This is a genomic window from Streptomyces sp. NPDC054765 (assembly GCF_053612065.1).
Genome location: NZ_JBSHBP010000014.1, coordinates 57,672 through 140,461, shown reverse-complemented (window position 1 = coordinate 140,461; position 82,790 = coordinate 57,672). Strand labels below are relative to the sequence as shown.

Annotated in this window: 62 protein-coding genes and 2 pseudogenes (1 of these 64 only partly in view); 35 read left to right on the top strand and 29 right to left on the bottom strand. The window is 69.4% G+C overall.

The window, feature by feature from the left end; translation table 11 throughout:
- Together ACWGJY_RS12335 and ACWGJY_RS12330 are read right to left on the bottom strand one after the other, a co-directional pair.
- A partial coding sequence (locus ACWGJY_RS12335; protein WP_453260723.1) for a transposase occupies nt 1-111 on the bottom strand: 111 nt, incomplete at its 3' end.
- Between the two features lie 53 nt (nt 112-164).
- The gene (locus ACWGJY_RS12330; protein WP_453260718.1) at nt 165-1,310 is read right to left on the bottom strand and encodes a helix-turn-helix transcriptional regulator; all 1,146 of its coding nucleotides are present in this window, start codon (nt 1,308-1,310) and stop codon (nt 165-167) included.
- Nucleotides 1,311-1,389: 79 nt separating this feature from the next.
- On the opposite strand from ACWGJY_RS12330, the gene ACWGJY_RS12325 reads away from it, so the two are divergent.
- The 4 genes from ACWGJY_RS12325 to ACWGJY_RS12310 all read left to right on the top strand — a co-directional run bounded on the left by ACWGJY_RS12325 (nt 1,390) and on the right by ACWGJY_RS12310 (nt 3,477).
- The gene (locus tag ACWGJY_RS12325; RefSeq protein ID WP_453260717.1) at nt 1,390-1,830 is read left to right on the top strand and encodes a DUF6415 family natural product biosynthesis protein; all 441 of its coding nucleotides are present in this window, start codon (nt 1,390-1,392) and stop codon (nt 1,828-1,830) included.
- Nucleotides 1,831-1,995: 165 nt separating this feature from the next.
- Nucleotides 1,996-2,634: a hypothetical protein gene (locus tag ACWGJY_RS12320; RefSeq protein ID WP_453260716.1), complete on the top strand. Its 639-nt coding sequence runs from the start codon at nt 1,996-1,998 to the stop codon at nt 2,632-2,634.
- On the top strand, nt 2,567-3,109 hold the full coding sequence (locus ACWGJY_RS12315) for a hypothetical protein (protein WP_453260715.1): 543 nt from the start codon (nt 2,567-2,569) through the stop codon (nt 3,107-3,109). Before ACWGJY_RS12320 ends, ACWGJY_RS12315 begins: the two co-directional genes overlap by 68 nt.
- Nucleotides 3,079-3,477: a hypothetical protein gene (locus tag ACWGJY_RS12310; protein ID WP_453260714.1), complete on the top strand. Its 399-nt coding sequence runs from the start codon at nt 3,079-3,081 to the stop codon at nt 3,475-3,477. Before ACWGJY_RS12315 ends, ACWGJY_RS12310 begins: the two co-directional genes overlap by 31 nt.
- A 311-nt stretch (nt 3,478-3,788) precedes the next feature.
- Here the strand turns inward: ACWGJY_RS12310 and ACWGJY_RS12305 are convergent, their stop codons facing one another.
- Nucleotides 3,789-4,019, bottom strand: coding sequence for a hypothetical protein (locus tag ACWGJY_RS12305; RefSeq protein WP_453260713.1), 231 nt, complete (start codon nt 4,017-4,019; stop codon nt 3,789-3,791).
- Nucleotides 4,012-5,103, bottom strand: coding sequence for a protein kinase domain-containing protein (locus ACWGJY_RS12300; protein WP_453260712.1), 1,092 nt, complete (start codon nt 5,101-5,103; stop codon nt 4,012-4,014). The genes ACWGJY_RS12305 and ACWGJY_RS12300 overlap by 8 nt, the downstream gene beginning before the upstream one ends.
- A 251-nt stretch (nt 5,104-5,354) precedes the next feature.
- On the opposite strand from ACWGJY_RS12300, the pseudogene ACWGJY_RS12295 reads away from it, so the two are divergent.
- Nucleotides 5,355-5,663: pseudogene (locus ACWGJY_RS12295) on the top strand (IS30 family transposase); the annotation flags it as partial.
- 131 nt (nt 5,664-5,794) lie between these two features.
- Here the strand turns inward: ACWGJY_RS12295 and ACWGJY_RS12290 are convergent.
- The 3 genes from ACWGJY_RS12290 to ACWGJY_RS12280 are packed head-to-tail and all read right to left on the bottom strand — an operon-like array spanning nt 5,795 to nt 7,650.
- Nucleotides 5,795-6,127, bottom strand: coding sequence for an MTH1187 family thiamine-binding protein (locus ACWGJY_RS12290; RefSeq protein ID WP_453260711.1), 333 nt, complete (start codon nt 6,125-6,127; stop codon nt 5,795-5,797).
- 15 nt (nt 6,128-6,142) lie between these two features.
- Nucleotides 6,143-7,288, bottom strand: a complete 1,146-nt coding sequence (locus tag ACWGJY_RS12285; protein ID WP_453260710.1) for an MAB_1171c family putative transporter — start codon at nt 7,286-7,288, stop codon at nt 6,143-6,145.
- Complete coding sequence (locus ACWGJY_RS12280; RefSeq protein WP_453260709.1) at nt 7,273-7,650, bottom strand: hypothetical protein; 378 nt, start codon at nt 7,648-7,650, stop codon at nt 7,273-7,275. The genes ACWGJY_RS12285 and ACWGJY_RS12280 overlap by 16 nt, the downstream gene beginning before the upstream one ends.
- Before the next feature lie 1,131 nt (nt 7,651-8,781).
- Between ACWGJY_RS12280 and ACWGJY_RS12275 the strand changes: the two genes are divergently transcribed.
- Both ACWGJY_RS12275 and ACWGJY_RS12270 read left to right on the top strand, forming a co-directional pair.
- Nucleotides 8,782-9,327 carry a helix-turn-helix domain-containing protein gene (locus ACWGJY_RS12275; RefSeq protein ID WP_453260708.1) on the top strand — a complete coding sequence of 182 codons (546 nt, stop codon included), beginning with the start codon at nt 8,782-8,784 and terminating at the stop codon, nt 9,325-9,327.
- A gap of 1,364 nt (nt 9,328-10,691) precedes the next feature.
- Nucleotides 10,692-13,823: a BTAD domain-containing putative transcriptional regulator gene (locus ACWGJY_RS12270; RefSeq protein WP_453260707.1), complete on the top strand. Its 3,132-nt coding sequence runs from the start codon at nt 10,692-10,694 to the stop codon at nt 13,821-13,823.
- 158 nt (nt 13,824-13,981) lie between these two features.
- Here ACWGJY_RS12270 and ACWGJY_RS12265 read toward each other — a convergent pair whose 3' ends face one another.
- The 8 genes from ACWGJY_RS12265 to ACWGJY_RS12230 form a co-directional block, all read right to left on the bottom strand.
- On the bottom strand, nt 13,982-15,673 hold the full coding sequence (locus ACWGJY_RS12265; RefSeq protein ID WP_453260706.1) for a WD40 repeat domain-containing protein: 1,692 nt from the start codon (nt 15,671-15,673) through the stop codon (nt 13,982-13,984).
- Between the two features lie 42 nt (nt 15,674-15,715).
- The gene (locus ACWGJY_RS12260) at nt 15,716-15,904 is read right to left on the bottom strand and encodes a hypothetical protein (RefSeq protein ID WP_453260705.1); all 189 of its coding nucleotides are present in this window, start codon (nt 15,902-15,904) and stop codon (nt 15,716-15,718) included.
- 205 nt (nt 15,905-16,109) lie between these two features.
- Nucleotides 16,110-16,517, bottom strand: a complete 408-nt coding sequence (locus ACWGJY_RS12255; RefSeq protein WP_453260704.1) for a luciferase domain-containing protein — start codon at nt 16,515-16,517, stop codon at nt 16,110-16,112.
- Nucleotides 16,518-16,567: 50 nt separating this feature from the next.
- Complete coding sequence (locus ACWGJY_RS12250; protein WP_453260703.1) at nt 16,568-17,119, bottom strand: dCMP deaminase; 552 nt, start codon at nt 17,117-17,119, stop codon at nt 16,568-16,570.
- Nucleotides 17,116-17,805 (bottom strand): RibD family protein, encoded by a 690-nt coding sequence (locus ACWGJY_RS12245; protein WP_453260702.1) that lies wholly within the window; start codon nt 17,803-17,805, stop codon nt 17,116-17,118. Before ACWGJY_RS12245 ends, ACWGJY_RS12250 begins: the two co-directional genes overlap by 4 nt.
- A complete protein-coding gene (locus ACWGJY_RS12240; protein WP_453260701.1) occupies nt 17,802-18,824 on the bottom strand; it encodes a formylglycine-generating enzyme family protein in 1,023 nt (340 codons plus the stop codon). The genes ACWGJY_RS12245 and ACWGJY_RS12240 overlap by 4 nt, the downstream gene beginning before the upstream one ends.
- Nucleotides 18,825-18,896: 72 nt before the next feature.
- Nucleotides 18,897-19,547, bottom strand: coding sequence for a GTP cyclohydrolase II (locus ACWGJY_RS12235; RefSeq protein ID WP_453260700.1), 651 nt, complete (start codon nt 19,545-19,547; stop codon nt 18,897-18,899).
- A 103-nt stretch (nt 19,548-19,650) separates the two neighbouring features.
- Nucleotides 19,651-20,202: an NADPH-dependent FMN reductase gene (locus ACWGJY_RS12230; RefSeq protein WP_453260699.1), complete on the bottom strand. Its 552-nt coding sequence runs from the start codon at nt 20,200-20,202 to the stop codon at nt 19,651-19,653.
- Between ACWGJY_RS12230 and ACWGJY_RS12225 the strand changes: the two genes are divergently transcribed.
- Nucleotides 20,180-20,482 (top strand): hypothetical protein, encoded by a 303-nt coding sequence (locus ACWGJY_RS12225; protein WP_453260698.1) that lies wholly within the window; start codon nt 20,180-20,182, stop codon nt 20,480-20,482. The two genes, ACWGJY_RS12230 and ACWGJY_RS12225, sit on opposite strands and share 23 nt — an antisense overlap.
- Here ACWGJY_RS12225 and ACWGJY_RS12220 read toward each other — a convergent pair.
- Nucleotides 20,451-20,771: a hypothetical protein gene (locus ACWGJY_RS12220; protein ID WP_453260724.1), complete on the bottom strand. Its 321-nt coding sequence runs from the start codon at nt 20,769-20,771 to the stop codon at nt 20,451-20,453. The genes ACWGJY_RS12225 and ACWGJY_RS12220 overlap by 32 nt on opposite strands.
- 418 nt (nt 20,772-21,189) lie before the next feature.
- Here ACWGJY_RS12220 and ACWGJY_RS12215 point away from each other — a divergent pair, with 418 nt between their 5' ends.
- Nucleotides 21,190-21,510, top strand: coding sequence for a GNAT family N-acetyltransferase (locus tag ACWGJY_RS12215; RefSeq protein ID WP_453260722.1), 321 nt, complete (start codon nt 21,190-21,192; stop codon nt 21,508-21,510).
- A 160-nt stretch (nt 21,511-21,670) separates the two neighbouring features.
- Here ACWGJY_RS12215 and ACWGJY_RS12210 read toward each other — a convergent pair whose 3' ends face one another.
- The 3 genes from ACWGJY_RS12210 to ACWGJY_RS12200 form a co-directional block, all read right to left on the bottom strand.
- Complete coding sequence (locus tag ACWGJY_RS12210) at nt 21,671-22,912, bottom strand: MFS transporter (RefSeq protein WP_453260697.1); 1,242 nt, start codon at nt 22,910-22,912, stop codon at nt 21,671-21,673.
- 124 nt (nt 22,913-23,036) lie between these two features.
- Nucleotides 23,037-23,657, bottom strand: coding sequence for a serine O-acetyltransferase (locus ACWGJY_RS12205; RefSeq protein ID WP_453260696.1), 621 nt, complete (start codon nt 23,655-23,657; stop codon nt 23,037-23,039).
- Nucleotides 23,654-24,709: a PLP-dependent cysteine synthase family protein gene (locus ACWGJY_RS12200; RefSeq protein ID WP_453260695.1), complete on the bottom strand. Its 1,056-nt coding sequence runs from the start codon at nt 24,707-24,709 to the stop codon at nt 23,654-23,656. The genes ACWGJY_RS12205 and ACWGJY_RS12200 overlap by 4 nt, the downstream gene beginning before the upstream one ends.
- 280 nt (nt 24,710-24,989) lie before the next feature.
- Between ACWGJY_RS12200 and ACWGJY_RS12195 the strand changes: the two genes are divergently transcribed.
- The 4 genes from ACWGJY_RS12195 to ACWGJY_RS12180 all read left to right on the top strand — a co-directional run bounded on the left by ACWGJY_RS12195 (nt 24,990) and on the right by ACWGJY_RS12180 (nt 29,034).
- A complete protein-coding gene (locus tag ACWGJY_RS12195; protein ID WP_453260694.1) occupies nt 24,990-25,655 on the top strand; it encodes an SAM-dependent methyltransferase in 666 nt (221 codons plus the stop codon).
- Nucleotides 25,652-26,899, top strand: a complete 1,248-nt coding sequence (locus tag ACWGJY_RS12190; protein ID WP_453260693.1) for an ATP-grasp domain-containing protein — start codon at nt 25,652-25,654, stop codon at nt 26,897-26,899. Before ACWGJY_RS12195 ends, ACWGJY_RS12190 begins: the two co-directional genes overlap by 4 nt.
- Nucleotides 26,900-26,927: 28 nt before the next feature.
- Complete coding sequence (locus ACWGJY_RS12185) at nt 26,928-28,190, top strand: ATP-grasp domain-containing protein (protein ID WP_453260692.1); 1,263 nt, start codon at nt 26,928-26,930, stop codon at nt 28,188-28,190.
- A gap of 406 nt (nt 28,191-28,596) precedes the next feature.
- Entirely contained in the window at nt 28,597-29,034 is a 438-nt protein-coding gene (locus ACWGJY_RS12180) for a VOC family protein (RefSeq protein WP_453260691.1), read from the top strand.
- Between the two features lie 343 nt (nt 29,035-29,377).
- On the opposite strand, the gene ACWGJY_RS12175 is transcribed toward ACWGJY_RS12180, so the two are convergent.
- A complete protein-coding gene (locus tag ACWGJY_RS12175; RefSeq protein ID WP_453260690.1) occupies nt 29,378-29,779 on the bottom strand; it encodes a hypothetical protein in 402 nt (133 codons plus the stop codon).
- Between the two features lie 79 nt (nt 29,780-29,858).
- On the opposite strand from ACWGJY_RS12175, the gene ACWGJY_RS12170 reads away from it, so the two are divergent.
- The 3 genes from ACWGJY_RS12170 (at nt 29,859) to ACWGJY_RS12160 (ending at nt 32,496) form a co-directional block, all read left to right on the top strand.
- Nucleotides 29,859-30,101: a hypothetical protein gene (locus ACWGJY_RS12170; RefSeq protein WP_453260689.1), complete on the top strand. Its 243-nt coding sequence runs from the start codon at nt 29,859-29,861 to the stop codon at nt 30,099-30,101.
- Nucleotides 30,102-30,333: 232 nt separating this feature from the next.
- Nucleotides 30,334-31,071 (top strand): hypothetical protein, encoded by a 738-nt coding sequence (locus ACWGJY_RS12165; protein WP_453260688.1) that lies wholly within the window; start codon nt 30,334-30,336, stop codon nt 31,069-31,071.
- 441 nt (nt 31,072-31,512) lie between these two features.
- Complete coding sequence (locus tag ACWGJY_RS12160) at nt 31,513-32,496, top strand: hypothetical protein (RefSeq protein WP_453260687.1); 984 nt, start codon at nt 31,513-31,515, stop codon at nt 32,494-32,496.
- Between the two features lie 85 nt (nt 32,497-32,581).
- Here the strand turns inward: ACWGJY_RS12160 and ACWGJY_RS12155 are convergent, their stop codons facing one another.
- The 3 genes from ACWGJY_RS12155 to ACWGJY_RS12145 form a co-directional block, all read right to left on the bottom strand.
- Nucleotides 32,582-33,607, bottom strand: coding sequence for a TniB family NTP-binding protein (locus tag ACWGJY_RS12155; protein ID WP_453260686.1), 1,026 nt, complete (start codon nt 33,605-33,607; stop codon nt 32,582-32,584).
- 69 nt (nt 33,608-33,676) lie between these two features.
- Nucleotides 33,677-35,905, bottom strand: coding sequence for a Mu transposase C-terminal domain-containing protein (locus ACWGJY_RS12150; protein ID WP_453260685.1), 2,229 nt, complete (start codon nt 35,903-35,905; stop codon nt 33,677-33,679).
- Nucleotides 35,905-36,624 carry a TnsA-like heteromeric transposase endonuclease subunit gene (locus tag ACWGJY_RS12145; protein WP_453260684.1) on the bottom strand — a complete coding sequence of 240 codons (720 nt, stop codon included), beginning with the start codon at nt 36,622-36,624 and terminating at the stop codon, nt 35,905-35,907. Before ACWGJY_RS12145 ends, ACWGJY_RS12150 begins: the two co-directional genes overlap by 1 nt.
- Before the next feature lie 457 nt (nt 36,625-37,081).
- Here ACWGJY_RS12145 and ACWGJY_RS12140 point away from each other — a divergent pair, with 457 nt between their 5' ends.
- Nucleotides 37,082-39,274 carry a helix-turn-helix domain-containing protein gene (locus ACWGJY_RS12140; RefSeq protein ID WP_453260683.1) on the top strand — a complete coding sequence of 731 codons (2,193 nt, stop codon included), beginning with the start codon at nt 37,082-37,084 and terminating at the stop codon, nt 39,272-39,274.
- 68 nt (nt 39,275-39,342) lie between these two features.
- Here ACWGJY_RS12140 and ACWGJY_RS12135 read toward each other — a convergent pair whose 3' ends face one another.
- On the bottom strand, nt 39,343-40,368 hold the full coding sequence (locus ACWGJY_RS12135; protein WP_453260682.1) for a TniQ family protein: 1,026 nt from the start codon (nt 40,366-40,368) through the stop codon (nt 39,343-39,345).
- Nucleotides 40,369-40,498: 130 nt separating this feature from the next.
- On the opposite strand from ACWGJY_RS12135, the gene tpg reads away from it, so the two are divergent.
- From tpg to ACWGJY_RS12110, 5 genes are all read left to right on the top strand, one after another.
- Nucleotides 40,499-41,068: a telomere-protecting terminal protein Tpg gene (tpg, locus tag ACWGJY_RS12130; protein ID WP_453260681.1), complete on the top strand. Its 570-nt coding sequence runs from the start codon at nt 40,499-40,501 to the stop codon at nt 41,066-41,068.
- Nucleotides 41,069-41,109: 41 nt separating this feature from the next.
- Nucleotides 41,110-42,081: a hypothetical protein gene (locus ACWGJY_RS12125; protein ID WP_453260680.1), complete on the top strand. Its 972-nt coding sequence runs from the start codon at nt 41,110-41,112 to the stop codon at nt 42,079-42,081.
- Between the two features lie 135 nt (nt 42,082-42,216).
- A complete protein-coding gene (locus ACWGJY_RS12120) occupies nt 42,217-42,837 on the top strand; it encodes a helix-turn-helix domain-containing protein (protein WP_453260679.1) in 621 nt (206 codons plus the stop codon).
- Between the two features lie 23 nt (nt 42,838-42,860).
- Nucleotides 42,861-44,960 carry a hypothetical protein gene (locus tag ACWGJY_RS12115; protein ID WP_453260678.1) on the top strand — a complete coding sequence of 700 codons (2,100 nt, stop codon included), beginning with the start codon at nt 42,861-42,863 and terminating at the stop codon, nt 44,958-44,960.
- Nucleotides 44,960-45,682: a helix-turn-helix domain containing protein gene (locus ACWGJY_RS12110; protein ID WP_453260677.1), complete on the top strand. Its 723-nt coding sequence runs from the start codon at nt 44,960-44,962 to the stop codon at nt 45,680-45,682. Before ACWGJY_RS12115 ends, ACWGJY_RS12110 begins: the two co-directional genes overlap by 1 nt.
- Before the next feature lie 55 nt (nt 45,683-45,737).
- Here ACWGJY_RS12110 and ACWGJY_RS12105 read toward each other — a convergent pair.
- A pseudogene (locus ACWGJY_RS12105) lies at nt 45,738-45,938 on the bottom strand (PhnA domain-containing protein); the annotation flags it as partial.
- Between the two features lie 830 nt (nt 45,939-46,768).
- On the opposite strand from ACWGJY_RS12105, the gene ACWGJY_RS12100 reads away from it, so the two are divergent.
- Together ACWGJY_RS12100 and ACWGJY_RS12095 are read left to right on the top strand one after the other, a co-directional pair.
- A complete protein-coding gene (locus ACWGJY_RS12100; protein ID WP_453260676.1) occupies nt 46,769-47,368 on the top strand; it encodes a hypothetical protein in 600 nt (199 codons plus the stop codon).
- 191 nt (nt 47,369-47,559) lie between these two features.
- A complete protein-coding gene (locus ACWGJY_RS12095) occupies nt 47,560-48,279 on the top strand; it encodes an ATP-binding cassette domain-containing protein (RefSeq protein ID WP_453260675.1) in 720 nt (239 codons plus the stop codon).
- A 151-nt stretch (nt 48,280-48,430) separates the two neighbouring features.
- Here the strand turns inward: ACWGJY_RS12095 and ACWGJY_RS12090 are convergent, their stop codons facing one another.
- Together ACWGJY_RS12090 and ACWGJY_RS12085 are read right to left on the bottom strand one after the other, a co-directional pair.
- A complete protein-coding gene (locus ACWGJY_RS12090) occupies nt 48,431-49,117 on the bottom strand; it encodes a hypothetical protein (RefSeq protein WP_453260674.1) in 687 nt (228 codons plus the stop codon).
- A 585-nt stretch (nt 49,118-49,702) separates the two neighbouring features.
- The gene (locus tag ACWGJY_RS12085; protein ID WP_453260673.1) at nt 49,703-50,134 is read right to left on the bottom strand and encodes a hypothetical protein; all 432 of its coding nucleotides are present in this window, start codon (nt 50,132-50,134) and stop codon (nt 49,703-49,705) included.
- 304 nt (nt 50,135-50,438) lie between these two features.
- On the opposite strand from ACWGJY_RS12085, the gene leuC reads away from it, so the two are divergent.
- The 5 genes from leuC to ACWGJY_RS12060 are packed head-to-tail and all read left to right on the top strand — an operon-like array spanning nt 50,439 to nt 56,082.
- Entirely contained in the window at nt 50,439-51,827 is a 1,389-nt protein-coding gene (gene leuC / locus ACWGJY_RS12080; RefSeq protein WP_453260672.1) for a 3-isopropylmalate dehydratase large subunit, read from the top strand.
- Between the two features lie 16 nt (nt 51,828-51,843).
- The gene (gene leuD / locus ACWGJY_RS12075; RefSeq protein ID WP_453260671.1) at nt 51,844-52,473 is read left to right on the top strand and encodes a 3-isopropylmalate dehydratase small subunit; all 630 of its coding nucleotides are present in this window, start codon (nt 51,844-51,846) and stop codon (nt 52,471-52,473) included.
- Nucleotides 52,473-53,690: a pyridoxal phosphate-dependent aminotransferase gene (locus tag ACWGJY_RS12070; RefSeq protein ID WP_453260670.1), complete on the top strand. Its 1,218-nt coding sequence runs from the start codon at nt 52,473-52,475 to the stop codon at nt 53,688-53,690. The genes leuD and ACWGJY_RS12070 overlap by 1 nt, the downstream gene beginning before the upstream one ends.
- Entirely contained in the window at nt 53,687-54,715 is a 1,029-nt protein-coding gene (locus ACWGJY_RS12065; RefSeq protein WP_453260669.1) for a TauD/TfdA family dioxygenase, read from the top strand. Before ACWGJY_RS12070 ends, ACWGJY_RS12065 begins: the two co-directional genes overlap by 4 nt.
- The gene (locus ACWGJY_RS12060; RefSeq protein WP_453260668.1) at nt 54,712-56,082 is read left to right on the top strand and encodes an MFS transporter; all 1,371 of its coding nucleotides are present in this window, start codon (nt 54,712-54,714) and stop codon (nt 56,080-56,082) included. Before ACWGJY_RS12065 ends, ACWGJY_RS12060 begins: the two co-directional genes overlap by 4 nt.
- 145 nt (nt 56,083-56,227) lie before the next feature.
- On the opposite strand, the gene ACWGJY_RS12055 is transcribed toward ACWGJY_RS12060, so the two are convergent.
- A complete protein-coding gene (locus tag ACWGJY_RS12055) occupies nt 56,228-56,872 on the bottom strand; it encodes a LuxR C-terminal-related transcriptional regulator (protein WP_453260667.1) in 645 nt (214 codons plus the stop codon).
- Complete coding sequence (locus ACWGJY_RS12050; protein WP_453260666.1) at nt 56,860-58,116, bottom strand: sensor histidine kinase; 1,257 nt, start codon at nt 58,114-58,116, stop codon at nt 56,860-56,862. The genes ACWGJY_RS12055 and ACWGJY_RS12050 overlap by 13 nt, the downstream gene beginning before the upstream one ends.
- Before the next feature lie 326 nt (nt 58,117-58,442).
- Between ACWGJY_RS12050 and ACWGJY_RS12045 the strand changes: the two genes are divergently transcribed.
- From ACWGJY_RS12045 to ACWGJY_RS12020, 6 genes are all read left to right on the top strand, one after another.
- Nucleotides 58,443-58,895: a transposase domain-containing protein gene (locus ACWGJY_RS12045; protein WP_453260665.1), complete on the top strand. Its 453-nt coding sequence runs from the start codon at nt 58,443-58,445 to the stop codon at nt 58,893-58,895.
- 339 nt (nt 58,896-59,234) lie between these two features.
- Complete coding sequence (locus tag ACWGJY_RS12040) at nt 59,235-59,954, top strand: ABC transporter ATP-binding protein (protein ID WP_453260721.1); 720 nt, start codon at nt 59,235-59,237, stop codon at nt 59,952-59,954.
- Nucleotides 59,955-59,957: 3 nt separating this feature from the next.
- Nucleotides 59,958-62,534, top strand: coding sequence for an ABC transporter permease (locus ACWGJY_RS12035; protein WP_453260664.1), 2,577 nt, complete (start codon nt 59,958-59,960; stop codon nt 62,532-62,534).
- 266 nt (nt 62,535-62,800) lie between these two features.
- Nucleotides 62,801-64,117: a serine hydrolase domain-containing protein gene (locus ACWGJY_RS12030; RefSeq protein WP_453260663.1), complete on the top strand. Its 1,317-nt coding sequence runs from the start codon at nt 62,801-62,803 to the stop codon at nt 64,115-64,117.
- A gap of 83 nt (nt 64,118-64,200) precedes the next feature.
- Nucleotides 64,201-70,731, top strand: a complete 6,531-nt coding sequence (locus ACWGJY_RS12025; protein ID WP_453260662.1) for an amino acid adenylation domain-containing protein — start codon at nt 64,201-64,203, stop codon at nt 70,729-70,731.
- On the top strand, nt 70,728-82,790 hold the 5' portion of the coding sequence (locus tag ACWGJY_RS12020; RefSeq protein ID WP_453260661.1) for an amino acid adenylation domain-containing protein. It continues 462 nt past the right edge of the window; 12,063 of the gene's 12,525 nt are visible here — the first part of the coding sequence; the start codon lies at nt 70,728-70,730; the stop codon falls past the right edge of the window. The genes ACWGJY_RS12025 and ACWGJY_RS12020 overlap by 4 nt, the downstream gene beginning before the upstream one ends.

The following is an 82,790-nucleotide window of genomic DNA, read 5'->3' as shown; positions in this document are numbered from 1 at the left end:
GTGGTTGACACCCAGGTCCTTGGCCACCGACGCATACGTCCCGCCCGGACTGGCGTGGTACAGCGCGACGGCGTCCGCCCGGAACTCAAGCGAGTACTTCGACGTCCCCAACGGGAACTCCTGTTCTTCGGATCCTCACGATCCAATGATCAGGGTGTCCACGATCAAGGGGTAACGCCCCTGCACCGGACCTCTTCGGGTGCGAGTCTCTCGGCCTCCAGCAGTGTGTCCACCGCCGCCTCGCGCTGCCCAGCCTGCGTCTGACCCCGGGCAACATCGGCGAGCAAGTGGGCTCTGCGCTCACGCGGCCGATTGTCGAGGGCCTGAGCGGGGATGCCCGCCGTCACCTCCACGGCGTCCGCGCCCTCGGCCAACTGCACGTGCGCGGCGACCCGGTACAAGCTGCAGCTCGTCGTACCGAACGATGTCCACAGCCGGTTGTCGTCCCCGCCGAGGCGGGCGGCGTGCTCGGCGGCCTCGTCGAGGTAGCCGGGAACCGCGCGGGCATGCCGGGCGGGGTTGCGCTCGTCGGCCTCGGCGGCGGCCGCAGCCGCCATGGCTGCCTTGAGGTAGAGCATCCCCAGCACGCTGTAGCCGTCGGGGCCGCTGCGCAGCAGCTCGCCCTCCAGGCGGTGTGCGGCGGCCAGCACGAACTGTGCGGCGGCGGCCGCCTGGCCGTGGTGGGTCATCGCGTCCCCCAGGTGACGCGCGGCGCTCGCCATGATGACCGGGTCCTCGCAGCACTCGGCGGCCGCGACCGCGCGGTGGCCGGCCACGACGGCCAGTTCGCTGCAGCCCCATTTGATGGCAGCAGCCTCGGCCAACTCCAGCGTCAGGGACAGCAGCCGGTACGCCTGCAGCTGGTCGTCACCACGGTGCTGGTGGGCGGCGCGGGTCGCGTCCACCAGCAGCGCGGGAATGGCAGCGCCCAGCTGGGCAAAGCGGCCGGCCTGGAAGCCGCTGCGGGCGTAGGTCAACGCGCGGCGCAGTGCCTCGACTATGACCGGCTCGGCGTCATCGACGGCGCCGGTGATCACGTCATGGCGGTGCAACGCGTTCCGTACGGCGTCCAGTTCGCTCTCGTCGATGCACTCGGCGCCGACGGGCGAGAGCAGCCGCTCCAAGGAGATGCCCAGCCGCAGGGCGGCGGTGGTCATTACCGACAGCTGCGGATCCGCCTGCCGGCGACCGGCTTCCAGCTCCTGCACCCAACGGCGCGACCGATTCATCAGCCGGCCGAACTCGGCCTGCGTCATGCGGCGCCGCTCGCGCCAGTAAGCAATGCGGCGGCCGAAATCTAAGGCGTCCATACGGGCTCCAACGAGCGGAAATGACGATGCACACGCATCGTGTGCACTGTTCTCGGTATACCGCCCTTACCTTCCGTCCATGGCCGAGTCGCGGAACGCAGCAGACGAAAACGGCTGCACGACGTCCCACAGCGTCCTGTACAGCCCCCCAGGGCTCCTCGACGAACACATGCCGCTCGACCGCGAGGCGAACCTGGCGCTGGCCCACGCGGTGCTCGCCACACCGCCGGAGGCCCTGGAGCCAAGGGACTGGGAGCAGATCGTCCTCCAGCTGACGGGGCACGCCCAGGCCGTCGCCGACGACGTGCGTCGGCACTGCCAGGGGCTGCCCAGGGACAGCAGCATGCGGCCGCTCACGGAAATCGTGCTTGCCGAGGCGGGCCGCCGACTGTCGACGCAACCGAAAGACACCGTCGCCTGCGCCAAGAACCGGGCACGTCTCGTACGCGCCCTCTACGAGCGCCTCGACCGGATTGAGCCCGGATGCCGGACCGCCTCCCTGGAAGGACCACCGCTGTGACTGTCCGCTCAGCGCGGAGCTTCCTGGGCCCCTGAGCCACACCTCGAACCTCGCGGATCTCGAAGCCCATCGCTGATCGGGATGCCGTGTTCTGGGAGCTCGTCCCCCAGCGGATCGCCCGTGTCCTCAGCTTTCCGGCCGTGAAATGGAACGGCCCCCCAGGCCATGGACGACGAGGCCCGCTGGGCCACCGCCCGCCGCCTCCTGAACGACGACACCCTCAAGCCCGAAGACCGCCTCGTCGGCCTGCTGTTGCTCCTCTACGCCCAGTGGCCCGCCGCGATCTTGCGGCTCACGGTCGACCACGTAGAGGAGACGGACGGAGCCGTCCGCATCCGCCTCGGCGCCGTCCCAGTCGAGCTTCCCGCACCCATCGCTGAACTCGCCCTCCAGCAGGTCGCGGTACGCCGCAGCCACGCCGTCCTCGCCCGGACAGAGTCACCCTGGCTCTTCCCCGGGGGACAGCCCGGCCGGCCGATCAGTGCCTGGGCCATGGGCGAACGGCTCCGCAAACTCGGCATTCGGCTCGCGGAAGCCCGCTCAACCGCGCTATTCCAGCTCGCCACCGAGCTGCCCGCCGCGGTCCTTGCCCGCACCCTCGGCATCGACATCACCGTCGCGGTCAAGTGGCAGCGAGCCGGCTGCCGGAGACTGGGCCGCCTACGCAGCCGACATTGCCCGTCGCCGCTAGGAAAATGCCTGGTGGATGGAGGCCGTCCCCGCCACAATCCCGGCCATGCCCACAACCAAAGTGCTGGTGATCTGCGGTCCCGCAGGTGTCGGCAAGTCCTCAACCGCCTATGAGATCGCTCGACTGCTCGCCGAGCGGAACATCTCCCACGCTCTGATCGATTCTGACGAACTGGACCGCGTCCATCCCTGGCCACCAGAAGGGCAGGAGCCCAGCGAGCTGGCCCGCCGCAACCTCACCGCACTCTGGGCCAACTTTGCAGCCCTCGGCCACACGCTCCTTCTCATCACAGGCGTGTTCACCACCCTCAGCAGCGAACTTCCCTGGATCTCCGACGCTGTCCCCAACGCCGACATCACCCCCGTCCGCCTGATCGCTGACCTCCCCACCCTCAAGGCCAGGATCTACCGCCGAGAGATCGGCTCAGGCGCCAACGACCAGCTCCGCCGGACGCTCCAGCAGCTCAACCAGATGAGGCAGTCGGACTCGACCGACACAGAAATCATCGACACGAGTGACCAGCACGTCAGCGACACCGCAAAACGGATGATCAACGCATGGCTGGGCAACCCAACCACGCAGCTATAGAGCTATTCAGGCAGTTCCAATACCCGACTCCACCATTAGCGGTCTTCCAGGACGACCTGATCCGGACCTACCGCGGCTTCCTCGACCGCCGGCGGGCCGAACGACCCGTCGAAGAGTACCGGGAGCCCACCGCACAGGAGTGGCGGGACTTCCAGCAGCACTTCGAACTCCGCAAGGTCTCCCTGGGCACCTGCGGGCGCCCCTACGGAACCCCCTGCAAGCACGAGCACGCCTGCATCCGCTGCCCGGTCCTCCAGATCGGCCCACAACAGCGATCCCGACTCATCGAGATCATCCAAAACCTCCGCGAACGCGTCCGCGAGGCCCGCGCCAACGGCTGGCTCGAGAAGTCGAAGGACTCCAAGTGAGCCTCGATGCTGCGATGGCCAAGCTCAACAGCCTCAAGCGCACTTCCATCGACGGCCGGCCGTAGTTGATCGACCTCGGCATGCCGGTCTTCACCGACTCCGCATCCCCGCCTCAGCCAGGAACGGGAAAACCCGGGCCCCGGCCGGAGCAGTCCTGACTGAATGCAGGGCGTCCCAGGGCGTCCCAGGGCGACGGTTCACTCCCGCCGGTTTCGCACCGCAAGCACTGCGCCCGCGAGCCCCGCCACACCCCCACCGATCATGGGCACGACCTGCGCCGACACCTTGTGGTCTACGGCATAGAACCCCAGCTAGACGAAGGCCACGCCGAACCCCACCACGATCACGTGCTCAAGCAGCCGGAAGCCGTACCCCACCCACTGGTCAAGGCGCTCCCGGTGCAGCTGGCGTTCCACGAGGTTCCGCCGCCAAGCGAGGTGGCCCGGGTCGATCTCCTGCCACTTTCGCGCCTCGTCCGCCTCAGGGAATGACGGCATCATCCGGGCGGGTGCGCCGGCGGGCGGTGTGTCCTGGTCAGACATCGGTCGTCCCCCTGTCCGCACCTGAGCTCGGCGACGCGGATGCCACCCGCCGGTCGACCGTCAACAGCACCTCGTCCACGGCCCGTTCGGCGGCGGCGCGGCGCCGGGCCCTCTCCTCGTTGGTCCACCGTGCGGGCGGCGCGAGTGACCTCGCGTACCAGCGCCACACGGGCACCGGTTTCCTCACCCGTGCGCGCCGCCGCGTCAGCGCCACCCGCACTTGTTCGGCGAGCACAGCGAGCCCGACGGCGAACAACGCCCAGGGCAGCAGTGCGACGAAGAAGTCCGACACGTCGCCTGCGGCAACGTAAGCCCGCGCCGCCGCCCAGGCCAACACCACCGTGAGCATCAAAAGGAACAACAACAATGAACTCGAGATGCCAGCGTTGCTGCTCGCGGCCGCGGCCGACTGCATCGCCGTCGGCCCGGACACCGGCGGCTGCAGTCTCCCAATGCGGAGCACCAGCCGCGCCTGGGCCGCTGTCAGCCGTCGCTCAGGGGCCTTGTCCAGCAGCCCCGCGATGAGCCGCCCGAGTTCGCCGATGCCGCCGAGGGGCGGCGGCTCATCGTTCACCACGGCTGCCAGCGTCGCCCAGACGTCGTCCCTGTGAAATGGCGGGCGCCCTGTGACGAGTTGGTGGAGAATCGCTCCTAGCGAGAACAGGTCGTTGCTCGGCTCCTGGGGCGCACCACGCACCCTCTCGGGGGCGATGTAGTCCGCGCCGTCGACGATCAACCCGTCGTGCTCGATGGTGTCGGAGGCATCGTCCCGCACCATGGCGCCGATGCCTGGCAACAGCATCCATCCCCCCTCGGACATAAGGATGTTGGCGGGTCGAACATCCCCGTGGACGAACCCGGCCTCGTGCAGTGCCGCCAGCGCGTCAAGCAGCGCCTTCGCGACCTCTCGCACCCGCCCGTCGGACATCTGGCTGTTCTCGGCCAGGTACTCGGCGAGAGAAGGACCGGAGATGAGTGGCATGACGTACCACACCACTCCGTCCGCCTCCACGAGGTCGTACACGGTGACGAGGTTCGGCTGGTGCAGCGCGGCGACCGCACGTGCGAACCGCCTCGCTCCCACCTTCCCCCGGCCCGACGACCTCACCGCCACCCAGCGTGTGAGGTCTCACTGATGCTGCGGTAGCCATGCGGCTCTGACCTGCCATCCCGCTGGTGCGTTGAGACGGTTCTGAGGGGCGTTTCAGAGCTTGAGGCACGTCTGTATTGGGATCCTGCAGGTTGGTTGAGACTGCCGCAGATGCTATGAGAACGCCTACAGGCCCCTCGTTGATAGGGCGGAGTCACGGACGTTCATGATCTGCCGAGGGGCTCCTGCCGGTTCCTCGCAGTCGCCAGACGCCCTGGGACCAGGGCCGAAATGGCCGCTCATCACGCCTTCAGCATCACCACGGAGGCGCCGGTCTACTTCTGCGACCCCGGCAGCCCCTGGCAGCGTGCTCGACCGAGAACACGAACGGCCTCCTGCGGCAGTACTTCCCGAAGGGCAGTAGCCTGTCCGGCCATACCCGCGAACACTTCGACACCGTCGCCGCCGAACTCAACAGCCGCCCACGCAAGACGCTCGACCGGGAAACCCCAGCCGAGCGTCTGTCTAAACTGCTGGCCACCACATGTCAGTGATCACGTGTTGCAACGGCCCCTGGAATTGCCCAAGCTGACGGGACATCATGAATGATCGAGGCTAACCCGCTCGTGCCGCCGCGGCGGCCGCCCTCCGTGTGCCTGTCGGAGCGCCAACAGCAGCCGCAGCCTCAGATACCCTCGATGACCAGCCTGGGGCGATCACCGTCGGTCTCCGAGATTCGCTCCTCGAGGAGAGCGATTTTGTTGTTGAGAGGATCAGGCATGTTCGGCCACACGTCGACCTTGATACTGACCTGGACACGGGGCGCCTTGAGCGCGACCGCTTCTGTAGCGCGCTTGATGACACTCATGACCTCGTCCCACTCACCCTCGATCATGGTGTACATGGAATCCGAGCGGTTGGGGAGTCCGGATTCACGGACAATCTTCACCGCCTCCGCGATGTAGTCCGCGACAACTTCCTCCACACCCATGGGCGTCAAGGCGAAAGCAACGAGCACAGCAGTGAATCCCCTCTAGTGATTCGGGCCGGACAGCATGGCCCGGTATTCGTGGACGATCGGTGATCGGTAGGCGGCGGCGATCCGCAGTAGGTAGCTGGTTTCCTCGGAGAGGTCCTGAGCTCCGCCCCCGGCAAGGTTCAGCGACTGGGCCATGGGGGCCTGGCCGGTGCGCCGGGAGTGCAGGGCCGCGGTGAGCCAGCAGGCGGTGATGTGCGTATCAGCCAAGTGATCAGGGACGGCCTGGTCAATGATGTGCCGGCGTACCTGGTCGACGGTGGCCTGCGTGACATAGCTGCGCAGTACGATCATGGCGTCCCTGATCTCGATCACTCTGCGGTACAGGCGCAGTTGGATCGGGATCGCTGCGGCACGCAGGCGGTTGCCTGGCGCGAGGACGACGTCGGGAGCGGCGGCGACCAGGTCCCGCCACAGCGGGGCCAGGCTGCGATGGGACCTGTGGTACCGCAACAGGTCCCGCATCTGTATCAGGAACGGCAATGCCACACCGGCTGCGATGAAAAGCGCCTCGGCGCCGGTGACGGGCGAGAACAGCGGGGCGAAGACTGTTGAGCGGGTGCCGAGGTAGCCGAGTTTGAGCACCCATAACAGAGTGGCCAGCAGCATGCCAGTGCCGAACAGCCGCAACCCGTACCGCAGAGAGTGAGGGATGCTGTCCTGACGGCTGTGCCGCCAGCACACCAGCCCGCAGGTGGTGTCCGCGGTCAGGTGGAAGGTGAAGAAGATCCACCAGTAGGCATCCGGGACGCTGAGGGTGTTCGGCGAGGGAGCGATCTGGTTGCGAGCATGCGGGGCAGCACCGATGTCGAGGAGCACCAACGCGATCATGACCGCGAGAGCGGCGCCGAACACCAAAGCCGTACGCCGGTGGCGCCCTGCTGCTTGCAGGATGAACCACAGCACGGCGGTGCCGTCGACGATGCTGAACAGATGGGTGGTCAGATCGATCCAATGGGCGCTGGGGACCAGGCGGGCCAGCACCGCGGTTACTGGGTCAAGATGCATCGACATGGCCAGTGCGATCATGATGATCGCGAACCACAAGGGGCGCTGCTCCCTGCTGCGGATGCCTTGCGGGGCCCGTACTAAGGCCACCGCCCACAGCGCGATGATTCCGGTGTCCTCTAGCCCTGTGAGCACGATGATCCTCGGTGGCGGGCTCCGCGCAGCCCCATCGCGGATTCCAGCCCGCCCAGCATTCCCGACAGCAGGGTCGGGGAGGGAAGACGGTCGGCGCTCTCCAGGATCAAGCTGGCGATCATCTCCGCCTCCTGTTCCTGCTCGTCGGAGTAGCGGGAGCGAGGCAGGGCATGCCGGATGGAGACCGGGTCCGCAAGATCGATCCGCCGGTACAGCTGCTGTTCCCCACCGATGGACCGGTGGCCACACACCAGGTGTCCGATCTCGTGCAGGATGATGTGCTCCTGGTGCAAGGGGCTGGTCTGGCCGTCATACAGGACGAAGTCCTCGTGCTCGGTCGCCAGCCAGATACCGCTCGGCATATCAGGGACGACCGGTGTGGGCAACGGCCTTAGGCGCAGGGGACGGTCTCGCTCCACGGCGAGCCGAGCGCACAGTTCCGGGGCGGAGAAGGGCGCGGGCATCGGAAGCCCGTCAATCACCCCCTGGCATCGACGGCGCAATCTCCTCCAGCGCATCGTGGTCGGCTCTCCAGCGATTGTTGGATCGGAAGGACACAGGACCTGGTAGCGGCGTCCCTTCATGGTGTCGCCGGGAGACCTAACTCCGCTGCCATGCCGAGCACGTGACAGGCACGGGGCGGGGGCACCGCAAGGGCCTGGGAGGCGCTGGGGCAGAGCCGGAAGCCGTGGGAGAAGTTGCTGAGTAACATCGCAAACTCCTTTTCTGCGTGGGCCTTTGAACGCCACCGACCGTCGATCGTAGATCGCGTCCGTCATCACCAACCAGATCCACGCCGCAAGACTGGCCGGTTTTGAACCTGCGCCTTCCACCGTCCACGACGCTCGGGGCCACGTGTCCTTGGCACGGGCGAGCGTCCACAGCTCCCGCTCACTTGGCTGGAAACTTCTCCTGTCATCGAAGGAAGGCCAGCCAGAGCACATGAACCGCGCGACTCCAGCGTCAAAGTGCGTGACACCGCCACTTGATCACCGTCGTGGGTCCGGGCACTCTGCGAAGCGGAGCGCAGCGAGAACCCGCCGCGTTGCGGTCGCGGGCGTACCTGCGTATCCGCCACCCCGCCTGTGCTACGCGAACCGTACCGGTGACCACCTCACCCGTTGCTTCAGGCGCGAATCGTTGAACCTTTTCGGCCTTCCTCTCCTTATCGGGGCACCCGGCATCGCCTGCAGGGCCTGATGGTGCCCTCGGCCACCGATTAGTTCCGTGCGCAATGACGCGAGGTAGTCGGCATCGGCCAGTAACTTGCCGTCCGGCCAGCACAGCGGACCTGTGCTGCCATGGACTCCAGCTAGGCGGGTGACCGACCCTGCAAACTGCGCCTGCGGCGCCCTCGTACCCCCGAGGCCAAAGTGCAGGCTCGTTCCAGCGGCCCGAAGATGGCTGAGTGCCTACGGTTGAGATGCGGTCGGCGAAACTATTGTTGCCACTCTGATTACAGAGGCGGATGCCGCCGCCTACGATCTACCTTTATGACCAACCATCGGCCGAAGTCGGCAGCGTCGCCCGCGCAAGGGACTGATACTGCCAAGTTGTTCGGGCGTCGTCTGCAACGTCTGGTGGACCTTGTGCACCCCGAGGGCCGGCAGTGCTACACCGACTCGGAAATTGCCGCACAGGTCGGAGTGAGCGCCCAGTACATCCGCAAGCTACGCAATGGGAAGTCCGTCCCCTCCGTAGAGAAGGCGCAGAGCCTTGCTGAGCTCTTCGCGGTCGAGCATGTGGACTACTTCCTCAAGCCGGACGACGACCCTTCCGTCCTCACGGTCGAACACCGGCTGGGAACTCTCGAAGACGGCCGTGCCGAACGGAAGCCAGCCACCGACGCTGTCGCCGCACGGCCCGAGATGATGAATGCGGACACGGAGCTCTGGCGTCGGCTCCAAGAGGAGCACGGGGTCAAAGAGATCGCGATGCGCGCTGGACAGCTCTCACCAGAGGCTCGTATGGCTGTGCTGGGCGTCGTGAACCAGCTGTTCCAAAGCGAGAAGGGCGCGGCCCCTCCCACGCGGCCATGAGCTCAGGCCCCATGGGCCAGGGGAACACGTGATCAGCAAGACGGATGAGACGGGGGAGTCTTGTGGCTAGGAAACAGTTGCGGCTATGGGCTGCGGTGGACCCTAAGCTGAATCTCACGGTGCTGACAGCGTCTGCGTCCCACTGGCTTTCCGCGCTGAGCCTGCCGGAAGTGCACGAGGAGGCGGTGGACTCGGGTCTCGCCTACCCCTGCTGCGCCTTCCACGTTCCGCGCGGCGCTGAGACGTATCTAGTAGGCCACGTACGGCCCGATGTCCACCAGCCGGCTCCCGGCCAGACCGCTACGCTCATGCCCATCGAAGAGGGGCGACGGCTTGTAACGCTTGCCGGTATCTGTGGCGGCCGTTCACCCGAGGACGCCAGCTGGCTCGAGCCATCCGCCCGCTCGCGCCTTGCCGAGGTTGATGAAAGCCTTCGCCCCGCTCACCAACCTGCTCAAACCGCGGGTAGCGCTCGCGGTACTGGTGGGCCCGGGGCGGCCTCAGCTGCCGAGTGCTCCCCTGACCGACGACGAGAAACGGTGCGACAAGGCCCAGCTTGCCGCTGCTACTCGCTGAAGAAAAGCAGCGGTATCTCAAGACCGACCGGAGCAGTGTCCTCCTCACCTCAGGAGGTATTTATGTTGAGCTGACGTGTGGGCGGCACCGTCCTTACTCTGGGACTTATGCCGCCCGGCCGTGGATCGGGTGCGCCAACACCAGATCACTTACGGCCTCTACGCCACCACTCGGCTTCCACCGCCGAGTGAGGATCCGACCGCTTGGGCCGGACCTGTCGTTTTTCACCGAACCGAAGCCCTGCCAGGGACTTCGCCCTTTCCGCTTACCGCTTCCCGGAAGGTGTATCTATGGTGCAGCATCATGCCGCCGTTTACCAGCGCGCCGATGACCGTATCGTTTCGCCCTCTTTACTGCCTTTTCCTGTTGATTGCCGAGACTTGGAGAACGCAGCGACCAACAGCACGGGGGCCGCTCGGTGAAGGCCGCTCGACACCCTGCGAACCCGACGAGGCCCACTTTATCTCGCAGTGGGGAAGAAGCTCAGGCGGAGCCGACGCGCGAACGAGGCGTTGGCGATCCGCTGGAACTCGGGCACGGCATACGATGCCGCTTGTATACCGCGGTCAGTGCTCTGCTGAGGGATCCCGCTCTCAGGGGCAAAGCCGATGCGGTGCGGCTGGCCGCGATCGTGCTGGCCGCCAAGACGAGTGCCGCCACCGGGTACGCCGCCATCTGCGCCCGCGATCTGAGCTGGTGGCTGGGCTGTCGGACTCCCTCATCGGGTCAAACGGTTCTTTCAATGCCGTCACAGCGCCACACTGCGGCGGCACCAGGGGGAGGATGTCATGAGAGCTGACATAAACGTGGCCGAGGCCCGGAGCGGAGACACGGATCCACCTGTGCGCGAGACCACCGCACTCGATCGCATGGTTCACCCGGCGCCGACGCAGACGTACTTCGGGATCCTCGGGCCGCTGGAGATCACCTCCGGCGACCGCGCGGTGCAGGCCAGCGAGGTCACGCCCGCGCGCGTGCTCGGCGCCCTGCTGGTGGAACGCCGCCACGTGGTCCCGGTGCACCGGCTGGTGGCCATGGTGTGGGACGACGACCCGCCGGACACGGCCCTGCACCAGATCCGTAAGGCCGTGTCCACCCTGCGGGGCAGGCTCCCCGGAGGCAGCCATCTGATCGTCACCGCCGCCGGCGGCTACCGGATCGATGTCGAGGAACACCAGGTGGATGCGGGCCTCTTCGCCATCCGGCTGCGCCGCGCCGGTGAGGCTGAGGCGGCCGGGCTGCTGGAGAACGCGCTGGCCGAGTACCGCGCGGCCCTGCGACTGTGGCGCGGGCCCGCCCTCCAGGGGCTGGGCGGCCCCATGATGGCGCGCGCCACCCTCGAACTGGCGGAACTCCGGGTGCGTTCCGCCGAAAAGTTCCTGGAACTGCGGGCCCGACTTGGTGAGTCCGCCTCTCTCGTCGGGGAGATCCGGGCCTTGATCGAAGAACAGCCGCTGCGGGAATCCCTGCGCCACCAGCTCATCCTCGCGCTCTACCGTTCGGGCCGGCAGGCGGAGGCGCTGGACGAGTACTCCACTGTCCGCACCCTGCTCGCGGACGAGCTGGGCATTGCGCCCGGCGCCCGGCTCGTCGCGCTCCACGAGGCCGTCCTCCGACAGAGCCCCGCGCTGGATCTGCCTGCCCCGGCCGAGCCTCCCCTCCCGGCGGTGGCCCCGCGGTTTGCCCCGCCCGACTGCCCGCCGAGCACGCTGCCGTACGGCATCGCCGATTTCACCGGCCGTAAGGAAGAGCTGCGGCGACTGCTTGCCTTGATCCGCGCGGACACCGGTGGCGGCACCCGGATCATCACCGTGGACGGCATGGGGGGGTCGGGCAAGACGGCGCTGGTCGTCCGGGTGGCGCACCAACTCGCCGAAGAGTACGAGGACGGGCAGCTCTACGTCGATCTGCGCGGCCATACCCCCGGCTTCGCGCCCAGGGAGAGCAGCGACGTCCTCGGCCATCTGTTACGCGTGATGGGGGTGCCCGATGAGGAAGTACCCGAGGAGGTGCAGGGCCGGGTGGCACTGTGGCGCTCGATCACTGCGCAACGCCGGCTGCTGCTGGTCTTGGACAACGCCGTGAGCCCCGAGCAGGTACGGCACCTGATACCCGGCTCGCCCCGCTGCCTCGTGCTGGTGACCAGCAGGGTCCGGCTCGTGGAACTCGCCGGCGCCGCTTGGCTGACGCTTGGGGTGCTGCCAGAGGCCGACTGCGCCGAACTGATGACGCGTGCCCTGGGCGGCGAGCGGGCAGGTGCGGAGTCCGAGGCGATGGCCGAGCTGGTCCGGCTGTGCGGCAGGCTGCCGCTGGCCCTGCGCATCGCGGCGGCCAGGCTCGGCCGCCGCCCGGAGTGGAGCATCCAGCACATGGCCACCTTGCTGCGGGACGAGAGCCGCAGGATGCGGGAGCTGCGCTCGGGGGGGCACAGCGTCAGCATCGCACTGGCGCTGTCGTACGACTCGATGCCCGCTCCGCTACGCACCGCCGTCCGGCTCCTCGCCCGGCATCCCGGGCCTAGCTTCTCGCGGCTGTGCGCGGCGTCCCTGCTCGCGCAGGCGCCGGAACAGACCGACGAGGTACTTGAACACCTGCTGGACGCTCATCTACTGGAGCAGCGGACCTGGGACAGCTACGGCCTGCACGATCTCGTCCGCAGTTTCGCACTCAGTCTCCCGCCGGACGACGAGAACGGTGCCGAGGCCCAGCACACGGCCTGTGAACGGCTTCTTCACTATTACATGCACACCGCGGAGCTCGCTTGCGAGGTGCTGTTTCCCGGCCGGTACGAGCACGGCCTCACAGTGCCGGTGCCGCCGCAGCCGACGCTGCCCGCCTTCGTGGACCGGGTAGAGGCCCAAGAATGGTTCGACACCGAGCACGCCGCACTTCTCGCGGTGTTGGCGGTGGGGCGCCACGCCGGGCTCCACCGCCACACCGCCGTGCTCGCGCGCAGCTTTGCCTTTTACCTGTACAGCCGGGCCTACTACGACGACTACCGCACGGCGGGGCAGTTCACAGTGGCTGCCGCGCGAGAGCTGGGCTCCGGGGCCTTGCTGTGCGTCTCGCTGACCAACCTGGCCGTGGCGCACTGGCAGTGCGACGAATACTCGTCGGCCGCCGACGCCCTGGAAGAAGCGCTTGAGCTGGCAGGCCAGGCCGGTGACCGGCAACGGGAGGCAGTGGCGCTGAGCAGGCTGGGGATCGTGCGCTGGAGTCTGGGCCGATTCCATGACGCGCTGGATTCCTATCGCGCGGCGCTCGCCCTCCATCGCAGGCTCGGCAGCGAGCGCGAGGCGGCCGAGACACTGGGCAACGTCTGCGCGGTGCTCACCGCGCTCGGCCGTACCACGGATGCCGTCTCCACGGGCGTCGAGGCGGTGGCGCTTGCCCGGCGCATCGGCGACCGGATGGTAGAGGCGTCTGTCCTGACCGAACTCGGCCAGGCCCACGCTCGGTGCGGCGAGGACAACGAGGCGGTGCGCTGCCTCGATCGTGCCCTAGTCCTGGCCGAGTCCGTACAGGCCCCGGCCAAGGAGTCCGCCGCGCTTCTCTGTCTCGGTGAGGTACGGCTGGACGCAGGCCGTACGGAGGAGGCGGAGCGGTGCGCCGAGCGGGCCCTGGAACTGGCACAGGGACAGGGGACGCGGATCCGGCGGGCGATGGCGGAGAACCTGCTCGGCCGGATCCATCTCGCGCGCGGGGACGCAGAATCGGCGCTCGCGTTCCACTACCGGGCCCATGCACTGACGGCGGCGGTCGAGATGCGGCCCGAGACCGCCCGGGCGCTGGCGAGTTCCGTCGACGCGCTGCGGGCCTTGGGTCGAGTGGAGGAGGCGGCAACCCAGAAGGCGGAGGCGGATCGGCTCTTCGACGTCATGGGTGTCCCGGCGGAGGCACGACCCGGCGCCCGGGCCTGATGGCGGGTCAGCCGCCCCCACCGGTCGGGTGCACATTCTCGCCATGGCTCCGGAGGCCGGGTCACCGCTGCCGGACGCCGTATGTCCAGGGCGTCCGGCAGCAGTGCCCCGGCCTGCCGCGGGCCGTGCCGGTCAGCGCTGCGGGGCGCCGGCCGGTGTCATGCGGACTCCATGGGGACGGCGTGGACCGCGCTATCGTAGGAACTGCACAGGAAGCGCCCACCGTCGGCGTCGTACACGATCGAGGAGATGCCGGCCGTCGTCGGCCGCAGCACCGCGGACCATTCGGCCTTCACTCGGTCGTAGACGGCCACCATTCCGTTGTAGCCACCGGTGGCTACGAACCGACCGTCGGTGGACGCCGCGACGCTCTTGATGGAGTGGTCGTGTGGGCTCTCCACCGTCTCGGCCTCGGTCCCGGACCAGATCCGCAGGCGCAAGTCCCGGCTGACGCTGGCGAAGACACCATCGCCCAGCCCCGCGCAGCCGTTGGCGATCTTGTCGTGGGCCGCGGGCACACGCCAAGACGGGCTCAGGGTGTGGGTGGAGAACCAGGCGGCTTCTGCGTCGGCGGACACGGACAGGATCAAGTCACCCGAGACCGCCACACCCTTGACCGCGTTCTGGTGCAGCGGCAGCGTCACCTCGTGGCGCAGCATGCCCTCGTCCGTAACGGAGAAGACCAGCCCCTCGCCCGTGTAGGTGCCGACGACAAGGTGGGGGCGTCCGTCACGCTCGAAGGCCACCCCGCAGTTCAGCGGCGACCTGTGCTGGTGCAACACCTCCCCAGTGAAGGCGTCGAAGAGCGTGCCCATCTGACCGCCCGTGATCACGAAGGGCCCAACTTCCGTGAGGAAGTTACACAGGCTCCCGGTGCGCGACCGCTCCTCGCCGTCCTGCCACAGCACTCCCGCGTCTCCGATGGTCAGGGTTGTCCCGTGGTAGGGCAGCACCGCGTTGAACCCCGGCGTCGGCTCGATGCCGCCGACGTCCCAAGCGCTGTCCTCCACGCTGTAGGTCGCGTAGGAGGAGCCGAAGGTTGCGAAGACGAGCGTGGTGTCGTTGAGGAAGGCGCACGAGCGCGGCCACACCGCGCTAGGCAGAGTGGACGAGGCCACCTCGGTCAGACCGCCAGCGATGTTCCACACTCGCAGGGTGCGGTCGTAACTGAGGCTGACCAGCAGACCGCGCGCAGCGTTGAGGACGAGTCGCTTGATGCCGGCGTCGTGGGCCAGGTGGGTCATCGTGCCCCGTTCGTCAACGACGATGATCTCCCCGTCGTCGTTGCCCGCGTAGACCGTGCCATCGGTGGCCAGGGCGACGGTATCGGTCTCCACGCCGCCGAGGTCGATGTCGGCGACCATCGTGCCGGTGTCCACGGACCACCGCTTGATGGTGCCATCGTCGCTGGAGGAGACCAGCTCATGTCGGTTCCCACTAGCCCACTCCACGGAGATCACGTCGGCGGTGTGTCCCGCGAAGACGGCCTTGAGGCTGCCGTCCAGCCCGTAGACCCGGACCCGGTGGTCGCGCGACGCGGTGGCGATCAGCGGCTCGGATGGGTGGAAGACCGACATCTCCACGTCGTCCTCATGGTCGGAGAACACCGCCAGCAGCCGTAGCTCGGGCAGGGACCACAGCCGGGCGGTGTAGTCGCTGGACGAGGTCAGCAGGTGTCGGCCGTCCGAGCTGAAGGCCACCTGGTTGGCGAGGTGGTCGTGGGTGCTGCGAGCGACCGGGGTCTTGTCTGCGGCGTTCCAGAGGATGACCTGGTTGTCGTAGCCAGCGGTGGCCACATAGGTGTCCTGGTAGGCGGCGATGCCGCTGATGGGGCCGCGGTGACGGATCACGGATCGTACTCCTAAGTTGAGGTGAAGGGCGGAAGGCGGAGGTCAGGTGAGCGGAACGGTGTCGGCCGAGGGCTCTGCCTCGCGGGTGACGACCGTGGGACCGTGTTCGGTGGCCAGCACGGAACGGGTGTGGTGCGGGACCTGCACTCTCTGAACGGAACTCTGCACGGCGAAGGCGCCGGTGAGCAGGGCGGGCAGGGCAAAGGCGGTGACGGGGAGACGCTTGAGCATGATGACCTGCCAAGAAGGAGAGATACGAATACAAGGCGAAGAAGTGCGAAGAGAGACCAGGCGGCCCGAGGGTGTGGGAGACGTCCGCTCGGGACGGAAGTGAGCTTCACGGGACGACCTCCCCGCTTCCTCCCTCCCGGTTCCCGCCGGCATCCGGCCGCCCGGAAGCCGGTCCCGCGGAGCACGTCGAAGGGGACGAGACGTGTCACGGATACCGTGTTCCTCTCGCGTAGCGGTAGGCACACAGCAGCAGCTCCTGAACGATCTCTGTCTCTGCCTCGTCCCGGGGGCCGTACACGAGCAGCGCTCCGTCACGGTCGGGCGGCGCGGCCCAGCCCCGGGCATGCACGTCCCAAGCGGTGACGGGCGAGAGGAACAGGTGCACGCTGCCGTCGTATATCGGGTGCAGATGGGCGAACTCGGTGCCGGCGAAGAACATGTGGGGCGGACCGAGGGCGAGCCAGTGGTCCAGGTGGAAGGCGCGACTGCCGGCTGGGCAGAAGAACGAGGCGCCGCTGCGCACACCGCGCAGGGCTGCAGTCGTCTTTTCGAGCAGGATGAGCTGGTCGGCCGGGGCGTTCTGGGTGAGCTGTTCCGCCGGAGGCCCCGTCACGACGCAGGGGGGTGGGCCTGCCCGCCGAGGCAGCGGCCACGACCCAGCCGTCACACCGATCCGCCCCCGGGTCGCGCGGATGCGGCGTGCCCGGTGCCCGCCGGGGCCAGGGGAAGATGGCTGTTGGCCCGTCGGGCCAGGTCTGCGTAGTCGGGCAGTTCCCTCACTTCCACCCCGGCCGCACGGAGCCGTTCGAGGCCGCTACAGCGGGAGACGAACAACTCGGGCTCCCGCCAGGCGATCACGACCCGCCCAATCCCCGCCGAGATGACCAACTCGGCGCACGGATGCGGCGCCGAAGCCCGCTCGCTGCACGGTTCGAGCGAGCAGTACAGCGTGGCGGTCTGCGGCTCCGTCCTGGGGGGAAGAGTGCGCAGTGTCGCCTCTTCGGCGTGGACCCGCGAGCCGTCCTGACGAGAGAAGCCGGAGGAGAGCACCGAGCCGTCCGCGGCCACCAACACCGCCCCCACCGAGTAGGCAGAGGCAGAGGGCGGACAGCGCCGGGACAGCTTGATGGCCTGCTCCAGCAGAGCACCGTCGTCCCGGCCGGGACGCAGCGCGCCCCCTGTGCACGAGGCCGTGGCTCGGTCGTAGGCCATCATGTCGCCCTCCGGTCCCCGGCGCGGTGGCAGCGGTAGGTCAGCAGGACCGAATCGTCCAGCACACGGGTTTCCAGCAACCGCATCCGCCGACCGGCCTGGGGGAAGACGCCGCTGCCGACGAAGCGGGGAGCCTCCGCCTCCCCGACGATCAGCGGCGCGATCGACAACTGGATTTCGTCGGCCGCGCCCGCGGCGAGAAAGGCGGTGTGGATGTGCTGGCCGCCCTCGACGAACAGCCTGCGAACCCCGCGTCCGCCCAAGTCGGCCAAAACAGCGGCTGGTTCGGGGCCTCCAGCGAGCGCTGCGACCTCCGCTAGGCCGCCCACACGCTCGCGCAGCCCGGCTGCGACGGCGGGCGGACAATACACCAGCGCCCGCCGGGAGCCGTTCCACAGGACCCGGTCTGCGGGCAAGTCGCCGCTCAGGGTCAGGACGACGGGGAGCGGATCGGCCGGAAGCCCTTGTTCCGCCCGGTCGGCCCCGCGTCGGGCGGAGACGCGCAGGCGCGGATCGTCCCTGCGCAGGGTCCCGGCTCCGATCAGGATGGCGTCGCACCTGGCGCGTTCCGCGTCCACCCGGTCCAGGTCGGCTCTGCTGGAGAGCACCAGGCGCTCGGGTCCCGTGCCGTCGATCTGGCCGTCCAGGGAGGACGCACAGCTCAGAATGGTGTAAGGCCGTTCGGTCATGGCCGGGCCGTTCCCTCGATGGGGCCGGGGACGGCGGGCGTCTCGGCGAGCCTGAACCCCATCGCATACATCGGCTTGTGGTACCAGCCGTGACGGCGCCGGCAGCGCGCGAGGTCGGCGTACCGGGTGAAGCTGCCGCCCCGTGCCACCCGGTAGGTGGAGCCCGCGCGGAGCAGGTCGTCTGCGACCGCGTTGCCACCAGGGTACGGACGGTAGTCGTCGGCAACGTACTCCTCGACGTTGCCCGCCATGTCGTCGGTGCCGAACGGGCCGCGACCCGCCGGGTGGACACCGACGGGAGTGGTGGTGATCAGTCCAGACTCGACCGTGTTGGCACGATCCTCCGCCATCCTGTCGCCCCACGGGTACGTGCGTCTCCCGGGGCCCGCAGCGGCGTACTCCCACTCGGCCTCAGTAGGAAGGCGGAAGGCCCGGCCCGTCCTGTCGGAGAGCCAGGAGGCATAGGCGTCGGCGTCCTCCGGCGCGACGGTCCACACCGGATGGTTGGCACGCTCGGCAGGGTATGCGCCGAACGTCCAGGATGACGGCGGAGGGGTGTTCGGACTTTCGAGGAGGAAGACACGGTATTCCAGGTTCGTCACTGGATAACGCGCCATGCGGAACGGCGCCAGATCCACCGAGTGGTCAGGCACCTCCTTGTCGATCCACTCGCGGACGACGCCAACGGCGGCGAACTTCGCGACGACCTCGTCGACCTGCTCCGCGGCCAGCCCGATCCTGGCGGCCCCGCCCGGGACGTCCACCATCTCGGGTGACCACACGTCGATCCGCGGGTCGCCCAGCAGGGCGAGCAGGCTTCCTGCGGCGAACCGAGTGAGGCGAGGCAATGCCGGATCGCCAGCCGTCACGGCAAGCTGTCGCGGTGTGTCGCCAGCCAGCCGGACGCATTCCGCCTGGAGCTCCGTACGGTCGACCCGGTCAACGAACGCCGCAGGCAACCCCATGGCCTCCCGCTCGCCGAGGTCGTTCGGGTTCGTGACGAGAGCGGACTTAGACATCGGCGCACCGCCGGAATCCGGGACGAGCACGGTCGGTGGGGTGGCAGGCCGCTGTGGCCAAGCAGTACGTCATCAGGCACTCTGCTCTTCCAGCTCGATGGTGTGCAGCGTCTTGCTGGCCTTGGCCGACAAGTAGGAGGAGTTGTGGCGGGTGCGGAAGACACCCGTGCGCATGATGGTCCGGACGCCGATGCCCAGCGCGCGCAACTGCGCAACCTTGTCGGGGTTGTTGGTCAGGAGATCGACCTCGGTGTGACCGAGGGCCCGGAGCATCTGCGCCGCCGAGGCGTAGTCACGCGGGTCGTCGCCGAGCCCGAGCGCCCGGTTCGCCTCGTATGTGTCCAGGCCACCGTCCTGGAGCCGGTAGGCGTCGAGCTTGTTGTAAAGCCCGATACCTCGGCCCTCCTGACGCAGATAGAGAAGAACGCCACCGCGCCGCGCGATGAGCTGCAGGGCCTCGCTGAGCTGCTGCCCGCAATCACAGCGCGCCGAGCCGAACAGATCCCCCGTCAGGCATTCCGAGTGCAGCCTGACCAGCGGCATCTCCTTCGGTTGACCGAGCCGCAGGGCCAAATGCTCCTTGTCGTCCGACAGCCCGTTGAAGGTCACCATCCTGGCGTCCAGCGGCACCCCGTGGCCGAAGGTGAGCGGTACGCCAACTTCGGCGCGCACGGTCGCGTGAGGTGTGCGGTCCGTGTCGAGCATCCCTATGACGTCATCCATTGCTTGTTCTCCTCGTGTGCGTGCGTGTGGGCCGGGACGCCGGAGCAGCCCCGTGTGCGCGGTGCCGCGACAGGACACATGCCGCCCCATATCGGCCTGCGTTTCAGACTCCGGTGGCGGCGTGTGGATGCCCGGCAGGAGCCAGGACGCCAAGGCCAGCCAGCATGGACTCGGTCATGCCGTCGAGGGCGGCCACGACGGCGGGTTCGGTGAACAGACCGCGCGGGTGCACCCGCTGGGTCGCGTTCCCGATGGCGACGACTGGGTGGTCTATCATCACCGCCCCGGCCCGTTCCAGCACGGCGCGCAGGCCCGGCTGGGCCTCCTCGCCTCCTCTCCGGCCGGGGGAGGCCGAGACGATCGCTGTCGGCCTGCTGGTGAGCGAGCTGTTCCCCCAGGGACGCGAGAGCCAGTCGAGCGCGTTCTTGAGCACCCCGGACATCGCGCCGTTGTACGAGGGCGTGCTGATGACGAGCGCGTCAGCCGCAATCACTAGCGTTCGTGCATCCGTCACGGCCTCGGGCAACGCCGTTTCGTCCTCGTCCACGTTCTGGTCGAAGTGGGGCAGGGTGCCCGGGTCGAGATACGCGGTCTCGAACTTTCCCCGGCGGCGGGAGAGGCACTCCTCCAGGGTGGCGAGCACGGCACGGTTCACCGACGCGGCGCGTACGCTCCCCGGCAAGAAGACAATTCTGGTCACGATTCTGCTCCTCGGCGTCGTCGACGCGGTGCGGGCGGCCCTTCTGGCCGGGAAGCAGAATCCGCGAGGGACCTCCCGCACGGATCCCTGCCGGTTCCCGCGGAACGACCGCTGGAACGAGGGCTGCACCAACGCTTGGAAGCTATGGGAAGAGATCGTGCCGCTCGGCTTCAAGGGCACCTACGGGATCGTCAGCGCCTACATCAGGAAAAGCGCATGTCACCGCAACCGGTGACGGCAAAGACACCGTCACCCCGAGCGGCCTCCAAGTGGATCCTCAGCCGCCCCGAAACCCTCACCGAAATCGAGCATTTGCGTCTCAAGATGGTCCCCGAATTAGAGGCCCTTACCGGACACGGGTGCTCACCGAGCGCCAGGGCGAACGGCTCCCGCAGTGGCTCGACGCCGTTCGGCAAGACGACCTTCCCAGCCTCCACACCCTCGCCACAGGCATCGACCACGACCGCCAAGCCGTCATCGCCGGCCTCACGCTTCCCTGGAGCTCGGGCGTCGTCGAAGGCCACGTCAAATGGTTCAAGATGCTCGGGCGTCAGATGTATGGCCGAGCCGGATTCCAACTCCTTCGCAGGCGAGTCCTACTGGGTTGACAGTCATTACCGCGTCGCAGGTGTCTGATGCGGGGCCATCGCTGTTTGTGGCGAAGAGGCAATCACGCCGACGGTCGCAGGCAACTCGGTCAGTTTGCAAGAACTCAGAACCGTGCGTCACGGTGAGTGCGTTGTACATGGTCATGGCGAACATATCGATACGCCCAGCAGAACTGAGCGACCTGGACAGGATCGTTGACGTGCACACACAAGCCCGTACCGCTTACTACCGAGCCGGCGGGCTGCCCGAGGCGGGCATCGATACCGCTGACGGGGCGGCGCATCGACGAGGGAGATGAGCACGTTCCATTGAATCGGGTGACAAGAGGGCCCTCTGTGCCCTTCACACCGGCGAAATGGCGGGCGTCGTAGCCATGGGGCCGCCTCTGTCACGGAGGCGGACACGGCAACTGTCGGCGAGCTCTATCAGATCCACGTCCTGCCAACCCACTGGGCACAGAGAATCGGCAGCCAACTACACGCGACATTCATCCAGTACCTGCACGAAGCAGCTCTGCCTATAGGGCAGGTGGAGGCGTGGTATCGGAATCACCGCGCTCAAGCCTTCTACCTCCAGCATGGATGGCGCCAAACGGACAACGGCGCCAGGGACCAGGCCACTCCAGCTACATACGCATGCGCCTCAACGCAGTGACAACTTGACCTTCAGCTCCCAGGCTCAGCCGTCACTCAGCGTAGGCCGACCACAAAACTTGAGCCAGAACCGAAACTCATCGACAAGCGCTGCTGCTGAACGTGAACGAAGCCGTGGAAAAGCCGGGCGATGTGCATGTAGGGCGAGCTGGCCCCGAGCTTCAGTGAGGCGACGCGTCCTGTCCGTCGCCTGCCGCGCCGGCCCGCGCCCGGGAGACGGCTACCGTCCCAGCGCCCGCCAGCGTGACGGCGGCACAGACCACCATCGCGGGGCGCGCTCCCCAGGCGTCGACGGCCCACCCAACGACGGGCCCGCCGACCGTGGTGCCGCCCGAGAAGGCCAGCGAATAGAGCCCCATGACGCGTCCCCGCATACCGGGCTCGACCGTCACCTGCACGGTCGCGTTGGCCGTCGTGTTGAAGATGATACTCACCAAGCCCAGCGCGACCAGCAGCACGAGGAACACGGCATACGCCGGGGCCACCGCCGCCAGTGCCTCCGCCACCGCGAAGGAGAGTGCGTAGGCAACCAGACGGGACTTCCCGCGGTCGCTAAGGCGTGCCGTGATCAACGCGCCTGCCACGGCACCGGCCCCGAGGGCCGCCGTCATGAAGGCGTACTGCCGCGCATCTGCATGGAACGGGCCGGCGGCGAAGCCAGCCAGCAGGGTGGGGAAGTTGTAGCCGAAGGTGCACACGCAGGCCACCAACGTGATGGGCCACAGCAGTTCCGGCCGCTGCCGCACGTGACGCAGTCCCTCCCACACACCACCTGGCGCCCGCCGCGCGGAGGATGCCTGCCCCGTACCGGCGCGCACTGCTAACAGGGTCCCCACCACCACGGCGTACGAGAGCGCGTTCACGGCGAAGGCCCATCCGATGCCGACCGCCGAGATGACTAGACCCGCGATGGAGGGGCCCACCAGCCGAGCGCTCTGGTAGTTGAGCGCGCCGAGGCTGACGGCGTTGCGCAGTAGCTCGGGGCCCGTCACCTCCGAGACGAATCCCTGGAGGGCAGGAGCGGAGAAGGCCCGCACCGATCCGGTCAGCAGCGCCAAAACGAAGACGAGGTACACCGTCACCGTGTCAGTCAGCACCAGCACCGCCAGTACTGCAGCGAACAGCCCCAGGAGTACCTGGCTGACGACGAGCAGCCGGCGGGTTGACCAGCGATCGGCGGCGGCTCCGCCCGCGAGGCTGAAGACCAGGACGGGCAGGAATTGCAGGGCCGTAGTGATGCCGACATCGAAGGTGTGACCGGTGAGCCTGAGCACCAGCCAGTCCTGCGCCACGAGCTGGGTCCACGTCCCCGTGTTGGAGACAAGCTGGCCGAGAAAGAAACGCCGGTAGTCCCGTTGGCGCAAGGCCGCGAACGCGCGGGTCTGCGCGGGCGAGGACGCCACCCGGTTGTCCCCGGCAGGGAACTTCGCAGTGGGAGTCAAAGTGCTACTCGATTCACATCGTGGGTTGTGGCTGTCTGCGAACGGTGTAGGGCGCGGCCCGCCCGGAGCTGGTCCGTGGCGGCGGTCAGGCCGGCCCCTTTCCGAGCGCCGCGCCACGCGGGCGGTCTTGGCGGGGCGGCTGCACTCGCTGCGGCGGCAGGCAACGCCCAGTCGCAAAGACCCGTCCGCCGGCCGGAACCTCCGAGGTGACAAGCGTGTGCGCGCCGATGAACGCGCCGTCCCCGATCCGCACCGGACCCAGCACAGACGCGCCCGTCCCCACGACCACCCCGTCCCCGAGGGTGGGGTGCCGCCGCCCCCCGGGCGGCCTGACGCGATCCCGCCACCAGCCCAGAGCACCGAGGGTGACCTGGTGGTACAGAGTGATGTCCGAGCCCAGGACGGCGTCTTCGCCGATGACCACGGCGGAGGCGTGGTCGATGAAGAGACCGCTGCCGATCCGGGCGCCGGGATGGATGTCACACCCCCCAGAGAGCGTGCGTCCCAACAGCGTCAGCGCCCGGGCCGTGCACCGGTTCCCCCGGACGTACAGGGGGTGGGCGAGCCGGTGCAGCCACAAGGCGGGCAGATAGGGCGCCATCATCGCTTCGGCCAGGCTGTGGACCGAGGGGTCGCGCTCGACCACCACCCGGAGATCGGCGAGCATCCTGCGCCGGAGCCGGGACAGCCAGCTTCGGCGCTTCACGCGACGGGCTCCCCGGCGTCGAGAGCCGCTGCCTGCTGCCACTCCTCGGGGGTCCCAGCGTCCGGCAGCACAGTGACCACGGTGGCGGAAGCCGGCAGCGAGGCGGCCACCTCACGGGCGGCGAGCCAGTTGGCCGCGGCCGAACTGCCGATGCGTACCCCGGTTAGCCGGTGGAACTCGGCCATGCCCGCCAAGGCCTGGGGCCAGGAGACCGTCCGGTGCTCGATCCGGTCGTCGTGGAGCGTGACGAACGGCTGGCGTATGCCATGCCCCATCCCGCCTGAACCGGCGTACTTCGGCAGTCCGTTGGGCTCGGCAGGACTTCCATAGGGCAGCTCCGCTGGTGAGACGCCGATGGCGCGCACCCCGGGGTGGGCCGCACGCAGCGCCCTGAGCACGCCGATGAGCGTGCCGCCGGTCCCGATCGAGGCCACCCAGGCCGCCGGGGACCTGCCGTCGAGCTGACGGAGGATCTCAGCGCCAGTGGTTGTCTCGTGCAGCAGGACGTTGACGGGGTTGCGGTGCTGGTAGAGCAAGGTCCACCGGTCGTCGGCAGTAGCGATCCGCAGGGCGTGGCGCACCACTTCGAGAAAGCCCTGCTGCTTGTCAACGAGGTCGACCCCAACCCCCCGTGCAGCGAGCAGTTCGAGGAGGCTGGGCGGGCTCGCGGACGACAGGACGAACCGAGCGGTGAGTCCCAGCTCCGCGCTGAGCAAGGACAGCGCGCGGGAGAGGTTGCCCCCGGAGTACTCCAGGACACGCAGTTCGCCGAGCGGCCGGTCCCCATGGTGCAGCAGGGCGTCTCCCAGCAGGGCGTAGGCGACCCGGTCCTTGATGGAGCCCGCGGGATTCTCCCACTCGCTCTTGCCGAGCAGCCGGGCGCCGTCGGGCACACCGGGGAGCTCCATCAAGGTGGTGTTGCCGAGGGCGGTGGCGAAGCGGCCGTAGGCGGGGTGCCGCCTCTCCACCTCCTTCAGGTCGAGTACGACGGCCTCGAGGTCCCTGGCGGAGAAAGGTGCCTCAAGTGGCTGGACTGCGACAGCAGGGGGCATCGGGCAACCTCACTCGGCGCGGGGTACGGCAATGACGGGGAGAAGCCTGCCGCGCCCCGGTTCCCTCTGCGGTCCCGCCGAGGTCCCCAGCTCCCGCCGCCCGGCGGGAGGACATGGGGAACACTGCGGGAACCTCCCTGAGCACTGTGCTTATCACCACAAGCACGTGCCGGGCCCGGCACCGCCAGCACCTGCGGACGCCCCGAAGCGGTGTGCCATCGCCACCCGCGCCCGTCCCGCTCGGTGTGACGGCGCGTACCGCACCTCAGGAAAGGACCCCATGATCGAGAAAGTGGACACCCCACCGCTCAAGCCGGATGTGTACCCGTCGGTTCTGGCCGAGGACTTCGCCACCCGGTACACGGAAGGCCGGGACTCCTGGACGGCCGAACCGGCGATGCAGCACGCGGTGCGAAACCTGGTCCTCGCGCTCGGCGACCACCCTGGACGACACATCCTCGACGTGGGCACGGGCCACGGCAGGGACGCGGCCGAACTGCTGCGGGCCGGTCACCGGGTGACCGGAATCGACCTGGTGCCCAGTCCGCAGTGGGCGGAGGTCCGCTCCGCCTGGGGGGACAGGGCCAGGTTCTTGACGACCGATCTGCTGAGCTTTCCAGACGACGTCGTCTACGACGCCGTGCTCGACAACGGGTGTATGCACCATCAGCACCCCGATCTGTACGGAGCCTACATCGGGCGACTGTGGCAGGCGGTCCGTTCGGGCGGGCTGCTCCTCGTTTCCGTCTTCGGCGCCAGGGAGGCGCAGGGCGCGACCTATCTGAGCAACGACCGCCGGCTGTGCCGCGAGTTCACCGAGGACGAACTCAGCGCACTGTTCGGGCGGCACGGTTTCACGCTCACCACTTGCCGAAGCGTTCCGCGGGCTCTCCCCGGTCGGCACTACCTGCTGGCGACGTTCCGCCGAGACGAGGTCAGGCCGTGAGTTACATCGTGATTGTGGAGCACCAGTCGTGGCGGGCTTTCGAACTGGTCCGCGTCGCGTCCGCGGCGGGGCACGAGGTGGCCTTCGTCACGAGCGATCTCCCGTGGTACCTCAAGGGCAGGCCCGCCGAGGAGACCGATCTGGTCCTGGCGGATCACGTGCGGGAAGTGCCCGACACTGCCGACCCGGAACGGCTGTGGGAGGCTCTGCAACCTCTGGTCGCTGCGCGGCGGCCGGACGTCGTGCTGAGCGTGAGCGAGAAGCACACTCTGGCGGTGAGCAGAGTCGCACAGCGGCTGGGTATCAGGCACACCTCACTCCATGCGCTGCGCCTGCTCGGCGACAAGTACGTCTGCCGGCAGCGGCTCGCCGAGGCGGGACTGCCCCCGGTCCGCTGCCGTCTGGCCACCGACCTCCCGGGTGCAGTGGAGGCCGCGGAGCAACTCGGCTACCCCGTGGTGGTCAAGCCCGTGGACGGCTCGGGTTCGGTGAACGTGAGCGTCGCCACCGCCCCGGAGGAGGTCCGCTTCTGCGCCGGGCCCATTCTCGGCCAGCGCAGTTACGGACGCTCCACCGTGGCGCAGCGCAAGGTCCTCGTCGAGGAATTCCTCACAGGTGAGCTGGTGAGTTGCGAGACCTTCTCCGCGGGCGGCGAGCATTTGGTCCTCGGCATCACCGACCGGGACGTGACGCCGTTGCCCCACCAGGTTGAACTCGGCGGCTGCTTCCCGGTACCGCATCCACAGGCTGACGACATCGACGCGACTTGCCGCGCCGCGCTTGACGCTGTCGGCTTTGACTTCGGTGCCGCGCACACCGAGATCATGCTCACGCCGGACGGGCCGCGCGTGATCGAGATCAACGGACGCCTCGCCGGCGGGCTCATGCCCTACGTCCAGAGTGCGGCGCTCCAGCGCAACGTCTACCGCGACCTCATCGACCTGTTCCTGCACGGCTCTCTGCCGCCCGTGCGGCCCACCGGCCGCATCGCCTGCATTAAGGCACTGACCGCGGACCGGCCGGGCGAACTCCGCGCGGTGGAGGCGAGTGCCCTGCGCACGACGGACGGCGTGGTCGACTACGAGATCTGGCAGGCGACCGGCACCCAGGTCAGGCCACCGCAGCACAATCGTGACCGCTACGGCTCGGTGATCACCCTGGCCGACACCGCCGAGGACGCGCGACGCCTCGCGGCCGATGTCATCGCCACCACCAGGCTCGTGATAGCGGGGACCCTCGCGTGAGCGCGAGCCCCGGCGGAAGGAACCGCCAGTGAACACCGACGCCCGTCCTCATCTGATCGTTGTGGGCAGCGGCATGCAGGCCCACCGCGAGTACTCCTTCGCCAGCCTCGTGGACCACTGCCGTGTCTCCGCCGTCCTCGCCGGGGAACCCACGTGGCAGCGGCGCCACCTCGACGGCTTCGCCGTGGTCGACCTGACCGACGCGCAGGCGGTTACCGCCGCGGCCGCCACCCTCGCCCGCTCCTCCGCCGGAGGCCGGACGCCGCCCGGGACCGGTATCCTGACCTGGGACGAAACCCTGATCGGCGTCACCGCACAGGCCGCGCGAGAACTCGGGCTGCCCCATGTGGCGGTTGAGGCTGCGGCACGCTGCAGGGACAAGTACCTGGCAAGGACGGCACTCGCGGAGGCGGGCCTGCCCGCGGTGGGCCACCGTCTTGTGACGTCGGCCGAGGAGGCGGTGCGGGCCGCGGAGGAGCTCGGCTTCCCCGTCGTCGTCAAGCCCCGTTCCCTCGCCTTCGGCATCGGTGTCACGCGCGCCGACGACGTCTCCGCCGTCCGGGCCGCTTTCCGGCACACCATGGGGACGGAGCTGGGGAACGTCTCGGCCCAGGAGAGCTGGCTGGTCGAGGAATTCCTCAATGGGCCCGAGATCAGTGTGGACAGCGTGGTTGTGGACGGGCACGTTGAGTGCGTCCTGCTGGCCAGGAAGCAGCTGGCCTATGCGCCCTGCTTCGAAGAGGTCGGCCACGTCGTCACGGGCTTTCCGCGTGAACCGTGGGCCGACCACGTCCACGACTTCGTGACGCGAGCCCATCACGCTCTCGGCATCGATCGCGCGGTCACCCATGCGGAGATCAGGCTGACCGCAATGGGCCCGAGGCTCGTCGAACTGAACGGGCGCCTCAGCGGCGGCTTCATCCCCTGGGCCGGCCGCCTTGCCAGCGGCGTCGATCTGGTACGGGCCGCGGCCGATGTGGCACTCGGGCGGCTCCCGGACCTTGCCCCGACCGGCGGGGCGACGGCGGCGATCCGCCATGTGTACCCACCCAGCGACTCCGTGCTGAACTCAGTGGACCTAACCGAGGCCGCCCAGGTGCCCGGAATTGCCGGGGCGATCGCACTCGCCACACCGGGCACCCGACTGCTGCTTCCTCCCAGGGGCGTCATCCCCCGCATCGCCTCGCTCATCGCGCTCGGCGTGGACGAAGCGGAATGCACCCGGGCGCTGGACAAGGCCGAACAGGTGATGATGACGGACCTCACGGCACTCACCACAGTGTCGGCGTGATCGTCTGGCGCGGACGGCTGAAGTGACGGGACGCCAGGCACCACGAAGCCACCCACGAGATCCCCACGTTCCCGCGTACGTGCCGGATCGTTTCCCGGACGCGGGCAACGGGAGCCGCCGCGCTTCCATTCATCCTCGGTCGATCCTCATCGTGACTGAGCGCTGCAGTTGGCCCATTAGCCACTGTGGTAGGCCCGTTGAGCGTCGTGGTTGGCCCGGCATGGCGGCAGGCGCGCTTCTGACCTGCGGAGTCGTCACCCAAGGGACGCAAGGCCGTGAGGTGGCCGCTACGTCCACCGACGTCTGATCCGGCGCTCGGCCGACGGTGCCGCAACGCAGCGCCGGTCTCAGGTCGTAGGGCCAAAGCCCGATTCGGCCCCTGGTGGGCGCGTGCCACCATCGCTCTATGTCTCACTCCTGGCCCAGCCACCTTGAGGTAGGAGCGGTCCGCTTCGCCCGGCCGACCGCGAAGTACGACGACGTTCTGGTCTTCTACCACGACGTCCTCGGCTTGCCTGTACTCGCCGAATGGCGCGGCCATCACGGCTACGACGGCATCGTCCTCGGCCTGCCCGGCACCCCGGTGCACATGGAGCTCCTGCAACATGGCGACCCACCCCGCATCCCCGAGCCGCACCCAGAGAACCAGTTGGTGCTCTACCTCCGCGGCCCCGAAGCCGTCGCCGTCGCCTCCCAACGGCTCGCCGAGCACGGGCACAGCCCAGTCCCCGCAGCGAACCCCTACTGGCCAGAACGCGGCGCCGTCCTCTTCAAGGACCCGGACGGCTGGCTGGTCGTACTGGCGCCCTGGGTCTTCGGCGAAGAGCCTCCACCGGCCAGCTAAGCGAAGGATAACGAGACCTTGCGCCGAGTGCAGCGCCGTCATGCCGGGCCAACCACAGCGCTAAAGGACCACCTGTAGCGCTCAGCCGCATCCGGGCTGGCCGGAGCCTCCCCGCCCCGGGCCACGACTTCACTCGATCGGACGAAAAGCTCGTGGGGTGGCTGACGGCAGGGTTCGGCTGGCCAGCGGCGACGCGGGTCCGGAGGAACAACCCCGTTGCCCGGACGCCTCGTTCGGCCCCCTGATGGGCTCGTGAGTTCTTCCGCACTCTCCCCGCCCGTCGCCGCTGCGGGCCAGCCGCCGGTCATGCGCCGGGCCTCCGATCGGCACGTCGAGGCGAGCGTCACCCTGTCCACGTGGGCGATGGCGCGCCGTCTCCCATGCACCCTCGCCCAAGGCCAGGCTCGGCCGGCACACCGACCGTCGCGCCGTTGTGGCCCTGCTCGGGTGCCAGATCAGTGCTGCCGTGCTCACCGCGACGACGCTCGCGGCCACCACCCGCATGCTGGCCGCCGTGTTCACCGGTCCCGACATCGCCGCCGGGCTGCGCGACAACTTGACCGCCGTGGTGGTGCTCGCCGTCACCGCTTCCGCCCGCTACCTGCTGGACGCTTGCGCCCGCGCCGCCGCGTCCTGGCTGGTGCCGAAGGCCGTACGCGAGGCTGATCTTGAGGTCATCATCGCTGCCGCTGCCGCTGCCGCCGAGCTCGTGGCGTACGAGGACCCCGACTTCGAGGACGCCCACGCCGCGGCCTCCGAACGGGGCGGAGAAGACTGGCGAGCTTGTCCTCGCCGCTCAGCTGCTGACCTCGGCTGCCGCGCCGATGGCTGCCGCGGCAACGGTCGTCAGGATGCTGCCCCTGCTCGTCGCCTTGGTCCTCCCGTGTGCGTGGGGCGCCGTGCGCGGGGCCCGGATCGAGCACGCCGCCCACCACCGCAATCTCGCCGACTCCCGATTCTGCTCCGTCTTCCGCCCCTACACCACCGAGCGGGATACCGCCGGTGAGGTCCGGGCGGGCACCATGGCCGGGTGCCGGGCGTCAACCCAGCTCCCTGCGCCCGGTTGACGTGAGGTCATCACAGCGCAGATGTGCCGGCCTGACAGGGCAAGGCGCGCCCGCCGGGAGAGCCGGTGCAGTACTCCGCCCGCCAGATCGTGTGAATACTCGACTATCACACGAAGTAGCGAGAATACGGTCACATTCGCTGCTCTTCACTCAGCACGTCGTTGACCGGTCGGCACACACATCCGCCGGCCGAATGGCCTGGCGACCTCCGACAACAGAGCAGGGGGCAACCGTGGGACGGGCGAAGAAGAACAAGCCGCGCCGCACACCGAATCAGCCGCACCACGCCAGCCAGCACCAGCGCACTCAGGCGGCCAGCACACAGATCGCCTGGACGCCGCTGAAGCAGGCGTGTGGCTGCGTTGTGGACTGGGGATGGGCAAGCGACACGGCTGACCCGATGACGTTCATGGACTGGGTCGTCAGCCGGCTCACCGTGCCATGCCCCTGGCACGCCACTCCCGAGGCCGGAGTATCCGGCGCCGACTTGCCGCACGAGCTGATCGTGCAGCCCCGCGGCACTGACGTGCTGCTGCACGCCCGCAAGGCTTCGGGACCCCACGTGGAGCTGGGTGCCGAACTCGCTGATCGACTCGATCGCGTGCTGGACAAGGCGCGGCAGGGGGATTCCGTGCTCCTCGACGATGCGCCGACCGGATTCCGCAGCTGGCTGATCGCCTCGACTCCCCATCCCGCCCAGGCATGGCTTGAGCATGAACTGACCGAGATCATCCTCAACCAGGGCCGCTCTACGCTGCCCCGGGAACTGCTGGAGCGCCTTCCCGAGCAGCTGCTGTCGCCGCCGGCCCGCCCGCAGCCCGACAGCGCCGCCTGCAACGTCTGCTCGTTCTCCGCCGCCACCGGTGGCCTGCTCTGTACGTGCGGACACGACTGGTCGTGCCACCCCGGAGACGTCGCCCTGGGAGAGCCGTGCTCGCACTGTGCCTGCCCGGACATGCAGCACACCTGACCTCCGCCTCCGCCGCCCGCTCGCAAAGGACCAGCACCGTGAACACCGTTCCCACACCAGCCGTCTGCCTGCACGCAGACGACTCCGGCGCCACTTCCGTCTTCTCCGCGTGGGATCTCATTTCAAGAGGCCGCCCGTGCACCCGCACATCCGTGCCTGGGCGGATGGCCGGCTCACCACTCCAGCCTGCTGAACGCACCGGTCTCCCGCGTCGGACTCATCACCCTGGCTGACCTGCTGATTTCCTCCGGCAGTGACCTGGAAGACGGAATTCTGCACCGGGAACGCCGTGGTGCCGAAGGCGTTGTCATCGTCCAGACGGCCTGCCGAATCCGGCGGTTCCGCCTGGTGCAGGACCACAAGCCCTGGGCGCGGCAGCTGTGCGAGCAGCCCGGGTGCTCGCAGGAACTCGACATGTACAGGACTCGGTGCGACCCACACATGGAGGCTGCAGGTGCCCAGGCTGTCCGCGAAGAGACCGACTTGTTCGCTCAGGGCCTGCGCCTGGACCGAGACATCGAGGACTATTGCCGGACCGAGCAGATGCGGCGGCTGATGAAGGGCGCAGTCGCGGCGGGCATGCCGGCGGCGGAGCACGCACGGTATTTCGCGAAGCGCCTCCACCTGGCCGACGCCGACGGTGCGGAGGACTGGGAATACGTCGAACACGAGCACGACATCAACGCCGACCAGGAACGTCTGCTGTGTCACGTCCGACATGACCGCGGCGTCTTGCCGGCCAGGGCTGGCCAAGGCGCTGCGCGCCGAATCGGTCCCCTCGACCCGCTCCAGCTTCCCGGCTCTCCGGGCAACTTGAGGCTGGACTTCTCCTGCACCTCCGACGCTCTGCCGTCCCGTACGTCCGAGGACGTTCAGTGCTGGCATGTGGGCGTGCGCCACCGTTTGCCGGACTCCGGCGGGGCGTGGGAGGAGCGTGACTTGGGACAAGTCGGCCAGCTGGTGCTGCTGAGGGCTGGATGGGGCCAAGACCCCCACCTGCTGGGCTCCGCGGCAGACGGAGAGTTCAGTGCCGCCTACACCGCGGAGATGCTCTTCGACGCCTGGGATGATCCGGGTAGCCCGATCCACAAGTTGGGTCTTGGCTCGGACGGCGATGTGCTGCTCCTGCTCACGGTGGAGCTGGACCCAAGGTGGCGGGGCTTCGGGCTGGGTGCCCTCCTGGCCAGGAAGGCCCTGGAGGTGCTCGGTATGGGATGCCGCGTGATCGCCGCACGCGTCGATGACACGGAGTCCCCTGGAGGTCGCATGGCGCGCGCCGTGGGATTCCACTCGGTCGGCGGGTCGCTGGCCGTCCTTGACGGTGTCCAGGACGGTCAGGACGAGCGGAGGCAGCAGCGGATGTGTCATGGGAATCTTCTGCTGGCGCTGTCCAACCCGGGGCGCAGCGACCAGCCACCGTTTTGATGGTGCACCCTCGATGGTCAGGCCCGGGCCCACGGACCGGGCCTGACCATCGCTGCGGCGAGGGCCACGCGCCGTCCGGCATGGCTCACAGCACCAGTGGATCGTCGTCGAATCGGCCCACGAGCTGGTTGTCGAGGAGTTCGGCGGTGATGGCTTCGATGCCGGTCTCGATGGCTTCCTGGGCGGTCTGGCAGACGAGATAGGACAGTGGTTTCATGTAGCCGCCGGTGCGCCGGTGCAGGTGCGCGGCGAGCTTGAGAAGGTCCCCCGGGGTGTGCTGGTGCAGGCGCAGGTCCTCGTCGAGTGCCTTGAGGACTTCGTGGAACAGCTCGTAGTCGTCGGTGCTGTAGGGGATCGGGTTGACCGCCAGGGTGGGGATGCCCCCCGATCCGCCACCCGGTGAGCTGGGCCGTTTGCCGCGCCGGGCTGCGTTGATGATCTCGCGGGAGCCGGGCCCGCAGTAGACGAAGGATACGTTGCACTCGGCGGCGAGGTAGCCGAAGTAGTCGAAGGCTGTCTTGAGTTCGGAGTTGTCCAGCCGGTCGATGCCGTCGACGAGGACCAGGCGGGTGCCGCAGGTCTTCATGACGTGGCAGATGGGTCCGGTCATGTCGATGCTGCGCTGGCCGCTCTCGGGGTCTTTGGTGTGCTTGTGGCCGAGGTACTCGGCGAAGGGGATTGACATGTCCAGCTTGCTGCTGGGGGCCAGTGGGGTGTTGATGTGGATCACCGGGATGCGCTTCGGATCCGGCGGCAGCTGGTCGCGGAGGATGCCCTCGAAGACCCGGCCGATCTGGCGCAGGACGGTAGTCATCCCGGTCTCACCCGGCCCGTCGATGACCAGGTGCAGTGGGCCTTCGCTGCGGGGGCTGCTGGCCAGCCACAGGCGCCGGGCGACGGCGACTGCCCTCTTCAGGGCTGGTGTCTGCACGGTGCGCATCGTGGCGTGGTAGCGGATGCGCGGATCGTCATTTGGGGGCACAGAGCCGGGAGGGGGACAGGCGGCAAGGTCAGGAGGTACGACGACACGGTCCATCTGGGCCTGCCAGCCGCGGCGTGTCGTCGCCGGCAGGAACAGGTCGGAGTCGGGGCCGGTGGGGTGGAAGGTCACGGTGGGGTGTCCTTGGCGGGATGCGGCCGTCGATGAGACGCGGCTTCGCCGACGGGGGAGCGACGAGTATCAGATGCCTGCCTGCGGATCGCCGGCGTCCCCGGGGTGCCCGACGGCGCCCGACCGGGAGAGGCCCTCGGGCCGCGGGAAGCGAGCGGGAGGCAGGCACAGCTGGCGCAGGTCGACATCCATACTGGGCAGGCTGGTGATGCGCTGGTAGTCGGGTGCAGGGATACCGCGGTAGGGGTCTTCGGTGGGCTGCGGGCTGACGGTCATCCCGCGGTCGACAGGCGCCGGCTGCGGCATGACGGTGTGGGACGGGCCGCGGCCGGCGCGCTCCAGCAAGGTGCGCACCACGCGGGCGATGGCGGCCTCATCCCGGGTGCTGCCGCCCTTGTCCAGGTGGGCAGCGGTGGCCTGGTCCCACACGTGCTCGCTCCACTCGTCGCCGATCAGGCGCTGGTAGACGAATTCGGCTTCCGCCCAGGTGCCGTTGCGGTGGTCCTGGAGCCACACCTTCTCCGGCTGGTGGGGGTGGTAGCGCACCGGCCACCGCTGTCCCTTGCCCGGCCAGCCCGAAGGGGTGTTGCGGTAGGGACTGACGGCGCGGCTGTCGTAGGTGCGGTTGTTCAGACGGAGCCCCTTGTCGGTGACCTTCACCCAGGCGGTGGGCAGTAGCCGCAGCCGGTCCTCGGCGCTCAGCCGGACGGGAACATAGCCGCTGCTGGCGACGTGCGCGGCGAACATCTGGTTAGGGGTACGCGGCGGCATTGACGGCAGGAACGGGTTGCGCAGTTCCTCGTGCGGCCGCTGCTGCCATCCCACTGCGATCCACTGCTGCAGGAAGTCGTTGATCTGGTCCACACGCCACAGCCGCTCGGCGGCGACGTTCTTGCCGCGATGATGGAGGTCTTTGCCGGTGTAGCCGGGCAGGAACTGGCTGAAGAGGGTTTTGAGCGAGCCGAAGGTCCGCTCGATGATCGCTTTGTGGGTGGGGGAGTTGTAGCAGGCGGGGCGTACGGAGATGCCCAGCTGGGCGCAGGCGTCCATGAAGGCCCGGCCGGCGAACACCTTGCCGTTGTCCATGACGATCATCTCCGGGATGATTACAGGCCGGGCGGTCGCACCCTGCATGCGCTCGTCGGCCTCGACGAGCTGCGCATAGGGCAGGTCAGACGCTTTCGCGCCGGCCTTGGGCGACCAGTGGGGGCGCATCGGCTGTGGCGTGCACATCTCGGCCAGGAGCAGTAGCGCGTCCACGGCCTTGGTGGCCCGCCCACCGTGGCGGCGGGAACGGGATCCGGTTTTGGTGCCGCTGGACTTGGGCCGGATGACCGCGGCGAGAATCGTCCGGCTGACGACGTCGATGGCCGCGGTCAGTTCCAAAGAGACGACCCGTCCGGTCTCATCCACACCCAGCACGTCCAGCGGGGTCGTGTCGATCTGCACCTGCTCGCCCGGAGTGGTCGCCATCGCCAGGGTGAACGGCGGCTCCGGACGATGGCTGCCGCTGCCCTGGCGGCCGGTTTCCCTGCCGCACAGGATTCCCAGCCGGTCCAGCAGCCGGTAGAACGTCGCCCGGGAGGGCATCAGCTGTTCCGCCTTCTTCTTGAACTTCCTCACACACGCTCTCCTCAGCAGCTCAAACAGCCGTGACCTGGTCCCCACGGACCGCTTCTTGTGCCGCTGGTGCACCTTCCACAGCAGCTTCACCACTTGCTCGTCGACGCGGCCGCGCGTACTCGGGCCGCGCACCCGCCGCTTGTCGACCAGCCCCCACACGCCCTGCGCCAGCCAGGCCAGCCGCTTGCGCTCCACCGTCGCCGCCGACACCCGGTGGTGTGCCGCGCTCAGCTCGGAGGCCTTGGTCTCGTAGCGCTGCCGCAGCGTGGTGCGTTCGGGGTCGTAGCACGGGCGCGGCGCGGAGCCGGGCGCGGCGAAGCCGGGCAGTCCCGTGTGCACTTCCAGCACATGGTCCAGCCAGAACTCCGCCTTCTCCCGGGCCTTGTCCGACAGCCCCTCCAGCACCGCCGCGCCACCCAGGCCCTGGCCCACGCCCCCAGGAGCCGCGCCCGCAGCGGTGTCGTCCGATCCGGCGCCGGATGTATCCAGCACAGCGAAGCCGGATGAGCGGGACAGCGCATCCAGCAGCACGACGGCGTCCTCACCGTCGGCATGCTGGCTGAGCAGATGCACGCTGCCACCCTGCAGCGCCGTCACCAGGTAGGTCTGACCGCGCCAGCGCACGGCGTTGCCCACGGTCACGACAGCCGGCCGTGCCGACGCATGCGCCGCCATCAGCACGCCCCCTCAGGCGACCACACCAGGGAGCGGGCGGGCACGAACGGCGCGCTCCAGTCGATGAGCAACTCGCGCCTCCAGATCAGATGCAGCCCTCTGGCCACGGTGACCAGCTCGGGCAGCCCACTGGCCGCCACCCCGTCGCTCAGCGGGCGCGGCCGGGAAAACACCTCGTGCAGCACCCGCGTCGTGTCCGCATCCGCCAGCCGCACATGCCGCCACCGCGACAACCGCTGGAGGTTGCGGGCCACCACCGCATCCGCCATGCCCTCGTCCACCCGCACCTGCCAGCCCGCCTGCTGCCCGGCCGCCTCAAGCAACTTCAGTGTCGCCGCCCACCGCTCTGACGTGCCATCACCGGGCCGGCACACCAGCAGCCGGGCCTGCCCGCCCTCCAACCTGGCGAAGAAGTCCGGCACATAGCCCTCGCCGCCGCCCGCCCAGCTCAGCCGCACCGGCCAGGACGCAAATGTCACCACCTCGGGGTCGGCCTCCAGCGACAGCGCCGCCTCCAAAGCGCCCAAGGTGGCGCACCCGGCATGCCGGGTGCGGTCGGCCAGATGCCACCAGGTGGCGATCGCACGCTTGCCCTGGTAGCGCTCCGGCTGCCACACCGGCTCGTGTTCCTCCAGCGCTTCCCCGCGCAGCTCCCGCACTGGCCGCTCCAGCAGTCGGCCGGCTCGGGAACGCACCTGCGCCCACACAAGATCACGCACAACGACAACCCATCTCAGGACATTACGAACACCGCTCCCATCGAACCGATGCGGGCGATGCCGAACACCCTGTCGGGCCGCTCCGCAGTCAGAAAAGCCATTCACGCCTAACGTGCTCGAACGAGCGAGCGCATGCAGGGAGACCGTGCGCCCCTCGATCGCCAGAACGAAGACTGCATCGGAGGCCGTCCCACCTGCACCAATGCGTGATCGCGGTGGCGCGTACAGGGGGCGCAAGGCAACTCCGGCCGCGCGCATCCCTCGACCGACTGAACATCTGTACGTGCCGCCTGTCGTATCGCAGCAGGTCGGCCCTCCTGTGGCGCCGTAATGAAACGCTTTTGCGCTTTCCGTACGAGACGTGGGATTGGGGCATGCTGCGCTGCCAAGCGCACCCGTCGGACCGCGGCGGGCACATCGCAGGGCAGGTAGTCAGCACCCCAGGGGAGCCAGGCACGTGGACGGGCTGTTCGGTCTCGACGAACTCATCGGCAGTACAGGGCAGCCGTCCGACGGCCTGCCGGACCCCGCCGAATGGCACAGAATCCGCCAGGAGTCCAAGCTTTCCCTGCACCAAGTGGCCGACGCCTGCGGCGTGAGCGAGACCACGGTCCGTGCCTGGGAGGAGGGCCGCACCACGCCGCGAGGGCAGAACGCGGTCATCTACCGCCACCTCCTCAACGCCCTGAGCGGGCGGCTGACCGCCACGCCGGTGCCGCAGCCGCCGGCCGCCGAGGCACCCGACTGGGCCGCCCTGGGCGCTCTTCGGCACGAACTGCCCACCCAGGCAGCGACCAGGGCCCCGTGCTGGCGCTGCCAGCAGCCGACGGCCCAACGGGTAGGGAAGCGCCCTCAGCACCTGGGCACCCGCTGTCCCACTCCCACCACAGCCCAACCCACACCCACCACGTACCAGCCCCCGCCAACCGTCTCCGCTCGCGCTGCGCAGCCGGCAGCACCGGCTGCCGCCGCACCGTCGCTTCCGATGCCCCCGCCCCGCAGCCCGCACCCGCCGGTCGCTGTCTCCGCCCGCCTCGCCTATCCGCCCCTTGGTAGCCGGAAGACCACCCACGGCCCCCTCGCCGTGCTCGATGCCGCGCCCCAGGGACTGACAGCACATCTCGCCGACGCCGGCACCCGCTCCTGCACGGCCGGTGACCTGCCCGCGCTGCTGGCCTGGACGCTGCGCCAGGGTTTCGGCGCAGCCCCCCTGCGCCCCGAAGCCCTGCCCGCCGGGCCGCTGTTGGTGCTCACTCCCTCAGCTCTCGCCCGCCTGGACTTGCCCGCCACCGTCCCGAGCGGCCCGCAGCGCCATCCCCGCAGTGACCACCCGCTGCTGCGCCAGATCCGCGCCGTCGGCTGGCAGACCGACCCTGGCGGCCTCGGCTCTTGGATGCGTCTGCACCCCAGTACCGGAGACCCGGCCTGCGACAGCATCCACCTCGCCATCACCGACTGGGGTGCCCTCCACCACGACACGTGGAACATGCCCACCGACCTCGATGCCAGCCAACTCGCCAACCTGCTAGGCCAGTACACCTCCCTGCTGCGCACCCCCCTGGGCGAACCGGGCGCATGCGGGCATCAGCTCATGAGCGACCTGCGCCCCGCCCCACACCGTCACACCACCATGCGCACTCAGGCGGCCTCCGGCGTACGCGGAGCGCTGACCCAAGTCGTCGACCCGGCCCCCTGCGAGGCCCCGTCAGGCCACCAACTCGCCGACGGCCGCCCCGCACAGGACACGATCGCCGACACCGACATCCACTGGTGGCGGCCGCCGACCGCGGACGAAGCCGCCCGCCCGTACGTGGTGTGCCTGGCCGTGAACCTGCTCCACCTGGCCGGCTGCAACGCGATCCGCGTCACCAACGGCCCCGCCCACCACGTCAGTTATCCCGCGTTCGACCGCAAAATGCCCGGTAGCTGGCTCGTCGATCTCTCGTCCGTGCCCCACCACCCGCTCATGCCCCCGCCCTTCGCCGGCAGCGGCCCGGCCTGGCACACCACTCCCGCCCTCGCCTATGCCGCCGCCCGCCAGGCACAGCCCCAACCGGTGGAAGGCTGGCTGCGCCCCGCCCCGGCCGTCCCCTACCTCGACCCCTGGTACCGGTGCATCCGCCTGGCCCGCCTCGCCGTCCTCGAACGCCTCGGCATCACCGAGCACATGGACACCCCCGACCTCCTGGCGGCCCTGCACAACCTGCCGCACGCCGACCCCGGCCAACGCGCCCTGCTGCACGCCATCCACGCCACCGCCGAAGACGCTTTCACCGCGCTGGCCCAGCCACCCACCCAGCCCGACCAGATGGCCCTGACCTCCTGGCCCACCCCCGACAAACCCACCTGGCGCCCCGACCTGCTCGCCGCCGTCCACGCCAACGCCCGCGCCAACCTGCACCGCAAGCTGGGCCTGAGCGCCCGGGACGGCTACTTCCCGCTCGCCATCGCCGGCGACCACGTCCTCTTCGCCACCCACACCCCGCACCTCAGCGAGATCACCGACCAGCCCAACAGCGGCTTCACCATCGGCATCGCCCCCGGCCACGTCCGGCCCGTCGCGACCCACCCCATGCACTGGCTCAAAGACCGCGTCGCCGAGGGCACCAACGCCGCCCAGCTGCTGAAGGACACCTGCCCCTCATGGTGACCCCTCCTCGCCCCACCACTACTGCCCCCGCCCGACCCGACGACCTCGGACACCAGCAGTCCTGCCGCTCACTCCAGGCCGGTCACAGCCTGGCCCAGCCGCCACTCCAGACACGAGGCGTCCTCCAAAGCCCCTCGCTCGGGCAGCGCCCGGTGCGGCTGCATGGGCTCAAGCCGCTGCGAGAGATAGCCGGGCGGCGGAGGCTGCTGCGCGAGCCGGGCCACCACCGGCGCGGTGATGCGGTGCAGCAGCGTCCACTCACGCAGCATCCGGTAGCCGGCCTGCTCCATCCCATCCGGCATGCCCAGCCGCTCACCCACGAAGGCAATCCAGCGCCGCGACACCCATCCCGGCTCCCCGTTGCCGAAGTCCCGCCCCCAGCGCCGCTGCCGCTCGTACACGGCCATCGCCTCAGCGACGACGACGGCCTCCGGGTAGACCACCAGCGGAACCGACCACAGCTGCCGCCCCTCGCCCAGCACCCGTTCGCGCTGTGCCCACACGGTCTCCGCACCCATCTGACGGCTCTGCCACCAGCACGCGCACACCTGCACGGCATCAGCCAGCAACGCCCGCGCATAGGGACCGACCCGCTGCCGCAGCCGCACCCATCGCCGATGCGCTTTCACCACCGGCTCCAGACCAGCCAGGCCCACCTGCGAAGGACCGCCGCCGGAGGCCTCGCGCAGCCAGCGGCCGTGGCGCACACACACCTGCCAGCGCTCACCGCTGGCCAGCCACACCGGAGCCACCACGTCGTCCCGCCGCGCCAGACACATCGCACACGGCTCCAGCACCGACCACTGCGGGACCCACGCAGCGACCCGGACCAACTGCCGCGCACTGCAGCCCGCCGAAACCTCCAGCGTGGGCAGCGCTCGGCGCAGATCCTGCGGCGTCCGCCAGGCCATGACAGCCAGCCGGTCCACGGCCTGCTCGTGCAAGAACACCTCGTGCACACACGGATCCATCTCCTGCGGCCGCCCCCGGACTCCCACCTCGCGCAGCACATCGCCCACCGGCACGCCGTTGATCCGCGCCAGGCGCTGGACGAACGACCCCGTCGACTCGCCCGGCACTGGCTCCAGTCCCACCGGCCTCGGCGCTGCCTCCTCCACCGCCCGCCCCACACACCTTCCACCCGCACGCGTCCGTCTCTCGCCCGGACAACGATGCGGGCACGCCACCGGCAACGCGGCCGCCACCTCCCAGGAGACCCGCACCGTGCCACCGACGAACACTTCAGTCGCTCATGCACTCGACATCGCCGACCAGCGGCACTGGACCCGCCGGCCTCCCGCCCGGCCCGCCGCCCGCCTGCGCCACCTCCTGCACACCCAAGCGGCCCATCTCCTGGCTCCCCGCCTGTTCGCCTACCCCCAAGCCCTCATCCGCTGGGCCGACGGCGACACCAGCGACCTCACCCCCACCCACGCCACCCTCATCGAGCACGAGATCTACCGCACCTGGCAACCCCAGGTGCGCCGCCGCGCACACCAACAGATCCTCGAGCACGACGGCTGCGTCACCGTCCAACTCCACGCCCGCTTCAGCTTCACCACCGCCAGCGGCGAGTTCCACGACCCCCGCCTGCGCCGCCTGACTGAGGACCTGCCCGCCCTGCACGCCCGCTGCCTCTTCGACGCCTGCCACCGCGACGCCATCGAAGAGGACCTGCGCCGCATCCTCGCCGACGGCATTGGCGAGGCCTACTTCTTCCGCGCCCTGCCCCCCGACCAGCAGCAGGCCGCCGTGACCATCACCGATCTGCACGCCGTCCAATTCCACTACTGACCCCCGGCGACCACCACCTCCAACCCTTCAGGAGCACAGACATGCCCCTTCTCGTCTACGCCTTCAAGGACGGCAACGGCCGCTGGCACGGCGATCCCGACCTCCCCCTGATCGCCCCCGGCGACGAGCCCGGCCGAGGAATGCTCACCTACCAGCCCGTGCCCGGCACTCCCGAAACGGCCAGCCCGTTTGCCGGACAGACCCTCACCGTCCTGTACGGCAGCGTCGACCTCGACGCAGGACCCGTCACCTACCAGCTCGACACCGGCGGACGCTTCCCAGCCTCCTGGCACGTGCACACCCTGCTCGCCGCACCCTGTGGAGCGGCCCCTCTGCCAGAGGCCATCCGTGACGGGCCCGACCAGTCTGCCTCCCTGGAGACGGTCTTCGCGGAAAACGGCAGCCGATACGCCCTGACCGGCACCCGCGCACGCAACGGTCAACTGACGGTGGAACTCACCGTCAGCACCGACCAGGGCGAAATCCGGGCAGAACTGTGCGGCGCCGTCAGCGACAACGACCTCCAGCCTCTGGCGCGCCTGCTGGAGGCCGCCTCCCACGCCCTGACCGCAGGCAGTACGCCCGCTGTCCCCTCCCCGCCCACCGGAGGCCCCTGGACACCCCAGGAAAGCGCTCACCTGGCAGCCCGGTTCCGCCAGGAACGCGACTTCGGTACCCTCGCCGCCGAGTTCGGCCGCAGCCGCGGCGCCATCTACGCAGAACTCAAACGCCAGCAACTGATCTCCGCCCCTCAGCAGCGCACCACCCCCAAGGACGAGGCGGCTCCCACCACATCGCCGATCCTGCAACAGCGCCGCCTCATCCACCGCAACTCCCACGCCCGCTGGAGCGACGAGGACGACCAGCGGCTGTCCCGGCGCTGCGCCGAAGGAGCAACGAACGCCGAACTCTGCGAGGAGTTCGGCCGCAGCAAGCAGGCCATCGAAAACCATCTTCTCAAGGTCGGGGCCACGGGCCCCGCCGCTGACGAAGCACGCCTCAACCTCCTATAACCCCGCACCCGACGCCGGCTCGCCGGCCCGGGCGATGACCCGGGCCCGGCCACGCGGTCCAGGACATACCCGCGTTCTTTGACGAGCCTTCAGGCACACCCTAGAATCAGTGCCCGATCTGATATCGAAGTTCGCATGCACTTGCAGGGGGTGGTGAAAATGCTGCTGACAACCGGGCAGGCAGCCGAAGAACTCGGCTGCGCCGTCACCACCTTCCGGCGCCTCGTGCACGCCGGACTCCTCCCGGGCCTTACCCGCCGCGGAGTGCGCGTCATGGTCCCGCTGGAAGTCGTCCAGGCCCTCCGCGCACGCCCCCCTGCACCCCTGGACCGGCTGGACACCGACGAGATCGCCGTCCTGCGCGTCGACACAGCTCAGCCCGCGAACGAACCGGACCGGGACTGGATCGGTTTCGCCACCACCCTGACCCACGGCGACCTCCTCAAGGCGCTACGCGGCTGGTGGAGATGCGATGCGCCGAGCGTGGCCGCCGGGGGAGTCCTGCCGGTGACCCTGTCCGGCTATGTAGTGGCCGTCCTGACCGGCCTGGAACGGTGGGAGAAGAACGTCAACGGCCGTCACGCCTTCCCTGACGCCCGCCTGGCCGGCTACGTCAGCGACCTGGCCACGCCCCAGGTCATCCTCTCCTCCAGCGTGGACGGCGACCGGCACATTGCCGAACTGCTGCTGGGCGCCCGGCTCGCTTCCCACTCCGGCGGGGCGATCGCTTACGTCACCACGAACACCGCCGATTAAAACCGCCCGCAGAAGGAAGCCCGATGGACGCACAGAGCTACAACGCCGCTCTCACCGAGCTGCGTACCGTGCGGGACGAGATCAAGAAGGCTCGGGCCGCGCTGGCGAAGCTGGAAGCCGACCGCAACCAGCGCATCACGCACCTGGCCTCCTACGACAAGGCGAAGGCGGAGCGGATCGCCCCGGCCGCCGGACTGAGCGTGGCCGACATCGTCGCCCTGGCCCCCGCCCTCGCCCCCGACACCCTGGCCGCCACCCCGACACAGCCCACGCCCTCTGAGGCGGGCCAGCCTCCCGCCGTCGGCAGCACCGAAACCGAGCCGGCTGCCCCACCGGAAACCGCCGCACCCGCGGCGACACCCGCCCCTGCACCACCCGCGGCCTCCTCCGCCCCGGCTCCGGACGAGGCCGCGCCCCCGGCGTCCGCGCAGGCACCGCGGACCCTGCCTTCCATCCCCGAGGGACACACCGGCGACGCCTGGTTCACGCACACCCGCGGCCTTGCCTCCCAGCGCCCCAACTTCACCCAGCAGGCCCGCCCCACCGTCTTCCTGGACGCCGCTACCGGGGTTCTCGTCCACCGCGACCAGACCACCCGCCTCGATCTCGGCGACCACTCCGCCGCAGCCCTCCTGACAGCCGTCTTCCACACCGTCCCCGACAGCGTCCAGCGCATCTACATCACCGCCGGCGCCCCCTGGCACCGCGACGCAGACCGCTACCCCTACCTCCGCGACGCCGTCGCCGCCTGGCTGAACGCACCCACCCCCGGCTGGCGCACCGACACCGGACGCGGCCGCGACCGGATGGCCGGGCACTTCGTCCACGCCCGCAATCCCGTCGCCCGCTACCAGCGCGACAACGGCGACCACCACGTCGAAATCCGCAGCGTGGGGGAGTGGTTCGACCTCGACGACACCGACCACCCCGGCATCGTCCGCGACGCCTTCCGTCTGCTGTGGGAGGCACTGCGCCGGCAATTCAGCGACGCTGTCGTCATGGGATCCCCCTCCCAGACCGGACGAGACCTGTGGACCCGCACCATTCCCCACAGCGGCAAGTACGCCGACGGTTTCCCCGTCCTGTCCGAGGAACTGCGCGGCCTGCTGCACGCCACCGCAGGCCAGGGCCGCAACGAACTGATCACCCCGCCCCACGTCCCCGACCAGCTGCCCGCCCTCATCGAATACGACCGCACCTTCGCCTACGCCAAACACACCTGGAAATCACCGGTCGGCACCCCCCGCCGCATCACTGCCGCCACCTTCGCCTCCTGGTCCGAGAAAGAACAGCAGCAGGCCCTCTACGGGTGCGGGCACTGGCAGGTACGCGTGACCGTCCCCGACAGCTGGAACCACGTCGGCCTGCTGCCCGCCCCCGCCCCCGGCGAGCGCGCCTGGCACTACCCGCACACCCCGGGGGACACGTTCACCACGTGGGCCGGCGGCCCCGAAGTCCACGCAGTCCTCACCAACCCCCTCCAGCCGTGGAAGATCGAGATCCTCGACGGCATCCTGTGGGACGCAGGCAAACCCCTCGACGAGTGGGCCAAGAAACTCAAGGAGACCTGGAGCAGCCTCTCCGCCCAGGCTCACCTTCACGGCGACGCCCAACAGGCCCGGGCCGCCCACCTCGCTTCCCGCGCCGTCCGCTCCATCCTGCTGTACGGCATCGGATCCTTCGCCCAGCGCCCTCGCATGGTCACCGGCACCACCCCCCGCGCCCACGAACGCGACGTCCCCCCGGACGCCGAGATCATCGGCTTCGACGACCAGCAGATCACCTGGCAGCGTCCCAGCGGCTTTGCCCGCGACCCCAACGCCCATCCCGAGTGGGCGGCCGCCATCTGGTCCGCCGCACGTGCCGCTCTGCTCACCCAGTACCACCGAGACGAAGACACCTACGCCGGAGCCCTGCACACACCTTCCGGCACTGTCGTCGCCTTCCGCACCGACGCCGTCTATCTCACCGCGACGCAGAACTGGCCCTACCAACACCGCCCCGGCGACTACCTCTTGAAGGGCCACCTCACTGGCCCCGTCAACGCCCCCACCACTGAGGAAGAACTCCTCACCCTGCGGGACGCCGGACGCACTGCCCTCGCCACCGGCCAGGAGTCCTGATGCCGCCCAGCCCCCGCCGCAATCGCCCCACGCCACAGGGCGCATTGAACGAAGCGGCACAACTGGCCGACCGGCTCCGGGAAACAGGCTTCACCAAACGCGATATCGCCCGCATCGTCGACCGCGACCCCTCCCTGGTCTCGCAGTTCTACACCAAGAACAAAGGCGCTGCCTTCGTCACCGCCCTGCGCGAAGTCGTCACGGCCGTCGAGACCGCAGGCATCACCGACCTGCCGGAACTCACGGCCATCGCCGCCCGACACATCACCCGCCGCACCACCGCCGACGGCACCCGCGCCCGAGTGCGCGCCAAGGCCGTCCTCATCACCCCCACCGGCTCCGGTACCGGCCGCGTCGGCGCCCAAGCCATCACCACCGGCTCCACCCGCCTGCGCCCCCTGATCGCTGAAGCCGCCAGGCGCGGCCTGCGCCTGGCCTTCACCGTCCGGATGCCGAAGACCTCCTACATCCACGCCTCCGGCAGCCGTACCGACTCACCCGGCATCCGCCGCGACGTCATCCAGCGCGCAGACCACAGCGAAGAACGCTCCTACGGCTCAGCGACCACGGGAGGGTTTGATGCCGCCGACTTCGCCCGCCGGGTCGATGCCGCTGCCGGCGATGTTACTGCCGCTGTCCGGCAGTGGCTCGTGGAAACCGGCCGCATTCACCCTGACGCCCACATCACCCACTTGGAGATCCGCACCTGGCGTCGGCGCTGACACAACCCGCCAGAGCAGAGGCCAGAGTCCAGCTGATGTCCTCCGCGGCCGCATCGACCGTGGTACCCGCCTTGATTCCGGTCGGGCTGCCCTTGATCTTCAAACTCTTGATCACTGTGACGGTGTCACCCTCGGCGAGTACGTTGCCGACGGAATCCCTGACGCCCTTCGGGCGCCGGGCAGGAGCGGGCTCGCTTGAGAGGCCCCGCGGAGCGCTCTCGCGCCGCCCGGTGGCGACCGCTATAGCAGGGCGCATGACGCGTACACGGCCCTCCGCTGCGTCCAGCGCGCCTGCCGCACCGCAACGCATTGACGTGATGTTGGGAGAGCGCTCCCAACCCGTGCAGATCGGTTCCGGGGCGCGGCGGTTGCTCGCCGGGATCGTCCGGGACCTGGGTGCGCGCCGGGCCGCTGTGGTGTCCGCACAGCCGGTCGAAGCGGCGCTTGAACCGGGAATACCCGCCCCCCAACTGTCCGTCCGCGACGGCGAAGCGCATAAGACGCTGGCCACGGTGGAGTGGCTGTGCGGCGAGTTCGCCGCTTTCGGCGCCGTTGCGGGCCTCACTCGGTTATGCAAAAACCGGCCGGTCGGAATTGGTTTAGCGCTTGATGGTAACCATGTCAAGAGGGCTGCCCCATGATCGACACTTTTTCACTCTAACGAGTGGCTTTTGTGCTACTGTTCACGAGGCATGATGCCGGGTGCGAGTGGTCTCGTTTCTGGAGATCCGAAATATTCAGCCTGCTGAATGCCGCTCCGCTCGTGGAGTTCAAGGGGGAAGATTCGTGCAACGAATACACTTTACGCCGGAAAGCCTTGCCAAGTTGCACTTGGTTTCGAGTCCCGATCCATTACGGGAATCCTTATTTGCGCTCGGGATGCTGAGCGTTGGCGGCGGAGGGCCCGCGTTCAACGTCTGGCGAAGACGGGTAGGTGCCTGGGCGGGGGTCGGAGGCGCCGTCGCGTTGGCGCGAACTCTGCGTCCGTTTCCTGACCTGTGCCGAGTCGCCGAAAAAGCATCCGTGGGGGCGTCAGGGCCTGTGGGAACTTCGGCCGCAACGGCACCCGCCGATTTCAAGTCGCGCGTGCTCAAAGACCTGGAAGCTTTCCAGAGGGTGGCAATAGCTCCCTATTGGCCCCGGATATTCGGTCATCTCGAAGCGGACCGCAATGCCCGTGCGCAGATCATACTGAGCGGCGGGATTAATCAATTACTCGGTACGCTGCATCCGGCGATCCGCTGGGTGCCTCCGGTGCTGGAAGTGCCGGGAAATGGAGAAGACGTCAAACTCGAAACCACCGGACTGCTGCTCGCGCCGGCGTTCTTCCTGTCTGCGCGAGCACCTCTGGTAGTGGAGCAGCGGGAGGGTCGACCGCTGCTGCTGTCGTATCCCATCCCGGTGAGACAGGAGTGGAGCGGCGAGCTTTGGGGCGTGAGCGCCGGTGGCGAGCAGGCGCTCCGTGCGCTCGTCGGCCGGACCCGGGCCGCGGTCCTGCAGACGCTGACCCGTACGTGCACCACGACCGAGGTGGGTGAGCGGGTGGGCATTTCCACCGCCGCCGCCAGCCAGCACACCGCCGTACTGCGCGCGGCAGGGCTGATCAGCACGCTTCGTACATTGAACAAGGTGCAGCACACGCTCACACCACTGGGCGGAGCGCTCCTTCGTGGAGATCTGCAGTAGTACCCAACGAGCGCACCGGGCCCGGAAGCTAGCATTCCGGGCCCATGTGTGCGGTACAGATAACTGCACCCCATGACTACTGTCAGCGTCATGGTGCTCACGGTCCGCCGCATTATAGGTTCATGGCATGGGCTTAGTGAGGCTCGGCGTCGACAGAGGCTTTGTGCCGGATTGAGCGGTGTGAATCGGTGATGGGAGGAGACGTGGGCGTTCCCGGTGATTTCCACGAATATGCAGTAATGCTCGACAGTGTGTCGAAAATATACACAACTGAAGACGGCGATAATTGCGCGTTGAATGAGCTATCGCTCGGTGTTCGCAGAGGGCGCTTCTGTGCCGTGATGGGGACTGTCCGGTCCGGTAAGACGACTCTCCTGGAATGCATGGCTGGTGCCGTTCGGTCGGCGTCTGGAACGGTACGGTGGGGCGCCGAAGAAGTGGGCGCGATCGGCTTTCTGCGCGCAGACGATGAACTTACCCGCGAACGCGAGGGAACAGTCCGCGACTTCGTGTCGAAGGGGATGAGTGGCACCGCTTTCGGCGACCGCGAGCTGCAAAAAGCATTTCGGGTCGTACGGCTCTGGGCGCGCCGGCGAACGGTTCGGGACCTCAACCCGACTCAGCTGCAAAAAGCAAGAGTCGCCCGAGTGCTCGCTGATTCCCCCCGACTGGTCTTGGTGGACGGGCCCACCGGGGAGAATCGGGTAGAGGATGCGCGGGTGCTCAGCACCGCCCTGCGCAGGGCGGTGCGAACTCTGAGGGTCACGGCTGTCATGGCCACGTGTGATCCCGTAGCGGCCTCATGTGCGGACAGTGTCGTATTCCTGCGGGAAGGCTGCCTCGTGGATGCTGTGGCGAACGCGTCAGCCAGCGAGATAAATGACTGCATGGAGTCAATCAACGCCTACTGAAGCGTCCGACGTGCCTCGAAGAAGGGTGGTGAACTTCGGGTCGGGTGGGCGGAAGAACGGATGGCGAGACAAAGGGCGCTGCAAGAATCGTAAATCTTCGGGATTCCCTGACCGGCCGATGAGGAAAGAGCTGCGCGGCGATACGCGAGAATTACTCGCTGGCCGCGCTGATCGGGTCCATTGTGCTCAAGGTAGTCGCGTCGGAGTGCCTCGGATGCATCGGCTCGTCTTCGGAGCGGATTGGATAGAAGAGCGTCGGCCCGGGCTGGCGCGGTGTCTGTCTGATGAGAACGGTGGACCCCGGAGAGAGGAAGTACGACGGAGCGATCGCCAAGCCGACTTGCTCCAGCCTCAAATCGGTTCCATGCCCCGGCACTTCGAGTGCGGAACAGGACCAGTGGACGTTCGGATGCAGGCTGCTCAGCAGCGCGTCCGCACCCCTCTCGCGGAGCATACCCATCCGGGCCACGCGGTCGCTCTCCATACTCTTGGCGATCTGGTCCCAATAGGGCGCCACGGACGCGTGGTAGAGGTGCTGGAGAGTGTCGGTCAGACGGTTGGGGCGGGCTCCGGGCCCTGCGGCCGAGGGGCGGTCTCCCCATCGGGATCGCTGCACCAGCCGGTCGATGTCGGGGAAGGGGCGGATGGTCTTCGCCAGCTCGATCAGGTGCTTGGCCGACCGCTGTCGTCCGACTGCTCGGCGCCAGTGCGCGAGCTCCGGTCCGCCACCTCCGGAAGCGAGCAGCTCCAGGGCGAACAGGGTCTCTCGTATGCGGTCGCTCTCGGGCAGTATCCGGGTTTTGAGAAGGCTGTCGGTGGTGAAGTGAAGGCGCGGCACAACTCCCCCATGAAGCTCGGTCAGTGTAAGCAGCGCGGCACTTCAGGGGAGCGCGTCTCCGAGGGCCGGGCAAGGACTGCCGCCACTGCGTCGCGGTTCTGCTGGGGATCATCCCCAGCAGAACCGACGGTACGCCCCGGTCCTGTCAACGGCAGTAGAGCGCATGCCCGTTCACAGGTGCAGTTCTCTGCACCTGTAGGAGGCGGCGGACCGCCGATGCTTCCGGGCCCGGCATACCGCCCCGGTCCGCTCAGCAGGGGGTGCGGTGCTGCCGGGCTCCAGGCGTGCGAAGTCCCTGGGAGATGGTGGGCGCAGGGATGTGGTGTGCGCCGCCCTCAGACCGTGATGAGGACATTGATGACCACACCGATGGCAATGATGGCAAGCACGACCCAGGGCCACATGGGGCGCTCACGGGACGGCTTCCAACCGGTGGGTTCCGGCATGACTGCTCCTGACGCTGGTTCTCGGAATGAGGGGGAGAAGCCGGGTCCCTCGGGCGACGGGGGACGCCCAAGGGACCCGACTGTAAGGCGCCGGCGACGGACGCACAAAGACATGCTGCCGCCGTGCCCAGTTCATGGGTTACTTGTAGTCATCGTGGTTCAGACAGGTGTTCCGAAGATCTTTGAGCCGGTCGTTCTGATCGGAGATATAGCCGATCACCGTACGGCTCGAACCCTTCCCCTTGACCTCCGCGTTGCGCATCTTTTCCGCAGTCGACTCTATAGCCTTGCGGAGCTTTTCATCCGGCGCCTGCTTGGCCATGTCGTCCAGCTCATCGGCGCGTTCCCTGATCTCCTTCTTCGTCTTTTCCACATCATCCGGGAAGGGATTGTTGAACGTCTTGCCCACAATCCTCGCGCACAGCTCCACACGGTCGGCGGTCTTGGCGCTCACATCGTTGCAACCGGTGATTCCCACGGTCAACGCCGCCGCGGTGATGACCGCGGCCCCTACGGTACCGGCCCGTTTGCGGCGCCTCCCGGCTCCGACCCCTGGCTCATGCGGTGTCACCTGCCAGCCTCCCTGTTGTGGTCCGCCACCTGTGGTGGCAGGGTCTGCGGTGTACTCCATCCTGCGCCGTCGCGCGGCGCAGCACAGTGGGGCAGACTCCCGATTCAAGGTGCAGAGAACTACACCCGGATAGCCGCATTCATCGCCGGACAGAGCATGGCGAAGCGCCTTTCGGGCACCCGGCCAGGCTCATTTGACGCCGGCTTAAAGTCATGGTGATCGACGGTCCGAGGCCCCAGGCTGGGGCCTGGCCCCGGACAAGGGGCCGTCAGCATGACGGATGGGATGGTCGATGAGCTCACCGATGACTCTGGCGGAGAAACTCTGGGAGAGCCACGTGGTCAGCTCGCCTCCCGGTGAACCGGATCTCATTTACATCGACCTGCACTTGACCCACGAGGCCACCTCGCCGCAAGCGTTCGACGGCTTGCGGATCGCCGAACGCACCGTCCGACGACCGGAATTGACACTGGCACTGGAAGACCACAATGTGCCGACCGAACCGCTGAGCATCACCGATCCCCTCAGTCGTACACAGCTGGAGACGCTGCGCCGCAATTGTGCTACCCATGGCATCGAATTGTATTCCCTGGGCCATAGTCGGCAGGGCATTGTCCATGTCGTCGGTCCCGAACTCGGTCTTGTGCAGCCTGGCATGGCAGTGGTGTGCGGTGACAGTCACACCTCTACCCATGGCGCCTTCGGTGCTCTGGCATTCGGTATCGGCACCAGCGATGTCGAGCATGTACTCGCGACGCAATGCCTGGAAATGCAGCGACCGAAAACCATGGTGGTGGAATTCGTCGGTGAGCTGTCTTCCGGTGTGGGTGCGAAGGACCTTATTCTGGCCCTGATTGCGAAGATCGGTCCCAACGGGGCCCAGGGGCACATGGTCGAATACCGAGGTGCGGCGATCCGGGCGCTTTCGATGGAATCCCGGATGACGCTCTGCAATATGAGCATCGAGGCCGGAGCCCGCGCAGGCATGATCGCGCCGGACGGCACGACCCTGGACTACCTCAAGGGCCGTCCGCATGCGCCGCGCGGTAGCAACTGGGAAGAGGCTGCCACGCACTGGAGGTCACTGCACAGCGACCCCGGCGCCCGATTCGACCGCTCGGTTGAGCTTGATGTCTCCGCTCTCACGCCCTTGGTGACGTGGGGTACCAACCCCGCGCAGGCGGTACCCATCGCCGCCGAGGTCCCGGACCCCGCCGCTTTCGCCGACCCGCTGGCACGGGCCGCCGCTCAACGCGCCCTGGAATACATGAACCTGACCCCCGGGACCGCCATCCGCGATATCACCATCGATGTCGTCTTCCTTGGCTCGTGCACCAACGGCCGGCTGGAGGATCTGCGGGCCGCAGCCGCCGTGATCAAGGGACGCACCGTCGCCGACGGAACCCGGTTGCTCGTCGTTCCCGGCTCGATGGACGTCCGTAAGGAAGCCGAGGCGGAGGGACTGCACGAGATCTTCCTCGCGTCCGGCGCCGAATGGCGCTCACCCGGCTGCTCGATGTGCCTGGGGATGAACGCCGACCGGCTCGTCGGCGCGGTGCGCAGCGCGTCCACGTCCAACCGCAACTACGAGGGCAGGCAGGGAGCAAGCGCCCGCACCCATCTCGTCTCGCCGGAGGTGGCCGCCGCTACCGCGGTCACCGGCCGGCTGGCCGCCCCCGCCGACCTGGCATAAGAGAGGTCACGCCCCTATGCAAGCCTTCACCGAGCACACCGGCACGGCGGTGGCCGTGCGCCGCGACGACATCGACACCGACCAGATCCTTCCTGCGGAGTTCTGCAAGCGGGTCGTCAAGTCCGGCTACGAGGACGCCCTGTTCAGACGCTGGCGCGAGCAAGGCGACTTCGTCATCGACCGGCCCGAATACGCCGGGGCGACGGTACTGCTGGCCGGAAAGGACTTCGGCATCGGCAGCTCTCGGGAGCACGCCGTCTGGGCGCTGCGCGACGGCGGCTTCGTGGCGGTGGTGGCCACCGGCTTCGGCGACATATTCCGGCGGAACGCGCTGAACAACGGGCTGATCCCGGTCGACCTGCCGGCCTTGGTGGTTGAGGGGCTGATGGACCTGGCCGAGGCCACTCCGGGCTTCCGAGTGACCGTTGACCTGCGCGCCTGCCGGCTGCGCTGGGCGGACGGCGGTGCCGACTTCGGGATCGACGCCCGCGCGCGCCGGATGCTGCTGGAAGGCAACGACGCGATCGAGCAGACGCTGCTGCGGCGGGAAGCCATCGCGGCGTACGAGGCGAGCCGACCCCCCTGGCTGCCGACGATCCCGCGCGGTGCGTTCGACGGCGCCGCGGCCGGCCCGGCGGTCCGCTGATGGCGACCACCGCGCAGCGCGTGCAGCGCTCCCTCGGAGCCGCCAGGGTGCGGCAGCTGCCCGGAGGCGGCCTCGCCGACCTGCTGCGCGCCGGGGTCCCGGCCGGCACGGTGAACCTCGCCGTGGGCACCCCCGCCTTCCCCGACCCTCCCCAGGAACTGGTGGACGCGGCCTGTGCGGCGCTGCGTTCGGGCGTGCACCAATACCAGGATCCGGCCGGTGTCCTGGCCCTGCGGGAGCGGATCGCGGCCGGGCTGCCCGGCAGCCCCGACCCAGCGACCGAGCTGACGGTGACGGTGGGCGGCAGCGAAGGCCTCTGCGTGGCTCTGCTGGCCGCGGTCGACCACGGCGACGAGGTGATCGTCCTGGAGCCGTTCTACGAGAACTTCCTCAGCGCGGTGGCCCTGGCCGGCGGCCGGTTGCGCCCGGTGCCGCTGCGCGAACCGGACTGGAGCCCGGACCTCACGGAGCTGGCCGCCGCCTTCGGCCCCCGCACACGAGCCATCATCCTCAACAGCCCCAGCAACCCCACAGGCCAACTACTGGACCGCCTCCACCTTGAGTGGCTGGCCGAGCAGTGCCGGAAGTGGGACGTCACCGTCATCTCCGACGAGGTGTACGCCACTTACGTCTACGACGGGCGGCAGCACTGTTCGGTGGCCGAGGTCCCGGGGCTGGCCGAGCGCAGCATCGTCGTGGGCAGCTTCTCCAAGAGCCACGCGGTCAGCGGCTGGCGGCTGGGCTATCTGCGCGCCCGTCCGCAATGGACCGACCTGCTGCGCCAGATCCATGTCGCCACCACGGCCGGCGCGCCTGCCCCCTTGCAGCACGCCGCGGCCGCCGTCGACCTGTTCACAACGGAGCGCTGGGACCCGTCGACAGCCATGCGTGAACGGCGCGACAGCACGGTGGACATGCTGCGCGAGGCCGGATTCCGCTGCGCCGTACCCGCCGGCGGGTGCTACGTGATGGCAGCGATCGACGGCCTGACCGACGAACCGAGCCCCTCCTTCGTCCGCACCCTTGCCGCGGAGACCGGGGTGCTGGTGGCCCCCGCCACGCCCTTCTTCGCCGACCCCCGCCGCGGCGAACGCCACGTACGTGTGGCGTTCAACCGCCCGGCCGACACCCTCGACACCGCCAGACAGCGACTGCGCGCACAGGCGCGACGCCGCCCCGGCTTCTCGCACAGTTCTCAGGAAGGTGAACCAGCGTGACAACCGCGATCGACCTTGTCACCGAGCCCCAGCACGGCGGCCTGGTGCTCGGTATCTCCGCAGGCGCCCCGGGTGCCGGCCTGACCGCATTGGGTGCGCAGCACGGCGACCTCATCCGCGAGCGGGTGATCGAGCACGGTTCCGCCCTGCTCAGCGGTTTCGAATGGGGGGACTGGGCGGAGCTGGACGCCTTCGTCAACAGCGTCGTCGGCCGGCCCCTGGACTACACCGAGCGGTCCTCTCCCCGGACGGAGCTGCACCCCGGGGTATTCACGGCCACCGACCACCCGCCGACCGAGGAGATATTCCTCCACACCGAGCAGTCCTACAACCTCAGCGTCCCGCGCTATCTGTTCTTCTTCTGCCGCCAGGGTGCTCCTGAGGGCGGCGCCAACACGCTCTCCGACTGCCGCGCCCTGCACGACGCGCTGCCCCGCGAGATCGCCGACCGGTTTGACAAGGAAGGCTATTTGCTCGTCCGCAATTTCCTCCCCGGGCTCGGTCTGTCCTGGCAGGAGGCGTTCGGCACCAAGGATCGGGAGGAGGTACGCATCTACTGCGAGGCGAACTCCATCGAGCTGGAGTGGCTGGACGAGGACCACCTGCGCACCAAGCAGGTGCGCTGGGCGGTGGCGACCCACCCGACCACCGGTCGGCGCTCCTGGTTCAACCACATGACCTTCTTCCACGCCCGCACACTGCGCGAGGAGGTCGGCGAGTTCCTGCTGGAGGAGTACGGCCCCTGGGGTATGCCGACCAACACCTTCTACGCGGACGGCTCGCAGATCCCCGACGACATCGTCGTCGGCCTCCAGCAGGCGTACCGGGATCAGCAGATCGAGGTGACCGCCCGGACCGGGGACGTCCTGATCGTGGACAACCTCAGTGTCGCGCACGGCAGGTTGCCCTTCGAGCCGCCCCGTGAGCTGTTCGTGAGCATGTCCGACGCCCTGTCGTGGTCGCAGCTGCGCCCGGCGGAGCGGACCTCCTCCCCCGGAGCCGGGGCCGCGGCGCCGGGCGAGTGAGCGGACCCGCGGACGGCAGTCCCGGGGAGGCGGGCGGCGCCCTGGAGCTGCCGGACGGCAAGGCGGTGACCGTGGCCGACGGGCAGGCTGACCGGGACGGCCGGCCGGCCGTGGTGGACGGCGGTGGCGCCCAGGTGCCCCGCCCGCTCTCCCGCAACCGGGAGTACAACCTGCTGTGGAGCGCCAACGTGTTCTCACAGCTCGGCGCCCAGGGCACGCTGATCGCCTATCCGCTCCTGGTGCTTGCCCTCGGGGGCTCTGCCCTCCAGGCGTCGCTGGTGGAGTTCGCCATCGGTGGTTCGCGGGCTCTGGCCGCGCTGCCCGCCGGGGCCCTGGTGGACCGGTGGGACCGTAAGAAGGTGCTGCTGTTCTCGGAGCTGGGCCGGGCTGTGGCTCTCGGGTTGCTCGCCCTGTCGGTGGCCGTGGGCACCGGTGGCTTCGGCGTGATCGTGGCCGTGGCCGTGGTCGAGGGAGTGTGCACGGCGCTGTTCACCACCACCGACCAAGCGCTGCTGCCCGGCGTCGTGCCGCGCTCCCAGCTGGGGACGGCGGTGGCGCGCAACACGGCCCGCTATCACCTCGCCACGGTGGTCGGCCCCGGGCTGGGTGGCATGCTCTACGGAGCACAGCGGCTGCTGCCCTTCCTGGCACAGTCGGTGGCCTCCTTGGTGTCCTTCTGCATGCTGCTCTTCCTGCGCACGCCGCAGCCGCCCCCCACCACGTCGCCGGAGCCCCGTGAGGGAATGCTGAGCGCGATGCGTACGGGCCTGCGGTGGCTGGCCGCCAACCGGCCCATCCGCACCACGGTGCTGGTCGCCACGGCCTTCAACATGGTCTTCAGCGGCCTGCTTCTGGTGGTCGTCGTGATGGCACAGCAGGCAGGCAGACCGGCCGGTGAAATCGGCGCGATCGGCGCCGTGTTGGGCGCCGGTGGTGTGGTGGGCGCGGTGCTGGCACCGCGTTTCCGCCATGCGCTGACACCGTACGCCGCCCTCATGACGCTCACCTGGGCCGCGGCGGTGCTGGTGCCGCTGCTGGCTGTCGTGCCTCTGGGATACGCGAGCGGGCTGGTGCTGGCCGCCATAGCGCTGCTGGCCCCCACTGCCACCGCGATTGTGACGACCTACCAAATGCTGGTGACGCCGGATGAGATGCGCGGCCGGCTGGCCGGGGTGATCGGGGTCTCGATGAGCGCTGCCTCGGCCCTGGGGCCGCTGATCGGCGGTGTACTGCTGCAGACCGTGGGAGGAACGTCCACCGTACTCGTGTGCACGGCGGCGCTGGGAGCCATCGCGCTGGTGGTGACACTGGGGCGAACCGTGCGCGCTTTCCCGCGGCTCAAGGAGCTGGAAGGGCCCGCCACTTGAGAGACGAATGACCAACGCCCTCAGCGCCCCGAACGTCAGCGCTACCGTCGCCAGGCCCGGCCCCACCCCTACGACAGGGGCGGAGCCGGGCCCGGCGGCCGTCGTCCGCCAGCAGTAGTGCCGGGCCTGCATCAGCCGACGGACATCAGGCCCGCAGGTACGCCAGCACTGCCAGTACGCGCCGGTGCCCGCTGGCGGGGGCCGGAAGTTCGAGCTTGGCGAAGATGTTGCCGATGTGTTTGTTGACCGAACTCTCGGCGATGAAGAGCGTTTCGGCGATGACGCTGTTGCTCTGGCCCTCGGCCATCAGCGCCAACACCTCACGTTCCCGCTGGGTGAGCGTGCCCAGCGGATCGTCGCCCGCCTTGCGGATCATCAGCTGGGAGATCACCTCCGGGTCCATGGCGGTACCCCCGCCGGCGATCCGCTCCAGCGCCTCAAGGAAATCCTCCGTATGCCCCACCCGGTCCTTGAGCAGATAGCCGACGCCCGAGGCGCTCTGCGCCAGCAGCTCGCCCGCGTACGCCCGCTCCACGTACTGGGAAAGCACCAGTACCGGCAATTCAGGGATTTGGCGCCGGGCCTCCACCACCGCGCGTAGGCCCTCATCACGGAAGGTGGGTGGCAGCCGGACGTCCACCACCGCGGCATCGGGGCGGTGTTCGAGGAGTGCGGGCAGCAGGTCGTCGCCGTTGTCCACAGTGGTGCAGATCTCGTGGCCCTCGCTGGCCAGAAGCAGGACCAGGCCCTCCCGGAGCAACGCGTTGTCTTCGGCGATCAGGATCCGCATGGAATCTCCACTCTGAGTACGGTCGGGCCCCCAGGCGGGCTGGTGAGTTCTGTCGTGCCGTCGAAGGCGGCGACCCGGCGGCGTACCCCCATGATTCCGCTGCCCGAATGCTCCGAGGCACCACCCCGGCCATTGTCCTCCACCTGTATGGAGATGCTCCGCTCGGTGATCCGCAGCCGCACCAGCGCACTGTCCGCCCCGCTGTGCTTGGCGATGTTGGTCATCGCCTCGGAGACGACGAAGTACGCGGCCGCCTCCACCGCTGCCGGAGCACGCAGCGGCGACCTCTCACTGTCCTCGATATCGATCTTGGTGGGTACTTCATTCAGCGCGGTAAGTGCGCGGACGGCGTCCACAAGACCGCGGTCGATGAGCACGGGTGGGTAGATGCCGCGCACGAGTTGACGCAGCGATTCCAGTGAGTGCTGGGCGAGTTGCTGGGTCGCATCCACCATCTCGGGCACTTGCTCGGGGCGGGCATTGAGCGCCCGCTTGATCATGCCAAGACGCAATGACACGGCAACGATTCCGGCCTGTGCGCCGTCGTGCAGGTCCCGCTCGATGCGGCGCAGTTCCGCGTCGTGCGCGTCCAGCGCCTCGGCACGGGTGACGGACAGTTCCTGCACCCGCTGGGCCAGGGGGATCTGGGTGCGGGCGATCAGCAGCCGCCGGGAGCCCAGAGCGTGCAGTCGGGCCAGCAACGACACCACAGCGGCGGCCACCACCGCGTAGCCCACTCCCATGAACATGGCGCCGATCGCCTTCGGCCACGAATCGACGTTGATCATGATGACGGAGTCCCGCTCCAGCGGGGCGAGCCGCCACCACAGGGGTGCGGAGAGCCAATTGACCGCGCCGCCGCAGGCGCTCACCGCCGCGATGCACACGGTCGTGCCCAGCAGGCTGTGAGTCAGCAGCCAGACGACGTCCTTGCGCACGGCTGGGTCACTCAGTGACAGCTTCGGTGGCTTGGGGTCGGTGTCCAACCCCCGGTAGTGGGTGACCACTTCGACACCCAGTTGGCGGGAGACCCGGCGGCGGTGGAACTCGGCTACCCGGCGCAGTCCGCGCAGTGCGAGGGGCAGCAGTAGGAAGCCCGTACCCACCAGGCACAGGGCGAGGACGATGATGAGCGCGTAGAGGAAGAGCACGCCGGCCAGACCAGTCCCCAAGCACAGCAGGATGTAACCGGCGGCTGGTGGGAAGCGGCTGAACATCTTCCGGAGCAGTTCCCGAAAAGGCATCTGGCGCAGTGTCGTGAACACGGGCGCGGACATGGATGACTAGACCCCCCGAGGCAGCATCGTGATCACCGTACCACCGGCGGTGATGCCAAGGCCGGGCACCGGCTGGTCTGCGGAGCCCGGCCAGCAGCCCGAGCGGCCGCTTTTCCCCAGGCCGGGGCAATGCCGGCGAGTTAGCGAGCCCGGTTTATCCCCTGGTCACGTTGCGTAGATCATCACTTTCGGTGAGGCTGACGCGAAGGCCGGGATGCGACAATGGAACTCCCGGCAGGACAGAAGATCGACCAAGATCCGACTGTCCGCAAGGGAACTCCCTTAGGTGCTTAATGTGTCATCGCCCGGCCGCAGTCCGCCAACTCCGCAGGCAGACAAGGGGGGCCGAACGAGCCGTCGGCGGCACCGGGCCAGCCGTTCGGAGAGCATGTCCGCCTCGGGGTGCTCACAGAGGGATTACTCCCGAGCTGGTGGACGAGGTCATGGAGCATAGCGGCCACACCCAATGCCGCCGTCGTCTGCTGCCTGCCCGCATGATGGTCTACTTCGTTCTGGCACTGCCCTATTCGAGCGCAGGTGCGGCCCCTTCAGGGCCCCGGGCACACCGGGTGTCTTCGCTTTCGGACTGCGGCTGGTCGCCTGGGACGGCACGGCCCTGGATGTGCCCGACACTTTGGCGAACGCCGCCGAGTTCGGCGACACCGGGAAGAACGGAAACCCGCACGCGCCGCACGCCGCGAGGTCATGCGCGAGATCCTGGTCGATCTCCTGCCGGCGCGCCGTGAGTGGTAATGCGGCCGCGTCAAGAAGCCGCCCCAGTAACATCCACTACACGCTCAGAGTCACCTGGCACCCACTCCGGCCAAGGGAAACGCCATTGCAGGCCCGGGGCACTTATCTGCACCTTTCATTCTCCAGTTCACGTGGTGGTCCGAGGCGACCTCGGGGACCTAGCGTCCTGAAGGGAAACACTGGACGAAAAACTGTGCAGCGAAGGGTCGGATGTGAGCAGAAGGGACCGGGCGGCACGGGCCGAGGCGGAACTGGCTGTGACTTCCCGTGCAAACGAGGCCACGCCCCCGGGGCAGGGCAACGGTGACGGGCCGTCGGCGGGCAGCAATCAGGTGGTACGCCTCGACGGTGTCCGCAAGACATATGGCAAGGGCGCCGGCGCCGTGCACGCCCTGCGCGACCTCTCCCTCAGCTTCGCGCGTGGTTCCTTCACCGCGGTCATGGGGCCCTCGGGCGCGGGCAAGAGCACCTTCCTGCACTGCGCGGCGGGTCTGGACCGGCCGGACACCGGGACCGTGCTGCTGGGCGGAACTGATCTCTCGGGCCTCAACGAGGTCGAACTGACCATGCTGCGCAGGGAGCGCGTCGGGTTCATTTTCCAGGCGTACAACCTGATGTCGGCGCTGACGGTCGCCGACAACATCACGCTCCCCCTGATGCTCGCCGACCGTCAGCCGGAGGCCGCCTGGCTGGACCGGGTAGTGGCCCAGGTGGGGTTGAGCGACCGGCTCGGGCACCGGCCGGCTGAGCTCTCCGGCGGTCAGCAGCAGCGCGTCGCCATCGCCCGTGCGCTTGCCGCGCGGCCCGAGGTCGTCTTCGCCGACGAACCCACCGGCGCCCTGGACACCCGTACGGCCAAGCAGGTGCTGCAGCTGCTGCGCGACATCGTCGACTCGACGGGGCAGACCGTGGTCATGGTGACCCACGACCCGGTCGCCGCCTCCTACGCGCACCGGGTGGTGTTCCTGGCGGACGGCCGGTACGCGGAGGAGATGAACAGGGCGACGCCGGACCAGATCGCCGAGCGGATGACTCGCCTGGGAGAGTGGTGAGACGTGTTCAGTCTCGTACTGAAGACGGTCAAGGAGCGCAAGAGCGGCTTCGTGGGGGCGTTCGTAGCCCTTTTCGGGGCATCGATCCTGATCACCGCATTCGGTGTCATCCTCCAGTCCGGCATCGGCTCCGGGGTCTCGGTACAGCGTTATGACCATGCTTCGGTGGTCGTCGCGGGCAAGCAGGAGTTCTCGGTCACCGAGGGCAAGAGCACCAAGACCAAGACGCTGGACGACCCCGTCGGGGTGCCGCGCTCGCTGGTGGACAAGACCGCAGCGGTGCCCGGTGTGCAGCGGGTCGTGGCCGATCTGCGCTTACCCACCCAATTGGTGGACAAGGACGGCAACATCCTCAAGGGCGAGGACGGGGCGGAGACCCTTGGGACCACGTGGGCCAGCTCGGTGCTCGGTCCGTTCGAGCCGGTCGGCGGCCGCGGGGCGGAGCATCCTGGAGAGGTCGTCCTGGAAAAGTCCCTCGCCGAGCGGGCCGGGGTCTGGGCCGGTGGCACCGTGCGGCTGGCGACGACCGAAGCGGCCGCATGGTTCAAGGTGGTCGGCGTGGTCGAGTACCGGGGCCCCGGTGACGAGCTGCGTACGCCACCGGTGTTCTTCTCCGACGCGCAGGCCCGGCAGCTCTACGGCCGGGACGACCAGGTCTCGGCGATCGGCGTGCTCGGTAAGAAGGGCACCGACCCCGAGGAGCTCGCGGAGCGGATCGGCCAGAAGCTCGACAAGACCCCGGTGGAGATCTACACGGGCGACGGGCGCAGCAGTGTGGAGAACCCGGACGTGGCCTCCGCGCGCGGCAGTCTGAAGGAGCTGGCCGGATCGCTGGGCGGCACGGTCATCCTCATCACCATGATGGTGGTGAGCAGCACCCTGGCGCTCGGCGTACACCAACGGCGCCGGGAGTTGGCCCTGTTGCGCGCGGTCGGGGCGACACCCAAGCAGATCCACAAGATGATCGCCGGCGAGGCGCTGGTGATCTCGCTGCTGGCGTCGGTGCTCGGCTGTCTGCCAGGCGCGATGGCCGCTGGCCTGCTGCGCGGTGCGCTGTCCGTCATCGGTGTCGTGCCGGGAGACTTCGAGTTCTCCTACGGGCCGATTCCGATGATCGCCGCGGTGGCCATCGGCGTGATCACCGCTCAGGTCGCGGGCTTCGGCGTGGCCCGCAAGGTGGTGTCCATCCGGCCGGTGGAGGCGCTGAGCCAGTCGCAGACCGAGGAGCCGACGCTGGGGCGTGCCCGGATCACCTTCGGCGTGGTGCTGCTGGTGCTCGGGCTGGCCGCCTCTATGCTCCCGCTGTTCTTCGGCAGCATCTTCGCTGTCGCGGGGGCGGGCAGCGGCGGTCTCATCATGGTCATCGCCATCCTGATGCTGGCGCCACCGGTGGTGGGCCGGGCGACCCGGCTGCTGGCGCGGCCCTTCCAGCAGCGGTTCGGCACGCTGGGGTATCTGGCCGTGGCCAACACCCGCTCCAACGCCCGGCGGTTGGCTGCGGGCATCGGGCCGCTGATCCTGGCGATCGGCTTCGCCTCCGTACAGCTGTTCATCCCCACCACCACCTCCGAGGCGGCCAAGGACCAGGCCGCCGCGGGTGTGATCGCCGACTACACGCTCAACAGTGACGCCGGCGGGGTGCCGGTGGGGGCGACGCGGGACGTCCAGCGGCTGCCCGGCGTGGAAGCCGCAGCCGGGGCCGTACGGATCAAGCTGTTCGCCTCCCGGAAGCTGCTGGACTCCCCGGAGGTCTTCGACTACGACGCACAGGGCGTGACGCCACAGAAGCTGGACAAGCTGTTCGATCTCCAGGTCGACAAGGGTGACTTGAACGGCCTGGGCAAGACCCCGGACACGGTCGCCCTCAGCAGCGGCGCGGCGAGCACCTTGGGGGCCGGGGTGGGGGACCGGGTGCGGCTGCACCTCCCCGACGGCGCGCAGCAGCAGCCCAAGGTCGTCGCCGTATACAAGCGCGGCCTGGGCTTCGGAGACGTCACGCTCCCGCATGATGCAGTGATCGCGCACAGCTCCAAGCGGCTGGACGATTCCGTCCTGGTGCGGGTGGCACCGGGTGCGGACAAGGACAAGGTCGCCGGGGTCCTGGAAGGAATCGGCAAGCGGTATCCGGGGCTGAAGATCCTGGACGAGGGCGGTCTGTCCGTCGCCCAGGAGCAGAGCGCGATGGCCGGGCTGGTCGGCAGCGCGCTGCCGCTGGTGCTTGTCTTCGGCTACATCGCCGTCGCAGTGGCCAACACCCTGGTGATGACAACTCTGGGCCGAGCACGGGAGTTCGCCCTGCTGAGGCTGGTCGGCGCGACGCCGGAACAGGTGATGCGCATGATGCGCACGGAGACCTTGATGGTCATCCTCATCGCCGTGGTGGTGGGCACCGTCGTGCCGCTGCTTCCCCTGATGACGGTGAGCCTCGGGCTGACCTCCTCACCCGTGCCCTACATCCCGCCGCTGCTCTATCTGGGGATCGTCGCGGCGACGGCGGCGCTGGCCGCGGCGGCGGTACTGCTGCCGACCAAACTGGCGCTGCGCTCCCGCCCCGCGGACGCCATCGGGGTGCGCGAGTAGCGCACATACCAGCGGAAAACAGCCGGCTGGCGGGGCTCGCAGCAGCGGGGCCGCCGGCCGAGCGCATCGCGGACCGCGTACGGCATCGGCTGCCGCAACCCCCGGCAGAGTGGCAACCTGCGCTATTTGCCTGCCGCTTAACGTCCCTACCTGGCTGAACTCCCCGGTGTTAGCCTTCTTTCGCGAACAAGCGTTTTCCCTCTCCGGACCAAGCCCGCCAGGGTGTTTTTTGTGCTGCGCTGTTCCGGATTCCTGGTGAATGCAACGTGGGGGAGTGTGTAGTGGATTCTCGGCTGCTGGGCGAATGGCTTGGCGATCTGGCGCGCAGACACCGTATTCCGGTTCTGCAATGCGCACTGTACGAAGCCGACGAAATCGCCGTGGCGCGGGCCGGAATCAATGATTCCAATACGGCCGAGGAACCGGTGGGCTCCGTTTCCATGCCCTTTGCCTCGGTCACCAAACTGTTCACCGCGACGGCTGCCATGCAACTCGTGACCGACGGCGACCTTGACCTCGATGAACCGGTGAACGCCTACCTCCCCGAATGGCCCGAGGCCGCCGCCGGGGTGACCCTGCGACATCTGCTGAGCCATTCCTCCGGCCTGGTCTGCGACCCGCCGGGAGAGCCCGCTTCGGCCGGGCAGGCCGCGATGGCCGCGGCCTCGGCCGGACTGCTCTTCGCACCCGGCGCCGCCTTCTCGTACTCCAACGCCGGATTCACCGTCGTGGGCCGACTGATCGAGACGGCCACCGGAATGGGCTGGCGCGATGCCGTGACCGACTTCGTGCTCGCGCCGCTGGACATCGCGCCGGCATTCCTCACCAGGCGCCAGGCCCCGGGGCGCGCCGCGGTGCTGCCGGGCCACGCGGCCACGGCGGCCGGGCGGGTGCGGATCGAGACAACGGTGCCACGCGCCGCGGAGCCGGCCGCGGCGCTGGCCGGCCGGGTCGAGGACCTGGCCGCCTTCGGCCGGCTTTTCCTGGACCGGCGGGCCACCGCGCACGCCGCGCTGCTGGCGGACGAGGCCGTGCAGGTCATGCGGCAGGCACCCTTCGACACCGTGCCCTTCGGGCTGGCCGACGGCTGGGGACTGGCCTGGGCGCTGTACGGACAGGGCCCCGGCCGGTGGCTGGGCCTGGACGCCGCCGCCGCGGGCACCACCTGCCAGCTGCGGGTGCACCCCGAGAGCGGCACCGTGCTCGCCCTCCAGGCCAATTCCTCCTCCGGCGCGGCCGCCTGGGACGATCTGGTCGCCCTGCTGCGCGCCCAGGGCCGGGAGATCGGCATGCCCTCCTCGGGCACGGCGGACGGCGGCGCCCGGCCGCTGCCGGACTGCGCCGGCCGGTGGATCAACGGCGAAACCGTCTACCGGATTTCCCGTACCGCTTCCGGCCCCGCCGTGCTGGAGGACGACGACGGAACCGAGTACCACCTGACCGGCCACGGCGTCCGATTCTTCGCCGCCCGGCACACCCGGAATCCGGCAATTGAACACCTGGGCCGGTTTCTGCTCGATCCAGTGTCCGGCCGCGCCGACCTCATGCAATTCGGTGGCCGAGTGATGCAGCGCGCCGCGTAATTCGGGCGACGTGGATCGTGCCCTGGCCGGGAAATTACCGGGCCGGGCGTCCCGCAATTCTTTGGAGAGCGAACGTGACAGCAATGAGTGACGGTCTTCATCGCGATGATGTGCGGGAGCCCGTGGTAACCGTGGACAGCGACACCGAACTGTCCCCCGTGCAACAAAGGCTGTGGTTCCTCAACCGTTTCCAGGAAGCGCGGGCCGGTCAGACCCGCACGGTCTCGGTGCGGTTGTCCGGCGCGCTGGAAATCCCCGCGCTGAGGGCGGCGCTGGCCGCTGTGGTGCGCCGGCACCGGCTGCTGGGCACCGTGCACCGCGAGGCGGAGGGGCGCTGCCGCCCGGAGTTCCGCCCGCCGGAGGAGACCTTCGCCGCGCTGCGCGCCGAGCCGATCCAGCCCGCGCGGCTGAACCGGGCGCTGTCCCAGGCCGCCGGCGAGGGCATGGATCTCACCACCGAATGCCCGCTGCGCATACGGCTGTTGGGCGTCGGGCCGCACGACCACGTACTGATCGTCGTCGTGCACGAGATCGCGGCGGACGAGCGTTCGCTGAGGCTGCTGACCGAGGACATCGCCGGCGCCTACGCGGAGGCGGTCCGCACCGGCGGCATCCCGCGCATCGGCGAGCGCCCGCAGTACGCTGCCGTCGCCGCTGCTGAACGGGCCACGCTCGGCGCACCGCAGGAGCCGGGCACCCTCGCCGCCAAGCAGCTGGCTCACTGGCGTACCGCGTTGGAAGGCGCCCCCGAGCAGCTCCAGCTGCCGTTGGACCGCACCAGGCCCGTGACCACCGACTATCCGAGCGCCGAGTACCGCGTTGCGCTGGATGCCGGACTGCACCGGCAGCTCGGAGAGCTGGCCCGGATGGCCGGCACCGGACTCGACGCGGTCCTGCAGGCCGGGATCGCGGCTCTCCTGCACCGCTTCGGCGCCGGTAGGGACATCCCGCTGGCGATCTCGCTGCCGGGGCGGGAGGACGCCGAGACGGCCCTGACAGTGGGGCCGCTGGCGAATGTGGCTGTCCTGCGCACCGCCCCCGCACCGGGCCGCGGCTTCCGCGAGCTGGTCCGGGACTGCGCCGCGACCGCCGAGGCGGCGCGGGTCCACGGCGCGGTGCCCTTCGAGCAGGTGGTGGACGCCCTGCGACCCGAACGTGCCCTGAACCGACACCCGTTGGCGCAGGTCGCCGTCGATCTCCGTCAAGAGGAGCCCGCCCGGCGGCAGTTCGGCCCGCTCTCCGCCCGGGTCACCCGGCTGCCGGCCCAGCACTCCCGCTTCGACCTGCGCTTCGGCTTCCAGGAGCGGGCCGGCGGCGACGACACCGAGGCGAGCGCGACCACGGACACCGCCACCGACGGTGCCCTGAGACGTTTCCAGGGCATCGATCTGGCCGTCGACTTCGCCACCGAGTTGTTCACCCTCGCGACCGTGCGCCGGCTGACCGACGCACTGCTGCGGCTGCTGGCGGCCGCCGTCGCCGACCCCGACGCCGACCCCGCCGGGTACGACGTGCTCGACCCAGCCGAGCAAAAGCGGCTGCTGACCGGCTGGAACGCCACCGCGCGCCCGGTGCCGGACGCCGGGGTGGGCGAGCTGTTCGAGGACCGGGCACGGCACTGCGCCGACCGTACCGCCCTGATCTGCGGCACCACACGGCTGTCGTACGAGGAACTCAACGCCCGGGCCAACCGGCTGGCCCGGGTGCTGGTGGACGGCGGTGCGGGGCCCGGCGCCCTGGTGGCGCTGGCGCTGCCGCGCGGCCCGGAACTGGTGGTCGCGCTGCTCGCGGTGGCCAAGGCCGGGGCGGCGTATGTCCCGCTGGACCCGGAGTACCCCGCCGACCGTATCGCCTACATCCTCGACCACGCCGCACCGTCCGCGCTGGTCACCGACGGCGCCACCGCACAGCGGCTACCCGGCACATCTGCCCCGCTGCTCGTCCTGGACGACCCCGCGCTGCGGGAGCGGCTGGACGCCCTGCCCGGCACGGACCTGACCACGGACGAACGGCTCGCCACCCCCGTGGGCCGGCACCCCGCGTACGTCATCTACACCTCCGGATCCACCGGGCGCCCCAAGGGCGTGGCCGTCGCCCGACGCGCGCTGACCAACTTCCTGGTGTCCATGGGCGACCTCTTCCCGCTGACCGGCCGCGACACCTGGCTGTCCGTCACCACCATCGCGTTCGACATCGCCGCCCTGGAGCTGTACCTGCCACTGATCAGCGGGGCGGCCGTGGTGCTCGCGGAGCGCGAGACCGTCACCGACCCCGCGGCGCTGGCCGGGCTGCTGACCCGATCGGGCGCCACGATCATGCAGGCCACGCCCAGCCTGTGGCAGACACTGTGCGAAGAGCACCCGGACGTCCTGCGCGGCCTGCGGATGCTGGTGGGTGGCGAGGCCCTGCCCACCGCGCTCGGTGCCCGGATGCGTGCGCTCGGCTCGGAGGTCACCAACCTCTACGGGCCCACCGAGACCACCATCTGGTCCACCGCCGCCCGGCTCGACGAGCGCCCCGGGCCACCCACGATCGGCCGGCCCATCGGCAACACCCGTGTCTATGTGCTCGACGACGCCCTGCGGCCGGTGCCGGTCGGTGTCGCGGGCGCTTTGTACATCGCCGGCGACGGGGTGGCACTGGGCTACCTCCACCAGGAGGAGCTGACCCGCGAGCGCTTCGTCCCGGACCCCTTCGGCGCCGAGGGCGAGCGGATGTACCACACCGGCGACCTGGCGCGCTGGGCCCCCGACGGCAACCTGGACTTCCTGGGCCGCGTCGACTTCCAGGTCAAGGTCCGGGGTTTCCGGATCGAACTCGGCGAGATCGAGGCCGTCCTGGAGCAGCATCCAGACATCGCCAAGGCGGTCGCGGTGGCCCGCGAGTACGGGCCCGGTGACACCCGGCTGGTGGCCTACGTGGTCCCGGCGGCCCGGGAGGGCGACGGGCTTGATGACGGCGGCGGCGCGGTGGACGGCGCCGCGCTGCGCGCCTTCGCCGCCACCAAGCTGCCCGCGTACATGATCCCCGCGACCGTGGTGGCGCTGGGCGAGATCCCGCTGACGCCGAACGGCAAGACCGATCGCGGCGCACTCCCGGCTCCCGGCGCGCAGGAGGCCGTCCGCGGCCGCGGCCCGCGGATCGCCCGCGAGGAGCAGCTGTGCGACCTGTTCTGCGAGGTGCTGGGCGTCAGCGCGGTCGCAGTGGACGACGACTTCTTCGACCTGGGCGGCCATTCTCTGCTGGCCGGCCGACTGGTCGGCCGCATCCGCTCCGTCCTGGGCGTTGAGGTGCCCATCCGGACCCTGTTCGAGTCGCCGACCGTGGCGGGGCTCGCCGGGCGGCTGGGCAGCGTCCCGGCCCGCCAGGCGGGACTTGTGCCGGTCGGCCGGGATGCGGCCCTGCCGCTCTCCTTCGGCCAGCAGCGGCTGTGGTTCCTCTACGACTACGAGTCCCAGGGAAGCGAGTACAACTCTGCGCTCGGCCTGCGACTGACCGGGCCGCTCGACCTACCGGCACTGCGCGCCGCGGTCACGGCCCTGTCGTCCCGCCACGAGTCGCTGCGCACGACGTTCGGCTCGCGGGACGGGCACGGCTTGCAGATCGTCCACGAGCCGGGCGAGGTGCCTCTCCGGCTGATCGACGTCGGTGCCCGCAACGAGGCGCCCGAGGAGCAGACAGCCGGCCGCGACGCCGAGCTGGAACGGGTGCTGCGGGCCGAGCTGAGCGAGCCGTTCGACCTGCGTGCCGGGCCCGTGCTGCGGACCCTGCTGATCCGGCTCGCCGACCAGGACCACGTACTCGTCCTGGACATGCATCACATCGTCACCGACGGCTGGTCGAAGGACGTCATCGCGCGCGAACTCGGCGTGCTCTACGAGGCTGCGCACACCGGCCGGCCCGCGGCGCTGGAGCCGCTGCCCGTGCAGTACCCGGACTTCGCCGTCTGGCAGCGCACCCCGCGCGGCGACGACGGCGCGGCCGATCTGGAGTACTGGAAGCGGCAGCTGGACGGCGTCGTACCGCTGGAGATGCCCACCGACCGGCCCCGCCCCGCCACGCGCAGCACCCGCGGCGCGGCACACCGCTTCGAGGTCAGCCCCGGCCTGGTCGCCGACCTGACCGCGCTGTGCCGGAAGGAGGGGGCCACTCTCTTCGCCACCATCGCCGCCGGCGTACAGCTGCTGCTCTCGCGCTATGCCCGGCAGCGGGACGTGGCACTCGGCACCATCGTCTCCGGCCGGGACCACAGCGAACTGGAGAATGTGCTCGGCTTCTTCGTCAACACCCTGGTGCTGCGCGCCCAGGTACGCCCCGAGCTGACGGTCGCCGAGTTCCTGTCCGATGTCCGCAGGACCGTGCTGGACGCCTTCACCCACCAGAACCTGCCCTACGACCGGCTGATCGAGGAACTGCGGCCGGACCGCGACCCGAGTCGCACCCCGCTGATTCAGGCGGCGCTGCTGCTCAAGCGCGCGCAGGGGCCGGTGCCGGGGCCTGAGGGACTGCGTATCGAGGAATTCGGGCTGCCCCGGCTCAACGCGCTGTTCGACCTCGGCTTCGAGTTCGAGGAGCGCAACGGGACGCTGGCCGGGCTGATCGAGTACAGCACCGCACTGTTCGACAAGGAGACGATCGCCCGCCTCGCCCGCCACCTCGTCGTCCTCCTGGAGGGTATGGCGGCCGATCCGCGACGGACGCTGGGACAGCTGCCGTTGATGGACCGCGAGGAGCGTCGCCAGGTCACCACCGGGTGGAACGACACCGATGCGGCGGGCCGCGCGGACCGCACCACCGTGCACCAGCTGGTGGCCGAGCAGGCCGCCCGCACGCCGGACGCGATAGCCGTCGCCACACCGCAGACCCGGCTGACCTTCGCCGAACTCGACGGCCGGGCGGACCGGTTGGCGCGGCGACTGCTGGAGAACGGGGTGCGGCCGGGCGCGGTGGTCGCGGTACGCACCGGGCGCGGAGCCGAGATGGTGACGGCCCAGCTCGCGGTGCTCAAGGCCGGAGCGGCGTACCTGCCGCTCGACCCCGAGCTGCCGCATGACCGCACGACGTACATGCTCCAGGACGCGTCCGTGCCACTGCTGCTGACGCGGCACGCGCTGGAGGCCGCGCCGGTGCCGGAGGGCACCGCAGCGCTGTACGTCGAGGACGAAGGCCCCGGCCGGGGCGGCGCGGACGCGGCGGCCGAACCGGTGCGGGTGGCGGTCTCCTCGGACGACCTCGCCTATGTCATCTACACCTCCGGCTCCACCGGGCGCGCCAAGGGCGTGCTTATCGAGCACCGTGGCGTGGTCAACCTCTGCGACTGGTACCGGGACTTCTACCGCATCGGCCCCGGCGACCGGGCGTCGCAGATCGTCGGTCCGGGCTTCGACCCGACCGTGCTGGAGGTATGGGCGAACCTGGCGTGCGGCGCGGGGGTGTACTTCGCGCCGGACGTCGCGCTGGACGATCCGCACGAGTTCGCCGCCTGGATGGTGGCGGAGGGCATCACCGTGACGCTGGTGCCGGCCCCGCGGCTGGACTCCGTACTGGACCAGCCCGCGCTGTGGCACGGCGCGCTCCGCTATGTGCTGACCGGCGCGGACGTGGTCCGGCGCCGACTGCCCAGGGAAGCCCCCTTCACCCTGGTCAACCAGTACGGGCCGACCGAGATCACCGTGCTGACCACCGCCGTCCTCCTCCAGCCGGAGGAGGACGCGGCACCCGGGCGGCTGCCCTCGATCGGCGCGCCGATCACCAACACCCGCACCTACGTCCTGGACGAGCACCGCAACCCGGTGCCGGTCGGGGTGCCCGGCGAGCTCTACATCGGCGGCATCGGAGTGGCTCGCGGCTATCTGGAGCGGCCCGAGCTGACCACGGAGCGGTTCGTTCCCGATCACCTGCGACCGGACGCCGGCGGGCGGCTCTACCGCACCGGTGACCTGGTCCGCTGGCTGCCCGAAGGGGAGCTGGAGTTCCTGGGCCGGATCGACAACCAGGTCAAGGTCCGTGGATACCGCGTGGAACTGGGTGAGGTGGAGACCGCGCTGCTGCGCGAGGAGAGCGTGGCGCAGACCGCCGTGCTGGCGCGGCAGCAGCGCAGTGGCCACCACGACCTGGTCGGATACGTGGTGGCGCAGGGCCCGGAGGGGGTGGATCCCGAGGGCGTCCGCACCCGCCTGGCCGAGCAGCTGCCCGACTACATGGTGCCCACGGTGCTCGTCGTTCTGGACGCGTTCCCGATGACCACGACAGGCAAGATCGACCGACGCGCGCTGCCGATGCCGCAGGAGCGGGCGAGCGGCGGGGACGCGGCGACCGCGCCACGCAACCCCACCGAAGAGGCACTGGCCCAGATGTGGGCCGAGGTCCTCGGCGAGGGCCCGGTGGGGGTCGAGGACGATCTGTTCGCCCTCGGCGCCAACTCGGTGCTGACCCTGCAGATCACCTCCCGTATCCGGGAGCGGTTCGGCATCCGGGTCTCCGCGCGGGAGATCTTCGCCGCGCGCACCGTGGCCGCATTGGCGGCGGAAGTCCGACGCAAAGTACTTGACGACTCGCGCCGCGCGCCGGCCGACACAACGACGCGCGGCAGCGCGCGGGGGAGTGAACGATGAGTGACCAGGTGAAGGGCGACACGCCGGAGAGCGCACAGGGCCCAAGCGCGGAGGCGCTGCTGGAACAGCGTTTGGCCGGACGCACGGGATCGGGCGCGCAGGCAGACCGGGGCGCGCTGCGCCCGCTGGGCGACCTGCCCGACGCGCCGCTGTCCTTCGGCCAGGAACGGCTCTGGTTCCTGCACGAGTTCCAGCCCGGCAGCGTGGAATACACCTCGTCCGTCGGGCTGCGGCTGACCGGCGACCTGCGCGTCGACGCCCTGCGGACCGCCCTGGGCGGGCTGATCGCCCGGCACGAGCCGCTGCGCACCACCTTCGCCACCGTCGACGGCCGGGCACACCAGGTCGTACGCCCCGCCGCCGACCCGGAAATCCGCCGGGTGGACCTCACCCAGGTGCCCGCGGGCGACCGTGAGGCGGAGCTGGACCGGCTGCTGCGCGCCGAGCTCGGTACGGCATTCGATCTCGCCACGGGCCCCGTCCTGCGCGTGGTGCTCGCCAAGCTCGGGTCCGCCGGGCACGGCGGCGAGGAGCATGTGCTGTTCCTGAACATGCACCACATCGCCGCCGATGGCTGGTCCAAGGGCATCTTGATGACGGAGCTGGGCGAGTTGTACGCCGCCGCCCTGGAGGAGCGCGCCCCGCGCCTCGGTCCGCTTCCGGTGACCTATCGCGACTACGCGGTCTGGCAGCGCGAACACTGCACCCAAGCCGACCTGGATGCACAACTCGATTACTGGAAAGCCGAGTTGGCGGACATCGCGCCACTGGAGCTGCCCACCGACCGGCCCCGTCCTGCGGTCCGGACGACGGTGGGCGCACTGCACACCTTCCAGGTGCCCGGGGATGTCGCCCAGGGCCTGGACGCGCTCGCCGCCGGGCATGGTGGGACGCTGTTCTCGGTGCTGACCGCCGCCACCCAGGTCTTGCTGTCCCGCCACTGCGGACAGCGCGATGTCGCCTTGGGCACCGTCTCGGTGGGCCGCGACCGCACCGAACTGGAGCCGCTGGTCGGCTTCTTCGTCAACACGCTGGTGCTACGCGCGCAGATCGACCCGGAGATGCCCTTCGATGAGCTGGTCGAGCGGACCACCGACCGGATCTGGGACGCGCTGAGCAACCAGGACATCCCCTTCCACCGGCTGGTGGACGCCTTGCAGACCGAGCGGGACCCCAGCCGTACACCGCTGGTGCAGGCGGCACTCGTGCTGCAGAACGCTCCGGGCGGTGCGCCCGGCCTCAAGGGTCTGCAGGTCACCGACTTCCGGCCGCCGTCCGTCTCGTCGATCTTCGATATGACACTGGAGTTCGAGCCGGTCGCCGAGGGCGGTCTCGCCGGATCGGTGGAGTACAACACCGACCTGTTCGACGCATCGACCATCGACGCCCTCTGCACCCGGCTCCAGGTGCTGCTGGCCGGGATCGTCGCGGACAGCGGCCGCCCCGTCGGCGACCTGCCGCTGCTCACCGACGACGAGCGCACCGCACTGACCACAGGCTGGACCGAGAACCGCGCGGACTTCCCTGCCGACACCCCCGTACACACCCTGATCACCGCACAGGCGGCCGCCACCCCCGACAACGTTGCGGTCGTCGGGGCTGGCGCCACCCTCGACTACCGGGAGCTGGACGAGCGCTCCAGCAGGCTGGCGCACCTGCTCCTCGACCGCGGAGCCGCGCCCGGCGATCACATCGCGATCTGCCTGCCGCGCGGCCCGGAGCTGGTCGTGGCCACTCTGGCCGTCCTCAAGGCGGGTTGCGCCTATGTGCCGATCGACCCGGACTACCCGGCCGACCGCATCGCGTTCGTGCTCGGTGACACCGCCGCACCCCTATGCCTGACCGAGCGGCGGCTGTTCGGCAGACTCCCCGACGCCGGCACCCGGCGCATCTGCCTCGACGAGGAGACCGCGGCCATCGCCGCGTTCCCAGCACACACCCCGCAGGTGACGGTCGGTGCGCAGGACGCCGCGTACGTCATCTACACCTCGGGCTCCACGGGACGGCCCAAGGGTGTGGTGGTGGAGCACCGGTCGATCGTGCGGCTGATCAGCGACGCCGACTACGCGCCGCTGGAGGCCGACGACGTGGTGGCGCAGGCCGCCGACGCCACCTTCGACGCGGCGACGTTCGAGAGCTGGGCGCCGCTGGTGGCCGGGGCGCGCATAGCCGTGGTAGCCAAGGAGGTGCTGCTCGACCCGCATGCCTTCGCCCGCGCCCTGGAGCGGCTCGGCGTCACCACGATGTTCCTGACCACCGCGGTGTTCAATCAGGTGGTCGATGTGGAGCCGGGCGCTTTCCGGGGACTGCGCCACCTGCTGGTGGGTGGCGAGGCACTGAGCCCGCGCCGGGTCGCCCAGCTCCTGGCGGGTGAGCCGCCGCGGCGGTTCGCCAACATCTACGGTCCGACCGAGACCACCACCTTCGCCACCTTCCACGAGATCCATCACGCGGACGGTGTGCGGCCGGTGCCCATCGGGCGCCCGATCCGCAACACCACCGTCCATGTGCTGGACGAGCGGCGGCAGCCGGTACCGGTCGGCTCTCCCGGTGAGCTCTACATCGGCGGACCGGGCGTCGCCCGCGGCTACCTGGGTCTGCCCGAACTGACCGAGGAGCGGTTCCTCCCGGCGCCGTTCTCCTCGGTGCCGGGCGAGCGGGTCTACCGCACCGGCGACCGGGTCCGGTGGCTGCCGGACGGCACTTTGGACTTCCTGGGCCGGGTGGACAACCAGGTCAAGGTGCGTGGCTACCGCATCGAGCCGGGCGAGGTCGAGGCGGTGCTCGAAGCGCACCCGGCCGTCGCAGCGGCCCTGGTCATCGCCCGTACCGACGGTGAGCGCAAGCGGCTGGTGGGCTACGTCCGCCCGGAGGCCGGATCACAGATCGGCACGGCGGAGCTGCGGGAGTTCACGGAAAGCCGGCTGCCCGGCTACACCGTCCCCTCCGCGTTCGTCACCCTGGAGCAGTTCCCCCTCACCCCCAACGGCAAGGTGGACCAGCGAGCACTGCCCGCGCCGGAGGAGCGGACCGAGGAGCGGACCGCCTTCCAGGCGCCGGCCGGTGAGGCCGAGGAGGCCTTGGCGGAGGTGTGGTCGCAGGTCCTGGGCGTGGACCGGGTCGGCGCCCAGGACAACTTCTTCGAGCTCGGCGGAGACTCGATCCTCAGCATCCAGGTGGTCGCCAAGGCCCGGCAGGCCGGACTGGCGATCAGCTCCAAGGACATCTTCTCCCGTCAGACACTGGCCGACCTGGCGCGCGCCACCGCGCCCGCGCCGGCGCCTGCCGTGGAGGAGGACGCGCAGGACGGTGCGCCGGCGCCCCTGACACCCGTACAGCGGTGGTTCTTCGAACACCACACCGCTCGACCCGCGCACTTCAACCAGTCGGTGCTGCTCACCCTTGACGCGCAGGTGGACGAACGGGCACTGTCCGATGCGCTGCGGGCCGTCGTCCGGCACCACGGTGCACTGCGTACCCGGTTCACAGCCGTGGACGGCGAGTTGGTGCAGCAGGGACCCGACCGGGACACGCCGGACCCCGGCATCGAGCGGATCGCCCTCGGCGACCTCGCCCCGGATGAGCGCGACGCGGCCATGCGCAAGCTGTCCGAGGCCGCTCAGGCCGATCTCGACCCGTTCCAGGGGCGTCTGCTGCGCTGCCTGCTGTTCGACCGCGGCGCGCAGGACCGTCCGCGGCTCCTGCTGACGGTGCACCACCTCGCGGTCGACGGCGTCTCCTGGCGGATCCTGCTGGAAGACCTGGAGAGCGCCTACCGGCAGGTGGTACGCGGCGGGAAGACCGACCTCGGTGCCGCCTCCACGCCGTACCTCAGCTGGGCACGGCGACTGGCCGACTTCACCGAACAGGGAGGATTCCAGGGCGAGTTGAAGCACTGGACGGACGCGGCCGCCGCGAAGGTGACGGCGTTCCCCACCGACCGCAACGGACGCAACACCTTCGAGGTCACCCACGAGGTCCCCGCGGGTCTGGACGAACAGCGCACCCGCCAGCTCCTCCAAGAGGTGCCCAAGGCCTACCGCACCCAGGTCAACGACATCCTGCTCACCGCGCTCGGCCGGTCCCTGGCCCGCCACACCGGGCAGGAGCGCACCCTCATCTCGCTGGAGGGCCACGGCCGCGAGGAGATCCTGGACGGCACGGACATCTCCCGTACCGTCGGCTGGTTCACCTCGATCTTCCCGGTCCTGCTGGACTCCCCGGCGGACCGGTCATGGCGCGATCTGATCCTGAGCACCAAGGAAAGCCTGCGGGCGGTGCCTCACCGCGGCATCGGCTACGGTGCGCTGCGCTACCTCGCCACCGACGAACCGCAACGCCGCGCCCTGGCCGACGGCCCACGTCCCGAGGTGAGCTTCAACTACCTCGGCCAGTGGAGCGACGGCACCGCCGGCAGCGAGCTCTACCGTGGACAGCAATTCGACTACGGGCAGGAACACAGTCCGCGGGAAGAGCGCCCGCACCTCCTCGACTTCGTCGGCGAAGTCCGCGACGGCAGACTGGCGTTCACCGTGCACTACTCGTCCGAGCTGTACGACCGGGACACCGTCCAGGCGCTGGCCGACGACTTCATCGCGGCGCTGGAAGAGCTCATCGAGCACTGTCTGCGCCCCGGCACAGGCGGCGCGGTGCCCGGCGACTTCCCCCTCGTGCCACTCGACCAGCGCACCGTGGACACCCTGGTGCCGCCGGGCTCGGCGGTCGAGGACATCTACCCGCTGACGCCGATGCAGTCCGGCATGCTCTACCACGCGCTCAACCAGCCCGACGGAGGCGCCTACTTCGACCACGTCAGCTTCCTGCTGGAGGGCGTCGAGGACATCCAGGCGCTGGGCGCGGCCTGGCAGCACGTCGTGGACCACACCCCGGCGCTGCGCACCCACCTGAGATGGGAGGGCGTCCCGCGACCCGTGCAGATCGTCGCCCGCGAAGCCCGTCTGAAGGTCCGCTACCTGGACTGGACGGACACCGACGCGTCAGGCCGCCGGATCAGGCTGCGCGAACTGGTCGACGCCGAGCAGAATGCCGGAATCGACCTGACCCAGGCCCCGCTGATGCGCCTGGTGCTGATCCGTGAGCGGGCAGCGGCGGTCCGCGTCGTATGGAGCTTCCACCACGTCATCCTCGACGGCTGGAGCTCCTCCCACCTGTTCGCCGATGTGTTCGCGCAGTACCGCACACTCGTCGACAGCGGCACACGGCCCGCCGAACGCAGGCGCCAGCGCCCGCCCTTCAGGGACTACGTGGCCTGGCTCGGCAAGCAGGACCGCGCGGCGGCCGAAGCGCACTGGCGGACAGCGCTGGCCGGAATGTACGCGCCGACACCGCTCCCGTACGGACAGAGCCTGCCCCCGGGCCGCCAGTCGCAATCCGCCGCGCAGGTCAGGGCCGAGCTGACCGGAGCCGAGACCGAGGCGCTGACCGTGACGGTCCGCCGGCACCGGCTGACCCTGAACACCGCGGTGCAAGGCGCCTGGGCGATGCTGCTGGCCCGCCACTCCGGTACCCGCGACGTCTGCTTCGGCTCCACCGTCGCCGGCCGCCCCACCGACCTCCCGGGCGCCGACGCCATCGTCGGAAACTTCCTCAACACGCTGCCGGTACGCACCCAGGTACCGGACACCGACGGGCTCATCGGCTGGCTGAGGGACCTCCAGGAGGCCCAGGCCGAGGCGCGCGACTTCGAGTACGCCGCGCTCGGCGACATCCAGAGCTGGAGCGAACTGCCACGTGCCACCGGCCTGTTCAACACCGTCGTGGTCTTCGAGAACTACCCCGGCAACGACGAGGCGGCACAGCGCAACGGCCTGTGGCTGCGGGAGCTCGCAGCGGTGGACACCACCAGCTTCCCGCTGGACCTCACCGCATTCACCGACGACGGAGAACTCGTCCTCCAACTGTCCTACGACCCGCAACTCTACGACCACACCCAGGCCGAGAGCCTGGCCGAACAGCTCGTGGTGCTCCTCAACGGCATCGCCGCCACCCCCGAGCAGCGGGTAGGGGAGGTACCGATGCTGTCGTTGCGCGAGCGCGACCGCGTCGTCTACGAGTGGAACCGCGACACCGTGCCGTTCGAGGAGCTGTGTCTGCACGAGATCTTCGCGCAGGAGGCCCGGCTGACCCCGGACGCCGACGCGGTCATCTTCGAGAACCAGGTGCTCAGTTACGCCGAACTGGACGCCCGCGCCAACCAGCTGGCCCACCACCTGCTGGACCAGGGAGTCGGCCCCGACGCCGTCATCGCGATCTGCCTGGAGCGCGGACCAGACATGGTCACCGCGGCCCTCGCCGTCCTCAAGGCCGGTGGAGCCTATCTGCCGCTGGACCCCGGCCACCCGGCCGAGCGGCACAAGCAGGTGCTCGACGACAGCGACGCCGCCATGCTGCTCACCCAGCAGACAGTGGCCGGCCGGCTGCCGCTGTGCGATGCGACCGTGCTGCGCCTGGACGCCGAGTGGGCGGACATCGAGCAGTGGCCCCCGCAGGCGCCCACCGTCGAGGTCACTCCCGACAGCCTGGCGTACGTCATCTACACCTCCGGATCAACCGGGCGCCCCAAAGGCGTGATGGTCGAGCACCGCAGCGTGAGCCAGGCGGTGGCCGCCTGGGGCCGGGTCTACGGCGTCGAGGGCCGCCCGGCGCGCCAGCTCAACCTCGCCAGCATGGCCTTCGATGTGTTCGTCTCCGACCTCGGGCACGCCCTGTGTTTCGGCGGCGCCCTGGTGATCTCCCCGGCGTCGGTCACCACCGATCCGCCGCGGCTGTTCGACCTGATGGAACGCGCCCGGGTCACCCACCTCGAAACCGTGCCGTCGCTGGCCAACGCGCTGCTGGACGAAGCCGACCGCACCGACCGCACCTTCCCGCCGCTGCGCTACCTCGCCATCGGCTCGGACAACTGGCGAACGGAGGACTGCCGCAGGCTGCTGAACCGGGTCTCCCCGGACACCATCGTGCTCAACAGCTACGGCGTCACCGAGGCAACCGTCGAGTCCTCGGTCTTCCCGGTCCGGGCGGACTCGCTGCCCGGCACGGCCAGTGTGCCCATCGGGCGGCCCATCCCCGGCACCCGGATGTACATCCTGGACGCCGGCCTGCGGCCGGTGCCGGTCGGTGTCGTCGGCGAGCTCTTCCTCGGCGGCCCCGGGGTGGCCAGGGGCTATCTGAACCGGCCCGATCTGACCGAAGAGCGGTTCCTGCAGGACCCGTTCATGCTGGAGACGGACGCCGCGCGGCTCTACCGCACCGGCGACCGGGCCCGGTTCCTGCCCAGCGGCGACATCGAGTTCCTAGGCCGGTCCGACGACCAGGTGAAGATCCGCGGCTTCCGGGTCGAACTCGCCGAGATCGAGACCGCCATGCGGCGGCACCCCGGCATCGCCGACGCCGCTGCCACAGTGCGCCCAGAGGCCGACGGCAGCGGGCTGACCGGCTACCTCGTCCCCGTCGAAGGCGCCGCCCTCGACCTCGTCGAACTCCGCGGCTACCTGGGCGGTCTGCTGCCCCGGCACATGGTGCCGCAGGCGTTCGTCGAGCTGGAGCGGCTGCCGCTGAACTCCAACGGCAAGGTCGACCGCCGCGCCCTGCCGTCCGCACCCGCCCCCGCCGAACAGGCGGAGACGGCGCGCACCGCACCCCGCACGCCCGCCGAAGAGTCCCTGGCGGCGGTCTGGGCCCAGGTGTTCCGGATTCCGTCGGTGGGCGTCGAGGACAACTTCTTCGACCTGGGCGGCGATTCGATCCTCAGCATCCAAGTGGTTGCACGAGCCCGGGAGTTGGGCCTTCGCCTCTCGTCCCAGGACATCTTCAGTCATCAGACCGTCGCCGAACTCGCCTCGGTGGTGTCGGCACGCAACCCGGAGGAGCAGGCAGACGTGAGTATGGAGCCGGTCGTCGGAAGGGTGCCGCTGACCCCGATCCAGCGCACCTTCTTCCGCCACCACACCATCGCCCCCCACCACTACACGATGTCCGTCCTGGCCGACCTCGCGCATCCCCCGGCGCCCGAAGCGCTGCAGTCCGCCCTCGACGCCCTGCTGGACCACCACGACGTGCTGCGCACCCGCTTCACCTCGGCGTACGGCCGGTGGCAGCAGGAGATCGCCGCCCCGGGAGATCGGTGGCCGCTGGAGCGCATCGAGCTGGACGGCGACGACGGGCAGGCCGTCGAGAAAGCGGCGGCCACCGCGCAGTCCGGACTCGATCTGAGCGCGGGCCCGCTGGTGCGAGCCCTGCTCTTCGACCACGGCGAGGGGGCACCGCAACTCTTCCTGACCGCACACCACTTGATCGTGGACGCGGTGTCCTGGCAGGTGCTCCTCGCCGACCTGGAGCGTGGCTACCGGCAGGCAGCTGAGGGACGTCCGGTGGACCTCGGTGCGAAGAGCAGCTCGTTCCTCGAGTGGTCGCGGCGGCTGTCCGAGCACACCGTGTCCGGCGCCTTCGACGAGGAGCTGGACTACTGGGCAGGCGTCGCCGGGCGGGCCGAGCCGGGGCTGCCGGCCGACGCCGCAGGCACCCCGACCGTCGCATCGGCCGCGAGCGTACGGGTGAGCCTCGATGCGGCGGACACCGAAGCGCTGCTGCGCGAGGTCCCCGTGGTCTACCGCACCCAGGTCAACGACGTGCTGCTGTCCGCGGTCGGGCGGGTGCTCGCCGACTGGACCGGCCGTTCCGCGGTCCTCATCGACCTCGAGGGCCACGGCCGCGAGGAGATCTTCGAGGACCTGGAGATCGGCGCCACCACTGGCTGGTTCACCAGCAGCTTCCCGGTGGCCCTGGACGCCCCGGCCGGCGAGGACTGGGGCGCGCTGCTGCGGTCCGTCAAGGAGCAGCTGCGGGCCGTTCCGCGGCGCGGCATCGGCTACGGCGCACTGCGGCACCTCAGCCCGGTCGGTGCACCCGCTGAGGTGCTCGCGGAGGCCCCGCGGGCCCAGGTCAGCTTCAACTACCTCGGCCGGATGACTTCCTCGGACGACGGCAGCGGTCTGGTCCGCGATTCCCGCCTGGGCTTCGGCACCGAACTCTCGCCCGCCGAAAAGCTGGAATACCTGCTGGACATCGTGGCCTGGGTGCGCAACGGCCGGCTGGAGTTCGAGCTGTTCCACTCCACCGAGGTGCACCACGCCGAGACCGTCGAGCGTCTGGGCGAAGAGCTCGTCACGGCACTGCGCGCCCTGGCGGCGCACTGCAAGGACCCGGGCGGGTCGGCGGCCGGCGCCACACCCTCCGACTTCCCGCTGGCGACGGTTGACCAGCGGCTGCTGGACACGCTCGCCGCCGACGGGGGACGCATCGCCGACCTCTACCCGGTCACCCCGATGCAGCACGGCCTGCTCTTCCACAGCCTCACCGAGGAGGGCGAGGGCGTCTACCTCGGCCAGCTCTCCTTCGTACTGGAAGGCGGCGTGGACACCGACGCGTTCGCGGCGGCCTGGCAGCGGCTCGCCGACCGCACCCCGATGCTGCGCACCGCGGTGGTCTGGGAGGACACTGCCGAACCGCTCCAAGTCGTCCGCGAGCAGGTGCGGGTCCCGGTGGAGCGGCTGGACCACAGCGCGCTGACCGAGCAGGAGGCCGGCCGGCGGCTCGATGCCTTCCTGGCCGAGGACCGCACCCGCGGTATCGATCTGACGATCGCGCCGCTGATGCGGCTGACCCTGATCGAGGAGCCCGGCGGCGGGCTGCGCGTGGTGTGGACCTCGCACCACCTGCTGCTGGACGGCTGGAGCGCGGCCGAGCTGATCGCCGAAGTACTCGACCACTACCTGTTGCTGACCGGGCACGAGCGCCCGGAGCCGGCCGCCCGGCGGCCCTTCCGCGACTATGTGCAGTGGCTGGGCCGGCAGGACCTGGGTGACGCCGAGCAGTACTGGAAGCAGCTGCTCGACGGTTTCACCATGCCCACCCCCCTGCCTGTCGATCACAGCGCACAGGACGCCACCCGGGCAGGGACGGAAGCCAGCTCGCGCTTCCAACTCGCCCCCGACGTGACCAAGCAACTGGAGGCACTGGCCCGCCGCCACCGGCTCACCGCCAACACCCTCGCACAGGGCGCCTGGGCACTGCTGCTGTCCCGCTACGCGGGCGAGCGGGAGGTCTGCTTCGGCTCCGCCGTCTCCGGCCGCCCTGCCGACCTGCCCGGCGTGGAGTCGATGATCGGGCTGTTCATCAACAACCTGCCGGTGCGTGCCACCATCCGCGACGACCAGCCCCTCCTGGAGTGGCTCGCCGATCTCCAGCGGAGCCAGGTCGCCTCCCGCCAGCACGAGTACGTCTCGCTCGCGCAGATCCGCGGCTGGGCCGAACTGCCCGCGGGAGTTGACCTGTTCGACAGCTACGTGGTCTTCGAGAACTACCCCTACGACGGCGACATGGGCGCCGAACAGGGCGTACGGATCCGCGATGTGCGCTCCCTGGAGCCCACCAGCTACGGCATGGTGCTCGCGGTGTTCGCCGGCGAGCAGCTGTCCTTCCGGCTCGCGTACGACCCCGCCCTCTTCGAGGCGCGGACCGCCGAGCGGGTCACCGCCGACCTGCGTGCCCTTCTGGAGGACATCGCCCGGGACCCGGACCGCACGCTGCGGGAGTTCCCCGCGCTGAGCGAGGAACACCGCACCGAGTTGCTGACCCGGCACAACGCCACCGACACCGAGCTGCTGTCCGAGCTGCCGGTGGCCGAGCAGTTCGCCCGGCAGGCGGCGCGCACCCCTGAGGCGACCGCCCTGGTCCACGACGCCGACCGGCTGACCTTCGCCGAACTGGACGGGCGGGCCAACCAGCTGGCCCGGCACCTCGTCGACAACGAGGTCGGCCCCGAGGTGACCGTGGGCGTCTGCTTCGAGCGCGGCAGCGATCTGATCGTCTCGCTGCTCGCAGTCCTCAAGGCGGGCGGCATCTACGCCCCGCTGGACCCCGAGGCGCCCGCGGAGCGACTGGCGTACCTGCTCGCGGACACCCGGCCACGGGTGCTGCTCACCCAGGAGCGGATCGCCGCGGCGCTGCCCGCCGCCCCCGGCACGACCGTGGTGAAGCTGGACGCCGACCGGGCGGCCATCGAGGCGCGGCCGGACACTGCCCCCGAGCTGTCCGTCGGCTCCGAGAACGCCGCGTACATCATCCACACCTCCGGATCCACCGGGCGCCCCAAGGGCGTGGTGGTCGAACACCGCGGTCTGGCCAATCTGCTCGACAGCCACCGGCGCACCGTCTTCGGCCCGCTCCAGGAGGCCAACGGCGGACAGCCGCTGCGCGTCGCCCACCTGGCGCCCGCCTCGTTCGACGCCTCCTGGAACCCCGTGCTGTGGCTGGTGGCGGGACATGAACTGCACCTCGTCCCGGACTCCGTCCGCAGGGATGCGCACGCCCTGTCCGCGTACCAGGCAGCGGAGCGCATCGACTTCCTCCAGACCACCCCGTCCTACTTCCAGCAGCTGCTGGACACCGGGTTGCTGGCGGACGGGCGGCATCCCCTCGGGGGAGTGGCCCTGGGTGGCGAGGCGATCGGCGACGGCTTGTGGGAGTTGCTGCGAGCCAGGAAGGAACTGGTCAGCTTCAACTTCTACGGCCCCACCGAGGCCACCGTGGACGCGCTGATCACCCCAATCTCCGACAGCGCCCGCCCGCTGCTCGGCCACCCCGTGCAGAACGTCCGCGCCTACGTCCTGGACGAGGCGGGCAACCTGGCCCCCACCGGCGCGCCCGGCGAGCTCCACCTCGCCGGCGACGGCCTGGCCCGCGGCTATCTCAACCAGCCCGAGCTGTCCGAACGGGCCTTCCTGCCCGCGCCGTTCGACCCCAAAGAGCGCGTCTACCGGACGGGCGACCGGGTGCGGCGGCTGGCCGACGGCCGCCTGGAGTTCCTCGGCCGGCTCGACGACCAGATCAAGCTGCGCGGCTACCGCATCGAACTGGGGGAGATCTCCAGCGTCCTCGACGGCCACCCGGCCGTGGCCCAGTCGGTGGCCGTCGTCCGCGGCGAGGACGAGCTGCGCCGACTGGTCGCCTACTTCAGGCCCACCGGCACCGAGGGGGCG

Coding starts and splice junctions, on each gene's coding strand:
- ACWGJY_RS12330 (WP_453260718.1), bottom strand. CDS start 1,310: ATGGACGCCTTAGATTTCGGCCGCCGCATTGCTTACTGGCGCGAGCGG.
- ACWGJY_RS12325 (WP_453260717.1), top strand. CDS start 1,390: ATGGCCGAGTCGCGGAACGCAGCAGACGAAAACGGCTGCACGACGTCC.
- ACWGJY_RS12320 (WP_453260716.1), top strand. CDS start 1,996: ATGGACGACGAGGCCCGCTGGGCCACCGCCCGCCGCCTCCTGAACGAC.
- ACWGJY_RS12315 (WP_453260715.1), top strand. CDS start 2,567: ATGCCCACAACCAAAGTGCTGGTGATCTGCGGTCCCGCAGGTGTCGGC.
- ACWGJY_RS12310 (WP_453260714.1), top strand. CDS start 3,079: ATGGCTGGGCAACCCAACCACGCAGCTATAGAGCTATTCAGGCAGTTC.
- ACWGJY_RS12305 (WP_453260713.1), bottom strand. CDS start 4,019: ATGTCTGACCAGGACACACCGCCCGCCGGCGCACCCGCCCGGATGATG.
- ACWGJY_RS12280 (WP_453260709.1), bottom strand. CDS start 7,650: ATGCCGAGCGGTATCTGGCTGGCGACCGAGCACGAGGACTTCGTCCTG.
- ACWGJY_RS12275 (WP_453260708.1), top strand. CDS start 8,782: ATGACCAACCATCGGCCGAAGTCGGCAGCGTCGCCCGCGCAAGGGACT.
- ACWGJY_RS12270 (WP_453260707.1), top strand. CDS start 10,692: ATGAGAGCTGACATAAACGTGGCCGAGGCCCGGAGCGGAGACACGGAT.
- ACWGJY_RS12260 (WP_453260705.1), bottom strand. CDS start 15,904: ATGCTCAAGCGTCTCCCCGTCACCGCCTTTGCCCTGCCCGCCCTGCTC.
- ACWGJY_RS12250 (WP_453260703.1), bottom strand. CDS start 17,119: ATGATGGCCTACGACCGAGCCACGGCCTCGTGCACAGGGGGCGCGCTG.
- ACWGJY_RS12245 (WP_453260702.1), bottom strand. CDS start 17,805: ATGACCGAACGGCCTTACACCATTCTGAGCTGTGCGTCCTCCCTGGAC.
- ACWGJY_RS12240 (WP_453260701.1), bottom strand. CDS start 18,824: ATGTCTAAGTCCGCTCTCGTCACGAACCCGAACGACCTCGGCGAGCGG.
- ACWGJY_RS12235 (WP_453260700.1), bottom strand. CDS start 19,547: ATGGATGACGTCATAGGGATGCTCGACACGGACCGCACACCTCACGCG.
- ACWGJY_RS12200 (WP_453260695.1), bottom strand. CDS start 24,709: ATGCCCCCTGCTGTCGCAGTCCAGCCACTTGAGGCACCTTTCTCCGCC.
- ACWGJY_RS12195 (WP_453260694.1), top strand. CDS start 24,990: ATGATCGAGAAAGTGGACACCCCACCGCTCAAGCCGGATGTGTACCCG.
- ACWGJY_RS12180 (WP_453260691.1), top strand. CDS start 28,597: ATGTCTCACTCCTGGCCCAGCCACCTTGAGGTAGGAGCGGTCCGCTTC.
- ACWGJY_RS12170 (WP_453260689.1), top strand. CDS start 29,859: ATGGCTGCCGCGGCAACGGTCGTCAGGATGCTGCCCCTGCTCGTCGCC.
- ACWGJY_RS12160 (WP_453260687.1), top strand. CDS start 31,513: ATGGAGGCTGCAGGTGCCCAGGCTGTCCGCGAAGAGACCGACTTGTTC.
- ACWGJY_RS12150 (WP_453260685.1), bottom strand. CDS start 35,905: ATGGCGGCGCATGCGTCGGCACGGCCGGCTGTCGTGACCGTGGGCAAC.
- ACWGJY_RS12125 (WP_453260680.1), top strand. CDS start 41,110: ATGCCCCTTCTCGTCTACGCCTTCAAGGACGGCAACGGCCGCTGGCAC.
- ACWGJY_RS12120 (WP_453260679.1), top strand. CDS start 42,217: ATGCACTTGCAGGGGGTGGTGAAAATGCTGCTGACAACCGGGCAGGCA.
- ACWGJY_RS12115 (WP_453260678.1), top strand. CDS start 42,861: ATGGACGCACAGAGCTACAACGCCGCTCTCACCGAGCTGCGTACCGTG.
- ACWGJY_RS12110 (WP_453260677.1), top strand. CDS start 44,960: ATGCCGCCCAGCCCCCGCCGCAATCGCCCCACGCCACAGGGCGCATTG.
- ACWGJY_RS12095 (WP_453260675.1), top strand. CDS start 47,560: ATGGGAGGAGACGTGGGCGTTCCCGGTGATTTCCACGAATATGCAGTA.
- leuC (WP_453260672.1), top strand. CDS start 50,439: ATGACTCTGGCGGAGAAACTCTGGGAGAGCCACGTGGTCAGCTCGCCT.
- leuD (WP_453260671.1), top strand. CDS start 51,844: ATGCAAGCCTTCACCGAGCACACCGGCACGGCGGTGGCCGTGCGCCGC.
- ACWGJY_RS12070 (WP_453260670.1), top strand. CDS start 52,473: ATGGCGACCACCGCGCAGCGCGTGCAGCGCTCCCTCGGAGCCGCCAGG.
- ACWGJY_RS12055 (WP_453260667.1), bottom strand. CDS start 56,872: ATGCGGATCCTGATCGCCGAAGACAACGCGTTGCTCCGGGAGGGCCTG.
- ACWGJY_RS12050 (WP_453260666.1), bottom strand. CDS start 58,116: ATGCCTTTTCGGGAACTGCTCCGGAAGATGTTCAGCCGCTTCCCACCA.
- ACWGJY_RS12045 (WP_453260665.1), top strand. CDS start 58,443: ATGTGTCATCGCCCGGCCGCAGTCCGCCAACTCCGCAGGCAGACAAGG.
- ACWGJY_RS12025 (WP_453260662.1), top strand. CDS start 64,201: ATGAGTGACGGTCTTCATCGCGATGATGTGCGGGAGCCCGTGGTAACC.